Origin of the sequence: Methanosarcina sp. DH1 (assembly GCF_020804205.1) — an archaeon.
Taxonomy (GTDB): Archaea; Halobacteriota; Methanosarcinia; order Methanosarcinales; family Methanosarcinaceae; genus Methanosarcina; species Methanosarcina vacuolata.
This window is the reverse complement of record NZ_WJBJ01000024.1, coordinates 1-115,343: the sequence shown is the minus strand read 5'-3', so window position 1 is coordinate 115,343 and position 115,343 is coordinate 1. Positions and strand designations below refer to the sequence as shown.

Annotated in this window: 107 protein-coding genes, 1 tRNA gene, 1 other RNA gene and 3 pseudogenes (1 of these 112 running past the window's edge); 61 read left to right on the top strand and 51 right to left on the bottom strand. The window is 40.0% G+C overall.

All coding sequences use genetic code 11. The annotated features are described in order from the left end of the window. From atwA to FXW07_RS14190, 9 genes are all read left to right on the top strand, one after another. Nucleotides 1–637: the 3' portion of a methyl coenzyme M reductase system, component A2 gene (gene atwA / locus FXW07_RS14230; RefSeq protein WP_229395996.1), read on the top strand. It extends 977 nt beyond the left edge of the window; only the last 637 of its 1,614 coding nucleotides appear in the window; its start codon lies beyond the left edge, outside the window; the stop codon is at nt 635–637. 41 nt (nt 638–678) lie between these two features. Beyond that, a complete protein-coding gene (locus tag FXW07_RS14225; protein ID WP_229395995.1) occupies nt 679–2,235 on the top strand; it encodes a methanogenesis marker 3 protein in 1,557 nt (518 codons plus the stop codon). 281 nt (nt 2,236–2,516) lie between these two features. Continuing rightward, a complete protein-coding gene (locus FXW07_RS14220) occupies nt 2,517–2,960 on the top strand; it encodes a methanogenesis marker 6 protein (protein ID WP_048123024.1) in 444 nt (147 codons plus the stop codon). Nucleotides 2,961–2,965: 5 nt separating this feature from the next. After that, the gene (locus tag FXW07_RS14215) at nt 2,966–3,469 is read left to right on the top strand and encodes a methanogenesis marker 5 protein (protein WP_229395994.1); all 504 of its coding nucleotides are present in this window, start codon (nt 2,966–2,968) and stop codon (nt 3,467–3,469) included. Next, nucleotides 3,466–4,713, top strand: coding sequence for a methanogenesis marker 15 protein (locus FXW07_RS14210; RefSeq protein WP_229395993.1), 1,248 nt, complete (start codon nt 3,466–3,468; stop codon nt 4,711–4,713). Before FXW07_RS14215 ends, FXW07_RS14210 begins: the two co-directional genes overlap by 4 nt. A 7-nt stretch (nt 4,714–4,720) precedes the next feature. Continuing rightward, nucleotides 4,721–5,320 (top strand): methanogenesis marker 17 protein, encoded by a 600-nt coding sequence (locus tag FXW07_RS14205; RefSeq protein WP_229395992.1) that lies wholly within the window; start codon nt 4,721–4,723, stop codon nt 5,318–5,320. Between the two features lies 1 nt (nt 5,321). Further along, on the top strand, nt 5,322–6,254 hold the full coding sequence (locus tag FXW07_RS14200; protein WP_229395991.1) for a methanogenesis marker 7 protein: 933 nt from the start codon (nt 5,322–5,324) through the stop codon (nt 6,252–6,254). A gap of 142 nt (nt 6,255–6,396) precedes the next feature. Next, complete coding sequence (locus FXW07_RS14195) at nt 6,397–6,864, top strand: carboxymuconolactone decarboxylase family protein (RefSeq protein WP_048123015.1); 468 nt, start codon at nt 6,397–6,399, stop codon at nt 6,862–6,864. A gap of 421 nt (nt 6,865–7,285) precedes the next feature. Then, complete coding sequence (locus tag FXW07_RS14190) at nt 7,286–7,939, top strand: matrixin family metalloprotease (RefSeq protein ID WP_229395990.1); 654 nt, start codon at nt 7,286–7,288, stop codon at nt 7,937–7,939. Between the two features lie 316 nt (nt 7,940–8,255). Here the strand turns inward: FXW07_RS14190 and FXW07_RS14185 are convergent, their stop codons facing one another. From FXW07_RS14185 to FXW07_RS14175, 3 genes are all read right to left on the bottom strand, one after another. Further along, nucleotides 8,256–9,281, bottom strand: coding sequence for a PGF-pre-PGF domain-containing protein (locus FXW07_RS14185; RefSeq protein WP_229395989.1), 1,026 nt, complete (start codon nt 9,279–9,281; stop codon nt 8,256–8,258). Next, a complete protein-coding gene (locus tag FXW07_RS14180; RefSeq protein WP_229395988.1) occupies nt 9,196–10,026 on the bottom strand; it encodes a PKD domain-containing protein in 831 nt (276 codons plus the stop codon). The genes FXW07_RS14185 and FXW07_RS14180 overlap by 86 nt, the downstream gene beginning before the upstream one ends. A 520-nt stretch (nt 10,027–10,546) precedes the next feature. After that, complete coding sequence (locus FXW07_RS14175; RefSeq protein ID WP_229395987.1) at nt 10,547–10,984, bottom strand: NUDIX domain-containing protein; 438 nt, start codon at nt 10,982–10,984, stop codon at nt 10,547–10,549. A 669-nt stretch (nt 10,985–11,653) separates the two neighbouring features. Between FXW07_RS14175 and FXW07_RS14170 the strand changes: the two genes are divergently transcribed. The 6 genes from FXW07_RS14170 (at nt 11,654) to speB (ending at nt 18,993) form a co-directional block, all read left to right on the top strand. Continuing rightward, nucleotides 11,654–14,032 carry a hypothetical protein gene (locus FXW07_RS14170; protein WP_229395986.1) on the top strand — a complete coding sequence of 793 codons (2,379 nt, stop codon included), beginning with the start codon at nt 11,654–11,656 and terminating at the stop codon, nt 14,030–14,032. A gap of 190 nt (nt 14,033–14,222) precedes the next feature. Continuing rightward, a complete protein-coding gene (locus FXW07_RS14165; protein WP_229395985.1) occupies nt 14,223–14,546 on the top strand; it encodes a PKD domain-containing protein in 324 nt (107 codons plus the stop codon). A 75-nt stretch (nt 14,547–14,621) separates the two neighbouring features. Next, a complete protein-coding gene (locus tag FXW07_RS14160; RefSeq protein WP_229395984.1) occupies nt 14,622–14,969 on the top strand; it encodes a hypothetical protein in 348 nt (115 codons plus the stop codon). Between the two features lie 170 nt (nt 14,970–15,139). Continuing rightward, the gene (locus FXW07_RS14155; protein WP_229395983.1) at nt 15,140–16,927 is read left to right on the top strand and encodes an aldehyde ferredoxin oxidoreductase family protein; all 1,788 of its coding nucleotides are present in this window, start codon (nt 15,140–15,142) and stop codon (nt 16,925–16,927) included. 721 nt (nt 16,928–17,648) lie between these two features. Further along, nucleotides 17,649–18,035 carry a translation initiation factor IF-5A gene (locus FXW07_RS14150; protein ID WP_048123005.1) on the top strand — a complete coding sequence of 129 codons (387 nt, stop codon included), beginning with the start codon at nt 17,649–17,651 and terminating at the stop codon, nt 18,033–18,035. Between the two features lie 82 nt (nt 18,036–18,117). Beyond that, a complete protein-coding gene (gene speB / locus FXW07_RS14145; protein ID WP_229395982.1) occupies nt 18,118–18,993 on the top strand; it encodes an agmatinase in 876 nt (291 codons plus the stop codon). Nucleotides 18,994–19,044: 51 nt separating this feature from the next. Here the strand turns inward: speB and FXW07_RS14140 are convergent, their stop codons facing one another. The 6 genes from FXW07_RS14140 to FXW07_RS14115 form a co-directional block, all read right to left on the bottom strand. Beyond that, on the bottom strand, nt 19,045–19,209 hold the full coding sequence (locus FXW07_RS14140; protein ID WP_229395981.1) for a hypothetical protein: 165 nt from the start codon (nt 19,207–19,209) through the stop codon (nt 19,045–19,047). Nucleotides 19,210–19,273: 64 nt separating this feature from the next. After that, on the bottom strand, nt 19,274–19,450 hold the full coding sequence (locus FXW07_RS14135) for an MM0924 family protein (protein WP_197078787.1): 177 nt from the start codon (nt 19,448–19,450) through the stop codon (nt 19,274–19,276). Nucleotides 19,451–19,650: 200 nt separating this feature from the next. Then, entirely contained in the window at nt 19,651–19,830 is a 180-nt protein-coding gene (locus FXW07_RS14130) for an MM0924 family protein (protein ID WP_048123001.1), read from the bottom strand. 198 nt (nt 19,831–20,028) lie between these two features. Further along, nucleotides 20,029–20,247, bottom strand: coding sequence for a hypothetical protein (locus FXW07_RS14125; RefSeq protein ID WP_048122999.1), 219 nt, complete (start codon nt 20,245–20,247; stop codon nt 20,029–20,031). Nucleotides 20,248–20,341: 94 nt separating this feature from the next. Continuing rightward, on the bottom strand, nt 20,342–20,566 hold the full coding sequence (locus FXW07_RS14120; RefSeq protein ID WP_229395980.1) for a helix-turn-helix transcriptional regulator: 225 nt from the start codon (nt 20,564–20,566) through the stop codon (nt 20,342–20,344). Nucleotides 20,567–20,807: 241 nt separating this feature from the next. After that, nucleotides 20,808–21,191 (bottom strand): DUF2178 domain-containing protein, encoded by a 384-nt coding sequence (locus FXW07_RS14115; protein ID WP_229395979.1) that lies wholly within the window; start codon nt 21,189–21,191, stop codon nt 20,808–20,810. Nucleotides 21,192–21,657: 466 nt separating this feature from the next. Here FXW07_RS14115 and FXW07_RS14110 point away from each other — a divergent pair, with 466 nt between their 5' ends. Further along, complete coding sequence (locus FXW07_RS14110) at nt 21,658–23,733, top strand: hypothetical protein (protein ID WP_229395978.1); 2,076 nt, start codon at nt 21,658–21,660, stop codon at nt 23,731–23,733. Nucleotides 23,734–24,369: 636 nt separating this feature from the next. Here FXW07_RS14110 and FXW07_RS14105 read toward each other — a convergent pair. Both FXW07_RS14105 and FXW07_RS14100 read right to left on the bottom strand, forming a co-directional pair. Further along, complete coding sequence (locus FXW07_RS14105; protein WP_156151136.1) at nt 24,370–24,627, bottom strand: hypothetical protein; 258 nt, start codon at nt 24,625–24,627, stop codon at nt 24,370–24,372. 362 nt (nt 24,628–24,989) lie between these two features. Next, on the bottom strand, nt 24,990–26,981 hold the full coding sequence (locus tag FXW07_RS14100) for a cation:proton antiporter (protein WP_229395977.1): 1,992 nt from the start codon (nt 26,979–26,981) through the stop codon (nt 24,990–24,992). Nucleotides 26,982–27,677: 696 nt separating this feature from the next. Here FXW07_RS14100 and ablA point away from each other — a divergent pair. Together ablA and ablB are read left to right on the top strand one after the other, a co-directional pair. Further along, a complete protein-coding gene (gene ablA, locus FXW07_RS14095) occupies nt 27,678–28,937 on the top strand; it encodes a lysine 2,3-aminomutase (protein WP_229395976.1) in 1,260 nt (419 codons plus the stop codon). 75 nt (nt 28,938–29,012) lie between these two features. After that, a complete protein-coding gene (ablB, locus tag FXW07_RS14090; RefSeq protein ID WP_229395975.1) occupies nt 29,013–29,990 on the top strand; it encodes a putative beta-lysine N-acetyltransferase in 978 nt (325 codons plus the stop codon). A gap of 265 nt (nt 29,991–30,255) precedes the next feature. Here the strand turns inward: ablB and FXW07_RS14085 are convergent. After that, nucleotides 30,256–30,340, bottom strand: a tRNA-Ser gene (locus tag FXW07_RS14085). Nucleotides 30,341–30,485: 145 nt separating this feature from the next. Continuing rightward, nucleotides 30,486–30,800: signal recognition particle sRNA (gene ffs, locus FXW07_RS14080), an RNA gene on the bottom strand. 455 nt (nt 30,801–31,255) lie between these two features. Between ffs and FXW07_RS14075 the strand changes: the two genes are divergently transcribed. Then, nucleotides 31,256–32,881, top strand: a complete 1,626-nt coding sequence (locus FXW07_RS14075; protein ID WP_229395974.1) for a methylamine methyltransferase corrinoid protein reductive activase — start codon at nt 31,256–31,258, stop codon at nt 32,879–32,881. Nucleotides 32,882–33,114: 233 nt separating this feature from the next. Here the strand turns inward: FXW07_RS14075 and purB are convergent, their stop codons facing one another. Further along, a complete protein-coding gene (gene purB / locus FXW07_RS14070) occupies nt 33,115–34,461 on the bottom strand; it encodes an adenylosuccinate lyase (protein WP_229395973.1) in 1,347 nt (448 codons plus the stop codon). A gap of 616 nt (nt 34,462–35,077) precedes the next feature. Between purB and FXW07_RS14065 the strand changes: the two genes are divergently transcribed. From FXW07_RS14065 to FXW07_RS14055, 3 genes are all read left to right on the top strand, one after another. Next, complete coding sequence (locus FXW07_RS14065) at nt 35,078–35,227, top strand: 50S ribosomal protein L40e (protein WP_011305703.1); 150 nt, start codon at nt 35,078–35,080, stop codon at nt 35,225–35,227. A 6-nt stretch (nt 35,228–35,233) separates the two neighbouring features. After that, on the top strand, nt 35,234–35,977 hold the full coding sequence (locus tag FXW07_RS14060; protein WP_048122980.1) for a geranylgeranylglyceryl/heptaprenylglyceryl phosphate synthase: 744 nt from the start codon (nt 35,234–35,236) through the stop codon (nt 35,975–35,977). Between the two features lie 485 nt (nt 35,978–36,462). Further along, nucleotides 36,463–38,217 (top strand): ABC transporter ATP-binding protein, encoded by a 1,755-nt coding sequence (locus FXW07_RS14055; protein WP_229395972.1) that lies wholly within the window; start codon nt 36,463–36,465, stop codon nt 38,215–38,217. On the opposite strand, the gene FXW07_RS14050 is transcribed toward FXW07_RS14055, so the two are convergent. The 4 genes from FXW07_RS14050 to FXW07_RS14035 form a co-directional block, all read right to left on the bottom strand. Then, on the bottom strand, nt 38,210–38,434 hold the full coding sequence (locus tag FXW07_RS14050; RefSeq protein ID WP_229395971.1) for a hypothetical protein: 225 nt from the start codon (nt 38,432–38,434) through the stop codon (nt 38,210–38,212). The genes FXW07_RS14055 and FXW07_RS14050 overlap by 8 nt on opposite strands. A 17-nt stretch (nt 38,435–38,451) precedes the next feature. After that, a complete protein-coding gene (locus FXW07_RS14045; RefSeq protein ID WP_229395970.1) occupies nt 38,452–38,655 on the bottom strand; it encodes a hypothetical protein in 204 nt (67 codons plus the stop codon). A gap of 36 nt (nt 38,656–38,691) precedes the next feature. After that, nucleotides 38,692–39,417: a flavodoxin family protein gene (locus tag FXW07_RS14040; protein ID WP_346655665.1), complete on the bottom strand. Its 726-nt coding sequence runs from the start codon at nt 39,415–39,417 to the stop codon at nt 38,692–38,694. Nucleotides 39,418–39,695: 278 nt separating this feature from the next. After that, on the bottom strand, nt 39,696–40,253 hold the full coding sequence (locus FXW07_RS14035) for a flavin reductase family protein (RefSeq protein ID WP_229395968.1): 558 nt from the start codon (nt 40,251–40,253) through the stop codon (nt 39,696–39,698). Between the two features lie 897 nt (nt 40,254–41,150). Between FXW07_RS14035 and FXW07_RS14030 the strand changes: the two genes are divergently transcribed. Continuing rightward, nucleotides 41,151–42,473, top strand: a complete 1,323-nt coding sequence (locus tag FXW07_RS14030; protein WP_229396014.1) for an ATP-binding protein — start codon at nt 41,151–41,153, stop codon at nt 42,471–42,473. Between the two features lie 202 nt (nt 42,474–42,675). Here the strand turns inward: FXW07_RS14030 and FXW07_RS14025 are convergent, their stop codons facing one another. From FXW07_RS14025 to FXW07_RS14005, 5 genes are all read right to left on the bottom strand, one after another. Beyond that, the gene (locus FXW07_RS14025; RefSeq protein WP_229395967.1) at nt 42,676–43,932 is read right to left on the bottom strand and encodes a COG1361 S-layer family protein; all 1,257 of its coding nucleotides are present in this window, start codon (nt 43,930–43,932) and stop codon (nt 42,676–42,678) included. 73 nt (nt 43,933–44,005) lie between these two features. Beyond that, nucleotides 44,006–44,872 carry an ABC transporter ATP-binding protein gene (locus tag FXW07_RS14020; RefSeq protein ID WP_276573352.1) on the bottom strand — a complete coding sequence of 289 codons (867 nt, stop codon included), beginning with the start codon at nt 44,870–44,872 and terminating at the stop codon, nt 44,006–44,008. A gap of 279 nt (nt 44,873–45,151) precedes the next feature. Beyond that, nucleotides 45,152–46,366 (bottom strand): ABC transporter permease, encoded by a 1,215-nt coding sequence (locus FXW07_RS14015; RefSeq protein ID WP_229395966.1) that lies wholly within the window; start codon nt 46,364–46,366, stop codon nt 45,152–45,154. 42 nt (nt 46,367–46,408) lie between these two features. Beyond that, entirely contained in the window at nt 46,409–47,650 is a 1,242-nt protein-coding gene (locus FXW07_RS14010) for a COG1361 S-layer family protein (RefSeq protein ID WP_229395965.1), read from the bottom strand. 12 nt (nt 47,651–47,662) lie between these two features. Next, nucleotides 47,663–48,370: an ABC transporter ATP-binding protein gene (locus FXW07_RS14005; protein WP_229395964.1), complete on the bottom strand. Its 708-nt coding sequence runs from the start codon at nt 48,368–48,370 to the stop codon at nt 47,663–47,665. Nucleotides 48,371–50,708: 2,338 nt separating this feature from the next. On the opposite strand from FXW07_RS14005, the gene FXW07_RS14000 reads away from it, so the two are divergent. Then, nucleotides 50,709–50,885, top strand: a complete 177-nt coding sequence (locus FXW07_RS14000) for a hypothetical protein (protein ID WP_229395963.1) — start codon at nt 50,709–50,711, stop codon at nt 50,883–50,885. Between the two features lie 1,257 nt (nt 50,886–52,142). On the opposite strand, the gene FXW07_RS13995 is transcribed toward FXW07_RS14000, so the two are convergent. Both FXW07_RS13995 and FXW07_RS13990 read right to left on the bottom strand, forming a co-directional pair. Beyond that, nucleotides 52,143–52,976 carry an ABC transporter permease gene (locus tag FXW07_RS13995; RefSeq protein ID WP_048122962.1) on the bottom strand — a complete coding sequence of 278 codons (834 nt, stop codon included), beginning with the start codon at nt 52,974–52,976 and terminating at the stop codon, nt 52,143–52,145. Continuing rightward, nucleotides 52,973–53,962: an ATP-binding cassette domain-containing protein gene (locus FXW07_RS13990; protein ID WP_229395962.1), complete on the bottom strand. Its 990-nt coding sequence runs from the start codon at nt 53,960–53,962 to the stop codon at nt 52,973–52,975. The genes FXW07_RS13995 and FXW07_RS13990 overlap by 4 nt, the downstream gene beginning before the upstream one ends. 569 nt (nt 53,963–54,531) lie before the next feature. On the opposite strand from FXW07_RS13990, the gene FXW07_RS13985 reads away from it, so the two are divergent. The 3 genes from FXW07_RS13985 to FXW07_RS13975 all read left to right on the top strand — a co-directional run bounded on the left by FXW07_RS13985 (nt 54,532) and on the right by FXW07_RS13975 (nt 55,526). After that, nucleotides 54,532–54,831 carry an Hsp20/alpha crystallin family protein gene (locus tag FXW07_RS13985; RefSeq protein ID WP_229395961.1) on the top strand — a complete coding sequence of 100 codons (300 nt, stop codon included), beginning with the start codon at nt 54,532–54,534 and terminating at the stop codon, nt 54,829–54,831. A gap of 44 nt (nt 54,832–54,875) precedes the next feature. After that, the gene (locus FXW07_RS13980; protein WP_048122956.1) at nt 54,876–55,184 is read left to right on the top strand and encodes an Hsp20/alpha crystallin family protein; all 309 of its coding nucleotides are present in this window, start codon (nt 54,876–54,878) and stop codon (nt 55,182–55,184) included. A 132-nt stretch (nt 55,185–55,316) separates the two neighbouring features. Continuing rightward, on the top strand, nt 55,317–55,526 hold the full coding sequence (locus tag FXW07_RS13975; RefSeq protein ID WP_229395960.1) for a DUF1059 domain-containing protein: 210 nt from the start codon (nt 55,317–55,319) through the stop codon (nt 55,524–55,526). A 429-nt stretch (nt 55,527–55,955) separates the two neighbouring features. Here the strand turns inward: FXW07_RS13975 and FXW07_RS13970 are convergent, their stop codons facing one another. Continuing rightward, nucleotides 55,956–56,192: a hypothetical protein gene (locus FXW07_RS13970; protein ID WP_229395959.1), complete on the bottom strand. Its 237-nt coding sequence runs from the start codon at nt 56,190–56,192 to the stop codon at nt 55,956–55,958. A 320-nt stretch (nt 56,193–56,512) separates the two neighbouring features. On the opposite strand from FXW07_RS13970, the gene glnA reads away from it, so the two are divergent. From glnA to FXW07_RS13940, 6 genes are all read left to right on the top strand, one after another. Continuing rightward, a complete protein-coding gene (gene glnA, locus FXW07_RS13965; RefSeq protein WP_229395958.1) occupies nt 56,513–57,856 on the top strand; it encodes a type I glutamate--ammonia ligase in 1,344 nt (447 codons plus the stop codon). Nucleotides 57,857–58,731: 875 nt separating this feature from the next. Then, nucleotides 58,732–59,784 carry a glutamine amidotransferase family protein gene (locus tag FXW07_RS13960; protein WP_229395957.1) on the top strand — a complete coding sequence of 351 codons (1,053 nt, stop codon included), beginning with the start codon at nt 58,732–58,734 and terminating at the stop codon, nt 59,782–59,784. Next, on the top strand, nt 59,781–61,292 hold the full coding sequence (locus FXW07_RS13955; RefSeq protein WP_048122948.1) for a glutamate synthase-related protein: 1,512 nt from the start codon (nt 59,781–59,783) through the stop codon (nt 61,290–61,292). The genes FXW07_RS13960 and FXW07_RS13955 overlap by 4 nt, the downstream gene beginning before the upstream one ends. Nucleotides 61,293–61,297: 5 nt before the next feature. Next, on the top strand, nt 61,298–62,041 hold the full coding sequence (locus FXW07_RS13950; protein WP_229395956.1) for a hypothetical protein: 744 nt from the start codon (nt 61,298–61,300) through the stop codon (nt 62,039–62,041). A 6-nt stretch (nt 62,042–62,047) separates the two neighbouring features. Then, a complete protein-coding gene (locus tag FXW07_RS13945; protein WP_048122944.1) occupies nt 62,048–63,082 on the top strand; it encodes a Coenzyme F420 hydrogenase/dehydrogenase, beta subunit C-terminal domain in 1,035 nt (344 codons plus the stop codon). Nucleotides 63,083–63,742: 660 nt separating this feature from the next. Further along, entirely contained in the window at nt 63,743–64,180 is a 438-nt protein-coding gene (locus FXW07_RS13940; RefSeq protein WP_229395955.1) for a hypothetical protein, read from the top strand. Nucleotides 64,181–64,611: 431 nt separating this feature from the next. On the opposite strand, the gene FXW07_RS13935 is transcribed toward FXW07_RS13940, so the two are convergent. Beyond that, entirely contained in the window at nt 64,612–65,289 is a 678-nt protein-coding gene (locus FXW07_RS13935; RefSeq protein ID WP_048124284.1) for a hypothetical protein, read from the bottom strand. A 35-nt stretch (nt 65,290–65,324) separates the two neighbouring features. Then, complete coding sequence (locus FXW07_RS13930; RefSeq protein WP_229396013.1) at nt 65,325–66,509, bottom strand: C39 family peptidase; 1,185 nt, start codon at nt 66,507–66,509, stop codon at nt 65,325–65,327. Between the two features lie 406 nt (nt 66,510–66,915). Here FXW07_RS13930 and FXW07_RS13925 point away from each other — a divergent pair, with 406 nt between their 5' ends. The 3 genes from FXW07_RS13925 to FXW07_RS13915 all read left to right on the top strand — a co-directional run bounded on the left by FXW07_RS13925 (nt 66,916) and on the right by FXW07_RS13915 (nt 70,623). After that, entirely contained in the window at nt 66,916–68,682 is a 1,767-nt protein-coding gene (locus FXW07_RS13925) for a M28 family peptidase (protein ID WP_229395954.1), read from the top strand. A gap of 508 nt (nt 68,683–69,190) precedes the next feature. Next, on the top strand, nt 69,191–69,652 hold the full coding sequence (locus FXW07_RS13920; protein WP_229395953.1) for a hypothetical protein: 462 nt from the start codon (nt 69,191–69,193) through the stop codon (nt 69,650–69,652). A 230-nt stretch (nt 69,653–69,882) separates the two neighbouring features. Continuing rightward, nucleotides 69,883–70,623: a winged helix-turn-helix transcriptional regulator gene (locus FXW07_RS13915; protein WP_229395952.1), complete on the top strand. Its 741-nt coding sequence runs from the start codon at nt 69,883–69,885 to the stop codon at nt 70,621–70,623. Nucleotides 70,624–70,698: 75 nt separating this feature from the next. On the opposite strand, the gene FXW07_RS13910 is transcribed toward FXW07_RS13915, so the two are convergent. Next, on the bottom strand, nt 70,699–71,892 hold the full coding sequence (locus FXW07_RS13910; RefSeq protein WP_229395951.1) for a Xaa-Pro peptidase family protein: 1,194 nt from the start codon (nt 71,890–71,892) through the stop codon (nt 70,699–70,701). 493 nt (nt 71,893–72,385) lie between these two features. Between FXW07_RS13910 and FXW07_RS13905 the strand changes: the two genes are divergently transcribed. From FXW07_RS13905 to hdrB, 4 genes are all read left to right on the top strand, one after another. Next, nucleotides 72,386–72,925, top strand: a complete 540-nt coding sequence (locus tag FXW07_RS13905) for a DUF2284 domain-containing protein (protein ID WP_229395950.1) — start codon at nt 72,386–72,388, stop codon at nt 72,923–72,925. Between the two features lie 298 nt (nt 72,926–73,223). Next, nucleotides 73,224–73,931 carry an NADPH-dependent F420 reductase gene (npdG, locus tag FXW07_RS13900; RefSeq protein ID WP_048122928.1) on the top strand — a complete coding sequence of 236 codons (708 nt, stop codon included), beginning with the start codon at nt 73,224–73,226 and terminating at the stop codon, nt 73,929–73,931. 570 nt (nt 73,932–74,501) lie between these two features. Beyond that, nucleotides 74,502–74,987 carry a CoB--CoM heterodisulfide reductase subunit C gene (gene hdrC, locus FXW07_RS13895; RefSeq protein ID WP_048157863.1) on the top strand — a complete coding sequence of 162 codons (486 nt, stop codon included), beginning with the start codon at nt 74,502–74,504 and terminating at the stop codon, nt 74,985–74,987. Nucleotides 74,988–74,998: 11 nt separating this feature from the next. Continuing rightward, entirely contained in the window at nt 74,999–75,901 is a 903-nt protein-coding gene (hdrB, locus tag FXW07_RS13890; RefSeq protein ID WP_048122924.1) for a CoB--CoM heterodisulfide reductase subunit B, read from the top strand. A 292-nt stretch (nt 75,902–76,193) separates the two neighbouring features. Here the strand turns inward: hdrB and FXW07_RS13885 are convergent, their stop codons facing one another. Continuing rightward, entirely contained in the window at nt 76,194–76,643 is a 450-nt protein-coding gene (locus tag FXW07_RS13885; protein WP_048122922.1) for a DUF1284 domain-containing protein, read from the bottom strand. 64 nt (nt 76,644–76,707) lie between these two features. Further along, nucleotides 76,708–77,241 (bottom strand): DUF1847 domain-containing protein, encoded by a 534-nt coding sequence (locus FXW07_RS13880; RefSeq protein WP_048122920.1) that lies wholly within the window; start codon nt 77,239–77,241, stop codon nt 76,708–76,710. 482 nt (nt 77,242–77,723) lie between these two features. Here FXW07_RS13880 and FXW07_RS13875 point away from each other — a divergent pair, with 482 nt between their 5' ends. From FXW07_RS13875 to FXW07_RS13860, 4 genes are all read left to right on the top strand, one after another. Next, entirely contained in the window at nt 77,724–78,062 is a 339-nt protein-coding gene (locus FXW07_RS13875) for a DUF134 domain-containing protein (protein WP_048122918.1), read from the top strand. 53 nt (nt 78,063–78,115) lie between these two features. Beyond that, nucleotides 78,116–78,958, top strand: a complete 843-nt coding sequence (locus FXW07_RS13870; protein ID WP_229395949.1) for an Mrp/NBP35 family ATP-binding protein — start codon at nt 78,116–78,118, stop codon at nt 78,956–78,958. Nucleotides 78,959–79,459: 501 nt separating this feature from the next. Continuing rightward, nucleotides 79,460–80,086, top strand: coding sequence for a thioredoxin family protein (locus FXW07_RS13865; protein ID WP_229395948.1), 627 nt, complete (start codon nt 79,460–79,462; stop codon nt 80,084–80,086). A gap of 128 nt (nt 80,087–80,214) precedes the next feature. Beyond that, nucleotides 80,215–80,865 (top strand): cytochrome c biogenesis CcdA family protein, encoded by a 651-nt coding sequence (locus FXW07_RS13860; RefSeq protein WP_229395947.1) that lies wholly within the window; start codon nt 80,215–80,217, stop codon nt 80,863–80,865. Between the two features lie 260 nt (nt 80,866–81,125). Here FXW07_RS13860 and FXW07_RS13855 read toward each other — a convergent pair whose 3' ends face one another. From FXW07_RS13855 to cbiT, 9 genes are all read right to left on the bottom strand, one after another. After that, nucleotides 81,126–81,698 carry a hypothetical protein gene (locus FXW07_RS13855; RefSeq protein ID WP_229395946.1) on the bottom strand — a complete coding sequence of 191 codons (573 nt, stop codon included), beginning with the start codon at nt 81,696–81,698 and terminating at the stop codon, nt 81,126–81,128. Nucleotides 81,699–82,486: 788 nt separating this feature from the next. Next, nucleotides 82,487–83,059: a hypothetical protein gene (locus FXW07_RS13850; protein ID WP_229395945.1), complete on the bottom strand. Its 573-nt coding sequence runs from the start codon at nt 83,057–83,059 to the stop codon at nt 82,487–82,489. Between the two features lie 401 nt (nt 83,060–83,460). Next, the gene (locus FXW07_RS13845; RefSeq protein ID WP_048157852.1) at nt 83,461–84,204 is read right to left on the bottom strand and encodes a precorrin-8X methylmutase; all 744 of its coding nucleotides are present in this window, start codon (nt 84,202–84,204) and stop codon (nt 83,461–83,463) included. Next, nucleotides 84,194–84,994, bottom strand: a complete 801-nt coding sequence (gene cobJ, locus FXW07_RS13840) for a precorrin-3B C(17)-methyltransferase (protein WP_048122896.1) — start codon at nt 84,992–84,994, stop codon at nt 84,194–84,196. Before cobJ ends, FXW07_RS13845 begins: the two co-directional genes overlap by 11 nt. After that, on the bottom strand, nt 84,963–85,316 hold the full coding sequence (locus FXW07_RS13835; RefSeq protein ID WP_229395944.1) for a cobalamin biosynthesis protein: 354 nt from the start codon (nt 85,314–85,316) through the stop codon (nt 84,963–84,965). Before FXW07_RS13835 ends, cobJ begins: the two co-directional genes overlap by 32 nt. A 79-nt stretch (nt 85,317–85,395) precedes the next feature. Further along, on the bottom strand, nt 85,396–85,857 hold the full coding sequence (locus FXW07_RS13830; protein WP_346655664.1) for a cobalamin biosynthesis protein CbiG: 462 nt from the start codon (nt 85,855–85,857) through the stop codon (nt 85,396–85,398). An 80-nt stretch (nt 85,858–85,937) separates the two neighbouring features. Further along, entirely contained in the window at nt 85,938–86,666 is a 729-nt protein-coding gene (locus tag FXW07_RS13825; protein ID WP_229396012.1) for a cobalt-precorrin-4/precorrin-4 C(11)-methyltransferase, read from the bottom strand. Between the two features lie 107 nt (nt 86,667–86,773). Continuing rightward, on the bottom strand, nt 86,774–87,382 hold the full coding sequence (locus FXW07_RS13820; protein ID WP_229395942.1) for a cobalt-factor II C(20)-methyltransferase: 609 nt from the start codon (nt 87,380–87,382) through the stop codon (nt 86,774–86,776). Between the two features lie 60 nt (nt 87,383–87,442). Next, nucleotides 87,443–87,997, bottom strand: a complete 555-nt coding sequence (cbiT, locus tag FXW07_RS13815) for a precorrin-6Y C5,15-methyltransferase (decarboxylating) subunit CbiT (RefSeq protein WP_229395941.1) — start codon at nt 87,995–87,997, stop codon at nt 87,443–87,445. A gap of 797 nt (nt 87,998–88,794) precedes the next feature. Between cbiT and FXW07_RS13810 the strand changes: the two genes are divergently transcribed. Further along, nucleotides 88,795–90,123: an isopropylmalate synthase gene (locus FXW07_RS13810; protein WP_229395940.1), complete on the top strand. Its 1,329-nt coding sequence runs from the start codon at nt 88,795–88,797 to the stop codon at nt 90,121–90,123. Between the two features lie 24 nt (nt 90,124–90,147). On the opposite strand, the gene FXW07_RS13805 is transcribed toward FXW07_RS13810, so the two are convergent. After that, entirely contained in the window at nt 90,148–91,176 is a 1,029-nt protein-coding gene (locus tag FXW07_RS13805) for an isocitrate/isopropylmalate dehydrogenase family protein (RefSeq protein WP_229395939.1), read from the bottom strand. Between the two features lie 304 nt (nt 91,177–91,480). On the opposite strand from FXW07_RS13805, the gene FXW07_RS13800 reads away from it, so the two are divergent. Next, nucleotides 91,481–92,323, top strand: coding sequence for a TatD family hydrolase (locus tag FXW07_RS13800; RefSeq protein WP_229395938.1), 843 nt, complete (start codon nt 91,481–91,483; stop codon nt 92,321–92,323). A gap of 312 nt (nt 92,324–92,635) precedes the next feature. Here the strand turns inward: FXW07_RS13800 and FXW07_RS13795 are convergent, their stop codons facing one another. Further along, on the bottom strand, nt 92,636–93,121 hold the full coding sequence (locus tag FXW07_RS13795) for a multiprotein bridging factor aMBF1 (RefSeq protein ID WP_229395937.1): 486 nt from the start codon (nt 93,119–93,121) through the stop codon (nt 92,636–92,638). 57 nt (nt 93,122–93,178) lie between these two features. Between FXW07_RS13795 and FXW07_RS13790 the strand changes: the two genes are divergently transcribed. From FXW07_RS13790 to FXW07_RS13745, 10 genes are all read left to right on the top strand, one after another. Continuing rightward, nucleotides 93,179–94,474 carry a proteasome-activating nucleotidase gene (locus FXW07_RS13790; protein ID WP_276573351.1) on the top strand — a complete coding sequence of 432 codons (1,296 nt, stop codon included), beginning with the start codon at nt 93,179–93,181 and terminating at the stop codon, nt 94,472–94,474. Nucleotides 94,475–94,661: 187 nt separating this feature from the next. Further along, complete coding sequence (locus FXW07_RS13785; protein ID WP_229395936.1) at nt 94,662–95,246, top strand: DUF99 family protein; 585 nt, start codon at nt 94,662–94,664, stop codon at nt 95,244–95,246. 387 nt (nt 95,247–95,633) lie between these two features. Beyond that, a complete protein-coding gene (gene ftsZ, locus FXW07_RS13780) occupies nt 95,634–96,761 on the top strand; it encodes a cell division protein FtsZ (RefSeq protein WP_048122873.1) in 1,128 nt (375 codons plus the stop codon). A 418-nt stretch (nt 96,762–97,179) separates the two neighbouring features. Beyond that, entirely contained in the window at nt 97,180–97,395 is a 216-nt protein-coding gene (locus FXW07_RS13775) for a protein translocase SEC61 complex subunit gamma (protein ID WP_048122871.1), read from the top strand. Next, nucleotides 97,392–97,850 carry a transcription elongation factor Spt5 gene (locus FXW07_RS13770; protein ID WP_048122868.1) on the top strand — a complete coding sequence of 153 codons (459 nt, stop codon included), beginning with the start codon at nt 97,392–97,394 and terminating at the stop codon, nt 97,848–97,850. Before FXW07_RS13775 ends, FXW07_RS13770 begins: the two co-directional genes overlap by 4 nt. A gap of 119 nt (nt 97,851–97,969) precedes the next feature. Then, a complete protein-coding gene (locus FXW07_RS13765; protein WP_048122866.1) occupies nt 97,970–98,455 on the top strand; it encodes a 50S ribosomal protein L11 in 486 nt (161 codons plus the stop codon). Nucleotides 98,456–98,696: 241 nt separating this feature from the next. Beyond that, nucleotides 98,697–99,338 (top strand): 50S ribosomal protein L1, encoded by a 642-nt coding sequence (locus FXW07_RS13760; protein WP_048122863.1) that lies wholly within the window; start codon nt 98,697–98,699, stop codon nt 99,336–99,338. Next, the gene (locus tag FXW07_RS13755) at nt 99,339–100,379 is read left to right on the top strand and encodes a 50S ribosomal protein L10 (RefSeq protein WP_048157838.1); all 1,041 of its coding nucleotides are present in this window, start codon (nt 99,339–99,341) and stop codon (nt 100,377–100,379) included. A 36-nt stretch (nt 100,380–100,415) separates the two neighbouring features. Then, nucleotides 100,416–100,736 carry a 50S ribosomal protein P1 gene (gene rpl12p, locus FXW07_RS13750; RefSeq protein WP_048122860.1) on the top strand — a complete coding sequence of 107 codons (321 nt, stop codon included), beginning with the start codon at nt 100,416–100,418 and terminating at the stop codon, nt 100,734–100,736. Nucleotides 100,737–101,058: 322 nt separating this feature from the next. Beyond that, nucleotides 101,059–102,051 carry a radical SAM protein gene (locus FXW07_RS13745; RefSeq protein WP_229396010.1) on the top strand — a complete coding sequence of 331 codons (993 nt, stop codon included), beginning with the start codon at nt 101,059–101,061 and terminating at the stop codon, nt 102,049–102,051. A gap of 220 nt (nt 102,052–102,271) precedes the next feature. On the opposite strand, the gene FXW07_RS19550 is transcribed toward FXW07_RS13745, so the two are convergent. Continuing rightward, on the bottom strand, nt 102,272–104,692 hold the full coding sequence (locus FXW07_RS19550; RefSeq protein WP_346655663.1) for an SUMF1/EgtB/PvdO family nonheme iron enzyme: 2,421 nt from the start codon (nt 104,690–104,692) through the stop codon (nt 102,272–102,274). Nucleotides 104,693–105,058: 366 nt separating this feature from the next. On the opposite strand from FXW07_RS19550, the gene FXW07_RS13730 reads away from it, so the two are divergent. Beyond that, nucleotides 105,059–105,247 (top strand): YHS domain-containing protein, encoded by a 189-nt coding sequence (locus FXW07_RS13730; protein ID WP_082091179.1) that lies wholly within the window; start codon nt 105,059–105,061, stop codon nt 105,245–105,247. 25 nt (nt 105,248–105,272) lie between these two features. Here the strand turns inward: FXW07_RS13730 and FXW07_RS13725 are convergent, their stop codons facing one another. Beyond that, nucleotides 105,273–106,778: a HEAT repeat domain-containing protein gene (locus FXW07_RS13725; protein WP_229395935.1), complete on the bottom strand. Its 1,506-nt coding sequence runs from the start codon at nt 106,776–106,778 to the stop codon at nt 105,273–105,275. A 237-nt stretch (nt 106,779–107,015) separates the two neighbouring features. On the opposite strand from FXW07_RS13725, the gene FXW07_RS13720 reads away from it, so the two are divergent. After that, nucleotides 107,016–107,213, top strand: coding sequence for a hypothetical protein (locus FXW07_RS13720; RefSeq protein ID WP_229395934.1), 198 nt, complete (start codon nt 107,016–107,018; stop codon nt 107,211–107,213). On the opposite strand, the gene FXW07_RS13715 is transcribed toward FXW07_RS13720, so the two are convergent. After that, a complete protein-coding gene (locus FXW07_RS13715) occupies nt 107,189–107,977 on the bottom strand; it encodes an S-adenosyl-l-methionine hydroxide adenosyltransferase family protein (protein WP_229395933.1) in 789 nt (262 codons plus the stop codon). The two genes, FXW07_RS13720 and FXW07_RS13715, sit on opposite strands and share 25 nt — an antisense overlap. 117 nt (nt 107,978–108,094) lie before the next feature. Between FXW07_RS13715 and FXW07_RS13710 the strand changes: the two genes are divergently transcribed. Further along, nucleotides 108,095–109,630, top strand: coding sequence for a DUF1616 domain-containing protein (locus FXW07_RS13710; RefSeq protein ID WP_229395932.1), 1,536 nt, complete (start codon nt 108,095–108,097; stop codon nt 109,628–109,630). A 96-nt stretch (nt 109,631–109,726) separates the two neighbouring features. Here FXW07_RS13710 and FXW07_RS13705 read toward each other — a convergent pair whose 3' ends face one another. The 4 genes and pseudogenes from FXW07_RS13705 to FXW07_RS13690 all read right to left on the bottom strand — a co-directional run bounded on the left by FXW07_RS13705 (nt 109,727) and on the right by FXW07_RS13690 (nt 111,723). After that, complete coding sequence (locus tag FXW07_RS13705) at nt 109,727–110,470, bottom strand: epoxyqueuosine reductase (protein WP_229395931.1); 744 nt, start codon at nt 110,468–110,470, stop codon at nt 109,727–109,729. Nucleotides 110,471–110,523: 53 nt separating this feature from the next. Beyond that, nucleotides 110,524–111,000 (bottom strand): methylated-DNA--[protein]-cysteine S-methyltransferase, encoded by a 477-nt coding sequence (locus FXW07_RS13700; RefSeq protein WP_229395930.1) that lies wholly within the window; start codon nt 110,998–111,000, stop codon nt 110,524–110,526. Nucleotides 111,001–111,062: 62 nt separating this feature from the next. Next, nucleotides 111,063–111,197: pseudogene (locus tag FXW07_RS13695) on the bottom strand (IS110 family transposase); the annotation flags it as partial. A gap of 202 nt (nt 111,198–111,399) precedes the next feature. Continuing rightward, nucleotides 111,400–111,723, bottom strand: a complete 324-nt coding sequence (locus tag FXW07_RS13690; protein WP_229395929.1) for a hypothetical protein — start codon at nt 111,721–111,723, stop codon at nt 111,400–111,402. Nucleotides 111,724–113,073: 1,350 nt separating this feature from the next. Between FXW07_RS13690 and FXW07_RS13685 the strand changes: the two genes are divergently transcribed. After that, nucleotides 113,074–113,376, top strand: a complete 303-nt coding sequence (locus FXW07_RS13685; protein WP_229395928.1) for a hypothetical protein — start codon at nt 113,074–113,076, stop codon at nt 113,374–113,376. 13 nt (nt 113,377–113,389) lie between these two features. Beyond that, on the top strand, nt 113,390–114,304 hold the full coding sequence (locus FXW07_RS13680; protein WP_229395927.1) for a YcdB/YcdC domain-containing protein: 915 nt from the start codon (nt 113,390–113,392) through the stop codon (nt 114,302–114,304). Between the two features lie 35 nt (nt 114,305–114,339). Here the strand turns inward: FXW07_RS13680 and FXW07_RS13675 are convergent. Together FXW07_RS13675 and FXW07_RS13670 are read right to left on the bottom strand one after the other, a co-directional pair. Further along, a pseudogene (locus FXW07_RS13675) lies at nt 114,340–114,596 on the bottom strand (IS110 family transposase); the annotation flags it as partial. A gap of 472 nt (nt 114,597–115,068) precedes the next feature. Then, a pseudogene (locus FXW07_RS13670) lies at nt 115,069–115,343 on the bottom strand (ISNCY family transposase); the annotation flags it as partial.

Here is a 115,343-nt window from a genome sequence, read left to right as displayed (position 1 = left end):
AGCAGGCAAGACTACAACCTCCAAAATTCTAATGGGAATATTACCACCCACATCCGGAGAAGTTGAGGTTCGCGTGGGAGACGAATGGGTTGACATGACAAAGCTGGGAGTGGATAATAAAGGAAGAGCAACCAAATATATGGGGTTCTTGCACCAGGAATACGGCCTTTACACTCATAGCTCAGTAATAGATAATCTTACCGAGTCTATTAGTCTTGATCTGCCTTTTGAACTCGGGGTCAGAAAAGCTGTAATTACTCTCAAAGCTGCAGGTTTTGAAGAAAACAAGGCAAAAGCTATTTTGCCCAAAATGACTGATGAGCTGAGTGAAGGGGAGCGGCACAGGATTGCACTTGCACAGGTTCTGATCAAGGAACCGAGAATCGTCATTATGGATGAACCAACAGGGACTATGGACCCGATTACCAAGGTCTCGGTGACGAATTCCATCCTGAAAGCTAGAGAAGAGATAGGAGAAACATTCGTTGTAGTTTCTCACGATATCGACTTCGTAAACGAGATCTGTGACCGTGTTGCACTTATGCGCAATGGGAAGATTGTAGACATAGGTGAGCCGAAGAGTATACTCTCTCAACTTACCGAAGACGAAAGGATCCAAGCTGCAGAAGAGATATAAATATGCTGCCACCTCTGTAGTATAGAAAAATACTAAATGAGGTGCCGATTACGAGTAATGAGATCAGCGTAGAGGTGAATGGGCAACAATATACCTTACCTGCAGGCTCTATCCTTGAAGATGCCCTTAAAGTTTCCAGAGCCCCTTATATAGCCGGTACAGCGGTCGGAATTCTGAAAGAGGTCGCTGAGGAAAAGATCGAAACAGTCACCGAATACGCTATCAATACTCCCAGAGGAGAATTCAGGATAGAAATAAGAAATCCTGAGTCGCCTTCAGGAAAATTATGGGCTGAGCATTTTAAAGAGTACGAAGGAAAATCTATCCACTGGGCAAGTCCTGAAGCTCTAGCTTTCGGGCCTTTTGAAGCCGAAATTAAACCTTCGCGCGAAACAGGCAATTTTGAAGCTTTTGAGGTGATGTTTGGAGCAGGAGGTTTTGATCCCCGTAACACTCATCTTATTTTTTCACTTAAAAGACATACTGCGGAATATGGGACTCCTGAAGATGGGGTCTTTGCAGAAGTTGTGACCGGAAGAAAAATTTTGTCCAGGCTTTCCAGAGAAGATACAATTCTTGGTATTGAGCCAATTATAGAATGGGAACAAATCTCAGAAAAGACCTGCACAACTGATCTTTCTGTTCCGCTTGAAGATGGTGACAGCATATTTACTTATTTTGAAGTTGAACTTTCCAGGAATGCTCCAGGGGGAGCAGAACATTTCTATGCCCTTACTCGTGAAGGAACTCTCAATGTAGATGTTACTACCAGTTCATTTATCTCAGATGATGACCTGAAGGGAATACCTGCTCCTTATGAAAATTTTGATCCAAGACGAGAAGGTGCAGTTTCTGTCCGTACAGTCGGATATGGGTTGGGCAGAATATATATTTCAAGAGAGGAGCGTCCTTCAAGCCTTGTTCATTCTGTTGTAGGGCAGGTAACGAAAGGCATCGAACTCATTAAACTTGCAGAAGAAGGACAGAAGCTTTCGGTTGAGAGTCTTCCTCCCCAGATAGTGCTTCTGGGACATAGCTTTGAAGAGGCCGAGCCTGTACTTTCTTCCATAGGGGTTGAACTGGTAAAAGACGGATACACCGGAAAGGATGCCGTAATTGTCAGTCAGAACCCTCCAACAACCCTTGAGATCCTTGGGGAAGCAAAGGTGACTGCGTATGCAGTACCCAGAGATAAACTGATTGAGATTGAGCTTTACTCTGAAAAAGCCCCGAAATCTGTGGATTTCTTCCGCCATGGTCTTGAACTTAAAACAAAAACTGTTGGGAAACTGCCTGTTTATATGATATATGACGACACCTACCTTTTTAAGACAGAAAAGGAAGTTGTGAAGTACAAGGAAATCCTTCCAGAAAATACCCCCACGGACAAAGTACTTGGAGGGGAAATAGGGATTACAAACCAGTCTGCAAAGAGGATGGGGACTATAGGAATAAGACTTGGAGACGACGAACTTTTCGGCCCCACAGGAGAACGATTTTCCTCAACTAATATTGTCGGCCGGGTAATAAACCCTGAAAAGCTCCTTGCTGTCAAAGAAGGAGATGTGATATACGTAACTGAAATTGTACGCAAGTAAACTTAAAAGTATAAACTATAATACAATTGGATAATGGGCGTACATACTATTCATAATATATAAAACAAGTAATACGCATAAGCACAATAATAAGTAAATAGACGTATAAGTACCCGGTTAGTAGCTCAAGATGATTTTCAGCTCTCTGGGTCAGATTAAATCTTGCTAACGAATTAGTCAGCTCATTATAACGTGTCCGCTTTAATGAATCCAGATGTTTAAGCGGATTCACATTAATTTATCGAAATTTAAAGTCTCCCGAGGCTAAGGAGAGACGAAATATGACGGAAACGAAAAAAGAAGAGATTACAAAGTACATTGTAATCAGTTCGGATAAAGTGCTGCCTTCAGATGCAGCCATGAAGATCTATGAGTCAGAGTTTCCAGTTACGGTAAAGGAGACCTGTTTTGGACTTATCGTATCAGGAGCCAAAGACGATGTCCAGATCCTCGTTGAACAAATCCGGCAGCTTGATAAAAATCATATTTTTGTAAAGGATAGGGGATTCCCTCCAGGAGATGAAAGGCGCTGCCGCGCAAGCAGAGGTGGAGGCCCACGGCCGGGATTCCATTTTTTGAGGGAAGAAGTGGAGATGCTTCCTGCCATAGGGGCTGCACTTGACGAACTGGAAGCAAAGGAATGTGTAACAGAAAAACGCAAAAAGAAATGCAGGCTTACAACTTCGGACCTGGAAAAAGTTATTGAAGAGGAGCTTGCGAGGTGAGTTTTTTGGCAAAGGTTTTCATTTACCCTATAAATAGTCTTATTCTAGCCGACCTGGTTGAACGTTTCGGGCACAAACCCCTTACCATGATGAACCAGATCCGAGAAAAAGTTACAAGCCTCAGCCTTGATTCTCCTCCTCTAAATATTACTCCCGAAGACCCTAAATTGGGTCTTAAGTATGCTGCAATTGAAGTGCCGGCTGGAGTAAGGGGAAGAATGGCGTTGATAGGCCCTCTTATCGAACAGACAGAAGCTGCAATTATAGTTGAAAACCCACCCACGGACTTTGGTTGTGTGGGGTGTAACCGTACAAATGAGCTGATGAAGTATCTGGTCCGCTCAAAAGGTGTCCCTGTACTCGAAGTAGAATACCCGGAATCCGACGACGAAGCCCGCGACTTCGTAAACAAAATAGTAGCATTTCTGGAGTCGTTGCCTAAGGAAAAGCCTGAGGAAGATGAAAAGGCGAAAGAGACAGAATCGGCAGACAAGGAGGACAAGGAATGAGCACAGAGGAATCTGCACTTGTCAAGATTGCACTGGTATCCTGCGGCTCTGAGTATGCCGGAGTTCAGCCCGAATTTGAAGAAGCCGCAGCCCAAGTAAATGCAAAATTTATTTTCCCTGAAATTGATGTTGCATCCATAGATACTATAGGCAGAGATTTTGGGCTTGAGGTTGCGAGTGGAGACCTGAGGCTTATGATGGCCCGGGCAAAAGCTGTTGTTGAAGGTATCGCCAATGCGGATGGAGTTTTCATTACCACCTGTTTCCGCTGTGCCGAAGGAGCTATTGTACGAAATGAGGTCAGAAGATATATCCATGAGCACTCCAAAATCCCGGTAATCAGCTATTCTTTTACCGAAAGCACCAGTGCAGGTACACTTCTTACTCGCCTGGAAGCTCTTACTACAATTGTCAGGCGCAGGCACCTTCTTACAAGGGAAGTTCAGACCGGACTGACCGCGGGAATAGATTCAGGGTCAACAACCACGAAAGCCGTGGTAATGAGGGACAACAAAATAATAGGCAAGGGCTGGGTGCCCACAACAAAAGTCCTTGAAAGTGCTGAAGAAGCTTACTCTATTGCCCTGAAAGAGGCCGGCGTTTCCAGGGAAGAAGTGCAGGCTCTGGGTACAACCGGATACGGACGATTTCTTATAGGTACTCATTTTAAAGCTCAGCTTATCCAGGAAGAAATCACTGTTAACTCAAAAGGAGCCGTCTATCTTGCTGACAAGCAGAAAGGCAATGCAACAGTTATTGATATAGGCGGTATGGACAACAAGGCGATCTCGGTTCAGGACGGGATTCCCGGAATGTTTACAATGGGCGGGATTTGCGCAGGCGCTTCAGGACGTTTCTTTGAAATGATCTCAAAGCGGCTTGGTGTAGATATCACCGAACTCGGAGCCCTGGCAGTTAAAGGGATGCATGAACATGTATCTATGAACAGCTACTGCATAGTCTTCGGAACTCAATCCCTTGTAAATTCCCTTGCAAGAGGTGCTACTCCTGAAGACGTGGCTGCTGCAGCCTGTTATAGTGTGGTAGAACAGATCTATGAGCAGCAGTTACAGGAAGTAGATGTTAAAGAGCCTCTGATTCTTGTGGGCGGATCTTCCCTAATTGCAGGAGTCCCAAAAGCCCTCGGAGAACTTCTAAAGATCGATGTCCTTGTTCCCGAGAACTCACACTTGATAGGAGCAGTAGGAGCAGCTTTGCTTGCTTCGGGCTTTGTGGAGGAGTGAGGAAAAGATGGATTCGCTTGAAGTCTTTGATGTCGAGTCCGCAATCGCTCCGGAGCAGGAATTTTATAGAAAGATTATCGAGGACAATCTTTCAAGTCTCAAGCTTGCCCCGGCGATAGGGAGAATAAAGGTAGTGTTGAGACCTGAAGATTCTCTTTTTCAGATGGCAATTCTCCTGAGGGACGTGGGCACCAGGGTTACAACAATTGATATTGCCGATGTGGACGCAAAACCGATTGCCCGTGAGATAATAATTTCTATCAAAAAAGAGCAGTATATTCCAGAATTACTGGGAATACTCTGGGAGCGTTACGGGAAAGCAAATATCAGCCAGCCGGACCGATGGACTGTAGCCATAAGTACGGATAACCCAAAGGAAGAAGCAGCTTTTCTTAAAGATATGATGGTTGCAGATCCAAAGCACAGGCTTCACGAAAATCTTGTTGATTTTGCAATCCGTGTCACCCCTGAGGGTTTCAGGGTCCGGTATCACCTGTATAAAGGTAACCAGTTTATTTTTGTGGCGTCCGAGGAAGCACTAAAACATGAGTGGATCGAAGAAGCAGGAGCGATGCTCGAAGAACTGATGAAAGGAGGGAAAAAGTAAGATGGCTGTACTCCGACCCTATCTTTATACCGGTGGCGTCCACAAGCATGGACTTTTAATTGAGCTGCTGGAAGACCTTGGAGGCTACATAGTCCAGAAAGTAGTTACAGGGACTGAAGTCAACCTTATTATGCTTATTCCGGAAAAAGATGTCCCAATTGTGAAAAAGCAATCTGATGAACTGCTTGGAGTTATGGTAGAAGCTCCCCTGACTGGAGTTGAGATTGCAGTTGTTTCGCCAACTCTTGCTTCTCACCACCTCCCGCATTCAGCATGTGACATTGCAGAGTATCTCCGCCACCCCGGAGCCAATACAAACATGATAGGACTTGCAAGAGGAATGGGGCGAAGGGTATCTCTGTCCATGGACTATGAAAGAAGACTTATTAACGAACATGATATTGCAGTTTTCACATTTGGGTCTTTCAGTGACTGCATAATAAACAAGAAGCCAAAGCTTTTTGAAGGCGTAGAAATTCCAATTGTAGTTACAGGCGGACCTGACCTTAAGACCGAGGAAGTTCCCGGAGCAGACCTTTATGTTGGGAATATTGGAAGGACTTCTCACAGGTTAAGGAAAACCGAGGAGGTTAGCGCCCTTGATAAACTCAATGAAGAGGTTGGAAAGATTGCTGATAACATTCGTAAACAGCAGGCAAAAGACCCCCTCGCAGTGCTTCCTGCTAGAGTTATGAAAGAGATTGAAAATCAGGTGCCGGAAATCCGGACTGTACTTTCGCCTGCTCCATTGACCCTCCAGCTTAATGGGCTCAGAGTCAAGTTACCCTATGATGAATTCCATGAAAGACTTGAAAAACTGGAATTTGATGAAGGGGTTACTCTTTCCGAACTTGCAAATATTTCAAAATCAAAAATGAAAAATTATATATTGATAAAAATCAAATCTAAGTCTGACGTTGGTTTTGCAATTTGACCCGGGTTCTGTTGCATGAAGAGTTATTTGCTTTACATTTTACTGGGTGCGTGTTTTTCACTTATCCTTTATATTGTAAAGCCTGACACAGAAAACGGAGTCTGAATCCTTTTTCCACGTTAATCTACGCTGGTGGTTTCGTATGGAACTTGAAGATATTGTGGAAATTTTGAAAAAGGACCCTGAGAAAGCTGTTCCTGAACTCCTTGAAGATGTCCGGAATCAGTATGGTGAAGTCCCATATATAATGAACTTCATGAAAGATCTCCCGGAGATTTTCATCCCAAAAACGCTTTACGAAAACTCTATAATGAGGGGATTCAAGAACCTCGACCCAGAGACAGTTGAACTTATCGCGATAGGTGTAGCTTCTGCCCTTCGCTGCGAGCATTGCCTGAAAATGCATATTAGAGTCGCAAAACGGAAAGGAATTAGCAAAGAAAAAATATTTTATGCAATTATGATAGGAGCATCCATCTCCAATGCCGCGGTACTCGCTGAAAGCACAAGAGCACTTACATCCGAATTTCCGGATGAAGGAAATGAAGAAGAATACTGCTGTGACTCGAATTGTGAGGTATGTAATATCTCCAAAGCCACTTTTAAGTAAACAGATAATTCAGTAGATCTAAATTCGTTATAAAAATCCACATAGAAATTCATAGAAATTCATATAAAAATTCACTATCAAAATTCGTTTTTGTGATATTATAAATTCAGTTCATCAGGACCTTATTTAATTTTGAAAAATTAATTCCCTGCCAAAACCTGACCAAAAGCTAATCTCTGAGAGTTCTTCCATCAATAATCATCCACCGATACAAACTCGCCTTTTCGCACTGGTTTTATGCGAACATGTGTGATAAATGTGTGATAAGTGTGGAGAGTATCTGCGGGATGCATATTGGATGTATGCAGGAGATAGATACTTTTACGTTGGGTTTCAGGGTTAATAATATTTATTTGGTAGTCCGATTTATATAAGTCGAGACCATATGTACAGAGTTAGATTCTCTTTTATGCTGTTACTGATGGTACTTATTTTACCTACTGTCTCAGCTGCATCTGAAACGAATCCGGAAAGAATTCTGGATTATCCATGGGACCACTCTCCTATTACTGTATATATTGATGACAGCAATGTTCCCGAGCACTACAGCCCTACCTATTATGCACAAATAGAAAAGGCTATGAAATACTGGGAGGAGGGAGGAAACGGAAACCTTGAGTTTACGCCTGTTTTCAAACTTGTGGATTCGAAAGAAGCTGATATCAGGATAAAATGGGTTGAAAATCTGGAGATCGTTGAAGGGGCTCCCACAGGCGTTGCTGGCTATGCAAGTCCCATGGTATCTGATGATCGATATGTAAAGGTCGACATAGTGCTTGAGGTAGGAAATTATCAGGGAAAAGCCTGGCGCCAGTATGGGGATGGGACAATGCTTTCTGTTGCAAAACATGAATTCGGGCACGCCCTGGGCCTGGGGCACAGCAGCAACAGAAGGGATATCATGTATCCTGAATACGAGCAAAGAGAAGATCTAAACCCTCTCCTCCTGAGCAAGTACGGGCCCATACTGCGTATGGCAGCTCTTGCAGCTTTTGCAGTTCTCCTGTACCTCGGGGTAAGCTGGCAGCGCAGCAGGAAAAAAAGGAAAAAACTTGAGGATAAGTATTTCAAGTAAAAATTTATTTAAAGTGCCTCGGAGTAGATCCAAGTTGAAACTCTATCCTAAAAATCAAAATTGGTTTCATTGATCATCGGTTAAGAAATTTTCTTGCCTGAAAATTATCGATTTTATATTAGAAGCCGGCCTTAAATTTTGGCCTATTTACATGAAATCGATACTCTGTTCCAGCCCACAAACTATTAAATTATTTAATATCTATTTAAAAATTGACGCAATTTATCATGAGTCTTCACTTAACCGAAAACGTATGTAAAAGACTTAGATGAGGATATTGAATCCTCATCATATATTCTTTCTTAATTACATATTCTTACTTTCTTTTATACAAAAACACAGCAAGCAAACTAACGATTCCAAAAACTGATTCAAAACCTGGAGATTTTTTGTTTTCATTTCCAGAAGTAGTTGGACTTTGTGTCTGTTTAACATTCGTTGCATTACTTGCGTTGTTTTCAAGACTACTATTAGATCCAGATTGAGTTTCAGATTTTGTTTCGTTCAGAGCTGCGTTTGATGCTGTCTTGCCAGTTATCGCAAAAGGAGAAGATAATCCTGGGGTTTCAGCTATGAAATACAGGTACTCATTGTCTTCTCCTGCAAGAGTGGTTTGTAAAGGATTCCATTGTGAATCATTGTACCTATTAAATGTAACAGAAGACTTGTCTATATTTTGATCTTGTAACCAGGATTTTTCAACCTTGAAATATACTGTTGCATTTTCAATATTATCGGGCGTTGCAAATCCACTATTTCCTACCCAGATGTTTACGAATTTATATACTTCATCAGAAGGTGGTTCCGAAACCAGAGTGGACTGATTTATTAGCATCTCAACTATAGCTGTAGTTTTGCCAACAGTCTTTTTTGAATCAAAACTGATATTAGTTACAGGAGTGGCATTTTGTGGGAAATTGAAATTTACAGAGTTCCCGTATGTAATAGAAGTCTGTGAGATTTCTTTAGCTGCGACATTGCTTTGAAGCTCGGGCGAACCACCGGCGCCTCCGCTGCTACCACTGCTACTGCTGCCACTGCTACCGCTACTACCACTGATACTGCTGCCACTGCTACCGCTACTACTATCGCTATTACTATCGCTATTACTATCGCTACTACTATCGCTGCTATCTGATACAGTAACAGTTCCCACGCTATCTCCACCGCTGCTACTGTCTTCACTATCGCTTCCACCACTTGAGCTGCTCATTTCTTCCACATATATTGTTTTGTTTGCTAAGCTTGTTCCGTTTTCATTGTTTGCTGCAAGATTGACAGTAATAGTTTCCTGCTGTTGAATAGGTATGTGACGGATTCTGATCGGTTGAATTAGTTCCATCTCCAAAGTCCCAGTTCCATTCATTTGCGTTTTGTGAGGTGTCTGCAAATTGCACATCGAGGCCATTGGAAGTATCGGCGTCAAAACCTGCTTCTGGAAGAATTTTCTGTTGCCCCATAACAGTTATTTCTTGAGCTGTCGCATCCCAACCTCTTCCATTGCTCACTTCTAAAACAACCCTATAAGTTCCGGGAGAAGTGAAAGTATATGTTGAGTTCTTTTCTTTTGAAGTATTTGTCAGTCCAAAATACCATAAAGCTGTAGTTGCATCTTTACTCTTGTCAGTAAATGTTACATTCAATGGTGCATATCCAGAAGTGGTCGATGCAGAGAAATTAGCAGTTGGCAGACCTGTAGTGTTTTTATTTCCTACAACATAATCTATCTTTTTAAGTGAATCACTTCCATTAGGCCCAACTACAATCAAAGTAACATTAAAAACTCCATAAGCTTTAGCTCTTCCAAACCTATGAGATGTAGTTACCGAGTTTCCTTTTCCACTGCTGTAAGACCAATGGTTAATTTGCGGATTATAAAATTCCCATTTCCAGCTGGTAACTTGACCAGTCACGTTACCAGTTAGCCTTGAATCAAAAGGAACAGTCCCTTTAGTAATGTTACAAGTAAAATCATTAATTGTTACGTTGCCTGAAGCTGAAACCACTCCAATTGATGGTATAATAGCTAAAGTTACTTGCAAGAATAGTATAACTAATAAAACCATAGATGAAAAAGATTTTTTCATGTAAGTCCTCCTTAGGACAAATTCAATTAAGATGTAAATTCTACAATCCTTCAATTTAGTCGCGTAAGTCCTAGTTATTTCACTCTGTTAACTGGATAATGACCAAAAAATTTGTTCTTAGATATAAGCTTACTTTTTTGAATAAAATTATTACTAGAGTTAATTTGTAAAAAAAGTTCATTTAATCCGTAATTTCTTGAAAACAACCACAATATGGCAATAACTAAGGGAATACTTCTTGAGATCGTAATTATAGATTGTATTAAAAATATTCTTAAAAAAGACAAAAAGTTCTTTATTATCAGCTTACAAATGGCCTTAGTGTAAGTCACTAATTTTTCTTTCGGATTTTTACTTAAAGAGCTGATTCAAAAACTCAAAATCTACTTTTTTGAAACTCATTTTTAAAATCGTCAATTGAGATTCTGACCAGGAAAGTAATTCTATAACTCTTATAAATTATGAAAATAAAAATTGGTTTTGTGACTGGCTCAGCAGGTAATCACTTTTCTGATATATTTTAAATAGGTAGCTCTGGAGGTTCTTTATTTTCGGCAGCGAATCTTTTAAAGAATTCCTTAAAGTGATCCGGAAGAGCATCCATTTCCAGAATATGCTCAAGAGAGCTCCATGCATATTCCACATGTTCATAGCTCAACTTTACATCAGCAATGATATATCCTCCGTCATATATTATGGCAATTACTTTTTTGTCCGGAAGCTCAAAGGTAGCATACCCTGCAATCTCTCCGAGCGCAATTGAAATCCCGGTTTCCTCCCAGACCTCTCTAACAACCGCGTCTTTAAGAAGTTCTCCAAGGCCCAGCTTTCCACCCGGCAGATCCCATTTTCCCGGATTGCTGTGAGAATTTTCCGACCGTCTGAGAAGCAGGAATTCTCCTTTCTCGTTCCGTAGAACGGCATAAACAGAAACGATATAAGGTTTCTCCAGGTTCATACAATATATATGTGAGATTTCTCTGTCTTAAAGGCTGGCTCTTTTAAGATCTTCTGGATATAACTTTTTAAAACTATCTTTCAATAACACTTTTTAAAAACCATATTTTCAATGACACATTTTAAAGAATCACGGATTTGAGTTAAGAACCAACTATACTGAAATAAGTGAAAATAAGGCTTTAAAAAACGCTATTAACAAAATAATGATATAAAATACGTAATTATAATTAAATCTGAACAAAAAAGTTAACACGTGTTAATTTTATCCTTTTTCTGATATAGTATATAATAAACTATTCTATTTTAGTTCTTATAGAAATATCTATATTCTTTCTTGGATATATTTTATAAAGTAGGAATTGAACATTTATTCTTCAAGTTTGGGTTTTTTGGGGAAGTCACAATTTGAGACTTGTTTTTAATGTAAATCTCATGAGCTGGCTCCAGAACTCAGTGCTTAATACAGGTTAAAAACCACAAAGTTTGAAGAGTGCAGTCCCTAAATTTACCTCTGAATTGAAAGCTATAGTCTCGAATATTGATTCGATTACAAATGGATCTTTCCTCAAATTTAGAGTTTAGTTTAATAATCGAATATTGAATGACTAAGTTTAGGAAAAAGAAAGTCTGGATTAAAAATTTCATTTTAGGTTGAGGTGTAAGTTAGATGAAAGTTGATAAAAGAGCAGCAATTTTTTTTGGAATATTTTTTGTTATATTTTTAATGACCATCGGGAACGCAACTGCAGTTCCTGCAGAGGGTACAAGAACCAGGGTCAACATCAGTGACGCACAAGTAAGGTCTCTGGATTTCTATGGGGACAGAATTGTATGGGCCGATGCTCGGAATGAAGAAGATCAGGTAGATAACTTAAGCTTCTATTCCAACCATGATGAAAACTGGGATATCTACATGTACGACCTCTCCACTTCCATGGAAGCACAGATAACCAGTAACAACTCAACACAGTCCAATCCTGCTATTTACGATGATAAAATGGTATGGCAGGATCTGCGTAATGGAAACTGGGACATCTACATGTACGACCTCTCCACTTCCGCGGAAACCCGGATTACTTCCAGTAATTCTAACCAGACTTTACCTGCTATTTACGATGATAAAATAGTATGGCAGGATGATCGAAATGGAAACCTGGACGTTTACATGTACGACCTATCGACTTCCACGGAAACTCAAATAACCACTAATGAATCAAATCAGAGTGATCCTGCGATTTATGGGGACAAAATAGTGTGGGTAGATGAAGTGCAAATAGATGATGCTATAGATCCGTATTTTTCTATAAATAATAATATATGTGTATACGATCTTGCCACTTCTACGGAAACCCCGCTTTCTTCGGGATTAAGGAGCTGGAACCCTTCAATTTATAAGGACGTTGTCGTATGGGAGCAGGAAGATTATGTAGGAAATAATGAAATGATTGTAATGCATAATCTTTCTACTTCCACAGGAGAGCTTATAGCCTATGAAAGAACTGGCAGTCCCGATATTTATGAGGATAAAATAGTGTGGACTCAAGATTTCTGGGATTTCAGAAGTCATGTTTTAATGTATAATATTTCCACTTCTACTGAAACCGAGTTGACTGCCGAGGGAGTATACGACGCGGGTTCTGGAAGTTACCCTGCTATCTATGGGGACAGGGTTGTATGGGTACCTTCGCATGGTGGTATTTACATGTTCACTCTTGATTCTGCGGGATTGCCTGTGGATAACAGGGAAAATGGAACTGAGACACAGATTACCACTAATGGATCATTTCAGACCGAACCGACGATCTACGATGATAAAATAATATGGCAGGATGCTCGCAACAGAGAAAACATTGATCAATCTGGATATCCTACTGGCAGCTATGACATCTATATGTACGATCTTTCCGCCCACAAAGAAATTCAGATCACCAATGATAGTTCAGATCAAGTATCTTCTGATATCTACGGGGACAGGATAGTGTGGTATGAATGGCCGAATGGAAACCCAGAGGTCTACACTTACAACATCTCTACTTCTAATAAAACCAAAATACATGATGGTGTAATAAATAATCCTCGTATCTACAAGGATAGGATAGTGTGGTCAATCAATAACATCTACATGTACAATCTTTCCACTTCTACGGAAGTCCAGATAAGCAACAACACGTCATATCAGGACTATCCTGCAATCTACGGAGACAATATTGTGTGGACGGATAGTCGTGACGGAAATCTGGATATTTACATGTATAACCTTTCAACTTCTACAGAAACCCAGATAACCACAAATAACTCAATTCAAAGAGTTCCTGATATCTATGAGGACAGGATAGTATGGGAAGACTATCGAAATGGAAACTGGGATATCTATATGTATAACCTTTCCACTTCCACGGAAACTCAGATAACTACTAATGAATTTAATCAAGGGTCACCTTCGATCTATGGAGACAGAATTGTATGGGTAGATGATCGCAGTGGCAGGCCCGATATTTACATGTACAACCTTTCTATTTCTAAGGAAACCCGAATTACTACCAGTGGATCAGTCTGGATATTTGCAGGCGATAATGATGATGAATGGGGAGGAAATCCTGGGGTACTTGATATTTATGGGGGCAGAATAGTCTGGCATGATTCCCGCAATGGAAACCCCGATATCTATATGTTTACTCTTTCTTCGGCTGAAGTGCCTCCTCTGGATGACAACTATACGGATGGAGACGAGGGAGATGAAAACGGAACCCAGCCTTCTGACAATTGTTCTTCGGAGCTAATGCCTCTGGACGGGATACAGGCTCTTAAGGAGTATGTGGAAATTACATACAGGTGCCATGTAAATACAAAAACAGGCCTGATAGATCTGCTTGATACTTCTAAATGTTACTATGAAAAGGGTGAGAATAAAGAAGCTGTTTTCATGCTTAATTCCTTCATTCATCTCGTTGAAAAAATGAAGCTATGTGAACAGGTTTCGGCTGATGAAGCAGATTACATGGTCAGGAAAGCAAAGGAAATTATCGAGCAGATAGAACCAAATTAAGAGTGAGGATTAAGTTTACAGCCGTCAGGAGGCGATAAAGAAAATCAATAACATTCTCCACTTTTATTCATTAATTTTTTTTGATAGATTATTGTATGAAAGGGAGAAGGATGAAACAAATGAAAAAGAAAAAAATGCTTTTTGAAATAGCCTTCATCTTTGTGTTTTTAATTTCATTTAATCTGCGGCGTTGGCAGCTTCTTCACAGTGTGTAGATGGCCAACTCACTCTCACGGAAACCCGGATAACCACTAATGAATCAATTAAAGTAAACCCTTCTATCTACGGTGACAGGAATTTTGGAGAGGGAACTAATTCAACCGAGCAAAATCCGACACATACCTGTTCAGCAGCAGAAAATTATACAGTGACGCTTACAGCAAGCAATGCAAATGGAACTGATACGAAAATAAGCGAGACAAACATACTAAGTTTTTCCCATAATGCCCGTTGTGGATTCAATTTTTTAATTTTTTTAATGATAGTGTTCTATTTGTGTAAAAAGTCAATTTGAAAATAAATATGAGAAGCCAGCAGCACAGCCAAAATTCAGGTTCAGTATGAAACAATCACTGAGGAGATGAATTAATTGGATGAAGGATTAGGATTTGTTCTAATGTTTCCGGTATTTTACTTGTTAATACCTGTTAGCATCTCATTTGCTCTTTTATACGTAATCCTCAAAAATAAAAAACTGAGTATTGTGGGGTCGATTATCGGACTGCCACTTGCTTTCGTGCTTGCATATGTTATCCCTTTGAGGGATGGAGAGTCTATTATATGGCACCTTGCGTGCATAGATATAGTGGCTGCGTCACCTTTTGTTCCTTATATAATGGCTACTTTTTCTGGTATGCTTACGGCGTTTATAGGGATAATTGTCATTGAGGCTATAGATTCTGTATCCGGTTTATTGGACAGGCAGGCTGAAAGTTAATAATTCTGACCTGTCCGAAATATATTCATTGGTTACCGGCTAAGAAGTTTTCTTCCTGATGGTGTATATTTCAAAGAAAAAAAGGAATATCAACTTAAATAAGGTATAAGTGAAATGATTATAAAAACAGGATTGAAAGCTTGGATCAGAGCAGAAACGAAGGACTCAATATGACTTGCTGGACAGGAAAAACAGTATATGTAGACCTTGGCAATGAATCAGTTAATATCGTCGAAACGAATGAAAAGTTAATTCTCAGATATCTTGGAGGCAGAGGACTTGGAGTGAAACTTCTTTCTGAGCTGACAGGTCCCGATATCGATCCTCTTAGCCCTCTCAATCCTCTCATTTTTACCTCAGGTCCGCTTTCAGGCCTTGCCCCGATGGCTTCAGGTGCAGTCCTCACATCGAAATCGCCTCTAACAGGCACAATATTTAGCTGGAACATGACTGGGGGCTTCGGGAGTGAACTGAAGAAAGCTGAAATTGATGCTCTGGTAGTTACCGGAAAGGCAAACAGGCCTTCCTATGTGGAAATCACGGACGGAAACATTGAAGTTGTGCCCGCAGAACATCTCTGGGGAAAGAATGTCAGAGAATGTACCGAAGCCTTTGGAAACAAAGGTAGTGTGAAAGGTAGTGTGGCCTGTATTGGCAGGGCAGGAGAAAAACAGGTCCTCATCTCCTCCTTTGTTGTTGATTCCATATATAGCGGAAGAGGAGGCCTGGGCGCGGTTGCCGGCTCAAAAATGCTCAAAGCCGTGGTTGCGAAAGGAGAAAAAGAACTTTTGCCTTCCGATCCTGAGAGATTCCGGGAACTTGAGGTAAAACTACTAAAGCTCTTTGATGCAAGCCCTGTGCTTTCAAAAGGCCTTGCAAATTACGGCACGTCTGCGCTTGTAAAACTGCTGGATTATATGAATCTCATCCCCAGCAGGAACTTTACCGAAAAGAAAACTCCATTTGCAGATGCGCTTTCAGGAGAGCGTATCAAATCCACTTTCGAACTTGAAAATAAGAGTTGCCCTGGCTGTCCTCTGGGTTGTAAGAAGAGAATTAAAGGAGCAGGGCAGATGTTTAAACAGAAAGGGCAGATTTTACCTGAAGGGGCGATTTTACCTGAAGGACAGATTTTGCCTGATTATGATTCCTTCTGGGCCTTTGGGTTTAACCTTGAAAACCCTGATCTCACTTCCGTGCTTAAGGCTGACATGATATGCAATGACTACGGGCTTGATCCGATCTCGGCAGGTTCCGTACTCGGGGCGTATGCAGAACTCAAAGAAGGAATAACCGAGGCTAATGAAATAGAATCCAGGCTCTTTGAAATCGGGGAAGGAGGAAAACTAGGAAATGGAGCCAGACGATACTTATCAGGCCTTGGGAGAAAAGACCTGAGCATGGATGTAAAGGGGCTAGAACTCGGAGGTTTTGATCCGCGAGGGATACGGGGACAGGCTCTGGCTTATGCTACTTCCAGCCACGGGGGAGACTATCTGACTGCTTTCATGGTCGGGCCAGAGGTACTTGGAAAGCCTGTAAGTCTTAACCGTCTGAGCCTTAAAGGAAAAGCAGGCATCCTTCAGGTATTTGAAAACCTGACTGCAGTTCTGGATTCTTTTGTATTCTGCCCCTACTCGGGTTTTGCCCTTAACGAAGAGCTCGGTTCGTCTCTCCTGCTTTCGGGTGCATGTATGGAGATATCACCGGCTGAGCTTCTGAAAATCGGAGAAAGAATCTATAATCTGGAGAGAATGTATAACCTTAAAGCAGGGTTTACACGAAAAGACGATACCCTTCCTGAAAGGCTGTTTGAAAACGAGGGCAAAAACGAAGGGTACGGGCTTCCCAGGCAGGAATTCGAATCTGCACTTCAGGAATATTACCATTACCGCGGATGGAATGAAGAAGGAGTTCCCGGATTGGAAAAGTTAAAGGAGCTTGGGATCAACTTTTAGGAGCTTGGGATCAGCTTTTAAGATGAAAGTCGGAAAGGCTGTGGGGATGGCGTAAAAATTGCAGAAAGGAGTCCTAAAACGCTTGTAATATAAAAAAGGAAAAATTTCCAGGCAAATTTACTATACTGCACGCTTCAAGAGAATAATAACTCTTATTGAGTAAAGAATCTTCTCTTTGAAACCTAATATTACCTTTAATCCAGTATTTCGTTTAAYCCAGTATTTCGTTTAATCCAGTATTTCGTTTAATCCAGTATTTCGTTTAATCCAGTATTTCGTTTAATCCAGTATTTCKTTTAATCCAGTATTTCKTTTAATCCAGTATTTCKTTTAATCCAGTATTTCKTTTAATCCAGTATTTCTTTTAATCCAGTATTCCTTTAATCTGGATTTTTCCGGATTTTTTCGGAGATTTTAGGCAGTTTTCCCCGGAATCCAGTCAAAAGACGTAAAATCTCGCACAAGCGTTATATAGTCAAGGATAAATTAATCGTATTAGTTCTCGATCTGTAGATTAGCTCTGCAGGCACTCCAAGCTCGGAATATTTTCCAGTTTTTCTATGCAGATCTTAAGTAATGTATTGGTAAAATAAGAGTCAGGCTTAAAAATTAGAAAAGCCTTCTTATACTACTTTACCGGAGCCGTGGAAAGTTTCTGGCAAATCCGGAATGGCGTTTACAGCTTATTTATAAACATCTAAAAACGTATGGGAGAATCATTATGAAACAGCAGGTAGAAGTTAAGGAACTTAAAGAAGGGAAATATGTAATCATTGATGACGAAGCATGTGTCATAAAAAGTATTACCAAGTCCAAACCGGGAAAACACGGGGCGGCAAAGGCAAGAGTAGAGGCTATCGGACTCTTTGACGGCCAGAAGCGCTCCTTCATAGGCTCAGTTGCAACCAAAGTATACGTCCCGATTGTGGAAAGAAAGACTGCACAGGTAATCTCGATTACCGGCGACATTGCCCAGCTTATGGACATGGGAGACTTCTCAACCTTTGAGATCGTAGTTCCTGAGGAATACAAGGATAAGGTCAAAGAGGGCGAAGAGATTTCTTACATTACAGCTCTTAGCAAGGTCAAGCTCGATATACGGACATAAACTTCCTAAACTAAAGTGAAACTCAGGTCAAGAACCTGAGTCGTTCTTTTTTTAAGCAAATAATTTCATATCAGGCTAAATTATGTTTTTACCCAATTCCTTTATAGACGCTCTTGCAGACTATGAATCTGCACGTTATGTTATCTTCGGCGTGCCTTTTGATAATACTTCTTCTTACAGGGCAGGCAGCCGCTGGGCTCCTGACGCTATGCGGCGGGCTTCTGCGAATTTTGAGAGTTACAATCCGACTTTCGACATAGACCTTGTCGATCTTCCGATCTATGATGCCGGAAACCTGGAAACTTCAGCTTTTGTTGACGAGACTCTGCAGAACCTCTACGAAGCTACAAAAGACCTCCTGAATGATGGAAAGCTTCCCATTATGCTTGGCGGAGAGCATTCGCTGACCTTCGCTATGGTGAAAGCCTGCGCCGAATTCGCAGGAGAAGATTTCGGGGTACTTGTCCTGGATGCCCATTTTGACCTCAGGGAAGAGTACAGGGGTTTTAAGCATAACCATGCCTGTGTGTCCCGAAATATCCTCAGTGAGGTTACCAAGAATCTTGTTTCCATAGGCATAAGAAGCGGTCCGGAAGAAGAATGGGTTTTTGCCAGGGAAAATAACCTGAAGTATTATACAGCTGATGATGTGGAATCCACTGGCATGGTAGAGACCCTCAAAGAAGCCCTCGAGTGGCTTGACTGCAGCCAGATCTATCTTTCCCTTGATATGGATGCAATAGACCCGTCTTATGCCCCTGGGCTCGGGACGCCTGAGCCTTTTGGCCTGAGTGCGCGAGATGTAAGGACTGCAATAAGGACGCTTGCTCCTTTTTCAATGGCTTTTGATGTCGTAGAAATCGCCCCTGAATACGATTCCGGGCAAACCGCCATGCTTGGGGCAAAATTGATGAGGGAATTTATTGCTTCTCATGCAAAGAGTTGCAGGAAAGCATAAGCTGAGAAAACAGAAATTTTTAACAAAAAAACTGCTGGAAAAGGCGAAGTATTAAAGCTTCGGAACTTTCCCAGGGTTCAATACCTCAGGATTCAATACCTCAGGATTCAATACCTCAGGATTCAATACCTCAGGATTCAATACCTCAGGATTCAATACCTCAGGATTCAATACCTCAGGATTCAATACCTCAGGATTCAATACCTCAGGACTCATTACGTACAATACTGATATGCCCAGGATTCAGTACCCTTTTTATTTGACGAACTGTTTGTATCAGTTAAGCGGGCCAAATGGCTATTATCTTGTCGATTGCTATGTGCGTGTACTTTTCATTCTGCTCGAGAGTGAGCACGTTGTCTGCGCAGGCTTCTACTCTTCCGTTAAATACATCAGGGCCCCCGCAGTAAACATCTACGACTTCGCCTAAAAGGTGTTCTACTATAAACGGCTGCATTTCTTTGCACCTCGGTATTTTTTCATGTATCAAACTCTGGGTCGCTAATTTGAATGGCCTTTATTTCCCGAAAAACCCGGACACTAATCCAGCTTCCAGAGTGCTTTCCAGTTTTAATCAGATTTAGGAGAAGATCCCCAAGATCTTTCCTTAGTTGATTTGTCCTCTATAAGGAGTAATTGGAATATGAAACTTTGAGCTTATTGGACCCAGAGAGCTATTATTTTGTCAATGGCTATATGGGTAAGTTTTCCCTGGCTGTTGAGTGTCAAAACGTTATCGGCACAGGCTTTTACATTTCCTCTGAATACGTCAGGCCCGCCGCAGTAAACATCTACATCCTTGTTGAGATAGTGTTCCACGATAAACGATTGCATCATAGATTTTTGCTCCTTCTTATTTTCTTTGTAACTTGTTTATTTACTTGTTAGTTTTTTGATGACAGAAACTGGCGGTCTGTCCATCCACAGATGTCCGTTAATTGTAACTATCTTTTCATTTCATATAAATATATTTAGAAACTAAAATTGCTTTTTGGAGTCCGATGCCGTTAATTTGTGCAAGGAAAATCAGCTTACTTATCCCAGAGCCTGTATAGTTCTCAGTTCTCGTTTTTCCGGAAATAAAAACATGGTTATATGGCTTCTTTTCTCCGGGTTTACTTGTTCAGGGAATCCGGGAAAGCTAAGTTTATCTGGAAATATCTCATAAGCCTGGCTTTCAATGAAAACAAACATGATATTCTTTGAATAACATGCACAACCAATAAAACTGCTTGCAGATGTCAGCATTTTCATGCTATAAGAATCAAATTCAAAACGATCTGGGAAATTTTCCCTTAAAATTTCTCAATATTAAACCAGTAAATCCTTTATCTTATAATTAAGCGAATCAACCTTTTCTTTCTGAATTTCTGGCTTCACGGTCTTCATAGAGGAAAATATCCTCAATGCGGACGCCAAAAAGCCCGGCAAGCTTGAATGCAAGTTCAAGGGAGGGATCATATTTTCCTTTTTCAATTGCATGTATGGTTTGCCTTGTCACCCCTACTTTTTCAGCCAGGCTTTCCTGAGTAAGGTCGTTCATTGCCCTGTAAACTTTAATGTTGTTCTTCATCTCAGGCTCCATATTTTATTAAGTAAAATTTAAAGGGTGTCCGTTGCGAAGATTTCTCAACTTAGATAAGTCAGTTGAGAAACTGTAACTGAAATATTTCTTTTTGGGACAGGATGTATGTTTTGGGATAGTATGGGTGGTTCTGAAATTAATGAAATCTCATTTTACCAGGCTCTACTCACCAGCTCTCTGTATAAAACCTGGTTTTATTGTCCCTACAAGACGCAATTTGACTTTCTGCTCAACCACCATATTCCCTGTTGTAATACATATAAAGCAAACCATAAAGCACCATAATTGCACAACTTATGTGTGCCATGAAAAAACCAAGATTAGTATAGCCTGGATAAGTGTTTCTCATTGCTATAAGAGTTGTTCCTCCAAGAGCGAAACTAAGTATTACTATTTGAAAGGTAATCCAGGAGGCTTTCTGGCTAATTTGGTGAACACGTTCATCTTCCACAACTTCTTCCACTCTGTTTTTCAAAAGATATATCACAGTTATTCCTGCTAAGAAAACGCTTATGGCAAGTGCTGGACTTCCTACTAAAATAGAAATACTTGAACCTGATCCCATTAACATTACAATCAGGAACATAATTATCCGAAAGTGTTTCTGCTTCATCTGCGTAACTCCCTTAAGTACATTTTTTCAGTTTAAGTCCAAATTTTATTTGTAACGTCCTGATGTACAGTTTTAGAAACAAATTGAATTCATTTGTATACAATATGTAAAATCATCTTTACATATGGTAAATAGATACTTACATTATATAAAGTTATTGAAGAGTAGTTCAGAACAAAAGAATACGAGCTGATAGAGGAGAGAATTAGATAAGTATGAAAAGTAAAAGAAATAAAATTTCAAGATTGGATGGGTAGAAAGTAGAGAGTCATTAGAGAGCAAGTTAAAAACGTACAAAAATTCACTTTTTGCAGATATTGTGCACAGATGTAGAATTTATTTACCAGTTTGTCTAATATTATCCATTAAAAGCAGAATGCATGTTTAAGTTACTGCCCTATTGAGAAAATGGGTGGTATTTTTGTATATATCTGGAATATCGATTGGAGAGCAGGGAGTATTATTAATGGGAATAAATAGACAAATAATTTATCCATTTATATTTGTTGTTTTGTTGATAACAATTACAGTAACAATTGCTGGGGCAGCATCCGTTCCTGAAGTTAAAGTGAAACCTGTGGGACACTTCGGAGGATATATAGAAACCGTTGATGTTGTTGGCAATTACGCTTACATCGGGCAAGGCCAGGATCTTGTGATACTGGATGTTGCTAATCCTTCTTCACCTGTTTCAGTGGGCCGGGTTACGACAAAAAACTTAGTATCTGGAGTAAAAATTTCTGGCAATTATGCCTATGTAGCTGTTGGTAATGACGGTATTGTGATTGTTGATGTTAGCAATCCTTCTTCTCCAATCCTTAAAGGAAGCTACGATACGCCTGGATACGCTAGCAATCTAGCAATTTCCGGCAATTACGCCTATGTAGCTGATGACTATAATGGTCTTGACATTATCGATATTAGCAATTCTTCTTCTCCAATCCTTAAAGGAAATTACAATACTTCTGGATATGCTTGCAGTGTAGCAATTTCCGGTAATTACGCCTATTTAACTGCTGGTGATAATGGTCTCTTGGTTGTTGATATTAGCAATCCTTCTTCTCCAATCCTTAAAGGAAACTGCGATACCCGTGGAATTGCTTGTAGTGTTGCAGTTTCAGGCAATTACACCTACGTCGCTGATGGTGATAATGGTCTTGTGATTGTTGATACTAGCAATCCTTCTTCTCCAACATTTAAAGGAAAGTACTATACCTCTGGAAGTGTTTATGGTGTTGCAGTTTCAGGCAAGTACGCCTATGCGGCCGATTTTACTAAGGGTCTTTTGGTTTTTGATATTAGCAATCCCTCTTCTCCAGCTCTCAAAGGAAGTTACAATGATGTAGACATTGATGGTATAGTAGTTTCAGGTAATTACGCCTACATAACCGTATATCGTGGTCTTGAGATTATTGATATAAAGCGTCCCTCTTCTCCAATTCTTAAAGGAAGCTACGATACGGTTGGATATGCTGACAATATAGAAGTTTCAGGTAATTACGCTTATGTAGCTGCCGGTATTATGGGTCTTGCGATTATTGATATCAGCAACCCTTCGTCCCCTATTTTTAAGGGAAGTTGTGGTCCTGAGGATTTTTCTACGGATGTTGCAGTTTCAGGCAATTATGCCTATGTAACCGGATTTAGTGATCTTGAGATTGTTGATATCAGCAATCCTTCTTCTCCAATTCGAAAAGGAAGTTGCACTATTGAAGGATCTGCTGAAGATGTTGCAGTTTCAGGCAATTATGTCTATTTAGCTGTTGGTGAAGAAGGTCTTGAGATTGTTGATATAAGTCATCCCTTTTCTCCAAATATCAAAAGAAAGTATAATACCGCCGGACGTGCTCGTAGTGTTGCAGTTTCAGGCGATTATGCCTATGTAGCTGATGGTGATAATGGTTTTTTGGTTTTTGATATTAGCAATCCTTCTTCTCCGATCCTTAAAGGAAAGTACGAAACTGGATATGCTGACTGCGTTGCAGTTTCCGGCAATTACGTTTATTTAGTTGAAGATTCCGATGGTCTTGTGATTTTTGATATCAGTAATCCTTCTTCTCCAATTCGCAAAGGAAGCGAAAGCCGCCATATTGGCATTTGTAAGGACATTTCAGTTTCAGGTAATTACGCCTATATTGCTAATTCTGGTCTTGTGATTGTTAATATCAGCAATTCTTCTTCCCCAATTGTAGAAGGAGGATTCGAGTCTCCCTGGGGAATTTTGGACGTTTCAATTTCCGGCGATAGTATCTATGTAGCCAATTCCAATAATGGTATTGAGATATTAAAACTCGACTTAGAACAGCCAGTAACTTCTGTTGTGAATTTAAGTGTAACACAACTCGAAAATAACACTCAGATCCTTAAACAAGAAAATGAAACGACGGTAGCAAATGTTAAGCAGACGTCTGGGCAGAAAAATGAGACAAGCACTCCTGAAAAAGAAAGCAAAAAAACTCCTGGATTTGAAATAATTTGTGGGGTTGTTAGCCTGCTATCTGTATTCTGCATAAAAGAAAGTAATAAAAGGCGGTTACGCTGAATTTTCGTAAATTTTATCATAAATATAATATCTTTCTCTTTATTTTTTTGGGGTATTATCCAAAAACTTGCAGTTGTCATCTAAACCGAAGCTTCGGGAAATGTTTGTTAGAAGTTTTCAATGAAGACGAAAAGGTCGAAAATTCTGGAAAATTTCAAAAATACATGTTTGAGTAACCAGGGCTATTTTCAGAAAAAACGATAGCATGAAAAATTATGAAAATTGAAAGGACCTTTGTGGAAAGTGGGAAAATAGTCAAACTAAGTTTTTAATAGGTCACAATGTTTAGTCCCACTTTGTTATAAACTATATTCTAAGCTGTCGTGCTATATCTGAAGAATTATATAAAAATCAGAAATTTAATCTAAAATTAAAGAATCTAATCTAAGAATTAAAACTTTTATCTATAATTTAAAACTTTAATCTAAAAATTAAAAAGTTTTTGTAGTTTATCGAAAAGTCTATGCATTATAAAGCAAACCTGCAAAATAATTTATACTAGTCTTGCATATTATTAACTATGAAAGATAATTTCATAAGAGACATTGAAATTATATTTTGTGTTTGCCTGATCATACTTTTTCTAATTTCCTGCTGTAGCACTTAATGGCTATAGAGTTTAAATTCTTATTCTCTTCAATGATACATACGATTTACAGGCTCAATCATTATGACTACAAGGGTCTGGTTCTCATAATTAATTCTATAAAGCAGCCTTAAATGCCTGGACCGCAGTCTGAAAAGCTTTTCCTTACTCTCAATTATTCTTTTTGCTCGTTGTGGGACTGGATCGAGGGTAAGCTCGTCAAGAATTTCTTTAACTCTGAAGTAAGTCATTTCGTCTGTCATTTTCAAAAAGGCTTGAGCGGGAATGTCAAGAAGTATTTCAAACACTTTAGAGCCTCCCATCTTCAAATCTGTTATTTTTGGGGCTGTTATTCGAAGAATATCATGTATGTTTTTTGGTTAAATTCCTCTAAGAGTTTTTCATCAGTTTTTTTCCATTGAGTTTTTCATAATTCTTTCTCCCTTAATAGAAACCACTGTTTTACTTATTCATCAAGCTTACTGTTAAAATTATGGCTCATGATTTGTCCTGTAATTACAGAAAGGAATTCTATAGACGATCCTTCATTCTAACAGCAACTGCTATATCGGCTACAAAGGAATTATAAGCATAAGTTAACGCTTATTTCCCAACTAAAGACTTGAGAATTTTTATAACCGATATATAAAAAAGGAGTAAAAGAGAATAGTTATTCTTTACTATTCTCAAAAAGCTTTCTAACCTCATCGAAATTTTCCGGTGGGCTGATCACAAGCAGAATATCATCAGCAAGAATTTTAGTTTCAGCTTCCGGCCCGGGAATGATTTTATGACTGCGTGAGATTGCAAGTGCAGACACTCCATAATTCTTCCGAAGATTTAGTTCTCCAAGAGTAACTCCTGCACCTTTGGAGAGCTTTCCAACCCTGATACTCCGGATTTCTACATCTGCAAAATCGAGAGCTAAGTCGCAGAATTTTTTCCTGCGAATGCTAGGATTTCGAAGCATCTTATAATGGTCTGCACGTAATGTTGAAGTCATGGAATTGATTTCACTGCTGGGAACCAGGTATCTGTGAAGTACCCTTGTGAAAAGCTCTATTGAACTTTCAAATTCATCAGAAATGACCTCATCTGCTCCAAAATCATAAAATTTATCCAGCTCGCGCAGGAAATGTGTTCTGGCAATAATGTGAATTTGAGGGTTCAGCCTGCGAGCAGCTTCAATTATCCTCTTGGTACTCGGAGGATCACCTGCGGTCACAACAACGGATTTCGCAGTATAAATGCCGGCATGTTCCAGCACAGCACTCTGAGCAGCATCACCGTAAAAAATATGCTCTTCTCTCTGTTTCTCTATCCTTACTACTTCAGGATTCATATCAATTACTATGTAGGGAATTGAAGCTTCCTTTGCAGCAGTCACGACATTTTTACCGTTTATCCCAAATCCTACTATAATTACATGGTTTTCAGGTTTCTCTTCATATTCTTTTTCTTTAAATTTACTGTACCAGCCCTGTTTTAATACTGGAGGGAAAGGCAGCGAATCAACAAAAGTCGTAGTTCTATACCCTATACTCATAAGCAGAGGGGTAAGTACCATAGAAAGCACTGCTACATCCAGAAATTCCTGATACATTAGAGAAGAAACCAATCCATTTGCAAGACCTACTTTTGCAAGAATAAAGGAAAATTCTCCAACCTGTGAAAGAGAAAATCCAACCAGAATCATTGTATGCAAAGGAAAACCTATGAGAAAGGTGCTCAAACTGTTTACTAAAACTTTCAGGAGCAGCACAGCCAGGGTAGCAACCAGGATCAAGAGTAAGTGTTCTCTTAATATATCGAGATCAAGCAACATTCCTATCGAAATGAAAAAAATACTCATGAACATGTCCCTGAATGGAATTATATTCCCAAGGGCCTGAACCGAATATTCAGACTCCGAGATGATCAGGCCAGCAAGAAAAGCTCCCAGTGCCAGAGATAGCCCGACAATGGAAGTCAACCATGCGACGGAAAGCCCTATTACTATAACGCATAGGAGAAAAAGCTCGTTATTTCTTGTCTTTGCCACATGGTACATGATAAAAGGAACGACGTACCTGGCGCTTAGAAAGGTGAACACAATGAGCCCGAGGCCCTGCAGGATAAGCTCTAAAAAGGACTTTTCAGTTCCTGGGGTACCTGCGAGGACCGGGATTAAGAGAATAATTATCACTGCTGCGATATCCTGAAAAATCAGTATTCCTAAGGAAGTACGCCCGTGAAGACTATAGATTTCTCCTTTTTCCTGTAAGAGTTTAAGGACAATTGCAGTGCTGCTTAACGCTACTAAAAGTCCGAGGAAAATTGAAGATTCTCTTGAATTTCCAAACCAGAGAAATATAAGAGCAACGATAACTGAAGTTATGGAAAGCTGCAAACCACCTCCAAAAATTACGATTCTGCGAAGCTGTAAAAGGTCGCGCAGTGAAAACTCTATACCTATGGTAAAAAGCAGGAGTACGACTCCGATTTCAGCCAAAAATTCGATGTTTTCGATCTCTCGAATAAGTCCAAAACCAAAAGGTCCGGCAAGAATACCTGCAAGTAGAAAACCAATCAGTGGAGCTATTTTTAATTTTGAGAAAGTAAAAACTACAGGAATAGAAAGTCCGAAGATGATCAGAAGGTCGGTTAAAAGATTCGTTGCCATCAATATATAATGATTTTTTAAATAATATAAATTTCATTGACTTGAGCCTTTGAGAAAAAACAGGAACATACTAAATATAACGCGAGAGTATGACTTAGCTATCTTAACAAATAAAAAGGTATGGTAGGTATTTTGAAAACATGAGATGTTTTAGTAAATTAAAGAATTATGCGGGATATATTTGCATAAACAAGACAAAAATAAGCATACGGGGATTTTAAAACTATTTTTAGTCTTCATAGCTTAAAACAAAGTCTAGTAAAAAGTTAAAAACTTAATCTAGCCTTTATTCCTCTTTGAAAGCCCTGTTACTTTCCTGAAACTACTAAAAAAAGAATCAATTACTTTTCTGTTTCTTTATACATATATACCCTCTTTAAAAGAAGGAAAAAAGGAAATCCTATAAAATATGAATTTTTAAAAGAAAATGAAACAATTAGAAAGTGTAAAATCAAAAAAAACCTTAAATAAAAAGATATTTTTAAGTTTTTTTTCGAAAAAAAAGGATTATTAAAACTCTATTAGACAAAAAAGTATTTAATATATTTGTTTAATAGGAATATTAACAAATTCATGACATATTTCTCTAAATAAGCTGAAAAAAGAGGAATTTAATTTGCTAGAACAGAGTTCATTTTATTGTACTCTGAAAGTTTGTCCTACAATTTTTCTTTCAGCTTTTACTGAGGTTTAAATGTGAAATCTAAGATTATGAACTGTTTTAATGCATCTGATGAAGAATTTTCAGACTGGAACTGGCAGTACAGGCATAGAATTGAGACTGTAGAAAAACTTGAAAAATTGATTCAGTTACCAGATACTGAGAAAGAATATATTAAAAAAGCGCTTGAAGTTTTTCCCATGGCGATATCTCCTTATTATGCTTCTCTTATCGATCCGGAAGATCCTAACTGTCCCATCCGAATGCAGGCTGTACCCAGTTCAGCCGAACTTAAAAAATCCTCCTGGGAACTCGAAGATCCCCTATGTGAAGATAAGGATTCTCCTTCTGAAGAGAGCTGTATAACCCACAGATATCCTGACAGGGTGCTTTTCCTCATTTCAAACCGCTGTGGGATGTATTGCAGACACTGTACCCGCAAGCGAAGGGTTGGAAACCGAGAGTACGACTACCCTGAAACGGTAATCCGAGAAGGGATCGAGTATATCAGGGAACATTCTGAAATAAGGGATGTCCTGCTTTCGGGAGGAGATGCCCTGCTCGTTTCCGATGAAAGGCTAGACTGGCTCCTGGGAGAGCTCTTTGACATTTCTCATGTGGAAATAGTAAGGTTAGGTTCAAGGGTTCCTGTAACTCTCCCTCAGCGCATAACCCCTGAATTATGTGAAATTCTTGAAAAATATCCTTCAGTCTGGCTCAATACCCATTTTAATCACCCAAAAGAGATTACCCCGGAAGCTAAAAAGGCAATGAGAATGCTAGCAAAAGCCGGAGTTCCTCTTGGTAATCAGTCCGTACTCCTCAGGGGAGTTAATGACTGTCCGATGATAATTAAAAAACTTTGCCACGAACTCCTGAAGATAAAAACTAGACCTTATTACCTTTATCAGTGCGACCTTTCCTTTGGGCTGGAGCATTTCAGGACCTCAGTTGCGAGGGGAATAGAAATTATTGAGATGCTTAGAGGACATACATCGGGCCTTGCAGTTCCTACTTTTGTTGTTGACGCCCCTGGAGGAGGAGGAAAAATTCCTGTAGGTCCTAATTACCTGATCTCAACCTCGGACACAGGAGTTGTCCTTAGAAATTACGAAGGGGTGATCTGTATGTACCCAGAACCTGAAGCTTATTCCTGGGAGTGCCAGCAATCCTGTTTGATCTGCGATCAGCATCCAGGGCTTAAAAGTGACACCGGCATTGCAAAACTATATGACGAAGAAAATGACATCATCGCTCTCGAGCCCGAAAGCCTCGAAAGAAAAAATCGTTTCTAAAGAAAAGAGTGAAGGAAATAAACCAGAAAAATCTCCTCAAGTAAAAAAACTTTAAAAACGTAAGGAGGAACAAATATGGAAAAAAACCTTCCCTTTATTCTTGAAATTAAAGAAGAACTGGCGGGATACTGGAAAAAGATAAATCTGGAGATCGATGAATCAAAAGCTGAGATTGTAATTGATTACTACAACAGCAGAATAAAAGTTATGAATTTTATCGGGGTTTTTGAGAAAATTTCAGGAATTCTCAAAATCGTTGCCAAAGTAGAAAAAATTGGGAAGATTATTGTATATGCGCCTCTGGAAAACATAAAAGAGATTGAAACCTGTGGATATGTAGAGGAAGGAACCATTAATGGGTACTATGCAGGAAAAGACTGCCATGTTTTCTCAAGTTACCCCGAAACTTCCAGAGGAGTTTCTTCTAATAAAGGGAACGAAGACCGGATAATTGAAAGCTGTCTCAGAAAAGTAATAATTACCGGAAGAAAACTGAAAAAACTGGATGATCCCCAAAAAAATGAGAGCATAAGAAAACAAACAGAGAATCTCGGGCTTCCAGAAGAGTACAGGCTCAAGTCTGCGGTCCAGGCTGATGCCTCAGCAATGGCAACTCTTTACAGGCAGGAGTTTAAGTTTTATCCCACTCCTTTGCACATGAAAAGTTATCTTCTAAAAACTATGGACTCTAATGTTCTCTATTTCCTTGCGGAAAAGCAAGGAACAATCTTGAGCCTTGCTTCGGCAGAAATGGATCCAACAAATAAGTGTGCCGAAATAACCGACTGTCTGACAATTCCTTCCGAGAGGGGAAAAGGATTGATAAAAGAGCTCATCAAAGCCCTGGAAATGGAACTTTCAAGAAGAGGTTTCAGGAGCTCCTATACTCTCTGTAGGGCTTTATCTCCAGGAATAAACGCAGCTTTTGCTTCTCTTGGCTATGCTTACACAGGTAGGCTAGTTAACAACTGCAAGATTGGAAATGGATTTGAAGACATGAATATCTGGTGCAAAATTCTTAAAAATAATAGGTCAAAACAAAGAATAAACTAAAGCAAAAAACTGAAAGAAACAGGAAATTGGCAGGAGAAAAAGTCCATTCAGCCAAAAAATCTTATTTGTTTTTGTTTTCGAAATTCCATAGTGTTGAGTACTGTGATTAAAGAAGTTCTTGAGTGTTCTGCTCAATCCTGGTGGTAATTTCCTTTGCAGCTTGGGCTGTTACGTAATCTGTATAGGCTTTTTGTGAACATCCAAAAACGAGACTCATAAAAAACTAAATTCATAAAAAACTAAACTCATAAAAAATTAAAAAGAACGACGAGAGGGGGACTCGAACCCCCGGGATGCAGAACATCACGGGATTAGCAATCCCGCGCCATACCGGGCTTGGCTATCTCGTCACAAAGGACTTCAAGAAGCGCGTCCCCTTAAACGCATTTTATGTATTTAATCTTTTCCAGGGAAAGGGTTTCACAGAAACTATTCAATAATAGTTATGCTATAAAACTGAATCACCTGATCTATTCTGAATCATTTTGTGTAAAGCGATGAGCACACCTCAGGTCGTTGAATCTTGGAGATACCAGGAGACTGGAACCTCTTCTCCACCCCGCAGCCCCGCAAGCGATAGTTGCCCACAGTAAGTCTGCTCCCTTCCGGGCCTCGACCGGTTTCTGCAGTTAGGGTATGAAGACCTGCTCTCCAGCAAACCCGCATACCTGCACCATCCCAGCAGGACGGGGCTTCTCCGTTGAGATTCCAGGCTGGAGTCTCTTCGACGCATCTTCCATTGGCTTCGTCCCCCGCGTATCGGCGATTTCGGGTTACAGGTAACGCCGGGCTACCCGGACTAGCTCATCAGCTATACAAAGTCACTTGTAATATATAAAGATATGCCATTCATATCCCTCCCGATGTCTGTTTTTCATTATGGGACGTGAATGTTCAATTGGCCTTAAAAGAAAAGAGCAATGAGAACGGGACTATTAAGTTAGACTATTTTTTAAACGGCTTAGAAAAGTATTAAGATAGATAGGAATTACGCACGTGAGGAACAAAATCAATTACAACAAAGATTGTAAATTAAAGTTATGTTTTAGGCAGTTGACTGTCTGATGCTGTTGATTCTTCAGTTCAACTGCGTAAGTCATAATAGATTCAGAGGGGCTTAACAAGAGGGACTTAAGATATGTATTAAGAAATAAATCACCCTATTTATTTATACGTTATTTTTCAAAATAATGTATAAATAAATCTGAAACAGCTATATAATACACCAAAGTACCGGTGAAATTGGGAGAATTTGGGGAGTCTCTATGAGATGTGGAGTTGCAATTGACCTTGGAACAAGTGGGTATCGAGCTCAAAAAATCGATCTTGATACAGAAGAGATCCGAAGAACAGTGATAACTTTGAGGAATCCTCTTCCTGGAGCTAATGTGATGGATCATATGGATTTCGCAATTCACTATGGCCAGGATCTCGCACATGGACTTTCTATAAATGCAGTAAAGAACCTATTCCAGGCTCTTGATGTGAAAAGCGAAGAACTTGAAAGACTTTCAATATGTGGGAACCCAATTCAGCTATCCATCTTTCAGGGGATAAGCATTGAAGACCTGGCTTATGCAGGAGAGCGGAAGAAAAAGAAGTATAATATACAGGAGCAGGACAGAAGCGCGAGAATCATACATAGCAGCGAAATTTCCGAGTTTGATGAGTATGACTGTGAGATCGTAGTTCCTCCTGCAATAAAACATGAAGTTGGGGCCGATGCCCTTGCCCTGATTATAAAATCCGGAATGCTTGACAGCGACGAAATTTCAATTGCCACGGACTACGGAACAAATGCAGAGATGGCCCTCAAAGTGAAGGATATTATTTATACGGGATCTGCAGCTGCTGGCCCTGCCCTTGAAGGACAGCAGATAAGGCATGGAAACCTTGCGTCTCCGTACGTTATATCAGATTTTGAATTCGAGAATGGGGGATTAAGGAACTACGTTCTGAGTGAAGAAATGAAACCAGTTCCCGGAGATGTAATAAATCCGGCAACCGGGGAAATCCTTGAGGAAGGTCAGATCAAAGCCAAAGGAATCACAGGTACCGGGGTCATAGCTCTGATAGAAAAAGGAATTGAACGTGGCCTTATAGAGCTTCCAAAGATTAACACTCCAGATGGGCTTATTCATCTGCAAAACCGGATGACTTTCTCTGAAAAAGACCTGAAGGAAGCCGGAAAAGCTATAGGCGCAATTCGTGCAGGGCATATTACTCTCTGTTCCACCGCAGGTATCGAAATGGCAGACATCGATGCGGCTTATATGGCAGGTGCTGCCGGTACATATATGGATGCGGCAAAAGCCCAGAAAATCGGTTTGATCCCGTACGCAACAGGAAAGATCTCCCAGCTTGGAAACACTTCACTTGCAGTAGCCCGTGAAATTTTGCTGTCGGAAAAGAGGTTATGGGAGCTTCAGGATATTGCAAGTCAGATAATAGGTACACACATAATGTTTGCGACTGCTCCGGAATTCCGGGACGTATATGTTCTCGAACTTGCATACTGGGAGGAAGGTATGCCCTTTAAAATGTTCAAGAAATATCTCAAAAAGAAAGAGCTTCCAGGCCTGGAAGACCCGATACAGAATCCCATTATCGATAAACGTGTGGAGAGAGATATTCCAGTTCTTGGGGAAGAAGGGCTTCATGTACTTGAAAGAGTCGGAACCTACATGACGATGGTTGTCGATTGCCCCGAGTGCAAAAAGTGTATTAAAGTCTGCCCAACTGGCGCCATATCAATTGACGACGAAAACAGGATTATGATAAGCACTGACCTCTGTGAAGGTGCTCATTGCCAGAAATGTATCCGAGCCTGCCCTCCGGATAAATTTAACTGGGAAAATCTTGAGGTTTTCAAGCAGAATCTGCAGGAATAAAATGGTTCAGGATCTCTGGTCAGGCGGCTTCTAACTCCTCAATGATATCTAAAAATATAGGGCAGTAAGCAGCTCATTCAGACTTTCAAGAAAATTATGAAAAGTAACACGAGACCACGCTGGCTAGAGAAAACAATATCGTTCACCTGTGTACTCAATTAAAAAGTTAAAAAGATTAAATGAAACCTTAAAAAAGGTTAGAGAAAATATTAAAAAAGGTTAGAAAAAGTACGTTAGAGAGAATAAGCCTCACGAAGTTTTGCAACAAGTACTTCAACCTGTTCCACTGCAGTTCCTATATATTTATCGGGATTTACGAGATTTTCGATATCTGTAGCAGTTAAATATCTTGCAATATCAGGAGTTTCCAGAAGCACAGTTTTGAAGTGCTGTCCCGTATCGTGGGCTTTCATTGCTGCAGTCCGCACAAGCTCATGGGCTTCCTGCCTGCCTACTCCTCTTTTTGCAAGCTCAATCATTACGGCCTCTCCCATATTAAGGCCTCTTAGCAGTTCCAGATTCCTCCGGATATTTTCAGGATAGAATTTCAGGTGTTCAATTACGTTTATCCCTAGTTTGAGGATATGGTCTGTAAGCACACAGGCTTCAGGGAAAACTACCCGCTCGGAAGAAGAATTGGTCAGATCCCTTTCATCCCACAGGGTATTGTTAAGGAGTTCGGGCTCAACCATGGCCCTTACAATTCTTGCAAGTCCGCATATCTGCTCGGACTTTATGGGATTACGTTTATGGGGCATAGTAGATGAGCCAACCTGTTTTTTTCCAAAACTTTCCTCAATCTCGGCAATTTCACTGCGCTGAAGGGTTCTTATTTCTATACCTATCTTATCCAGAGTCGTGACCGTGTTTGCCATCCACATTACAAATTCAGCGTGCCTATCCCTCTGAATTATCTGGTTGGAAACATCAACAGCGCCAATTCCAAGGTGCTGCATTGTAAGTTTCTGGATTAGAATTCCGGCTTTTCCAAACGCAGCCTGGGTCCCGACTGCTCCTGTCATCTGCCCTACAGTCGCTCTTGGAGTGAGTTGATGGAGACGGTCCAGATGCCTTGAAATCTCCGAAGCCCATATGGCAAAACGCAGGCCGTATGTTGTCGGAACCCCTATCTGTCCATGGGTTCTTCCACAGCAGACCGTATTCTTGTGGGCTTCAGCCTTGTCAAGCAGAACTCCGAGAAAAGTTTTGAGTTTATCTTCCATAAGGTCGATTGCATCCTTAATCTGGAGAGCTGTTGCCGTATCTAGAATATCGTTTGAAGTGGCTCCGAAATGTACCCATTTTCCAGCATCATCTCTACACTGTTCAGAAATCGCAGTGACCACAGCCATCATATCATGATGGATTTCGGCTTCAATTTCGTCAACCCTTTCAGCTTTTACGGAAGAGATACTTTCAGATATAATCTCAGCCGAATCTGCAGGGATCAAACCCATATCCGCTTCGGCTCGGGCAAGGGCCGCTTCGACTTGAAGGAGCTTATTAAGTCTGTTTTCCTGGCTCCATACATGTTTCATTTCTGCTGTACCATACCGATAGTCTATAGGATGAATCAACACATAAATCACCATTTATAAGACAAAGAAATTAAATAAACCCTGAAAGGTTAAATTAAACATGGAATTATACTTAAAACCTGAGGGTTTTAGCTTTAAATACCGATTTTAGCTTTAAATACCGATTTTAACTTTAAATGCCAATTTTAGCTTTAAATATTGATTTCAGCTTTAAATACTGATTTTAGCTTTAAATACTGATTTTAGCTTTAAATACTGATTTTAGCTTTAAATACTGATTTTAGCTTTAAATACTGATTTTAGCTTTAAATGCCGATTTTAGCTTTAAATACTGATTTTAGCTTTAAATACCGATTTTATCTGTAACTAATTATCATCGTTATATAATTTCAATGTTAACTTTGACACAGTCCAATGTCAACTTAATTACAGCTTCAGCCTGGTTAAGCCACAGGGCAGAGAATAAACAACGTAAGCAATAAATAAGCTTTGAGTTCTCAGAATAAGAAAAACGATGGTTATTCTAAAAATAAAAGAAAGGAAGCTTGCAAACTCAATAAAAGACGGACTTTTTTGATGAAAAACGTTATATCCCTTAACATCCATTAAGCGGGCTATATACCTTATCAATATTGAAAAATAATAGCAGGTGACAAAAATGGGTCGTTTTCCAGAAGCAGAAGAAAGATTATTAAATAAAAAAATTTGCATGCGATGCAATGCAAGGAATGCAATAAGGGCAACCCGCTGCAGAAAATGCGGCTACAGTGCTCTTCGGGTAAAATCCAAGGAATCCAAGGGAGCATGATCTTTTTTGCAGGTGGAAGCACACCTTCAGAAAATCATTGATCAGGAAGGAAAAGTTCATCTTACCCTTATCGATCCCGCTTCCCAAACACCTGAACGAGCCGCTGAAATCGCCCTTGCAGCAGTCAAGGGGGGCACTGATGCCATCATGATAGGGGGCTCAACCGGAGCGTCGGGAACCCTGCTTGATGAAACCGTCATAAAGATAAAAGAAAAGGTAGATGTCCCAACCATTCTTTTCCCTGGAAGTTCAGCCGGACTTAGCAGGTATGCAGATGCCGTATTTTTCATGAGTCTTCTGAACTCGAGAGATCTAGGGTATGTGATCACAAACCAGGTTCTGGGAGCTCCGCTTGTATACCAGAGTCAGATAGAACCTATCTCCATGGCATACCTTATAGTTGAACCCGGAGGGACTGTTGGTTGGGTAGGGGACGCAAAACTGATCCCCAGAAAGAAACCTGAACTTGCCGCAGTATATGCCCTTGCAGGTAAATACCTCGGCATGCATTATACCTACCTTGAAGCCGGGTCAGGAGCTGACAAGCCTATCAACCCTGAGATGATAGGAGCTGTCAAGCAAGTTCTAGGGGAAAACAAACTCATTGTTGGCGGTGGGATTAGAGACGCAGAGGCTGCAAAACTCTGTGCATTGGCAGGTGCGGATATGATAGTTACCGGCACCGTTCTTGAAGAAGTAAGGGATGTTACTGTAAAAGTGGCTGAGCTTGTATCAGCAATAAAAAGATGAACCCTTAAAAAATGATTCAGGATATGCTGCCTGCTTTTAAGTATAATAGAACTTATTTAAGACTTATTTAAAACTTATTTAAGATTATTAAACTATATATATGATTATTAGATCTTATCTAAGATTATTTAAGACTTATGTAGTTCTACTACTCTTCTAAATTACTTCTTTTTTCAGGGTACTTTTCTCCGGAGCGCAGGTTTTAGCTCTAAGGTTTTAGCTCTAAATTGATGTGTGGTATGTCTCAGAAAGTTTTGAGTTTTCCTAATTAGTTTTTAAGACTGTTCGTGTTAAATTACAGCAGCCGATTGTAATAAATAGTTATAAGGTAATATTTGACTCCTATTTTAGTATAAATTATACTGGCGCAAAAGCATCCGAAAATTGCAGTGATAAAGATAAGTTATCACGCGCAATTGGCAGAATTGCAGAATATATTTCGGGTCAGGCATTAACTTACACGATTAACACTAAAAGGTATGATTATGCTCAGAGTTTCCAACCTGGTTAAAGATTATGAGGTACGTTCCGAAAAGATAAGAGTGCTGGACCATATCGACTTCACGGTGGAGGATGGAGAAATCCTTGGGATAACAGGTCGAAGCGGAAGCGGAAAGTCGACATTGTTGCGCATCTTCCGGGGAGTTGAGCCCTTTCAGGAGGGAACTGTGGAAGTAGATGGAGAAATTATAACGCCTGCTTCAGGAATTGAAGGGGAAAAATTTCTGAAGAGCGTAAGCGCAATACACCTACAGCGAAACTTCGGGCTCTGGAACGGGCCTGCGATTGAAAATGTTATAAGAAAGCTGAACTACCTCCGAGTGGGGTATGAATCTCTTCCACGGAATGAATATCTCCCGCATAGTGTAGATACTGATTACGACGAGCTGTTTAAAGAAGCAATGGAGTATCTAAAACTGGTGGGCCTGGAGGAGAAGGCGCTTCATTCCACCAATCTCCTGAGCGGAGGGGAAAAACAGAGAGTTGTAATGGCAAGGCAGCTTGCCGCAAAGCCGAGACTCCTTCTTCTCGATGAACCTGTTACAATGACCGGGCCGGATACAAAACAGGAAGTTCTTGATGTAATAAAGAGCCTGAAAAAGAAGTTGAACATCCCAATTATAGTAGTTTCTCACCTTCCGGAAATTCACGCTTATCTTGCCGACAGGTTGATTTTCCTTGAAAACGGGAAAATTGCAGCCGAAGGAGAACCTTCTCTGGTACTTAAAAATTTCCTCAGGGATATGAAGCCAAAGGAAAAGCTTGTGGAACCTGAGAAGAAAGAGGTCTGTATTAAAGTTAAGGACATTTCAAAACGCTATTCCATCATCAGGATGGGAGAAGTCCTGAATATCAAAGATTTTTCTCTCGATGTTTACAGAGGGGAAATTCTGGCTTTTATCGGGTCATCGGGAGCTGGAAAAACAACCCTTATGAAACTCATGGAAGGGCTTGTAAAGCAAAAGAGTGGAACCGTCGAATATCTCTGCAATGAAGAATGGGTAGATGTCACCAGGTATAGCGAAAAACGCATGGAACTCCGCAGGATCATGAGTATTATGAACCAGGAATTCTCTATGTCTGTGAATTCCACTGTAAGGGAACAGATTCGGTTCAGGTTAAGCATGAAAAAGCAAGGTGCAATTGAACACGCAAGGGGCAAAGCAAGGGAAATAGGGCTGTCGGATGAGACCCTTGATACTATATACCGCCTGCCTGACATGCCAGAAGAAGAGAAAGAAAACGCTCTGCGGGAACTCAATCTGAATGACACAATCTATTTTGACCTCTTCCCGACGATCCCGATAACTGATGTTGATGCCTATGCAAGGCCGGTATTCGAAGCCCTTGATCTGCCAATGGAAATTCTTGACAAAACTCCTTACCAGATCAGCGGGGGCGAGCATGTCAGGGCTTTCATTGCCTTAAGCCTTGCAACCTCTCCCGAATATCTTATGCTTGATGAACCCTTTGGAGACCTTGACCCTGTAACTCTCAGGGATGTCACAAACTCTTTAAAAAGAATCAACGAACGCTTTGGCACGACCATTGTGCTTGTAAGCCATCACATGGACTTTGTTCGGGAAGTTGCCCATAGGGCTATATTGATTGATAACGGAGCCCTTGCAATGGATGGAGATCCGGCAGAAGTCTGTCAGGAACTGATCAACAGGAGCAATGCCCCTTACATGGAACACAGCCTGGAAGACCTTGTGGAAGGCGGTTTGGAGACTAAGTAATAAATAGCCAGAAAGAACAGCCAGAAGGCTTTTTTAGCAACCGTTGACCCGCAACCGTTGACCTGCAACCGTTGACCCGCAACCGTTGCGCCGGTTGATCACGCCGATAGGGTTTGGGGATAAGTTCATCAAACCCAAATATTGGCTCATGGTTTTCGGTCAAGCCTTTTTTGAAAAGGGTTGTGATCACGCCGATAGGGTTTGGGGATAAGTTCATCAAACCCAAATATTGGCTCATGGTTTTCGGTCAAGCTTTTTTTGAAAAGGGTTGTGATCACGCCGATAGGGTTTGGGGATAAGTTCATCAAACCCAAATATTGGCTCGTGGTTTTCGGTCAAGCCTTTTTTGAAAAGGGTTGCGGTTAAGCCTTTTTTTAAAAGGGTTGTGGGCAAGCTTTTTTTGAAAAGGCTTGTTTTTAATCCACTTTTAGTATCCATAGGTCTGCAATTTCTTCATGTCTTTGCAAGCACTGTTCAGTCAACCTTATTTTCTTCGCACAGCCGGTCCCATTCTTCGTTTCCGAAGTTTATGTACAGGCTTTCAGGTACAATTGATTTTTCGAGTTCTGTTGTGGTTTTTTCTGAGAGTGTTTGGTTCTCTACAAGTTCTCTTCCTGCGTATCTGAGGGCTTTTTTATACTTTCCCAGGAGAGGTTTTAGCATGATATTGTTTTTGCCCCTGAAGATTTCTCCTTCTCCTCTGTAAATTTCAGCAACGAGTTCAGTGTGAAACGTTCTTGCAAGCCGCTTGAAGAAAAGGCTTTCAACCTCAAAGTTAGTCTGGCCCGGCAACCCGGCGTTTGATATCACGGCGAGTTTTGGAAGTTTTTCATAGCGTTTTGCGTGCCTGTACTCTCCCATTTCGTCTTCTTCAAAATGAGGCACAAGCACAGGAGTAAGTCTATCTATAAAGTTTTTCATAACAGCCGGAATATTATCGAAATACACGGGACATGCGAATACTGCAATATCTGAAGCTACAAATTTGGGAAGCAGATCATCCATATCGTCCCTGATTGTGCAACTTCCAGGGGTTTTGAGCCAGCACTCGAATTTTCCCCTGCAATATCCAATTCTCTTTTCGATCAGGAAAATGTTTTCGGTTTCTGCCCCGGCTTCTTCTGCTCCTTTCAGGAATTCCTCTACCATAATTAGAGTGTTTCCTTCCCTGCCCTTATGGCTCCCGCTGAATACTGTTATTTTTATGTGTAATCCCCCTTTCCCATTGAATAAAGAACATCTGAGCTGAAAAACCTTTGAGCTGAAAAGAATATTTCCAATAGCCTTTCCGATAAAAGGCTAATTATACAGTTATTAGGCTAATTGTGCAGTTATTGGGTTAATTATCCCGTAATTGGGTTAATTATCCCGTTATTAAGCTAATTATACAGTTATGCGTTTTTATTTATTTCCTTCCGGTCACGCTTGCAATAAGATTTATTTTCCTTTCTCTCGTCTTGGAGTTTTACTACAGCGTATCATCTATCGTTTTCAGCTTTTTTTTCGTTACAGCCTTCAGCAAAATTTTTCCCGATGGACCAGGCCTTGCCCAGGTGCTCACCTATTCCCCAGTAATTATTATCATACATGGAAAAAACTATAGGCTTGATCTTCTCGATATCCGGAATTTCATTACAGAGATATTTTTCCTCTGCATAACTTTCAACAATCTCCCCTATGAAAACCTCACTTGCGCCTCTGAGATCCAGAATGTCTATAAGCCTGCACTCGAGATTTACAGGGCATTCCCGGATCATTGGGGCTTTTTCAAGTTTTCCGTAGAAGGTTTCGAAAATTTCGGATTTATCCGTTTTTTTCCCAGAGACTATGCCGCAGTAGTCCGTAACTTCCACCATGTCCTGAGAAGGAATATTTACACTGAAGCACTGGTTTTCCCTTATTCCTTCATTTGTATGGTGAATTTTCCCAAGGGTCACCGCGATCATGGGAGGGCTTGCTTGTACGACTCCGCAAAAAGCCACTGTCAGGTAATTCGGCTTTCCATTTACACGAGCCCCTACGAGGGTAGTGGGCATAGGGTAAAGAAAATTTCTGGCTCCAATAGCCCTTTTCTCTCCAATCTCCGTATTTTAGTCCTCCTCAAAGCTGCGCAGATAAATCTTTTAGCACCGGCTTAAATTAATAGTATGAATTCTGCCGGAAAAATTAAATTAAAAATCCTATCTTTATTTATTTCCAAGATACATAATTAGTATTCCGGTTTTAATTAATATATTAATTAAGGTATAATTCTTCCGAGAAATAAATTCCCAGTATAAGTTTGAATGAAAGAATTATGAAAGGAGAGTCTCCACCCTTGATGCCGTAACTCTATCTAAAACTTCACATAAGTCGAGCTTCAATCTTCAGCCGCAGTAGGGAAATACAGAATACGTTTGCGAATAGTTGTGAGTAGTTGCGAATAATTGCGAGTAGTTAAAATTAAAACGTATTTCTTCGGTTTTCATTTTTTCAGATTTCGTTTTTCTGGCTCCATTTTGTATGATCTCATTTTTTCTGGTTCCATTTTTCTGGTTCCATTTTTCTGGTTCCATTTTTTTCAGGTTCCATTTTTTTCTGGTCCCATTTTGTATGATCCCATGTTGTCCGATGCCATTTTGTAAGGTTTCCGGAATCTCAGTAAATACTAATTCCCGAATATACGATAAATTGCTTTTAAAAGAACAGTATAAACGCGGATTCTTATATATGCTAGCAATATACTTATAAAAAATGAAGAGTATGTATAAGTATCATAAGTTTAGAAAGAGGATTGTGTTGCCCTGAATTATTTAACTGATTTAAAGCGCTTAAGTTGCCTGAAATTGCTGAACATTAAAATTTGCCTCTTTAGACTCTATCTCATACCCTATTCAAGCCCAGTTGCATAATGTTGAAACGCAATTAGAATATGGAGGGGAAAGATTTTGAGGATGAATATTGCTGAAGACTCCGGACCTTCTTTAAAAGTTCCGCAGAGTCACCAGATCTCTGCCGTGTATGAAGATACCGAAGGATTGATAGAATTATTTGTTACCTATTTTAAGGAAGGACTTGAAGGGGGAGAATATTGCTTATGGTTTTCCCCGGATAAAATGGCCGCTGAAGGGGCAAAAAATGAACTTATGAAGGCAGGAGTGAATGTTGAGTATTATCTCGCTTCCTCTCAGCTAGAATTTCTGCCGGCTAATCCGCTCCCGGAAGATCTTATTCTTCTTGCTTCAGCAGTAAAAGAACTCGCAGAAAAAGGATATCTAAAAACTCTTTCTGGAGGATTTTCAGGGTTTAGAACAAATTTAGAGATTAAAAACGCTGGAAATTCTATTAAGCCCTGTCTTGAGACGTGTGGAAAGGCCGTTGAAACAATGGCTTTGGAAAAGAATAAAAGCATCACACTTCTCTATACCATTCCTCTTGACGAACTTTCAGGTAGAGTCCTGCTCGAATTAATGGAGGAAAGCAACTTTTTTGCCAAAAGAAAAGGGAAATTGGAGAGTTTGAAAAGTCTGAACGAAAACATAGAGCTGAATAATAATTTTCTCAAAGAAAAAAAAGATACAGAAGTTTCAAACTGGGCCAAAAGTGGGCTGATAGTTAATATGAACCATGAGCTTCGGACTCCTCTTAATTCGGTAATAGGTTTCTCCGATTTGCTGCTGGAAGGAGCTTTTGGGTCCCTGAACACTAGGCAATCAAAATATGTAAGTAATATTCTCATAAGCGGGAAGAACCTTCTAGAAATTATCAGTAATCTACTCGATATATCAAGGCTCGAAGCCGGGGAAAATAACCTTAATTATGAAGATGTGGATATTGCCAGCCTTTTAGGAGAGGTCAGAATGAGTCTCCTCTCATTTGCCTCAAGTAAGAAAGTCAGTGTAGAAGTAAAGGTTGATGCTTCTCTTGAGAACATCCGGGCAGACAGGACAAAGCTGAGACAGATCCTGTACAGTCTAATGAATAACGCTATAAAACTCACTCCTGAAAAGAAAAAGGTTACCGTAAGCGCCCTCAAAAAAGGAGAGATGCTCGAGATTAAAGTTTCTGATAGCGGAATAGGGTTATCAAAGGAGGATCATGAAAGGATGCTTATGCCTTTTATTCAGACAGATTCTTCCACAACTAGGGGATACGGTGGAACTGGACTTGGCCTCTATATTGCTAAAAACTTCGTAGATCTTCATGGAGGAAAAATCTGGGTGGAATCAAAGGGAGAAAAAGGCAGCACGTTTATCTTTACTCTTCCAATAAAATAGTAAAGGCATACCTTGAAAAGAGAGTGGCTAAAACCAGGACTTATAATCGTTTGCACACTTTATCCGGATAGAACCAAAAAGGTCGATTGCAGCCTGAAACTGCCCTGTATGTTTCAGGAGATCTATCTGAGCTGCACCACCTTCCGCTCTTTTTTAAAATATTAAACATTAATTTCCCGGAAGTTTTTGTTTCTCTAAATGTTCATTTTCTGTTCTGTTTCTTCTTTCTGTAAACTAGCATACCTGCAATGGCAATGACAACAAGTAGTAAGCCTGGAACAAGTATCCCCGAACTCCCACCCTGAATTTCATCAATATACTGAATATACATATTGCTGACTATATTTTCATGCTTATTTATTCCGTTGCCGTAATTTGCGGAAAGTGTTAGATTTATAGGCTCGTAGGAGTCCCTTCTGGCATTAGATACATTGTCTGTTACTGCATTAAATTCGATCGTAAAAAGCTCGTCCTGATTCATTGGTCCTATGAAATACTCAGCAGGGTAAAATTTAATGCCTTCAGCTTCAGGTTTTATGCTTACCGAGCTAAACTCATTCGGGTGTGTATTGGCTACATCAAATTCAAGAGTAGATTCACCATTTACTATCTGGAGCTCTTTTGAGGGAATTACCTTGACATTTGAAGAATCAACCTTGAGAGGAATATTCTTTCTGCTGTTGTAATCGAAGGAGTTCCCTTCTATTGCAAGTTCAAGGTTATGAGTTCCTTCCGGGGTATCTTCTGCAACTTTAACATTGAAAGTCAGTTTGATACTATCTCCAGGCCCCAGGATACCCATATCTTCATAAGGAGCGTCAAGAACGATTATCCCCTCAGATAATGGTCTCAAAACCGCAGCCTGAATTCGGGCATTGGTATCAAAGTCACTTCCGTCAATAGTAATAGTAGGATTACTTGCAGTGTTTGTAAGAGTTACCGTGACAGTACCCCTGTCTCCCGGCATGAAAACTTCTGGGTCCGAAGTAACTTCCTTAAGTTCAACTGTACCTTTGCTGTTAAATGTCTCAGTGCCTATTCGTATGTCAAAGCTTTTTTCACTCCAGGGGCTGTCTTTGCCTGTTTTTGTTCTGATATCAATGGAACGGATTCCTTTCTGCGCATTTTTGTCTACAAAAAGGTAAAACTCCTTCGTAGCGGTCCTGCCAGGATTGAGAACCCCCACATTCCGCAGGGCATTTGCTTCTGAATCAAGAGAAAAAGGATATTGAGGTACAACTTCGATGTCGACATTGTCAGCTTTATCTCCTCCTATGTTTTCCACCTGAACAGTCAGATTCAGATACTCTCCTATTTTTGCAGGATAGGGATTTGTTTCGACTATTGTAACTTTCAGATTGGCCCCCCTGACAGATGCAGAGGCGGGGGCTACAAAAAAAGAGGAAACTAAAAGCAAAGACAATACAAGAGGGACAAGTAAACTTTTGATTTTTATCATTCTAATTCCACACCCCGATTAGCTTGAGTTTGGAGATATAACACCCTATATTATTCCGTAATAACACCCTATATTATTCCGTATTTTGAATTATTCCATCCTTTACGAGCACTATCCTGTTTGCATATCCTGCAATTTCCGGATCATGAGTAATCATTACAATTGTTCTTCCATCTTCGTTGAGTTTTCTAAATATATTTAGAATTTCACAGCCTGTTTTCGAGTCCAGATTTCCAGTGGGCTCATCTGCAAGGAGGATCGCAGGGTCATTGATAAGAGCTCTGGCGATAGCAACTCTCTGGGATTGACCACCTGAAAGTTCACCTGGCTTGTGGTGCATTCGATCCTCAAGACCCACGAGTTTAAGTAATTCCTTTGCTCTTTCATGAGTATCGATTCCACTTCTTGTGTTAGCATAGGTGGGAAGCTCAACATTTTCAAGAGCTGTAAGCCTGGGGATCAGGTTGAATGTTTGAAAAACAAAACCTATTTCTAACCCTCTGAGCCTGGCAACTTCCTTGTCAGATAGTTTATTGATATCCAGGCCTTTAATTATGATTGTTCCTTCTGTAGGCCTATCAAGAAAACCTATAAGATTCATAAGTGTGCTCTTACCTGAGCCAGAGGGTCCCATTATGGCAAGAAATTCTCCCTCCCGAACTTTAAGGTTGATATCACGAAGAACTGGAACTTCCAGATCTCCAAGGATATAGCTCTTTTTGATATCAATAACTTGAATGATGGGAGACGCTGTCTTATGTGTTTCGTCACTTTGTAGATATCTCGAACGGCCCAATTTACATTTAAACGATTCTTCATTTGAATTAACGAGGCCTTCTCGAGAGGGCAGTTCTACCTCAAGTGTGGAATTTGCGGTTTCTGTCGCCAAGATTAAATTCCCGGGAACAGAATCGTCTTTAATCGAAATCTTTGTTTTCATATCTACCCCTTTGTTTTTCAAATATGCAAATTAATTTTTATATATTCTTTATTTCCTAAAATATAGTCTATTCTAATTTTTATGTTTTAAATATTAACAGTAGAGTGATTTTGCACTGCGCTAAATTTGTTAAGTGGATCCGTGGAGCTACTCTTTATGAAGGTATTTTGAAACTATTTTTATCCCATCAATATCTAATTGAACTGATCACGAAGAAAGGATTGAAAAAGAAAAAGGGCTATTCTCCAGGCAGAGTAGCCCTATTAAAGGGACAGATTCTTATTCATATCTTAAAGCATCAACAGGATTCATGCGTGCAGCTTTTCTTGCAGGATAAAGACCAGCAGTTATCCCAACAAGAACCGAGACTGCAATCCCTATTTCGATCAATGCTAAGGGGAAAACAGGAGGAAGCTTAAGGGTAATTTCAAGAGCATAAGCTCCCAGGCCACCGATTACAGTACCTACGAGCCCCCCAAAGGAACTGACCATTACAGATTCCAGCAAGAAAAGTGATAGAATATTAGAATTGCTATAGCCTACGGATTTCATTATCCCGATTTCTCTGGTTCTTTCAGTTACGGTTACAAGCATAATATTCATAATTCCTATCGAGCCCACAAATAGAGATATTAGAGCAAGAACGAGCAGGAAAGAACTCAAAGCGTCTCCTATTTTTCCAGTTTGCTCAAGAACTTCCTCCTGATTAAAGACGTAATAGGGTTTTAAATCCTCCTCATCAATATCTCTTTCCGGGACTCCGAAGTTCCTGGCTAATCTGCTATCCACGTCATCTGAAATATCACGAATTTTCTCAGGACTGTCTGCCATCGCAAGGAAAGCTCCATAGTCTTTTTCCCCGATCATTTCATTCATTGTAGAAACGGGAATGAAAACTGTCAAATCATAGTCGCTGTCCTCACTCACAACAGTTGGCTTGGAATTTTTCAATATTCCTTTTACCTTAAAACTCTTCGTCACAACCGTACCGTTTTCCTGTCGAAAAGCGATCTCTACAGTGCTCCGGTGGGAAATATTCTTACTGAACTCATCATTTGCAATGTCATATCCAAGGACAGCCGCAGCACTATCTTTGTCCGTCAGGAAAGTACCCTCTTCCATTTGAAGTCCCTGAATTTCCTGAAAATCTTTGTTAACTCCTGCAATATTCACATTTTTAGTTTCAGAAAGATATGTAAGATCCCCACTCATTGATTTTCTTGGAGATACCCCGGAAATTCCCGGCGTATTCTTCATTAGATTATACTCGTTATCAAAGAAGAGATTTGGCTGTTCGCTAGCTGCAATAATAAAATTAGAGCCTACAGAAGAGATCTCATCAGTAAAAAACTGGTTAAAACTGGCACCAAGAGATGCATTAACGACTACTGCAGCTATGCCAATTACTATCCCCAGTGTTGTAAGTGCAGACCTTAGCTTAGCACTACCTATACTTCCAACGGCTATACGAGCTGCCTGTGTAAGTTTTATCATATTTTCCCCCACAAATATGATGTCAGCTAACCTTTTCTTTAATTATTGTTTCCTTCTTCTGTAGAACAAGAAAGCTGCAGGAACAGAGATTATAATAAGTCCACCTGCCAGTACGGCTGTTGAATTAGACTCAGGTGACTCTGAAGTATCTATAAATTTCAGGTCTCCTACCGTATTTGCATGTCTGTTGATTCCGTTGTTGTAGTTTGCGGTAAGGTTCATGTCTATCTCTCCTTCCTTACTGGCACCCCACGAATCGTCTGCAACGGCATTAAATTCAATCGTAAAAAGTTCGTCCGGATTCATTGGCCCTATGAAATATTCTACAGGGTAAAAGGTGATGCCCTCTGCTTCAGGTTTTATACTTACCGAGCTAAACTCGTTCGGATGAGTGTTCGCTACGTCGAACTCAATTGTAGATTCACCATTTGTCAGTTGAAGTTCTTTTGAAGGAATCACTCTTATGTTTGCAGAATCGACCTTGAGAGGAATATTCTTTCTGCTGTTGTAATCGAAGGAGTTTCCCTCTATTGCAAGTTCAAAGTTGTGAGTTCCTTCCGGAGCGTCTTCTGCAACTTTAACATTGAAAGTCAATTTGATGCTATCTCCGGGCCCCAGAAGACCCATATCTCCGTAAGGAGCATCAAGGACGATTATCCCATCGGATAAAGGTCTTAAAACTGCAGCCTGAATCCTGGCATTGGTATCAAAGTCACTCCCACCAATAGTAACAGTAGGATTACTTGCAGTGTTCTTAAGAGTTACCGTGACAGTACCCCTGTCTCCGGGCATGAAAACCTCGGGATCCGAGACAAATTCTTTAAGTTCAACTGTACCTTTACTGTTAAATGTCTCAGTGCCTATTCGTATGTCAAAGCTTTTTTCACTCCAGGGACTGTTTTTACCTGTTTTTGTTCTGATGTCAATGGAGCGGACCCCTTTCTGCGCATTTTTGTCTACAAAAAGGTAAAATTCCTTTGTAGCAGTTCTGCCAGGATTGAGGACTCCAACATTCTGCAGGGCATTTGCCTCTGAATCAAGAGAGAAAGGATATTGAGGTACCACTTCGATATCAACGTTGTCAGCTTTGTCCCCTCCTATGTTTTCTACCTGAACGGTTAAAGTCAGGTATTCTCCTATTTTTGCAGGATAGGGGTTTGTTTCGACTATTGTAACTTTCAGATTGGCTCCTCCAACAGCTGCAGAGGCAGGAACTGCAAAAAGCAAGGAAATCAAAAGCAAAGGAAAAAGAATTGTTACAGTAAGCTTCTTAATCATTTCCATATACTTTCACCTTCAATTGTATTGAATTATTTCATCTTTTACCAGGATGACTCTGTTAGCATATTTTGCAATTTCGGGGTCGTGTGTGACGATTACTACTGTTCTGCCTTCGTTATTCAAACCCTTAAATATACGAAGGACTTCGACCCCTGTTCTGAGGTAAAGATTTCCAGTAGGTTCATCCGGAAGACGGATTGCAGGATCGTTAATATGCGGTGCAATTGAAACCCACTGGGACTGCTCTCCTGAAAGTTCTCCTGGTCTGTGATGCATGTGGTTATGAATTCCTATAACTTCATAAAGTTCCCTTGCACGCCTTGTTGGATCAATATTAATTCTTGAATTAGCAAAGGTTGGGAGCAAAACATTCTCCAGGGCAGTCAGGTACGGAACAAGATTAAAAGTCTGAAATACAAAATCAACTTCAAGCTCCTTCAGGTGGGCAAGCTCCTGATCTGGCATTCTATTGAGGTCATGATCCTTTACAAGAGCTTGACCTGCAGTAGGCCTGTCAAGGTAATAATCTATAAGGTTCACAAGAGTACTTTTTCCTGTACCTGATGAGCCCATTACAGCCAGAAATTTTCTTCTCTCCGTTTTGAGATTGACGTATGAGAGCACGGGAATTTCCAGACTCCCAAGTACATAACTTTCCCTGACATTGGAAACGTCGACAATCGGGAATCCATCCTCAGGTAAACTATTTTTGATAATATTCATATCCCCCTTCCCCAAAGTTACTGAAATGTGATGAATGGATTACATTGAATAATTTCAACGTTTTTACTCATTATGTAAAACAGTCCATTTTAACTTATGCTTTCTTAATTTTCGCCTAAAGAGCCAATTTGAAGGTATGTAGCTGCTGATTTCTGTCTTTGAAAACAAGAGATTAAAACTATATTTTCAAACTAAAAGTTTGATATATTATTTTGGACATTTTGATGAAATTTTTCAGTATAGAGCGCTGTTCTTTTCTAAAAATTTCTGTAACCGGAATCCACCAAAATAGAAGCAGTGAAAACAGATAGCTGTAACTATTTAATGAGATTAGAGACCTTTCTTAAAAAATTTATAGTCTTTTTCCGGTATTTGTTCTAATTAATTTATACTGCTTTTATATTACATCTTTTCTAAAAAGACGATGGCAGAATTCAGATGGTTGCACCAGACATTTTAGAGAATTTCTTCTTTGGACCGGCGAAGACAATTTAATATTTAGATCTAAGTGGTAGTAAATTTTAAACTTCTAAACATTATATAAGTTAAAAAAACATATACATGTATGTAAAATATTTACTCTAATCATTTTAGAAGTATTATTTATAAGGAGATGATTTTCTATTGAGTTTATATAATTTAGTATATATAGCTATATACAGTCACTGTTAGCTAAAATTTTAAACGGTAGATCCTGAACTAAGAGGAAATCCGCCCCATGAATCTTATTAAGTGGCTGACAGTAGCCGTGTGATTTGGAGGTTTGATAGACAAAAATTATATCAAAATTGAACAGCGGTTGCAAATAAAATTGCTATCTACAGTATGCAAGTATCGATTTCGAAAATACAAACTATGGAGGGAATAACCATGACATTACCAGTAATTGTCTTTGGATTCAGCCTTGGCCAGTTCTTTACATTTACAAACGACATTGGCTTCTTTTTCCAGTTCTGTTAAATGAGTTTCTAAAGCAGAAATAGAAGAGGTCTCTGCAGAGAACGACAACGATATTCTATGTCCAGACTGCAGAAGCCTGGGTATAACGGGGGATAAACAATCAGAAAAATATTGGAGGAAATGATATTATGACTTTCAGCATTTTCTATTCAAATATCTGCTATTCCTATGTGGCCGAATGTTTCAAATTCTTCTACTGCGACTAAGCAGGGCGACTACGCAGGAATGCTGATTAAGCTGTAAATTAGGCGGTTTCTGCAGGGAATGGCCATAAGGGCTTATATTCCCTATCGCAGAAAACCAGGGTATAACGGGAGATGAACAATCAAGAAAAATTGGAGGAACTGATATTATGACCTTTAGCATTTTCTATTCAAATATCTGCTATTCCTATGTGGCCGAATGCTTCAAATTCTTCTACTGCGACTAAGTAGGAATGCTAATTAAGCTGTAAATCAGGCGGTTTCTGCAGGGAATGACCATAAAGTCTTATATTTCCCGATCGCAGAAAGCCAGGGTATAACGGGAAATAAACAAACTAACTGATATATTGGGGGAAGTTCAATTATGACCTTCAGCATTTTCTATTCAAAGGTTTCCTATACATATATAGCTGAATGCTTTAAATTCTTCTACTGTGATTAAGCAATAATGCTGATTAAGAGATAATACTAACATATGAAGTTGCCTGTTTTTCAGGTAACTTCTTCTTTACAAAAGAAACGCAATATTACCACTTTTTTACTTCTTTTTTATTTTCCTAATATTCATTCTTTCGAAGGTTTCTACCGTTTCAAACATACTTTTTGAAATATGAGATAAGAAACAGTCTATAATTTAAAATTGTTTTTAAAAAGCCGAAAATCCAAAAAGTATAATCTTTTTTGAACACTGTGACTTCCCCTAAACGGGCATTCACCTCCGGGAAGTTGAAATGGAAATCAAAGAAACGAGATGTTTGGGAATCCTATTCAATTATTGCAGCAAAAGATTCTATCTCTAAATACTAAAAGACTATTATTTGTAAGGAGTTTTCGTTCTTCACATTATATATAAATTTGAAGTATACTTTGGTATTGATATTCTTTAGTAATTTATTATTGGAAATATTGGTTTTCAGTATACTCAATTTTGATAGTATTAGTTAATATATATTGATATATGGCCCAGCTATCAAACATAATATCCTTTAAATCCCTAAATGTTTTAGCTGGAAATCTTCAAGATTGTTTATACTTACCTGTAGTTCCAAAAGTAAATTCTGGGAGTATAGCTTGGGAATATGATATAATATGGATGTCTAAGGGGGTTTGGCGAAAACACATCTATCTGGAGTGGTCCGTGAACCAAGTTAAATTGGCAGAAGATACTCAATTAATTGAAGGAAGATGAATTGAAAAGAGATAGTTTTGAAAGTAAAGAAGTGGAGGGACTTATAATGTCAATGTTTTATTTGAGTTATACTAAAATTACCATTTTTCTAGAGATTATAAGGTTTAAGATGATGTACTTTAGCGGTCAGGGCTTTGGTAGCTTTGGAAGGTTCTCCAGGTGAAGTAGATCTCAGTGTTTATTAATCAGTTACCATTCTAAATGATCTCAATACAGGTTTAGACTACGTGCTTATGCATGCTTGTTACCTGTATCATTTTTTTCTTAGCAAAAGTGACTGGATTCAGGTTTTTTATAGAGAAACTACTCAATTGTTGATCGAACAGCCATAAGAGTTCAGCCGAATAAATCTTTGCATCTCAGCTCTATTCTTGTACTTAAGAACCCGATAAGGAGGTAATTTAGGGGTATATATAACAAAAAGGCAAAAAATTAAAATTTTTAAAAAGAATTTCTTTTAGTTTTTTAATATGAAAGAGGTTTAAATATTTATAATTAAAAAGATTTCAAACTTTTTATTAAAAATTGGATTTTACTATTTTTGGAAAGGGCACTCCGGTAAAAGTTCTTCTTGCAGATCTTGTTTTGTAATTACGTAAAGCCGAAACGAGTGAAATATCAAGACTCAGTACGGACAGTTTAGCCGGAATTAAAGCCTTTGGAGATACCGATGGTCATTACGGAACTCGGATTAGGAATCCCATTTTAATAATAAGGCGTGAAGTCCCCTTCCTCGACATTTTCTGACTGTCGTCAGGAAATGACAGGCGGAATATGAAAGCCGTCGGCTCCCCATCCATCTCTCATTATTGACTCTATAAACTCATTCCTTTTTTGAACACTGTTATAGAGTTCATCCCATAACTTGAAATTTGCTTCTTGGGCCTTATATTTCTAATATTCAATCAAACACAAGATAATGAAAATATCTTTGAAACCCCTCGACGATTAAGAATAAAATATCTTTGGGATAGGCTCATATATTGTTGTATTATCACCCAAAGCTGATACGAGAACCAAGCTAGGTGGTGAGCATATAAGATACACACCACTCTTAGGGTCAGAGGTAGAGTTACGGAAAAGGTAGAAACCTACTTTGCAGCTTGAACGATACCAATGTAGATGAAGTGATCAGAGGTAGAACCACAAAAAAGGTGGAAACCGACATCATTAACTCAAGTATACCATGTTTATCACATTCTGTCACCTGCGAAGCGCAGGGAAGTGCTTGTGTGACTTGTAGGCATGTTGGAGAATGAACCAGGGAAGCCCCCATCTTAAAACTCTGAGCTTTGAGATGAGTTTAGGAGGGGTAGTTCACTTTGAATAAGTATAAAACTTGCCTGTTAAAAAAATCTGACTAGCTCTTTTTACTAACTCTCTGGAAAATCTAAAAAATAAAATAAGTAAATTGGGAATATTATATATCTACTTTATTAAACCTCCACATAGCAGCAGATAACATTATAAGGGCAAAGAAAATGAGGCCCAGGAAAGACACGACTATATCAACTGGTGTATATATATAGTGATTTCCCATCACAGAGAAATTGGTTCCCAAAGCAAAATAACGAATTCCGCCTGCTAGAAGGGTCAGCGGGTTAAACATTGATAGAACCTTGAGGATAGTAGGAAATCCGTCAATAGGATAAAGGGCGTTACTGACGAAGAAAATGGGCATACTAACCAGGGTGAGAATAGACTGCATTCCCTCCGGATTTTCAACGGTAATTGCAATTGAACCTGACAGGAAAAGGAAGCCAAGAGTAAAAATCGCTACCAGTAACATAATACCTACTATTGCGATAAAAGTTTCAATAAGTGTATATCCCTTAAAGAACTCCATTCCTACAAGTTTTCCGAACCCTATTATTATAAAAGTTTGAAAGAGGGCTTTAGTCACACCGGAAAGGCCAACACCGAGAATAATATGGGACCTGGGAACTGGACTTGCAAGAGTTTCCCTCAAAAGGCTAAATTTTTTGTCAAACATAAGGGTAGTGCCTCCAAACAAACTGCTGAACAGCACATCCATTGCAATTATTCCTGCACCCATGTAGGTAATATATTTGACTACGGGAACTCCGGGTTCATTTGGAACAAGTGAAGTTAGTTTGTCAAAACTATCTGACATAGCAAGCCCAAAAAATGCCAGCCACATCACAGGCTGGATCATTGAAGTGACGAGTACTGATTTATATCTGAAGTATTTCAGCATCTCTCTCCAGTATATAGCACGAAATTCGAAGCTCATTTAGAAATCCCCACCATTTCTATTCCTTGCTGTTTTTCGTCTTCGTCGCCTTCTCTTAACCCGTGTCCGGTGTAATGAACAAAAACATCATCCATTGACGGTTTTTTGATATTCACGATTATAATGTCTATCCCCTCTCTCCGAATTTCATCCATAATTTGAGGAAGCACATGAGTAACATCCTCCCTTATCATAATTCTCAGGGATTTTGTATCTTCTGTTATACTTTTAACTGACTCAAGCGACTTTAAAACCTCTGCAGCAGCCTTATTATCACTTGTTTCCAGGTAAATAAGGTCTTTACCAAGTTTATTCTTTAACTCATCAGAGGTTCCGGTTACGATTATTTCCCCATGGTCAATTATGCTTATCCTGTCGCTCAACTGATCGGCTTCTTCCATATAGTGCGTTGTCAGGAATATAGTAGTGCCCTCTCTCTTAATCTCTCTAAGGTATTCCCACATTCTCATCCTCGTCTGGATATCGAAACCTATCGTCGGCTCATCAAGGAAAAGAACCGCAGGTTTTGTCATTAACCCTCTTGCAAGCTCAAGCCTTCGCTTCATTCCACCGCTCAAATCTTTCCCCAAAGTGTCCTTTTTACTTTCCAGATCTGTCAGCTTTAAAAGTTCTTCGATTCGTTTATTTCTTTCTTTTTTTTTCATCGAATAGATTCTACCATGATATTCCAGATTCTCGGACACTGTCATTTCATGATCGAGGCAAAGCATCTGAAAAACAATACCTATTGACCTTCTTACGGAGTTTGGTTCCTTTGCGACATCATATCCGTTAACTCTGGCTTCGCCTTTCTGAAGTTTCCTGAGTGTCGTAAGAATATTAATCACAGTACTTTTGCCTGCTCCATTTGGACCAAGGAATGAGAAAATCTCCCCCTGTTTTACAGTAAAACTGATATTGTTAACAGCTTTTACAGAACCGTATGAATGCTCAAGATTATTTACTTCTATGACATTATCGTCCATACGTGAATCAACCCCTTCCCTCTACCGTATTGGATCACTCTTGTCATTTATATTAGATCCCAACGTAAGACCCCTATTAAATGGGTATAAATTTAGTAAGTAGTTTTCTGAAACTATTGAGTTTGAATAAATATCTTAATAGTTTACACAAGTAGTTATGTTTCAGATGGTTTATATAAATAGGAAATAGAGTTTCTAAACTAATCTCTGAAACGCTGCTTGTTTTTTGTCTATAAGTTTCTAAGATGCCTGATAAATTCCCCGGTTAAATCTTATTTATTGAAGTGTGACCCTTATAATTTTCCGTTTTTGTTTTCTACTAAAAAATTCTTTCTTTATTACGTTATATATAAATAATAAAAGTACTTTAAAAAAAGATATCTTTATATTATGGAATCTGCTTTGAAACAAGAGTTAATTAAGCTAACAGTTAGACTTCTATTTTAAAATAACAATGGATCTATGTTCAGTAATACTGAACAATTATGGTTCTAGCTTACATATTTTTAGATTTATGGGGGATGATACATATAAATATGTTAATCGACGATATTATTTTGGGGGTAATAATGGTAGATATTTTGCGACTATCGCCGGTTATCAGCGCATATCCTGATGATGAATCTGAAAACCTGGAAATAGAAGTAATCCTTCCCGGAGTAGAAAAGAAAAATATTACTTTTAAAATTACCGAAGGCGGTTTTTATGTAAAAGCTACCAAAGAAGGAGTTGAATATGCAGACAGTTACGCAGTCTACTGTCCTGTAAGACCGGAAAAAGCGGTCGCTAATTATTCAAACGGTGTACTTAAAGTAAAGATACCTTATCAGCAGCCTTTTGAGAAAGCAGTGGACGTTAAAATCGAGTAAAGGAAGAGATTTGAGGGGGAACTTCTTCAGGGGGAGAGAATACTATGGAAGGTGTAATACCCAGAATATTGAAAACTCCAATACTAGCAATGTATCACGATGATAAACGTCAAAATCTTGTTTTGGAAGTTGAACTTCCCGATGTAGAAAGTGAGGACATCACAATTTTAATGCACGAAAACAGTTTTTACATAAAAGCGTTCAGTAAAACCGTAGAGTATTTGGGGTCTTTTTTTCTGGATGGGCCCGTAGATCCCGAAAAAGCAATTGCAGTCAACGATAAAGGAATGCTTACTATCACAGTTCCTTACAAAGAGGGTTTTACGTGTGCAAGGTATGTTCCGATTGAGTAAGGTAATGAAATAATAGATTATTGTAAATAATTCTAAAAAACTTAATTTTATATCCTATTAATCTTTATTATATTTTTATTTAAATTAACAAAGACCGTTTCTATTAAGATTTGTTTGCGTAGAGGAGATTTTATGAAAATAATAAAATGCGGCGATCTGGGGTTCAAATGTAACTTTATGGCTGCCGGCAACGAACTGGAAGAAGTTGAAAACACTATACTTGATCATATAGAAAAAGAGCATAAAGAAGAGCTTCAGAATATGTCCGAAGACGATATTCATCATTTGAAGCACCGAATATCGACCCTTTTGGGAAGAAGCTGTGGCTGTGGAGCTCTGTAATACTATATTAATAATATTTGAAAAATGAAAGTTTACTCTGGATTTCTAGGTATACTTTCTTTACAGCTTTTTTTGGTGATTAAGGATTTTATTCAAGGACTCCACTATAAAATCGTGGGTCCAGGGAGAATAAAATCGACCTTGACAAAAAACATTTTTGAATAGGCGAATTTTAAACCATCCTTTTTGAATAGGTGAGTTTTAAATAACCAATTTTTAATAAATAGTTGTAAATAAATCAGTTTTAAATAATACTTTTTTAATAAATATAACAAAGACCAGAAAACATTAAGGCCTAACTGAACTCCGAAAATAAGCATCCTTTTTTAACTTTCTGTTCTTGCAATCCTTTTTCCCAGAAAAGATAAAATGAGATTCCCATCAGTGCATAAAATGAGATTTCCATCAGTGCATAAAATGAGATTTCCATCAGTGCATAAAATGAGATTCCCATAAGTGTATAATGTATGACCCAGGCCGGAAAAATACTTGGGAAGAAGGGGTAAAAGTCGGCTTTTCCAGCAAAAGATACCACTTTTCAAGAGACGATGCTGTAAATCCCGAACCTATCGCCCCTGCAAACTGGCAGAGAAATACAGAGACAAGAGGCTTGAATAGATTAACTTTTTGAACCATCCCAATCCCGAAAATTGTTCTATATCCCAAGTGTTATCAATTCAGGATTAAAAAAGTTTTAAGTTTTTGTTGCTGCTTTTTACAGCATTTTTGCAAACACATGCCGTCGGAAGAAAGCTCAAATCGCACTAAGAAATTCACTCCTTTTATAATTAGCTTTAATGAGCTTTATATACATGAGATTAGAAATATATTCAACGAACTGGGGATGAACACACAAATATTTCCAAAAATAATTCAATTTACTATGTATCTAAACAGTTTCATGTTTTTTATAAGATTGGGTAACATATATATAATATCATCTAGGTAAAAGGATACCTAATGCCTAGTTAGGATGGGAAATCAAAATGGTGCAGATAAAGAAGTGTATGACCAAAGAAGATGTATTAGAGGCTGTAAAAGAAAGAGACGTAAAGTTTATCCGTACCCAGTTTACGGATACACTTGGCATCATCAAAAGCTGGGCAATCCCTGTTGAACAGTTAGAAGAAGCCTTCGAAAGCGGGGTAATGTTTGACGGGTCTTCGATCCAGGGTTTTACAAAGATTGAAGAATCTGACATGAAACTTGTGCTCGACCCGTCTACTTTCAGGATTCTTCCCTGGAGACCTACGACTGGCGCAGTAGCCAGGATCCTTGGAGACGTGTATCTTCCTAATGGTCAACCGTTTGAGGGAGACCCCAGATATGTTCTTAAGAGCGCAATTGAAGAAGCCAAGAAAATGGGGTACTCAATGAATGTCGGTCCTGAAATGGAATTCTTCCTCTTCAAACTTGACGCAAACGGAAATCCGACCACAGAACTTACGGATCATGGAGGATACTTCGATTTCTCTCCCCTTGACCGTGCACAGGATGTACGTAGAGATATTGATTATACTCTTGAACGTATGGGCTTCCAGATTGAAGCTTCTCATCACGAAGTCGCACCTTCTCAGCATGAGATTGACTTTAGGTTCGGTGACGTGCTGAGTACCGCAGACAATGTTATAACTTTCAAATATGTGGTAAAATCAATTGCATATCACAAAGGATATTATGCCACCTTTATGCCGAAACCTCTCTTTGGAGTAAATGGCTCAGGTATGCATACCAATCAATCTCTTTTCAAGGGAGACAAGAATGCATTCTATGATCCAGAGAGTGCAGACCAGCTTTCTCAAGAAGCAATGTACTATATTGGTGGCCTGCTGGAACATATTACGGAATTTGCAGCCGTTACAAATCCGGTTGTTAACTCCTATAAGAGAATTGTACCCGGATATGAGGCGCCGGTTTACCTCACCTGGTCTGCAAAGAACAGAAGTTCCCTTATCCGCATTCCTGCAACCCGTGGCAATGGGACTAGAGTTGAACTAAGATGCCCAGACCCGGCGTGTAATCCTTATCTTGCCTTTGCACTGATGCTCAGAGCTGGGCTTGACGGTATAAAGAACAAGATCGATCCCGGAGAGCCGACTAACGCGAACATTTTCCACCTTACTGAAAAAGAACGGAAGGAAAAGGGTATTCGCTCCCTGCCTGCAGACCTTAAAGGTGCAATTGATGAAATGAAAGGCAGCAAATTCGTAAAAGATGTACTTGGAGAACACGTTTTCAGTCACTATCTCTGTGCTAAAGAGATGGAATGGGATGAATACAAAGCAATTGTTCACCCCTGGGAACTTGATAAATATTTACATATGCTGTAAGCATATCAAAAATCCTAAAACCCATGTGGATACCGAAAAAATTTACTGTGACAAAATAGTGGCAGAATTAAATGTTTGTTTGAAAAGACACACTTCTTCCTGGAAGTGTGTTCCTATTTTATAAAAGAATTCCCTCAAACTAATAAAATATTTTTTCTTGAATTTTCTGGTCAGGGAATAAGAAGTTTTTTAATATTTTTTAAAACTAATGCCTATAATAAATATTGATATAAAAATGCTTCCCTTCTGAAAAACACTAATATTCAAGAGTACTACTTTTTAAAAAAATTAATTCCGGTGTACACTACAAGCAAACGTCATAGAAGCTCCTAAAGACAACAGTGTGGAGTCTATTAAATAGGGATATTCTATGCTAAAATGCAGAAGTCTCTAAAATAAAAGTGCAAACAAAATAAATAAAAGGTTAGACCGTTGTGCTTTGCAGCATTACCTCAAGAACTTTTAATTGGAAAAAAGAAACATATATATATTGTCAAATAGGTACTAAATTACTTACTTCCCTTAGTGGTGACCCTCTCGATGTATGAAAAGAAGTAGAACCATGTGTGGAAGCGTTGCTATATACTCACATTAATTAAATAATTTATATGAAACAAACTTAGTGTCGAATCAACCTCAAAATGTCGTATAAAATCGATTGCAATTATTTGGGATCACTGAATCCTTGATGATTGACTCGACGTTAGTTAAAGATCCATAAATTATATAAATTGATAAAAGTTACCCTAAAAATCCAGTTTTTCAGCTGGCAAGTTTTTTGAACTAATTCTCAAAAATGAGCCACGGAAATAATCCAGAAAATTATTAACGTATATGCATTACATTCATTCCTATCCATTTTTAGAGTGATCAAAATGTGTGGAATAATAGGCTTTATAGACCGAACAAAGTCCAGAATGGACGGGTCGAGCATAAAAGTCGCCCTCAGCCTCATGAACGAAAGAGGTAGTGGAGATGGGGCAGGCTATGCTGCATATGGAATTTATCCGGAGTATGCAGACTACTATGCTCTTCATGTTTTCTTTGACAATCTAGGTGAATCAAAAAAGAAGGTAGATGAGCTCCTCGAACAATGGGGAATAATTGTTCACCAGGAAGAAATCCCTACCACCCCGCAGCCGGGCATAAAGAAAGTACACACCCCATGGAGATACTTCTTTAAGCCCTCAGAAGACTTAATGGCAGGGAAAATGGCTTCTGAAAATGATGTTGTCACTTACATAGTCATGGAAGTAAATGCCAATGTAAAAGGAGCTACAATATTTTCCTCCGGGAAAAATATGGGAGTCTTCAAAGCTTCCGGCTGGCCCGAAGATGTGGCAAACTTTTACAGAATTGAAGATTACAAGGGATATATCTGGCTTGGCCACAACCGTTATCCCACAAACTCTCCAGGCTGGTGGGGAGGAGCTCATCCTTTCAACCTGCTCAACTGGTCAGTAGTACATAATGGAGAAATTACCTCATATGGCACAAACCAGCGCTATGTTGAAGGATACGGATACAAGTGTTCCCTATTTACTGATACCGAGGTTGTAGCCTATCTGTTTGACCTGCTTGGAAGGCAGCATGGGCTGTCGTATGAGATGGTTGTCAAGGCTCTTGCTCCACCTTTCTGGGATAATATAGATCGTATGCCTGCGAAAGAAGCAGAGTTAAACAAGGCAATTCGCCTTACCTACGGGTCTGCCCTCATGAATGGACCCTTTGCAATCGTAGTCGGGACAGAGAATGGTATTGTTGGTTTTACTGACAGAATTAAACTGCGACCTCTCGTAGTTGGTGAGAATGGAAACCGGCTTTACATCTCCAGCGAAGAATCAGCAATAAGAGCACTTGACCCCGAAGTTAAAAATGTATACACCCCCAGGGCAGGAGAACCAATAATAGGGAGGTTTATTGAATGACTCTCGGAAGTGTGCCCCCAAAATTCAAGGTCAGTATTGACCGTGACCAATGCATGGACTGTGGGCGCTGTATTGAAAACTGTTCCTATGGCGTGTACAGGAGAGAAGGCGACAAAATCCTGATCGAATCCAGGAAATGTACCGGCTGCCTTCGCTGTGTTGCCATGTGCCCAAGGGATGCAATCACGCTCACAGAGAAACCTATCGATTATCGCAGCCATCCCCTCTGGACCAGAGAGGTCAGAGAGGATATAATTAAGCAGGCTCGCAGTGGAAAGATTATCCTTTCAGGAATGGGAAATGCCAGGGATTTGCCAGTTGTCTATGACCGCCTTCTCCTTGATGCCTGCCAGGTTACAAACCCGAGCATTGACCCCTTGAGAGAACCAATGGAACTCAGGACTTACATTGGAAAGAAACCATCCAAACTCAAGTTTAGAAAGACTGAAAGTGGTGACGTAGAGCTCGAAACAAAGCTTGCTCCAAATCTTAAGCTCAACACCCCTATTATGATCGGCCACATGAGTTTCGGAGCTATCAGTCTCAACTCTCAACTCAGTATGGCAAAGGCAGTGACAGAACTTGGAACTTATATGGGAACAGGAGAGGGCGGGCTCCACGAAGCTCTATATCCTTACCAGGACCACATGGTTGTCCAGGTTGCATCAGGCCGTTTTGGTGTAAACATTGATTACCTTGAAAGAGGCGCTGCCATTGAGATCAAGATCGGTCAGGGAGCAAAACCGGGCATAGGTGGACATCTGCCTGGAGAGAAAGTAAGCGAAGAAGTCTCAAAGGCTCGCATGATCCCTGTTGGCAGTGATGCGATTAGTCCAGCACCTCATCATGATATTTACAGTATTGAAGACCTTGTTCAGCTCATTAGAAGTCTGAAAGAAGCGACTGAATGGAAGAAACCTGTCTTCGTTAAGATTGCAGCTGTTCATAACGTGGCTCCAATTGCTGCTGGTATTGCTCGCTCTTCTGCAGATGCGGTAGTGATTGATGGATTCCGTGGTGGGACTGGTGCAGCTCCCAAGGTCTTCAGGGACAATGTGGGGATTCCGATTGAAGTTGCAATTGCAAGCGTTGATCAGAAACTCAGAGAACAGGGCGTCAGAAACGAGATCTCAATTATTGCAAGTGGTGGGATAAGGACCAGTGCAGACCTTGCCAAATCAATTGCTCTCGGAGCAGATGCTGTTAATATCGGGACTGCTGCTCTCGTCGCTCTGGGCTGTAGGGTCTGCGGCAATTGTTATAGAAACCTTTGCCCCTGGGGTATTGCTACCCAGCGTCCAGATCTTGTGAGCAGGCTTGACCCTGAGGTCGGAGCAGTTCAGGTCTCAAATCTTATTAAGGGTTGGACTGACGAACTCAGTGAACTTATGGGTGCGGCGGGAATCAACAGTATAGAAAGCCTGCGTGGCAATAGAGACCGCTTGCGTGGGTATATGCTGGACGAAAAAATGCTTGAAATCCTTGATGTACTGCCAGCGGGGGCCTGATTGAAATGAAGACGGTAAAAATTGATGCCAAAGGTATGCATTACACCCCCTTAAACCAGAAAATCAGGGCTGCGATTGCGGATGGAGCAGAGGAAATCATAATCGACAACGTGCTCGGACAGCGCTTTATCGGTGACGGGCTTAGAGGCAATGTCCGCATCATAGTCAATGGAGTTCCCGGAGGAGATCTGGGAATATTCATGAGCGGGCCGACCTGTATTGTACATGGAAATGCCGAACATGCTCCGGGAAACACAATGGATAAAGGAATGCTTGTGATTCACGGAAGTGCAGGAGACGCAGTTGCCCACAGTATGCGGGGAGGAAAAGTCTTCATAAAGAATAATATTGGTTATAGGGGCGGCATCCACATGAAACAATACGAAGTGGATGCCAGACCTATACTTGTTGTAGGCGGCACAGCCCATTCCTTCCTCGGTGAATATATGGCAGGTGGAATGGTACTCGTGCTTGGTATTGGCAAGGATAAAGCCATGACAGATAGGGGTATCGGAAGCGGAATCCACGGTGGAGAAATTATTATCCGTGGGGACGTAGATGATTACCTGCTTGGAACAGGAGCCAAGAAATTCAAGTTTACCGAAAGTGATCTTGAACGCATTACCCCAATTATAAAGAGCTTCTGCGAGCAGTTTGGGTATGACGCCGCAGAGTTCCTGGACACCAACTACACAAAGATCGGACCTGTAAGCAGCCGTCCTTTCGCAAGCAAATATGTATGGGAGTGATCAGAAATGGCAGAACAGAAACCAATCAGCAAAAGTTACCTTGACCTCAAGTCAAAAGTCTGGGACGAAGGCCTTTGCTCAGGCTGCGGGGCCTGCATTGCAGTCTGCCCTGCTGATGCTCTATACTTCGAAATAGGCGGGGATTCCACACATCCGAAGAGCAATAACTACTGTAAAGCTGCTGTTGACGATGTTCCCTGTGGAGCCTGTTACGAGGTTTGTCCAAGACTCGAAGAACAGCCCTCAAGCCTGCTCGGAGACTACCTTGAAATTACTGCTGGAAAAGCCGAGTTTGATGTTCCAAAAAAGCAGAGTGGAGGAGCAGTAACAGCAATTCTTGCAAATGCCCTGGATACAGGCCTTGTAGATGCTGTAGTTACGGTTACGGAAGATCCCTGGACCCTCAAGCCTCATTCAATGGTAATAACTAAGAGTGAAGCCCTTGTCGGTCAGGCGGGAAGCCGTTACAACTGGTGGGTTCCTCTTGTTTATTCCCTTAAGGAAGCGGTTGTAAACAGGAAGTACAGGAACATTGCAGTCGTCGGAGTTCCCTGCGTAGTTCAAGCAGTTCGTAAAATGCTTGAAACCGACCACCAGCTTGTGGGCCCATACAAAAAGTCCATTCGTTTCGTATTAGGTCTTTTCTGCACGGAAAGTTTCGACTACGAAAAACTTATTGCAGGTAAGCTGAAAAGCGAGTACGCCCTCGAACCCATGAAGGTTTGCCGCATTGATGTCAAGGGCAAGCTCGAAATCACCCTCGATGACGGTACGCAGTATGTAATCCCACTTACCGAACTTGAGGATACTACTCGCCCAGGCTGCAGTATCTGTACGGACTTTACTGCTCTCAAGGCTGATATTTCAGCCGGCTCAGTTGGAAGCCCTGACGGTTACACCACTCTTATTGTCCGTACTCTTGTAGGACAGCACATTCTTGAAAGCGCAGTTGCTAACAAGAAACTGAGTGTTGGCGGGGAAGTAAACTTAGGGATCATTGAAAAGCTTGCAAAGAAGAAGCTTGCAAGAAAACCGGAATAAAAGCGAAATAATTACTTCAAAACATATTTGGATGGAGTTTGACTCCATCTCTTTTCTCTTTGGACTCGTAACGAATTAACCTAAGTAACACATTATTACTTGGAAGCAAAACCGATGGTACTGCTTATGAAAATGGAAAAGTACAGTGTAAAAATTGGCTTAGGTTATTTCGCGGTGAGTACTTTCTATTTTTCCAAAGGCAGAACCAAGAACGTTTTAAGCATACTAAAACAAAGTTTTCTGCCTCCGGGCAATGTGGAGTTAGAGAAAAATTGAGCTTCACCAAATACTATTTTTAATGTTCACTTTTTTATAAATCTACTCTTATAACTAGTTTATGACTAATTCGCACAACTGAAAGCATACCAAAATCTAAATTTGAGCCTTTGGATATTTATAAAGCTATTAATTCGATAGTTAGACGGTTTAGCCATAATATTTAAGTAAACTCTTTTGATACGTGTTAACAGGAGAGTTGAAATGTCAAGTAGGATACTTTTCATTCTATTGGCAACTTTACTTTTTCTATCTTCCTTTACAACAGCAACAGTTGAAAATATAAGTAAAAGACAAGCATCAAGCAACTATACCATAACACCGTCATTTGATACTGAAATTGAACTAGCTAAAAAAATATAGACACCCTGACGGCCTACAGTTTTGATTCCAACATACAACATAACAACACATCTATACCTTTTGATGTTTCTCAAACCAGGCTTGAAAACTCAACCGAACAATAATGGAAACAGAGACTCTGATAGTATAAATATTGTAAATGAGAAAAATCAAAATAGAAGTTTTGAGCCTCCAAGTCAGGAAGAAAAATACTGCGGTAATTATATAATTGGGTACCCAAAAAATTTTGTGGACTCAAATAGAACTCTTTATTTTTATCTGGATAATTTTGGGCCTCTGTATCCAGGGAATCTTTTGATTCTTACTCCAGGAAGTCATAACCTAAAAATATGGTCAGAAAATGAAAACGGAACTGTGTTTATGGAGAATGAAATTTCTGATTTTATAAAATATTCCATGGAACAAATTCAGGTAGATAACCCGATTGCTGATCATAAAAATTCTCTTATCTTCATCTAAGGTGTATTTGTAAGTTTGGTTTTTTTGCATTTTGTGGAAAGAGGATAAAAAGAGGTCTCTAAATTCGAAGGGCTTTAAATCCGAGAAAAATGAGGTCTGTATATCGTTTAAAAAACAAAAACTTTATTTATCTAACTTTTACGGTCATGTATTTTAATCATATCCATGAACTAGAACCCAGGTTGGAACCTAAATTCCTTTGGAGATGAAAAATGAGGACTTCCTGCTCAAAAGTTAAAAGCTTATTCCAATAATTAAAAAATGCGTCTTTTAATAAAAGAAAATTTTTATAAGTTTAAAACCCTGGCCTCCACTTTTGGCAATTAATCTATTAATTTCCGGTCTTCACGATATCACATTCCAAGAATATACCGCTAGCGTCACCATAAGGCAACGGTTCATCGAGTCTATTTTTAGAAATTCATCCTTTGTTAAAACCATGAAAATAAAATATTGTCCTTTTCTTTTTTATTCCCTGGCTTTAAGCTATCAACTTTCCCTTCTCCATTAGCCATATAATAAGACTCAGCAATTAATTTCTTTAGTTTTGGTGCTTCTTTAGTTAGATTCGTTGTGTTCCTGACTCCATAATAAACTATGAAATAATCATCTCTCCCTTTAAGGAAAGGTTTCTCGTACACTAGAAAGTATCCTGAAGTTTCTGGACTCTTATACCCTGTTGCATTAAAAGAGTGAGGACTATAAATGGGGCCCCAGACGTTTTCAGTTTCACGCCTTTCAATTACTTCTTGAAGTTCTTCACTAACATTCAGTTCCTGATAGAACACATTACCGTTTTCTTCCAGATAACGATAAAGTGTATCTTCTCCTTTTAAGAATTCAGATTCATCGTTAAAGTACCAAACATTTATTAATTCTTCTTGAGAGTAGTTTCCTGCATTACAGTAAGGGGAAATCTTTGGAAAAAGTGATGTGCAGCCCTGTTCATTCCCTTGCCAGGCTCCTGGAATATACCATCCTGGCATACCCTCTGAGGGAGGCAGTCCTGGGCCAATTGGAATAACGTCGAAAATAAGCCATACTCCAAGGAGAGCAATTATCAAAAACACTAAAAGGGCTATCTTTATATTCAGTTTCTTGTAAAACATTCGCCTGCCCCAATTAAAGAAAATATAATGGGTGATTAAGGTCTCACCCATGTTGCCATAGCTCCTGTCCAGCTCCCAAACGCTAAGTAGTGTACATTACTTGTATCCCATGTATCATGTAAGTATACGTAATCTTGATTTCCATCATAATATCCTATGCAGGTTACACTATGCTCGCCATATGGCTGAGTGTAACCATTACCTGTCCCACCATTTAGCATGCTGAGCACGAAAGGTTTATTCGCATTTACTTCGGCTTTTACCTCATTCCATGAAACATAGATACCATTGGACGCATCAAAGTTATTATATCCATGGTTATTGCAAACCTTCTCTATGCCGTCATCAATTTTATACGGCCAAGTTGCTCCACTTCCTGGCCAATCTGTACCCATCGCAGATGCTAATTCCCTTACTAGGTCATATCCCGTTACCAAGTAAGAATATCCATGGCTGGCCCAATACCCTAATACCATCCCAGACGCAGTTGGAGAACAACCGTAGTACCACTTATACTTAGGCACACCTCTGATCGATTTTGAACTGGAAGACGTAGAATAACTTGAGGGATCAATCATTTCTTTTTCGAGGGTAATCCATTGTGTGTTTGCGTCTTGCTTTCTTATTTCATGTTGATGTTGTAAATATGTACTGTTAAAATAGTGTTTTTTCTCATCTGGAACATTTACATTTGACTCATTAAAGTCTACTATAGTTGAAAATGGCAAGTCCACTATTACTTTTTCTTTGGCTTTACCTTTTTTATCGGTTAAGGTATACTCAGCGTAGTAAAATGTTGGGCCTAAATAAAGAGGTTTCATTTTTCCAATAGTCAATTCTTCTTTATTATTACTTTCTGACTTTATCTTGTTAGCACGTTCTTCTACCAGTAGTTTTGAGCGAGTTGTAAATTCTGGTATTTCATTAGGGATCTTGCCTTTTGAAAATTCCAGAACTGGACAGTTATCTTTCGTCGCTGAAATGAAAATAGATCCTATTTGTTTCTCATTTTCGATGACGTTAAACGAATAAGCAGACTTTTTGCCCTCAAGATCGTAATAAACCGTGGATAGTTTCACAGTTGCATTTTTCCATTCTGAGAAATTTACGATAGATTCGGAAATCTCTTTTATAGAATAAGACGCAACTTTCTCAGCTTGTTCCGCACTGACTACATTTGATGTGTCAGTTCCATTTGATGATTCTTCCTGTGCATTCACAGCAGGCAAAAAAGCTAAACCAGCGACAACGTTGCTAAAAATATTACACCTACTAAAATTTTTTTCATAATCATTTGTCTAACCTCTAGTTGTTTTCCTAGAAGGCAGAATCAAACAAGTATTAAATACCCTTAAAACTAATATTATTCCTGCCTCCGGGCAATGTGGAGTTCGAATAAACCTTCCAGAGAGAATTTGAGCTCCACCAAACATTAATTTTAATGTTCATATTTTTCTAGGAATTTACTTTTATAATTAATTTGTGACCAAATCGTCCAATTGAATATGTAATTAAATCTAAACTTAGATTGTTTTGCGATTTACAAAGCTATTAATTCGATAGTTGGACGGTTTAGCCATAAAAGTTAAGTAAACTCTTTTGATACGTGTTAACAGGAGAGTTGAAATGTCAAGCAGGATGCTTATTATTATATTGACAACTTTGCTTTTTCTATCTTCCACCACAGCAGCAACAACTGAGAATATAGACAAAAGAGAAATATCAAGTAACTATATCGCAACACCATCGTTTGATATTGAAAGTGGACTATCTAAAAAGAATGTAGACGCTCTGGCAGCCTACAGTTTTGATTCCAATATACAATATAACAACACATCTATACCTTTTGATGTTTCTCAAACCAGACTTGAAAAGTCAACTCGAATTATATCTTCTTTTGGAGAACGAAAAATTGGAAGTAAAAACGCTGCTGAAGCTTCCCTATTTATAAAAGATGAAATGGAAAAAGCAGGCCTGCAGGTTTCTCTGGACAATTTTTCCGCGAGAGTACGTACACGGGACTTTAATTACTGGAATGTAAGCGGCACAGACGTAGTGGGGATTAAAGAGGGAAAAGCTCTTAAAGACGAGATTATTCTCATAACCGCGCATTACGATTCAAGAATAATTGTACCTCCAGAATCAGGTTTGAAGGATATTTTTGATTCTGAGATAAGAAAGCCCTATCTCTGGCCAGTCTGGTCCGACACCTATGTTTGTGAATCGGCCAACGGAACCGGAGCGGATGATAATGCAGGAGGGGTGGCTTGCATGCTTGAACTTGAAAGGGTCTTACAGAATGAGTCATTTGACAGAACAATATATTTCATTGCCTTTTCCGGGGAAGAATACAATCTTCTTGGCAGCCAGGCATGGGTTGAAGCCCATCCTGAGTTGAAAAATAATATCGTTGCAGTTATTAATGTGGATTCTATAGGAAATGAGCCTCTCTACGTAGACTACCTTCCCCAGCATACCTGGCTTAAAACTATTTTTGAAAACGAAGCAAAAAACTCAGGAATCAGAATTCAGTCCTTAGTTCCGGATTATTCAAACTTTATTCATCCTTTAATCGGAGGAGATCATGAAATCTTCTGGGAAAACGATATCCCTGCAGTAGCCATTTGCCATCACAACGACCGAAACTTCCATAAGTTAAGTGATACAGTTGACAATATCGATTTTTCGGTTGTCAGGAATGCAAGTGTTCTGACTGCCAAAAGTCTCATCTATCTGGCTAGTCCTGACGAGAATCAGGCTCCATTTGTTAATATTTCCAATTCCAAGGCCTCTGGAGCCTCATTTGAACTCTTCTATAATGTATCTGACCCAGAGGCTACTATTGACATATTCTTTGACAACCAGAGCATGGGAAATCTCCAATCAGGCAGGAATTTTTCACTTCCTGAAGGAAAACATACTATCAAAGTTCTTGCAACCGACCTTTATGGAAACAGAGGCTCTGATAGCATAAACACTGTAAATGAGGAAAAGCAAAACAGAAGTTTTGAGACTCCAGGTCAGGAAGAAAAATACTGTGGTAATTATATAATTGGGTACTCAAAAAATTTTGTGGACTCAAACAGGACTCTTTATTTTTATCTGGATGATTTTGGGCCTCTGTATCCAGGGAATCTTTTAATTCTTACTCCAGGAAGTCATAACCTAAAAATATGGTCAGAAAATGAAAGTAAAGTCCTAGATATGAAGAATGAAACCTTTGAATTTACCAAGTATTCTATAGAAAACATTGACATAGAGAACTCGGTTGCTGATCGTAAAAATCCTCTTATCTTCATCTCAGGTGTATTTGTAAGTTTGACTGTTATTGCGTTTTATGGGAAGCGGATAAAAAGAAAATTATTGAATCTAAAAGATTCTAAAGATGAATAAAAATAAAGGCGAGATCAGGTTAAAACGGAGCCTATCCTGAAATTCAAAATTTGATTTTTGAATTTTTGATTTTTGAATTTCGTATCTGGTACAGTCAGTTGAAGACCTAATCACTAAAATGATCCTGAAAACTCATGGTTATTTAGAATAAAATAGGTTTTGGGATAGGCTCATCATTTATTTCACTCCTGTTCATTTTTCAGGAGGCAGGATCAAAAAAGCCTTAAATATTCGTAAAACTATCCTATCCTTGCCTCCGGGCAAAGGTGGGGTTCAAATAGACTTTCCAGAGAGAATTTGAACTCTACTAAACATCTTTTTAATGTTCATTCTTTTCTAGAAACTTACTTTTATAACTAATTTGTGACCAAATCATCCAACTGAGCGAATATTCATATCTAAATTTAAGTTTTTTTATAGATTTATAAAGTTATTGGCTAGATCGTTGGATTATCTATCCATAAAATTTAAGTAAACTCTTTTGATACGTGTTATCAGGAGGTTGAACATGTCAAGAAAGATATTATTTATTACATTGATAACCCTACTTTTTTTATCTGTTACTACAGCGACGGCATCTGAAAATGTGGAAAACGCGGAAACTTCAAGCAGCTATATCGTAGCACCTTCAAGTAATACTGAATTTGGACTCATTGACACAGATGCAGGTATTTTGACAGTTTATGATACCATCCGCCAGGGAGAGACAAATCTACATGGGAAATATGTAGGTACTGGTCTTACTCTTCTTGTTGTTGATCTTAATTGGGGCGATTCGACGGATTCTCTTCGGCTTAAGATATACACTCCTAGCGGCTCAGTGCTAGGTCCTTACTATGACAGCGCTGATGGCGCAGTTAACGGGAGAATTCGCCTGAATATTCAAAACTCAAACGGAATTGAATCAGGAACCTGGAAGTATGAAGTATATGGATACAGGGTGACCGGAACAGAAGGTTACACAATTTGATTACAAACCATGCGTCTTCGGTTAGGTGATGAATCATAGCAAATTGCGCCAATGTCTTCAACATTTCTCAAATATTTTAATAACTTATGGGATGGAATAGGGTGTCGATTTCATGTAAACAGGCCAAAATTTAAGGCCATTTAGTGCAAAATCGATGGCTTTTTGGCAAGAAAATTCCTTAACCGATGACCAATGGATTATAAACAAATTAATCAAATTATGGACCAACTATGTTGAAGAAGAGCTTATTTTTTATTCTTTTCCTGAGTATCTTTTTCCTGGGTATCCTGGGTATAACCAGTGCGGATACCGGAGGATATACAGTTGGTCCCTGCCCACCCGAAGAAGAGCTCGACAAATTGGGCAATGCTGTTGATATGAGCGGTGCTGATGTGACGTACTCATTCTGGGAATTTCCTTTGTCATTCAAAATCGCTTACATAATCGGATATTTGGCTGCTTTTGTTTCTCTTTTTAAACTGGTTCCCATAATTATTGGTCAGGTAAGGAGCCTGAGTAAAAATGTTATTCAAAAGAGAATTATTAATTATGTGCTGATGAAGCCAGGGTGTACGCCGTCTGAAATTTCAAGAAACCTGAAAATTAGTCTGGGATCTATAAGGTATCAGATCAGAACACTCAAATCCGAAGAGGAGCTGACTTTTAAGAAGGAAGGAAAGTTCACAAGAGTCTTTCAAAAGTCCAATGTTTTCACAAACAACGATAAAACAATAATCTCACATCTTAAAGGCAGTACAAGAAAACAAATACTCCTTAATATTCTGGAAAATCCTGAGATTACAAATCAGGAAATTTCAGAAAAGCTGAATTTAGACAAAAGCACTACTCACTGGCATATAAAAAAATTAAGGGAAGATGAGATCATTTCCTCCGAAGTAGAAGGCAAGTTTACAAAATATATTGTAAACCCGGATGTGGAGTCGGAGTTGTTGAAATGGCTCAAAATATAATCTTCGAACAGCTTCATCTTAATGTCAGTTTTCTATGAATCGATTAAACTTTGGGTTTATACAGTTTTTCAGTAATCAAAACACAGGAATCAATCCCGGGTTGTTACCGGTAATGCATTCTCCACCTATAGAAGTCACTATAAAGGTGTTTTCAATTCCGACCATTCCAATGTTTTCGATTCCTTTTTTAGGTTCGAGGGCAAATACCATTCCTTCCTGAAGGGGTTCGTCAAAGCCTTCTGCAATTACAGGCGTTTCGTCAATTAGTAACCCAACTCCATGCCCGAGGAACTTTACTTTACGGTTACCAAAACCCATGAAGTTTTGAAGGAATTCTGAGTCTAACTTATCCATTATGGTATTGTATATTTCTGAAGGTCTAGCGCCTGGTTTTAACATTGAAGCAGCCTCGTTCTGTATCTCCACGCATTTATTATGGGCATCGATTGCATATTGTGGAAGCGAAGAACCAAACATGTATGTTGTTGTTTTATCCGTGTTATAACCTTCAATTCCACATCCGATATCAATGAATACCAGATCTCCTTTTTTCAGCTTTCTATCACGGCTTCCTATAAGGGGAACCGCAGGGCTCATCCCGTAATTTCCGCCAGGCCCATTAAAGTAAGAAGGATAAATCGAGCTCTCACCAAAACACACATTTCCCAGGAACATCTCGGTATCAAACATCCCAAAGCGGCATAATCCATGATGGCCTTCTTCGACCATAACTGAAAATAGTTCAGTTGATAGGTCTACTTCACTCATTCCGTCATGCAGCATTTCGGGCACAAGGTCTTCCAGCACATGTTGATGAATCCTGCCAGCTTCTCTTGTTAGCGAGAGTTCATATTCGCTTTTTACTGCTCTGACAGCGCAAATTTGAGAGTCAGCAGATTTGACATTCTTAAAAGGGAAGTATTTTTGAAATCTCTGGTACAAAGCTAGAGGAACAACTTCGGTTTCAAGGTATACTGTGTTCGGAAGCCCACTTACACTTTTTGTAGCATCACGAAAACTGTTCATAGGTTCTATATCTGGAAATAAAGATTCATCCAGGGCTCTTTCGTAGCTGCGGCGTACCCAGAAAGTTGCTTCTCCGTGCTTAGGGATAATCAGCATTCCATCTTGCATCGTACCTGTAAAATAATATAGATTTATCTTGCTGAAGATAACAGCTATCTCCCATTGAGGATTTGAGATATCCATTCGTTTTCTAAAATTTCTCATCCGGTTTTTCAATTCGGTTAAAGGTACTTTTTTAATCATGTAGATTCCTTTACTAATTATCTGTTATCAATTAAGAGATGTCACTTAGTAGTGAATATGGTAAGAATTTATGAGCAGATATAGATAGTAAATATATGTAATAATTTTTGTTTTTCATAACAAAACTATATTTCTCTCAGTAGTTTTTTAAAAAATATCTCTCTTGCAGTGATTTCTTAAAAGATAAAAAGTAACTTTAGGGCTAGTTAACTTTAGAGCTAGTTTAGAGTTAGTTTAGGGCTAGTTAACTTTAGAGCTAGTTTAGAGTTAGTTTAGGGTTAGTTAACTTTAGAGCTAGTTTAGAGTTAGTTTAGGGTTAGTTTAGAGTTAGTTTAGGGCTAGTTAACTTTAGAGCTAGTTAACTTTAGAGCTAGTTTAGGGCTAGTAAGAGCTTAATTCGTTTTTCCCATAAATAAAAAAATAATTGGAAAGAATACAAATTAAGAAGAAATAAGAATTAAAAACAATAGGGTTTTTTTGAAAGGAGGCTGTCATGTTAGGAAAATTCGACGATCTTGTTGAAAAGGCTTCAGAGTTGGGGCTCAAGGCTTACCTTGTGGATGCAGAAGACATTCCGGTTGAAAACAGGATTGCTCTAAAATGCGCTTATGGTTGCAGAGGTTATGGAAAGAGACTGAGCTGTCCACCTAATGTTATATCGGTTGAAGAGTTTAGAAAAATCATAGGAGAATACAATAGTGCGCTTCTACTTGTCGATGAACGCGATACTTCACAGGTGTCGGATATCCTTGAGGCCTGGGGAGAAATTCGTAAGGACTCCTTCCATAAAATGTTAGAGCTTGAACATGAAGCTTTCAGGGAAGGCTTTACTTTTGCGCATCTTCTGAGGCCCGGTTCCTGCAACGAGTGTGATATCTGTAATCTTAAGGAATGTATAAAGCCAGAGTTGAGGCGGTTTGCACCTGAAGCTGTAGGAATAAACCTCCAGAAGGCAATGGAAAAAGCAGGACTTGTACTTGAGTTCTGCAAACCTGAGAAAACTATATGTGTTGGAGTTTTACTGCTTGAATAAAAATTCAAGCAAAATATAAGCGATGTATATTCCTAAATCTTTGCAATGTCTGTTCAGAGTGTGTTTAGAGTGTTGAATAATTAAAAGAAATACTAAATGAGAAAAGCGAAATTAATAAAAGAGTTTAGTTTTATAGTCTTAGATAAATATTCAGATTAATGAAAGTAATTATAGAAATTTGGAGTCGCTATCCATAATATATTTAATTAGCGATCTTAGTTTAATTAACAAAGATATAAGGTACATTACTTTCCGATATATTTTATGGATAATATAGCAAACTGGAGGTTTTTTCAAATTGAGTTCTGAAAAGTTAAAAATAGCTGTCTTAGGAGGAACTGGCAATATAGGAGAAGGTATGGTGCTCAGACTGGCCCTTCAAAACCTTATGGCTGAAGGCGTAAAGAATGAAGTAATTATCGGGTCCAGATCCAAGGAAACTGCCAATGAAGCCGCAAAAGAAGCCATTTCCGAACTTGAAAACTGCGGGTTTGATACGTCTAAGATAACTATCACAGGAAACAGTAACCATGAAGCTGCGCAGGCAGCCGAAGTAATAATTCTTACTATTCGGTTTGGCCACGTTTTGCCTTTGCTGCATGAGATTCGTGAGGCGCTTGAAGACAAGATTCTTATTACTCCTGTAGTCCCGATGGTAAAGGAAGGAGATCTTTTTGTATATAAGCCTCCAGAGGAAGGTTCAGCCGCTCTTGCGATTCAGAAAAATGTCCCAGCTTCTACAAAAGTTGTTGCAGCTTTCCACAACATTCCGGCAGGAAAATTGAGAGATATTGTTAAGTGCAAAGCTGTACACCATGCACTGGTGTGTAGCGATGATGTCGAAGCAAAGAAGATGGTCATTAATCTTACAGAGCATATGGGATGCATGAAACCCCTGGATGGAGGCCCTCTCAAACAGGCAAGTATCATGGAATCGCTTACACCACTGCTGATCAATCTTGCAAAACTCAACGGACTTAGAGATCTTGGAATAAACTTTTCATGATGAAACCTAAAAGCACTAAAGATCTGCAGGAAAAGACTGGAAACGGAGATATTTTGAGTCTGGAAAAACGAATATTTTTTCGGAAACTTATTTTTATGTAATACTAAATATAATACATCTAAAGGCACAGGTTTTAAGGAATATCTAAAACAAGAACCTCTGCCTGAAGGTATTAAAACAAAATCAGTAACAGACAATTGGTAAAAAACTCATTAATGAATGGTCAGCAAAAACTAACTCATTAATGGATAATCAATAAAAAGAGATTCGAAAATTCGTAATTGTCAGCCTTGAGCCAAATTCTTCACTCCTGTTATTGAACCCGAACAAATTTAGTTTATGTTAAATATTATGAGATTAATAATTAACATGAGAAAAATCTGTAAGATATGGACTTATCAGTGAAGAATCTGGAAAAGGACTTATTACAAAGAGCTTGTCAGGAAAAACCTGTTTATCGTAAAGCTCTATAACTCAATTTCAGTTGCGGAATTTTCTCTTTATCTAATTATTTTGCTTACTTTTCTTTTCTTAAAAAGATGAACCGACTAAATCAGACAGTGAACCTGTATGAGTGAAGAATTGCCAAAAGTGTTAAAGGATGCAGGGCTTGACTTACTTTCCTGCATGCAGTGTGGCATATGCACAGGGAGTTGTCCTTCTGGACGGCATACCGGGCTTAATACACGAAGAATTCTTCGGGACGCACGCAAGAATAGAGTATCAGTCCTCTCCGATGACGCCCTCTGGCTCTGTACTACCTGTTATACCTGCCAGGAGCGCTGCCCGCGCGAGATACCAATTACTGATGCTCTCCTTGAGCTCCGGAGACTTGCAGTAAAGGAAGGTTTCATGCTTCCAGAGCACAGGAAGGTCTCGGAAATGGTCATGGAATTCGGGCATTCAGTCCCTCTGGATGAAGAAACAAAGCAAAAGAGGGAAGAACTGGGTCTTGATCCAATACCTGAGACCGTCCAGAAGTATCCTGAAGCCCTTCAAGAGGTAAGGAATCTTCTCAAAGCATGCAAATTTGACGAGCTAACGGCTGAAAAATAAGGAGGCAGAATATGGAAAAACTATCGCTATTTCTTGGATGCATCGTACCCAACCGTTATCCCGGGATTGAAAAAGCAACTAAGCTCTGCCTGCAAAAGCTTGATATAGACGTATCCGATCTGCCAGGAGCCTCCTGCTGTCCTGCTCCAGGAGTCTTCAAGTCCTTTGATAAAGCAACCTGGCTTGCCCTTGCCAGCCGGAATATAGTTCTTTCTGAAAAGATGGGTCGAGATGTACTTACGGTCTGCAATGGCTGCTACGGCTCCCTGGCAGATGCTAATCTGGAACTGAAAAAAGATCCGGAATTAAAGGCGTGCACGAATAATTGCCTTAAAGAAATCGGTATGGAATTCAGAGGCACTGCCGAGGTCAGGCATATAATCGAATATCTATATAAAGAATTTGGGCCTGAGAAACTCAAGGAGTATGTCACAACCCAGCTTGACATTAAAGTGGCACTACACTACGGATGCCACCTTATCAAGCCTTCAAGGGACAGAAATCTCGGAGAAACGGAGGCTCCGGTTTTCTTTGACGAACTCGTTGAAGCCACGGGTGCAAAAAGTGTAGACTATACCGACAAGATGATGTGCTGTGGAGCCGGAGGGGGAGTCCGCTCAGGACATAATACCGAATCCCTTGAGATGCTTGAGCACAAGCTCGCCTGTATTCGGCAAGCAGGAGTTGACTGTATTGTTAATGCATGTCCTTTTTGCCACCTGCAATTTGATAGGGGACAGCTCGCAGTCAATGAAAAATTCGGAACGGATTACTCGATCCCTGTCCTTCACTATTCTCAGCTACTGGGTATTGCTCTTGGTTTTTCTCCATCTGATTTGGGAATAGAACAGAATGCGGTTCAGAATGTCGAGTTTCTTGCAAAAATCTATGAGATCAGTGCAGGTTTAAAATAACAGTCCGGAAAAAATATTCAAGAAACAAGTTTCAATTAAATATTGAAAGAATAAAATCTAAAATAGGAATATAAAACAGAAATATAAAACAGAAATATAAAACAGAACACTTTCATTTTTTTAGTCCGTGGTTCATAGAAAAACCTTCTATTCTAGCTTGTAACTACGTAAAGCTGAAACGAGCGAAGGAGCGAGACTCAGTACGGACGGGCCAGCCGGATTAAAGCCTTTGGAGATGCCGGTGATCATCTCTGAATTAAGGAAGCCGCTAAGTCTTTAGCCTGGTGGCAGTTCACCTTTCTTCCTGCATGTACCAGAGACATTTCTGTCTCCATTTGCAGGGGCCGCAGACTTCATTAATTTCTGATGCATTAGTCAACTGTGAATTGATTAAACTGAAGGCTTTATCTGCCTCCATAATTGTTCCTTCTTTTATCTTTAATTTCTCCATAACAGCAAGATCCATACTCTTTATCCTGCCAGAGATAGTTGATTCTTGCGCAGTGCATTCCTTTTTGCCTGGACAGGACGCACAGATCACATCACATTCAGATACCAGTTCCAGAGGTCTTGAAGGAAAAGCCTTAATATCTGAAATTACGGCCTTTAAATTTGCCACAAAAATTGGGCTGTACCCATAGCCCTGAAAACCTTGGATGCAGCAAAGGTGATGAGCTCTGATCTTCAGGCATTTAGACCCGGTTTTAAAACCCTGTCCAGATGTTTTCGATTTTTTGAGCATATTTTTCTCCAGGGCATTAACTCACAAAACCAAAGCACTAATTCTAAAAATTAACTTTGAAAATTCATTCTATAATATCAATTTCTGAATCCGCCAACTGAGGTAATTCCTCAACAGGAAGTGTTATCGCAGGAGCCTCAGAGTATTTTGCAAAGAGAATATCATAGCCTGTTTTAAGCCCCAGCATAATATTGAGATTCGTAAGGTCATCGTTCAGGAGCATTGCCTGACCTATAGGATTACAGACTGCTTCATACTCAATATCCTTGAATTTTTTAATTTCCAGGCTGGCTTTTTCGAAGCTACATACTTTACAGCAAACTGAAAACACTTCAAAATATCTTGAAAGAATGTCATAAACCAGTCTGGCTTCTCGCTCATATTCAACACAGAAAGCAATTCCTATTTTTGTGTACCCAAGACTTTTTGCATAAATAGCTATCTCTTCAAGTTTTGTCCTTTTCATGCCATCGGATTCAAGCCAGGCAGAAATCTGAATTGCTTTAAGATCATTGCCTGTATACTCAAGCCCAGATTTAATGACTGAACAATTTTTGCCTTTTACGCATTCCTTAATCCGGCATAACGCGCACTGCACATTTTTTTCTCCCGGGAATTTTTAACATGGATAGGAAATTATAGTCACAGATAAGCTGTGAAGGTATAAATATTTCTACGAGGGATATCGAAATACAAGATAGAGTTCCAGGTGAAAAGAGGAAATTAAGGAAAAATCATAGTAAAATTATAAAATAAGACACCCTGTTTAATGATGAAGTTCTTACTCTCATTTAATCTTCACAGACATTTTCTGTTGTTGCCTCTTTGAGGAAGTCATCGCCAAAGAGAGCTAAGTTTACCTTACTGTGCCTTTGTATCTACAAACCCCTGACTCCCCAGGACTTAAATGCGTGAAGCGCTTTACCGCTTCCTTTTCAGGTATTCATATTTTTATAAAAACTTCCTCTAACTTTGTGGCAGGCAACCGCACTTTCACTCATTTGTTCATAAATATATATATCTTTCTGTTAAGCAAGAGAAATTATTATATATTTATTCCGCAATGTGCATAAGTAACCTATGAAAAAATGCAGAGGAAGACCAAAGTGTCCGAGGCGTGTTGAGCAAACGCCCGACATCACATATTTCAAGCCTAGAGGAGTCCCGCTTGCGGATCTTGAGGTTGTATCCATCACAGTAGAAGAGCTTGAGGCATTGAGACTTGTAGACGTCGAAGGTCTGAAGCAGGAAGATGCGGCTATCAGAGTAGGAATCTCAAGGAGAGCTTTCTGGGAAGATCTAAAAGCTGCGAGAATGAAAATCGCTCTCGCCCTTAGCACAGGAAAAGCAATAGAGATAAAGGGCGGTAACTATATCAGCGCTGAGAACGCTGACATTAGTGAAGATGCTAACTCGTAAAAGAGAAATCTGAAAACCGGGAAAAATACGGAAATTTTACACAGGCGATAAAAATGACAGATAAGGTTCAACCACTTGAGAGCTTATCGAAAAAGCCAGAAGAGCCAAAAATAGTAGTCAATCTCAGGCGTATCAAACGCAAGATCATGGTAATGAGCGGAAAAGGAGGAGTCGGGAAAAGTACAGTTGCAGCAAATCTGGCTGCTGGGCTGGCCCTGCGAGGATACAAAGTTGGGCTTCTGGACTGCGATATTCACGGACCGACCATTCCTACTATTTTCGGGTTAGAGTCTCAAAGGCCCGAGGTTAATGAAGAAGGCATTCTTCCAGTCTCGGTACTTCCAAATCTTTCTATGATGTCTGTCGGTTTTCTGCTCGGAGACAAAGATTCTCCTGTAATCTGGAGAGGGCCTGCCAAAATGGGGGCAATCAAACAGTTTCTGGAAGACGTTAGCTGGGGAATACTCGATTTCCTGATTATAGACTTACCACCTGGCACAGGAGACGAACCCCTGAGTGTGGCCCAGCTCATTCCCAATTGCGACGGCTCGGTGCTTGTTACAACTCCCCAGGATGTGGCCCTTATCAGCGTTCGAAAGTCAATAAAATTCTCTGAAAAACTTGACGTGCCTATCATAGGGCTTGTTGACAATATGCATGGGCTTATTTGCCCCCACTGCGGCAAGCCAATAGAAGTATTCGGAACTGGTGGTGTGGAAAAAGCCTCAAAAGACTTCAATATTCCGATTCTTGCCAGACTCCCTATTGAGCCAAAGGTCGCAGAAATGGAAGATAAAGGCACTGTTATCCAGGGCCTGCTTGACCACAGTACGGAATGGCAGAAGAACTTCGAGGCTGTTATAACCGCAGTAGAAAAAACTCTGGGAGAGGAGTAAAGCGAAATAAAAGAGGAAAGGTTGCACGTTTACGTGATTATACAACTTTTCTCGATTGGTTAGCTTCTCAATCGGCTAACCTCTCTTTAATAAGCTAAACAGCAACCTGGCGTTCTTTTGAGGACACCTCTACTTTTCAATCGGCTAACTTTTCTTCAATCGGCTGGCCCGGTAATTCTAATTAGTTTTTTAAGATCTCTTCTTTTCCCTGTACTTTATATATCACTAACTATATTTATTTTTAAAGTCATATCATAAGTGGGTTTATATATTTTCAACAGACCAAAAGTCTCTTAAACTAGGTATATATCTTCTTCCCTTAGAGTTAATTATTTGAGGTTTATTGATAATTCTACTTCATAATTCGAATTTCACAACCAGTAGAAAATGTAGGCTATATTAAAATGAAGGTTATTTTTGAAAAGAGGAAATTATTACCATACAACATAATTGCTAAATAATATGTAAAATAATATAAAATAAAAAATTAACGTTGAGAACATGAAGAAATTATTTGTCTTATTGATCATGCTTGCAGCTGTAATCTTTACTGCGGGTTGTACTGATGACAGCAAGGGAAATTCCACAGATACCCAGGCAATTGAGGAGAATAATAGCATTGTCGGAGCAAACGAATCTGAACAGAACGCAACTTCTCAGGAAATCCAGGGAGAAAATGGCGTTGTCAAAACAAACGAGTCTGGACAGAACACAACTTCTCAGGAAGCCCAGGAAGGAACTAGTGTTCTTGAAGTGACCTCCCTTGAACAGATAAATGCATCCCTTGAGCAGGGGCCTGTTCTTGTAAAAATAGGATCTAAACACTGCGGGCCATGCCAGGCTATGAAGCCCATGCTGAAGGAACTGGCAACAGAATACAGTGGGAAAGCCACTATTGCATCTATAGATATAACCGAGAGCCCTTATCTTAACTCTTATTTTGAAATCGGATACGTCCCTGACACATCTTTGGTCGTGGGTATTGAAGACGGAGACTATGTTTATATGCAAGAGAATGGGACAGTCACTAAGGATAGATTCCAGGCTAGAATTCAAGGGCAAATGGAAAAAGAGGTGTATGAAAATCGTATAAACCTTGCTCTTCTCAAAGAGGGGAAAAGCAAATAATAATAAAAATAAACTTAATATATAGAACTAATTTCTAAACTCATTAAGTTAGAAGTTCAAACTTATGGTAAAATCCATAGTTCCGGATAAACACTATCGTAAATAAACTAAAAAAAGAAATTGTAACCATGTATTATGAAGTTATTTCCCCTGTGGCTGCATTTGGAGCAGGAATTATCAGTGTCCTGTCCCCTTGCATCCTTCCCCTTCTGCCTGCTGTCCTGGCAACATCCGCAGGAAAAAACAAATTTAGGCCTCTTGCAATAGTGCTTGGAGTCTCAATATCCTTCACCATAATGGGAGTGGCAACATCTGCCTTTGGGGCAGTATTCAGCGAGTATACCGATCAACTGAAAATTCTCGCAGAGGTCCTTATTCTCTTATTGGGCTTTGCACTACTCTTTGACATAAGCCTATTCAATGCATTTTCAAAGTTTCCCCTTCTGGGGAAAATGGGTGATGAAGGACCGGTTTCTGGCTTTTTGCTTGGCCTTTCCCTCGGTGTTCTCTGGATCCCTTGCGTCGGACCAATTCTAGGCTCGATCCTGACCATGGTAGCTTTAAACGGAAATACTATTACAGGAGCCCTTACCCTTTCAGTTTATTCTCTTGGATTTGCTATACCAATGCTCTTGCTCGCGTACTCAGCCCACTTTTCCTCTTCAAAAATCCGGCTTATTTCTAAGTGGGATGTGGTCTTCAAAAAGGGAGCTGGAACAATACTGGTACTTTTCGGGCTTTATATGATCTATCAGAACCATTTTCAATGGTTTGTTTGAAAAATCCAGATTCCGAGAATTAGGTCATAGGCGCAAGAATATGCTGGCATATGTCCTGAAGACGCAGAATTTAAACTGGATTAGGAGAGTAGTAAGCTTAACTTAAAATTAATAAGCCAAATTACTATTTCCTGAGAAGGGGAAATATGAAGGATTTGTCAGGCCCTGAAGGTTAATCTATTGAATCAAAATACCTGTGCGGCAGGCTACTTCTTTACCTCTGGGGCTTTTGAAATCCTTCAAAAATTGTTATAATACGCTTATTTCTCCATACTCATATAGGCAGACTTGAAGTTAGACATACTTGCGTCAGTACTTATCCCAAGATCCATGCCGTTTATACTGCCTGTGGCCGAAGCTCCCCTGTATTTTGAGTTTTCGCTGCTTCTCCACACGTAGTCGCCAGTTGTTGATTTTGAGGTCGAGGACCCGGTTGAAATTTCTCCTGTACCAGTCCAGTCGGCTCCGACGGTTACAGTATCTGTTTCACCTGTATTCCAGTCAGTGACTTCAAGCTCAATATCAGATAGGCTTGCAGAGTTGAGTTTTTTATCTATACTGAAGACATCATCCTCTGTAAACATGTATCCCCACTTCTCGGAACAATAATCTGGCCCAGAGGTATAGATATCCAGGCAAATATCAGTTCCATCATCAGTCTCAGTTACAGACATGTACGTATAGGTAGTTACGTCACCGTTTGTCTCATACCAATTTGCATATGCAGATGAGCCGCTTTGCCTTTCTATTGTTTTAGATTCCATTGCCTGTACGCTCATAGATGTTGAAAGCAAGACTATGAGTGTAAAACACATTATGTACAGTTTTCTCATTACATACCTCCTTGAAGCAATAATTCGGGCTGATCCCAAAACTCAAAATTAGTTCTTGATATCTCATTCTGTAAGTGACTAATTGAGCCTCGAGGTTTTGGATTCTAACCAATAATTTCACACCCGATTGAACTCCAAACATCACAACTTTAAAAATCCATATGAATTTTATGACCAAGGTATCTAACAATTGGCGCTTTAATCAATTTTCTAAAAAGTAGTGGCTGAAATTAAATGGCGTGCCAATATTTGGCAGCAAGGTTTCAGGACAAGCTCATAAACAAAAGAAATTCATGCGCCTTCGGTTAAGTGAAGAATCGTAACAAATTGCGTTAATTTCCTCAACACCAATAGAATATTTTAATAAATTATGAACTGGAGCAGTGTATCTATTTCATGTAAATAGGCCAAAATTTAAGTCCGGCTTCTAATGCAAAATCGATAGCTTTCAGGCAAGAAAATTCCCTAACCGATGACCAATGAAAAGAAATTAGAAGAATAATAAGAGAGGACAACCAATAAAGGTAGATAGTAATTAGATTGAATGCGGTTTTGGGACAGTTCCTTCAATTAAAATACATAGTCTTATATCAAAAAATAAAATAATGAAATAGTTGACAGCAAAAATAAGACTGAAAAATAGTTTTATAGAAATTCTCTTTAAATGAATTATCAAAGTTAACATGGAATTATAAAACCCAGTAGTAGTTCCAGCAGGTGTTTATGAGGAATTTGAGAACTTCTATAAAGCCAAATAATTTAACCATTTAAGAATATTCGTTATGCGTTTACTTTTCCATGCTCATATAGGTAGACTTGAAGTTAGACAAACTTGCATAGGAACTTGCTCCAAGATCCATGCCATTTATACTGCCTGTGACTGAAGCCCCTCTATAGGTTGAACTGTCACTACTCTTCCACACATAATCTCCATTCTGTGAACTATATGAAGAAGATCCTTTTGACATATCTCCCATACCAGTCCAGGTAGCTTTTACAGCCATAGTTTCGGTTTCACCCGTATACCAGTTATTGACATCAATATTAATCTCAGACAGGCTTGCAGAGTTGAGTTTTTTATCTATGCTAAAAACATCATCCTCTGTAAACATGTAGCCTGATTTTTCGGACCAATAATCTGGCCCATATGTGCAGGTTGATACATAGATATCAGTACCATCATTGGTTTCAGTTACAGATAAGTACGTATAGGTAGTTGCATTGTTGTTTATCTCATACCATTCTGCATATGCAGATGCACCATTATGCCTTTCTATCGTCTTAGATTCCAGAGCTTCTACACTCGTAGTCGTTGAGATCAATACTACAAGAGTAAGTAATGCTGTGCATAATTTCCTCATTTTTATCCGACCATGTGTTCATTTGTTTTAATTTACACATAAATCAAATTTAAATTTCATACCAGTTTATTTAACACAAAACTTGACTTTTCATAGTCGTAGTAAATATAATGCAAAAGTACATAAACACATAAGAAATTATTTTTAGAATTTGAAATATGAATTGGTAAAATGAGAAACTTATAGGAATTACGCATGTATGCTGCAAAATCAAGCATAGTAGGCCAAATAGTTAAAATCTCTCTTTTAGAAAGTTACGCGTTTAATGTTATTGTTTTGTGCTTCAAGTGCGCAATTTCTAACTTATATAAAAAAGGTACTGGAAAGCAGGCGATTAACTGAAAAAACACTGAAAACAAAAAGTTGGATTAAAAATTAAAAAACTAAAGAAAGTGTTGTTTTTAACTTTCTCTCGCGTCTTCACTTTCTCTTGCGATTGCAACAAGCTCATTTACGCATGCAACTGCCATTGGGGTTCCGCCTCTTGTCCCGACACAACTAATAGAGGGTACAGGAACTTTCAGGTTTCTGACTATTTCCTTAGATTCAGCTGCATTTACAAAACCTACCGGAAGCCCGATAATAAGGGCTGGTCTCACACCTTTTTCGATAAGTTTGCAGACCATAATAAGGGCAGAAGGCGCATTTCCGATTGCAATAATACTCCCATCGAGCCGCTCCCTGGCAGCAAGGAAGCCGGCTGATGTGCGCGTAATTCCGTACCTTTTAGCAATTTCAGCATTAGGGTCTTCATCAAGCACGCAAATAATTTCAGATTTGTGTCCTGTCTTTGTAATTCCGGCTTTTACCATATTGATATCCACGAAAATCGGGGCACCTTTTTTAATAGCTTCTACTCCTGCAGGTATGGGGTCATGCATAAAACGCATGATATCTGCCACAGAAAGGTCTCCGGTAGCAATAACGCAGCGCTGGCGGAAGCGGTCTTCAGGAGTTTTGTTGCCGATGAGTTCCTGGATCATTGTCCGGCTTTTCATATAGATGGCTTTTGCTTCTTCGGTTCTTGCCCCTGAGTCCTTACAAATGCTTACAAGTTCGGGATTCACATCAACCGTAAGCTCGGTAAGTTCTTCAAGATTGTCGAGTTTCCCAACTTTTTCATTAGCATTCTCTTTAGTAGTCATACTTTTTCTGATACCCCCTGGGAGTAATTATGAAATCTTTCTTTTGAGAATTCCAGATTCTGGAATCTCCGTTTCCAATAAGGATCGTGGTGCTCATATCTACCCAATCTTCGTATTCCATAACTTTTCCAAGAGTGGTTACTATCCTGTCTTCACCATCTCCCCGCAGAGCGTTTTTCACAAGTCCCACAGGCACGGAATCTGCCTTGTACTGGCGGATAATTTCTATAGCTCTTGAAAAGTTAGATTGTCTCTTACGGCTTTTCGGGTTGTAGAGAGCCATTACAAAATCAGCTTCTGCAGCAAGATTAAGTCGTTTTTCAATCACATCCCATGGAGTCAGAAGGTCACTGAGGCTGATTACTGCAAAGTCTGTCACAACAGGTGCGCCTAGCATACTTGCCCCAGCTAAAATTGCCGTGACTCCAGGAAGAATTTCTATATCAACTTCAAGCCCTTGATGTTCAGCAACTTCAAGCACAATGCCTGCCATACCGTATACGTTGGTATCGCCGCCGCTGATCATGGCAACAGTTGCAACTTTTGCAAGCTCCACCGCTTTTCTTGCCCTGTCTACCTCTTTACCCATATAGCTGCGGATTACTTCCTGGGTTCCGAGGAGGCTTGCTATCTGATCCAGGTAAGTACCGTTTCCGAGTACATAATCGGCATTAAGGATTACATCTCTGGCTCTGATCGTCATCTGTTCTACAGATCCTGGGCCGATCCCTACGATGTAAAGTTTTCCTTTCGTTGCCTTATCTTGCGATTGCGATTGTGACTCTGCCATAGATTTTCTTCCTGCAAATCAATTGTTTTTCTTCAGAAAGTGCCAGAGCTGCAGGTTCTGCAACTCCTTTTAATCCAAATCGGGAAGCCTGGGAGGCTGAAGGAGGACTATAGCTGTTCAGCACTTCATCCGGCAAAAAGTCCACCGGAATGCCGAGCGTCTCTCCCGCTTCCAGAAGCCCTTGTTCGTTTTCCTTAAGTTTCGCAGAAGCAAAAGATGTAATTTCTCCCAGGCTCAGGCCGCACTCATCGAGAGCCTGGTTTACGGCTTCAATGACCTCTTCTTTCGTAATGCCCCTGCGAGTTCCTATTCCTACAATCATTTATTATCGTCTCTGATTCTTAAAGAGTTCCTGGGCAGGTTAATTTACTTAAGTGCAGATTGGTTAATTTACAGCCCAATTACTGTTTACTTTTATTGTTGTCTTTGACTTCTGCATTCTTATGTTGTTTCCTTATCAGTACGGATACATCTTCATCTACAACAACAATTCGGGGCCCTTTAACATTAAGGACCTCTATTTCAGTCTCAAGAAGGGCACAGTTTACAGCTACAGTAGATTCTTTGTTGAAGATTTCGCAGCCTAACCTATCAGCAATACCCTCTACTGAAGGTTTGCCGTGAACCTCGGTCGCCGTTGTAAGCACAGGAACTGCTCCAAGTTCAGAAAGCTTGCGGGCAATTTCATTTGCGCCGTGGTGCCCCCCCAGCAGTGGGATTGCGAAATTCAGGTTTGAATCAACTACGACCACTGCAGGATCATACCATTTATTATCGAGAAGTGGTGCAATGTCTCTTACCACAATGCCTGTGGCAAAAACCGCAATTATTGCCCCATAGCTTTTAAAAGCTTTTTCGAATATACCCTTCTCGTAAAGAAGCAGGTCTGCGTTCAGGTGTTCTGCTATCCTTGCTGCAATCTCTCTATTTCGTTCAAACGTGATTACAACGGTTCCTGGGCTACTCCGTATAGGTAGGACCTCCTGTAATTTTTAGGGTCAACAACCCCACCGATAATTATCATTGCTGAACGTTTAATCCCTGCATCCTTCACCTTGTCTGCGATATCTTCCACAGTTCCGGTGATGATTTCTTCGTCTTCCCAGGACGCGTGAAACACTACTGCAACAGGCGTATCCGTCGGGCAGCGGACTTTTTCCATAATTTCCCTGATTTTTTGCGTGCCAAGGAAAATTGCCATAGTAGTATTGTAGGCAGAAAGCTCGGGGATAAGGTCTTTTTCCAGGGTTTTTCCGGCAGGACGGGTAATAATTAGAGTATCTGAAACGCCATTAAGAGTCAACTGTGTGCCGAGAGCGGCAGAGCTTGCAAAAATCGAGGAAACCCCTGCAACTCTTTCAACTTCGATATCGTGTTTCCTGAGCTCTTCCATCTGCTCTATGACAGAACCATAAAGAGATGGGTCTCCGCTGTGAAGGCGAACAACGAATTTCCCTGCATCTACAGCGTCCGCAATTATTTTAGTGGTTTCTTCGAGGGTTAACCCATAACTATCCACTGTTTCTCCCTGCGTGTAATTAAGAACCTCAGGGTTTACCAGAGAGCCAGCATACATCACAAGGTCGGCTTTTTCAAGCATTTCACGCCCAAGTACGGTAATGAGTTTCGGGTTTCCCGGGCCTGCTCCCACAAAATATACTTTCCTTTCCATCTGACCATTCCCTTTGCTTTCGTGTTTCATTTCAAAATTATGTAAGTTACGTGAATTTATGTAAGTTGCACGAATTCATGTAAGTTTGAATATTACATCATTCACTTTTACTTCTTTCCGTAAATGATGCTGAAGTAGTTCCCCTTCTCCGGAATTTCTTCTTTCTTCCGGATTATGAGCTCTTTGTCCGAAAAGAGTTTTTCTGCAAAGATAAACTCCGTATATCCTTCAGTTTCAAGCTGTTTAACTATGGATTTCGGTTTCGTAGCCTTCAGGTGAATCATATATCCTATATCAGAACCGTCGCTGACCTCAAAAGAGCTCTCAACCGCAACATCGGTCCTGGCAGCAAAGGACGTGATTGAACTTATGCCAGGTATGGTTGCAAGTTCGACATCCGAATAGTGCTTGCGCATTACTTTTTTGAGATGGGAAAACGTAGAGAAAAAGTTTGGGTCGCCTATAAGCCCGAAAGCTACAGTGCCTTTTCTTGCCTCTTCTGCTATCCTGTCAGCATTTTCTTTCCAGAGAGAATTAAGGACCTCAATATCCCTTATCATGGGAAACTCAAGGATTTCGGCATCTGCGTAAGGAGCCACAAGATCTTTTGCCAGGCGGCCTGGCACATATACCTTATCGCTGTTTTTCAAAACATTCACTGCTTTGAGGGTTAAAAGTTCAGGGTCTCCGGGACCAAGTCCTACTCCAATTAACATGCTCTCGCTCCATAAATTATAAAAATAAATGTAAAGAAGGCTTAAATTATAAGACAATTTTCAGTTTTGCTTTTTTCCAACAATGATGTATACCGGGTTTTCAGGTTTAAACATTGTTTCTCCGGCAATTGGTGCACTTCTCGAAACCGATATATGGACTACTTCATCAAAAATTCCAAGTTTTTTCATTGCCTCAATTGTTCTGACAACTGTTTCTATTCGGACTGCGTTTACCACAATACTTCTAGCTTTTTTCTTAACAAGGGTTTCAAGCACAGAACCAATATTTTTTGTCCCGCCGACAAAAGCACAGTCAATAGTATCAGTAAAACTTTCAGAACTCAGTAGATCCGAGGCTTCGCCAGCTAAAATCCGGGCATTTTTTATATTGAAATTTTTGAAATTCATTTCAGTGGCTCTCAGAGCCTCGTTTCGGGCATCTATTGCATAGATAGTGAGGTTTCGGGCAAGTTTTGTGGCTTCAATCGATATCGATCCCGTACCGCAGCCTACATCTGCAAACCTATCTCCGTCCCGCAGCCCGAGTTTGGAAAGGGACACAGCAATGATTTCAGGTTTTGTCGGACCGCCGCTAACGCTTATTATTTCGGACATGTTTACCTCGGGATAAAGTAAAGCAAATATACAAAACGTAATTAAATATATACTTATATAATTCTTAATTTTATTTACTAACCGACTTATTAATCAGAGCTGGAAAACTGGAAAATATGCATTGTTCAAAGCCAATTACATATATACACAAACATAATTAAATCAAGTTTATAGCTAAATCAGATTTATAATTAAGTCAGATTTTTCAGATCAGCTCGAATATAAATATAACTTGTTGTAGATATACCTTATTACCGGCAAGAAGGGCAGGATAGGAAAGTAAACTTTCATGAGGCTCTAAAAAAACAGATAACACTTATGCAAGAAAAGCTTTAGACGAACCTTATACATCAATGCTAATTAGCTTTTTTTTAGGGAAATCTCCGGGAACTTTTCAAAAGGAATAAGAAGCAGTGTCTCCTATCACCCCTGGTAAGTTAATAATAGTATAGGCACTATAGATTAAATAAATATATAAATATGAAAACACATTGAATATTTTAAAAGAAAAAAATTTTAATTATAACGACATATACTTAAGTATTGAATTTCACATAATCTAAGCTCAGAATAATATAAATCTCGACATAGAATGTAAGATGCGGTTTTGAAGAACAGTAGTAAGTGCTCCCCCAAAAGAGTGTTTTTTAAACAAGAATTTAGGGTTCTTAGGTTAAATGCAACTTATTTTCTGACCTGTATACCTGAAATGTATCTTTTTCACAGGAAGATTTTTGCAGTGAAATCCCGCTCTATCAATACAGGGCCCTGCCACCTGAAATAAAGGAGGAAAAGTGATGAAAGTTTACGAATCATATGAAGATCTGCCCAAACTAAAGCTGCCCTATGGAAATGACGTGTACATAAGTGACAGCACTATCCGTGATGGTTCCCAGATGCCGGGAATCGTCCTGAGCAGAGAACACAAGCTCCAAATCTATGAGTATCTGCACGAGATAGGAATCGAAAAACTTGAGGCCTTCGTATTCAATAAGAGGGATAGAGATGCTGTAGATCTAATGCTTGATATAGGGTATGAGTTTCCCGAAATCACCGGCTGGGCAAGAGCTTCAAGAGCCGATATAGACAAAATTCTCGAAGTTGATGGGCTAAAAGAAACAGGAATCCTGATGTCTGTGTCGGATACGCATATTTTTTCCAAGATGAAACTCTCAGGCAGGGAAGAAGCCGAAGAGAAATATCTGGATGCCCTTCAGTATGCAGTCGACCACGGACTTCGTACACGGGCTCACCTCGAAGATATGACAAGAGCAGACAATTATGGCTTTGTTTTCCCGCTAGTTGAAAAAATTATCGAAATCGACCCTGACTGTATCATCCGGGTCTGTGATACTGTCGGATACGGGATGCCCTTCGTTAGTGTCGATGAGCCTTATGGAATCCCGAAAATTGTGCAGCACCTCAAAGAAGAAATCGGGGTAAAAAATATAGAAACCCATATTCATGACGATTACGGGTTCGGGTCAGCAAGTTCCATTGCAGGTTACTGGCATGGAGCTAACTGGACAAGCGTAACTTTCCTGGGTATAGGAGAACGTGCAGGAAATAGCGAGATGGAAAAAATCCTGCTTTTCCTGAGAGATAGGGTAGAAGGTTTTGAAAAATATAACCTTGAACCAGTTACACGCTTTGCAAGATTCATGGAAAAAGAATTGGGACTGCGGGTTCCCAGGAACAAAGCCGTGGTAGGGAATAATATTTTCGCTCACGAATCCGGAATACATGCTGCAGGCGTCCTTAAAAATCCCTTTAACTATGAACCCTACCCTCCAGAACTGGTAGGAGGAAAGCGGCTCCTGCTTATAGGGGACTCTTCGGGTCTGGAAGTTATCCGTTATAAAATTCAGGAGACCTTAAATGATCTTCTTGATATTGAAACCATTGTAGAAAAAGACGACCCCAGACTTCTGAATATCCAGAACGAAATCCAGAATCTCTATGATAATGAAGAGAGGGTTTCCTGCATATCAGATGAAGAGCTTCTGGGTTATGTCGAAAAATATTTTCTTTACCAGCCCATCTGCAATCCGGGACGCACAGGTCGAGGAAAATTGAAAAATAAAGCAAAGATAACCGATTCTGAAGAAAAAAAAGTGAAGGAATGAAAAGGTATTTCCTTCATTATTTTCTTATTTGAGAATTTCTGCCGTATACTTTGCAATCTCATTAGCCATCTGACTGAGTTTTGCATTGCCTCCGAGATCGTAAGTTACATACTTACCTTCGGAAATTACGCGTTTTGTAGCTGTAAATATCGCTTCGGATTTTTCCTTTTCGCCAAGGTAATCAAGCATCCATGCGCCTGCAAGTACGGTTGCGATAGGATTAACCTTGTCCTGACCTGCATACTTTGGAGCTGACCCATGAGCAGGTTCAAACATTGCGAAAGAGTCCCCGATATTGGCAGAGTAGATCAGCCCAATACTGCCTACCAGGGCTGAGCATTCCTCACTTATTACGTCCATAAAGAGGTTTGTAGAAAGAAGAACCTTTTTATTGAATATCTGCGGGTTCTTTATCAGTTGCTGAGCAATGTTGTCTATGTGATAAGGCCAGATCTCGATACCTGGATAATTCTGCCCAACCTTTTCTACCTCTTCTAAGAAAGAGCCGCATGTCAGTTTCAGAATATTGCTCTTATGGATGGGCACAACAGCGTCATAGCCTCTTCTCTTTGCTTCCTCGAAAGCATAGCTGGCAATCTTGTTGGATGCTGTGCGTGTGATTTTACGGATTGCAATTGCAACATCATCTGTAAGCTGGATTTCCTCTCCTATATAAAGGCCTTCTGTGCCCTCGCGCACACAAATCATTTCCACATCTCCAAGAGGAGCACTTGAATTGGGGAAAGTCTTTATTGGTCTGACATTTGCATATAGATTATACTTACTCCTTATAGATACAGCCACACTTCTTGGAGAGCCTATCCCTCCGGGTGTGGTTGTCGGCCCTTTAAAACAGGCATCTGAACTGTCAAGGATGTCCCATGTCTCATCCGGAATAAGGGAGTTTCCTCCATGCTTTTCCCACCAGCCGGCTCCTGCTTCGCACATAACAAATTCAACGTCTGTGCCAGCGGCTTCTGTTACTTTAAGCATTGCATCTACAAGCTCGGGGCCTACCCCGTCACCTTTGATTACTGCTGCGGTTTTACTCATAATTATCACCAGATCTTAGGGTTCGTATTTAAAGAACCGTAGCGACTGAAAAGCTAAAAAAGGGGAACTTTTCAAAGTTCGGTAAGAATAATTGAATCTTTCAGCGTACTCAACGTAAGGCTATATATTTCAAGTTTTGGGTAATTAATAGTATGCTGAGCAATCTCTAACATGTCGAGCAATCTCTAACGCAAAGTTGGACACTGTAAATAGATACTTGCGCACATTTCTAAAAATCGAATCCAGATTTTCAGAAAATACTATTCCGGACTTATCCGGAACTTCATACCTTTGAGGGATGAAAATGCCTGCAAAAATACCTATTACCGATAATCACATGCATATCGACTTCAGATCCAGGGGGCTCGAAGCAGTAAAGGATTTCAAGAACTCTGGAGGAACTCATATAATTCTGGTCACCAAACCTAGCTGGTCGCTTGGAATAACAGTCAACAAACCTGAAGACTACATTCAGGTTTTTGACGAAACTATAAAAATAGCGTCAAAAATCAGGGAGATGGGAGTTGGAGTTTTTCCTGTAATGGGCGTCCATCCGGCAGAAATCTCAAGGCTTACCGAGTATATGGAACTGCAGAAAGCTACAGAGATCATGAAGAAAGGGCTTGAACTTGCCTCAGGATATGTTGAAAAGGGGCTTGCCGTAGGGATAAAGTCAGGGCGCCCTCATTACCCTGTGCCTGCAGAAGTATGGGCAGCTTCGAACGAGGTTATGGAGTATGCTTTTTCCCTGGGAAAAGAACAGGATTGTGCGGTCCAGCTTCATACCGAAAGCGTGGGAGAGCCTGAACTTCAGGACATAGCAGAGAGGGCGAGAAAAACAGGAATTAAAATGTACAAAGTTGTCAAACACTATTCTCCACCTCTGATAAAAACATGTGAGGAACTTGGGCTTTTTCCAGGAGTGATTTCGGTCAAAGGAGCAATAGAACACGCGATTGAAGAAGGTACACGGTTCATGATGGAAACCGATTATATTGACGACCCTGACAGACCAGGCGCAGTACTCGGCCCGAAAACAGTTCCAAGAAGAACCATTAAGCTGATAGAAAAGTATGGGGAAGAACCGTTCTGGGCTATTCATAAAGAAAATCCTGAAAAGGTATATGAGATCGAAATTGAGATTTAAAGGTTTTTTGGAAAATAGAAATCAAATAAGAAGAGGCAGGTAAAGAAAGAAGCATGGGGTTCAGAGAATAACAACTAAAAAACTGGATTTAAAGTAAAGAATAAGCTTAAAACAAAAAAGACCTGAAACCGTAATAAAGCACGTAAAAACAGAGGGAAGAAAAGTAAAAAACGCCTTCAAATTAAACACTCTGTCGTTTCCGGAAGGAGAAAACTGCCAGAAACCAGGTGTTGTTGCCGGAACAGAGCCGGCAATTAAAATACTTTGTCTTACTCTGCTTTGAGATTTACTTCTCTTTCTCTGCTTTGAGATTTACTTTCTTTTTATTTTCACTATATCTCCAAGGGTCATATCTTTCTTCAGGTGAGAAACTTCCTGTCCTGAACCCTCTACACGTTCCGTAAGTTTGATGTTAAGAGCGTGTTCGAGTTTCTTTCGGACGGAATCCTCTGGCACGATTTCACTGCGTTCTATCTTTTTGATTAAAGATACTTTTTCTTTGATATTTTCAGCCAGGTCTTCCTGAGACCAGCCTTTTGCTTCTCTGGCGTCCCGGATAATCTGATCATAGTTGTCCAGGAGTTCGTCTTTCAATATATCGAAAAAATCCTTTTTTGGCCTATTTACAGCTCGTGTTACCGTTCGAACCACCGGAGAGACTTTTCTTGACACGGGAGTTCGCTTATCAACGGGTTTACCGTAAGGAGCACATTTTTGGCAGACCTGGAGCTCGCTGTTATCAATTGTAATGCATATAGGCTTTCCGCGGATCTCTGCACCACATATTTCGCACTGCATATTGATCACTTCGAAAACGCTATATACGGTATGAACTTAAATATTATTCGGAGCTCCATGACGGAAAGTACTAAAAGTAAGGATGAAAGCATGCGCAGTCACCTTGGTAAGCCCGGATCTGTGTATGACGGAATCGATCCTGGAGAGCTGGGGGAAGTAACTGAAAGCGTCCAGGACCGAATGAGGCAACTTGAAAGCCGAAACAGTTATCTGGAAGAGCAGTGCAGCCAGATTGAATCCGAAAAACGTTATCTTGAAAACCAAAAGATAAAGTACGAACGAGAAATACGAAAGCTGCAGTCTGAACTCGATCGGATGAAGACCTCTCCGCTCATTATTGGTACGGTTATTGATGTAATTAAGAACGATAGGATTATTGTCCGAAGCAGTAACGGACCTCAGTTTCTGGTTAATGTCTCTCAGTATATCGATGAGAAAAAACTGCTGCCTGGGGCAAAGGTTGCCCTGAACCAGCATACTCTTGCCATTGCCGAGGTTATTCCATCTACAGAAGAACCTTTTGTTGCTGCAATGGAAGTCCTCGAAAGCGTAGAAGTGGACTATGACCAGATAGGCGGTCTTGATGAGCAAATACAGGAACTTCAGGAAGCTGTCGAACTTCCTCTCATTGAGCCGGAACGCTTTGCTCGGATAGGTATCGATCCTCCTAAGGGAGTTCTTCTTTATGGACTTCCGGGAACAGGCAAAACCCTGCTTGCGAAAGCTGTGGCTCACAGAACCAATGCAACCTTTATCAGAGTTGTAGGCTCTGAACTCGTGCAAAAATACATTGGGGACGGTTCCAAACTCGTAAGAGAAATCTTTGAAATGGCCCGGAAAAAGGCTCCAAGTATTATTTTCATTGATGAGCTTGACTCAATTGCTGCAAGGCGTTTGAATGAAACGACGGGAGCAGACCGCGAGGTTCAGAGGACGCTTATGCAACTGCTGGCAGAGATGGATGGCTTTGATAAAAGAAAAAATATCAGGATTGTTGCAGCAACAAACCGTCCTGATGTCCTTGACCCGGCAATTCTCAGGCCAGGTCGATTTGACAGGCTTGTCCATGTCCCAATGCCCGGAGTAGAGGCCAGAGGAAAGATTCTCGAAATCCACTGTGAGAAAATGACTCTTGCAGGAGATATTGACTTTAAGAGGCTTGCAAAAGCTACCGAAGGAATGAGTGGAGCGGATCTGAAGGCAATCGCCACCGAAGCAGGTATGTTTGCGGTCAGGAAAGACAAAGAACTGATTGAGATGACAGATTTCCTCGAAGCAGTGGATAAAGTCTCTATGGCTGCAGATACGCAGAAAATGATGCCTGCCAGTCTTCCTGAAACCATGTTCGTGTAAAAAAGTTTCCGGTAAACCGAATAGAAATCCCCCCACGGGCTCATTTCTATGGCTGGCTATTTTTACTTTAGCTTGAGAGATAGGGGTTTTACCGGAAAATTGAAAATTTTCCTGGAAAGGACTTTGATTAGAAAACCTGAAGGAAAACCGACAAACTATTTTTGTAATCCAGACATAAGAAGTACCTGTGAATTCAGATTTTCATATCAAGCCCGAAATTCGAATTTTAGGTATAGACGATTCTGCACTCCTCACTGAAAAAGTGATGATAGTCGGGGCTGTTTTTCGAGGAGGAGATTGGATTGACGGGGTTCTTCGCTCCGAAATCACAAAGGATGGGCTTGATGCTACTGAAGTTCTCTGTAATATGATAAAGAAGAGTAAACATTACGGCCAGATAAGAACGGTTATTCTCGATGGAATCACTTATGGAGGCTTTAATGTTGTTGATATACAGACGCTTTACAGGGAAACCGGAATTCCTGTAGTTGTGGTTATGCGGTCCTATCCGGATTTCGAGAAAATAAAATCCGCTCTCAAATACTTCCAGGATGGGGAGGAACGGTGGACTATAATAAAGCGGGCGGGAAAAATAGAAAGAATTTCCGGTGAAAAGAGTTCTATTTATATTCAGAGGGCAGGCATAGGCATGGAGACTGTTAAAAAGATTATCCGGCTTACCTCAATAAGAAGCAATATTCCTGAACCTTTGAGGGTTGCCCACCTGATTGCGACAGGTATTATCCTGGGAGAATCCAGAGGAAAAGCGTAATTATTTTTCATAAAAGAGAAAGGTAAAAATACAGGGAAGTGTGCAGAAAAATAAAATAATAAAAAATAAACATTTTGGTCAAAGAAATTAACGAAGATTCAGTATTATTAAAGAAAGTTCAGAATTATTAAAGAAGGTTCAGAATTATAGCAAATAAAACTGGACCATAATAGCTGTGGGGAACAGCCTGAGGCTAAATAAGAGAGTAGAAGAGTTTAATTAAATAATTAAACAAATACATTATAAGTTCAAAGACTTGAACAGGAAAACTATTAAATTGGAAACTGTATATGTGATGGTTAAAATACACATGTTCCCTCTAAAAATGCATTTATTCTTTAACATCATTCATTAAAACTACCCCATAGGATGGAGGAAAACAGTAGTATGAGATCCATTGTGGAAGAAGCCCTTGCTCGATCTGCCCAGGAAGGACGTGCCGGGCAGAGAGATTACTCAAATTTAGATTACTCTAACGTGGTAGACTCAGATGTTGATGCTGAACTCGAAGAGATTCTTCGAAGCCTTAAAACAACTATCAAAGTGGTAGGATGCGGAGGCGGCGGCTCGAACAGCATCCAGCGCATGATGGGCGAAGGAATACAGGGAGCTGACCTTGTTGCCTTGAACACCGATGCTCAGCACCTTCTTCATATACGCTCCGGCAAAAAGATTCTTATCGGGAAAAAGAAAACCCGTGGACTTGGGGCTGGGAGCCTCCCCCAGATCGGAGAAGATGCTGCAATCGAAAGTATCGACGAAATCAACAGCGTTGTCGAAGGATCTGACATGGTCTTTATTACCGCAGGGCTTGGAGGAGGAACCGGTACAGGGTCAGCACCTATAGTAGCTGAGGCTGCCAGAGATGCAGGAGCCCTTACGATTGCAGTCGTCACCCTGCCCTTCAGCGTGGAAGGCCATGTCCGCAGAACCAATGCCGAAGCCGGTCTTGAACGCCTTAGAGATGTCGCAGACACGGTAATAGTGGTTCCCAATGACAAGCTGATCGAAGTAGTTCCGAGGCTTCCGCTTCAGGCTGCCTTCAAAGTATCAGACGAAGTTCTTATGAGAGCCGTAAAGGGTATCACTGAACTGATCACAAAACCCGGGCTCGTAAACCTCGATTTTGCAGATATCCGAACTGTTATGCAGAACGGGGGTGTTGCAATGATAGGGCTTGGAGAGTCCGACGGAGAAAACAAAGCTGTCGAATCCGTACAGAAAGCTTTGCGGAGTCCGCTTCTTGACGTGGACATCTCAGGTGCAACCTCTGCTCTCGTTAATGTGGTTGGAGGTCCTGATATGACAATTTCGGAAGCTGAATCTGTGGTTCAGGAAGTTTATAGCCGGATAGACGCAAACGCCCGCCTGATCTGGGGTGCACAGGTTGACCCTGACCTCGAACAAACCGTACGTACCATGATCGTGGTTACAGGAGTAACATCCGCCCAGATTTATGGCCATGGAAACGACAAGGATATTACCTTTAAATATGGAATTGATTTTGTAGAGTGATCAGACCAGAGATAAAAGGGATTAAAATCTTCGGTTGGAAAAAAATACTGTTTTCCTCTCTTTAAAATATAAATAAGGGATAGGAATAAAAACCAATCGAAAACTATTTTTATGGTAAATGCCGTATGGTGCCGATACGATTCGGCATCAAAAAATAAATATTTCTACTGACGCGATTAAAACTTTGAAATAAATACAAATTCAGCACCGAAATCTTTTGACGTTTTAAAAGTCGTGCCAGTGATATCTTCATATAATAGGAATTAATAATATAAACCGCCCGTTCCTTCCTTAATATAAATCCAGAAATTCCAGATCTAGGAAATGCGAATTTCGGGAATGGAAAACCCATAGGAAGAACTCTAGGCAAAAAATTAAAGAAAGAGAACTAGAATAAAGAAAACCTGGATGTGAATTGATGGTAGAATCCACGTTTGAACCGAAGATAACTGCAGAAAGCGTTGGTCAGGCAATCCGGGCACACCTGAGAGTCCTGAAACTTACTAGAAAACCGTCCAGGGAAGAGTTCTTGACCATTGCCAAAGTCGCAGGTGTTGGCATTCTGGCTGTGGGAGCAATAGGATTTATAGTATACGTACTGTTGACAATGTTGCCCCAGTGGGTGGCCAAATGAGTGAGGAGTCCCAGATATTTGTAATCAAAACTACGGCAAACCAAGAAAGATCGGTTGCAACAGCCCTTGCCAGGATTTCGAAAAAGGAGAAGCTGGATATAAGGGCAATTCTGGCTCCTGATGAGCTAAAAGGATATGTCCTGGTCGAGGCTCCTAAACCCGGAATTGTAGAACTGGCAATCCAGACTATTCCCCATGCAAGGGCTCTTGTGAAAGGGAGCTCTTCAATTGCTGAAATTGAGCATTTCCTTAAACCCAAACCAACCATAATAGGGATCAAGGAAGGGGCTATAATTGAGGTTACTTCAGGACCCTTTAAAGGCGAGAAAGCCCGGGTTAAAAGAGTTGACGAAGGGCATGAGGAAATTACTGTGGAGCTGTTTGATGCTGTGGTTCCGATTCCCATCACTATTCGTGGCGATACTGTAAGAATACTTAAAAAAGAGAATGAGTGAAGTCACAGCAAGATGGAAAAATACCTAAAATTCCAGCTTATTAATTAAAATCACCAGTACTCAAAGTGGATCTAAATGGATCTACAAACATTATACGTATTAAAACCGGTGAGACTCAGATGACAAGTATTGTTGAAGCACTTGTCCCCGGAGGAAAAGCAAATCCTGGACCACCTTTAGGTCCGGCGCTTGGTCCTCTCGGGGTCAACATAAAAGAAGTGGTCGAAAAGATCAACGAAAAAACCAGGGACTACAATGGTATGCAGGTTCCTGTAAAAGTAATTGTTGACGACAAGAAAAATGTCGAGATCGAAGTAGGCACTCCACCCACTGCATCCCTGATTATGAAAGAGTTAGGGATTCAAAAAGGGTCAGGAAATGCAGGAAGCGAAGTTGTTGGAGACATCAGCATTTCGCAGGTTGCAAAGATTGCCCGGATGAAGAAGGAAGACGTACTTTCCTATGATCTCAAGTCAACAATGAAAGAGGTAATGGGTACCTGTGTCCCTATGGGCGTGAATGTAGAGGGAGTTAAGGCTAAAGACAGCCAGAAGGCACTCGATCAGGGCAAGTTCGATGATTTGCTTGCCGGTGAAGAGTGGTAAAACCTTCCTATTCCTTCTTATTTAATCCGGAATTTCGTCATCACCAATAGTTTTAAATTGGATAGCACTAATAGCTCAAGAATCCTGCATATCATTGCAATATATAAAAAAGATAGTTATTAGTGGTTTATTGTTAAGAATAACCGAATATCCGGATTAATGGAAAAGCCCTAAGACCAACCGTAGTAAGCCGAAAAGGCTGCTTGGACATGTAAGTTCAAACACTACGGGGAGGAACAAGATGGCAGAAAAAAATATACTGGAAGCTGTCAAGAAAGTACTTGAAGAATCGCCAAAACGCAATTTCTCTGAAAGCGTAGACCTGGCGATTAACTTAAAGAATCTTGACATGAACCAACCGAAGAACAGAGTCGATGAAGAAGTAATTCTTCCTCACGGGCTCGGAAAAGAACTGAAGATCGGCGTTTTTGCAAAAGGTGATGTGGGCCTCAGAGCAAAGGCTGCCGGTGCTGCGTATGTTATTTCTGATGTTGAGCTCGATGAACTGGCGGCTGATAAAAATCAAGCCAGGACTCTTGCGAACGAATGTGACCTTTTTATCGCAGAAACCCAGTTTATGCCAACAATTGGTAAGAACCTGGGTATTGTTCTTGGACCCAGAGGGAAAATGCCTATTCCGCTTTTACCTAACAAAGATATAGGCGAACTGATCCAGAGCAAGCAAAATGCAATTAGATTAAGGTCAAAAGACAAGCTCACATTCCATGTGCCTGTCGGCCGAAGGAACATGAGTCCCGATGATCTTGCCGAAAACATTGAGACTATAGTATCCAGGCTGGAGCGTGTCCTGGATAAAGGCAGGCACAACCTGAGAACGGTCTATGTCACGACAACTATGGGAAAATCCGAAAGGGTGGTGTAAATGGCAGAGGAGAAGCATCACACGGAGCACGTCCCAGAGTGGAAAAAGAATGAGATCGAGAATATAGTAGAGCTCATTCAGTCCCATAAGGTCTTCGGGATGGTTGGGATCGAAGGCATTCTTGCAACCAAGATCCAGAAAATTCGCCGGGACCTTAAAGACGTTGCAGTGCTCAAGGTCTCAAGGAACACCCTTACTGAGCGGGCTTTAAACCAGCTCGGGGAAAGCATTCCCGAGATGAATAAATACCTTGACAAGCAGACTGCTCTGGTATTTACTAACGAAAGTCCCTTCAAGCTTTACAAAGTTCTAGAACAGACAAAAACTCCTTCTCCGATTAAAGGAGGCGCAATAGCTCCTGCGGATATTATTGTTCAGAAGGGGCCTACCAGTTTCCCACCTGGCCCGATTCTGGGAGAACTCCAGAGTGCAGGAATTCCAGCTTCAATAGATGCAGGAAAAGTTGCAGTAAAGGAAACTAAGGTTGTCTGTAAAGCAGGTGAGGCAGTCCCACAGAAGCTCGCAACCATGCTTGCAAAGCTGGAGATATACCCTCTCATTGTAGGGCTGGACTTAAGAGCCGCCTATGATGATGGGACAATTTACGAGCCGGAACTCCTTGCAATTGATGAAAGCCAGTACTTCTCTGATATTACCAGAGCAGCTCAGAGCGCTTTCAACCTCGCTGTCAACACTGCATACCCGACAAGCGCAACAATCGGCACCCTGCTGGCAAAAGCCTTTGCAGAGTCAAAGAACCTTGGTGTCAACGCTGTCGTGTTTGATTCCGGAGTCATGGACGCCTTACTGGCAAAAGCTCATGTCCAGATGACATCTGTTGCATCTGAAGCCGCAGACAAAGATGCAAATGCTGTGGATGACCAACTGAGGGAAGTTCTCGGAGCGGCCGCAAGCGCAGCAGCCGCAGCAGTCAGGGAACCCGAGAAGATCGAAGAAGTAAAGGAAGAAGAGGAAGAAGAGGAAGAAGAAGACCACTCCGAAGAAGATGGAATGGCTGGTCTCGGTTCCCTTTTCGGATAAATTTATTTACGATAATTAAAACTTAGGTGATTAACGATGGAATATATATATGCAGCTCTCTTATTGCACAACGCTGGTAAAGCAATTACCGAAGACGCAATCACTGCCGTTCTCCAGGCAGCAGGTATCGAAGTTAATGAATCCAGGGTAAAGGCCCTTGTCGCAGCCCTTGAAGGCGTAGACATCGAAGAAGCAATTGCAAAGGCAGCATTCGCAGCTCCAGCAGCCGGCGCAGCCGCCCCTGCAGGCGCAGCCGCCCCTGCCGCAGAAGCAGCTCCTGCTGAGGAAGAGGAAGAAGAGGAAGAAGACCACTCTGAAGAAGACGGAATGGCCGGCCTCGGTGCCCTCTTCGGATAAACTCAACTAAAACTTCAATACCTACAGCTCGCCCTTCGGCGAGCACTTTTTTTACTTTTAGTTTACTTGTTAGTTTGAAAGCGGTTACATTGCGAATTTGTTTTTACTGCACGACTTCTTTAAATACTCTTTTAAAATTCTTTTCAGAAAATTAGTTTCTAAACCTTTTTAGAGTAAATTAAATTACATCGCTCAACTTTTAAGGAAAGGGACATTGTAATTAAAAACAAAAAACAGGCAGCCGGATAAATCTATTTATATTGCAAATGTTCTTTACTAATACAGATAATGATCCTTCTGTTTTATTAGGCAAATGATACCTATGTCCCGATTTGACCCTATTCTGGCTTCGAGAGCGCTCTGGCAGATCCGAGTAAGAAAACGTCCTTTTGTCCTCTCCCACGGTGTAAATGCCTGCTGCAATATGCGCTGCAAGTTCTGTGAGTACTGGAAGAAAACCGGAGAAGAGCCGCCTAGAGAAGAGATTTTTAAATTGTTGGACGATGCTAAAGAATTCGGGATCGGTGTCTACAACGCCTGGACCGTAGAACCTCTCCTCAGAAAAGATCTGCCCCAGATTATGGCATACGCCAAAGAAATCGGGATGATCACTTCCACGGTTACAAATGGAAAATTGCTCTATGAAAGAGCGGAAGAGCTGGTAGATGTAGATTACCTTTCGGTTTCAGTGGATGGGGTAGATAGTTATAAAGAAATCCGCAGAATGGATTTCCAAACTCTGCTGAAGGGCTTAAAAAAAGCTATTGAGGTTAGAAAACTTCAGAAAAAGAAGAATCCCATCCTGATGAACTGCGTGCTTACAGGAAAAAACCTGGATGATATCGAGACTCTCATTTTGCTTGCAAAAAAGCTGGGAGTGAAAGTTTCCTTCGAGCCTGTCCATGAGTTTCCCGGAATCAGTGAAGAGGTCTGGAACGATATCGGAATTCGCGATAAGGAAAAATTCCACTGTACAGTTGACCACATAATAGAGCTTAAGAAGCAGGGCTACCCGATAATTAATTCCAAAACCTACCTCAAAATGGTCAGGGACGGAAAAATGGACTACAAATGCAGGGCCAGCGGGGTTATTATAAATGTGACGCATGACGGCACTCTGGAAACCTGCCGTGTGCATAACGAGCCTCTTGGAAACGTGATCTGGGACGGTTTTGAGAGCGTCTGGAAAAACTCGGAAGAACACAGAAAGGAAATTGTTGAAAACTGCAGTGGCTGCCTCTTTTTTGGATATACGGAAAACAGTTTGATGCAGAGCTTTAACCCTGAAGTTCTGATGCATTACGAGTGGATGTAACTCCCGAGTCGCCGTCTCGGGAGGACGGTGCCCTTTTCACTCACTTCGTTCGCTCAAGAGGGCTGAACTAGGGGTAAGAGAAACTATTTTTTTAAATGTTGAGGCTCAGCACCTCAGGCTCGGCGGCTTCGCACGCTTCGAGCCTTCGGGCTTCACCCAATGGAATTCAAATGTGCTTCAAATAGTAACTTAAGTAGTAAAGTGGTAAAGTAAAAAGTAATTACAGTTTCCTCAGAAGACGGAAGCCAACGTCTTCGTCGCCTAAGTATTGTTTGTTCCCATTACGGGTGGTCGACCAGCAACTTCCAGCTGGGGCATGCCATCCTCCACCCCGGAAAACGCGGACAGAACCTTTTCCATCTTCCCAAGCACTACCGTCAGAAGGAGCCCCTTTGTAGTTATTATGCCACCTATCCTGAACCCACTCATAAACGTTGCCATACATATCATACAAACCCCATGGATTAGGTTTTTTCTGGCCAACTGGATGAGTTTTGCCACGTGAATTTTTTTTATACCATGCATAATCCTCGAGTTTCGATTCGTCATTACCAAAGTAATAACTTGTAGTTGTCCCAGCACGACAAGCATATTCCCATTCTGCTTCAGAAGGCAGACGATACTTATTAGTGTTTTCCATTTCATTGAGTTTTTTGATAAACTTCTGAACTTCATTCCATGGAACCCCATTAACAGGACGATTTTCACCTTTGAAAGCCCTGGCAGCATTGTAACCCATAACAGCAATCCATTGCTTCTGAGTAACAGGATATTTACCAAGGTAGAAAGGATTTTTGATTGTTACTTTATGGAGAGGAGTTTCCGAACTATATTTACCCACTTCTTCCTCGGAAGACCCCATCATGAATTCGCCTTCAGAAATCAAAATGAATTCCATTTCACCTATAGTAAAAGATGAAAGATTGGACACACTATCATCTGTATATGTAAGTACAGGTGAAATCTGCAACAGCTCACTAAATTCAAGGTTTGAAAGAGTATATTCGGCTACATTTTGAGAAATATTTTCTCCTTCTACGCAGCCATATCTCAATAAGTTAATTAATCTTTCATCCCATACCCACTTTTCTAGGTCTTTTATATTTTCTTGCTTCAAAGCATATTCCTGCAACTGGGTAAAAAGTGTTCTATTTGAATTTAGAGCGTAAATGATTGAGTTCCACTTGATGCTTATCGCCACAAATTTGGCAAGTTTTTTGCAGTTCCATATATTTTCAGGAACTTTTCCTTCCTTATAGGAGAAAAGACCAGTTCTTTTTCCTATAGTTAGCTGAAAATGAAATTGATTAATAAACTGCTTTATTCGACGAGGGTTATTATCCAAAGCAGGAGCAACCATTTCCAAAATCATTTTTGAGGTTTCAGAGTCTTCCCCACAATCCTTATTGTTCTGGATTTCCTGCTTATCGGGCTCGTTTTCAACATTATTAGATTCATCTGATTCGGTTTCTTGTCTTTTGGATTCATTCTGCAAGGACTTAACTTTTTCTTCAGGAAATTCATAAGGGATAAAATCTTCAGAAATACTTGATTTATCCATAGGTTCAGATGGACTTAAAGAAGTTTCAATTTCATCGGCTGACGTTAAAAATTTCAAAAAATCAGAGCTTTTTGGAGTGGGAACTTTAAACGGAAGCTGGATGAATTTTTCAATAAACTCATAACCGTACTGTAATTCATTATCATCAAGATATTTTAGAATACTTTCATTCTTTGCAGCAAGCCCCGCAGAGATAACTTTTCTGTCCATGGCTAAGGAAAAATAAACTTTTGAGTTATCAGAGATCATCAGGTTAATTGCTTGCATGAGTTCCGCTGCTTTTGAGATTTCACAACGGTCAAGGTCATCTATGAAAACAAAGACTTTTGAGTCTCCAACATAAGACTTGATTATTTCATTGAAGTCGGAATGAAAATGTTCTCTGAAAGAGAGGTGTTCCTTATAATTCGTATTTGAATCAAGTTTTTTCAAGCCAAAAGGATCCCTAAATATATCCATAAACCATTTTTCGGTAGAAAAATACTTCATAAGGCCTACTAGAGGAGCTGAGATGAGAACAAAATTAGAGAAATTCTTGATTAATTCGTCATTAATAAAGTCTGGTAACGGCATCCCTAAGGAATGCAAAACATAAGTAATAAGCAAAGACAAAAATGAAAAAATAAGTATGAAAGAAAGAATGTTCCAGAAAAAATGAACAAAAATTAGAAAATTACTTTTCAGTAGAAGTTTATATCTCAGATAAAACAATTTAATCCTTGAAGACTGTAGACGCTTCCATGAAAGCTGTTTCGATAACTCATCAATGAAATTAAGTGCAAAAGAGGCCCATAATTCATCTTCTTTGTCATATTTCCAGGAATTAAACCACACAGTAAAATACTTTTTATCTTCTTCTCCTTCATTTTTCTTGTCGATCTCCTCTTTCAATTGCAGCATGAAAGAAGATTTACCACATCCCCACTGCCCCTCAATAGAAAGAGTAATAGGGGGCTTTGTTCCCTCGGCGGTAAGAAATTCTGCGATAGCTTCGACGTAAGGACGGAATCCAAGTACATCTTCCTTCGTCGAAACATCATTTAAGCACTCGAACGAAGATTCTGATTTATCGCCTGACAAAAGGATTTAGCTCCATACTTAGTTTAATTTCATAATATGAAACAAATATCGTGGGAGATGAGCTTTCAAATACCACATTATGGAGAATAACAGAGTTTTTTAATTGTTTATTGGAAAGAAATATAAATATTTGTTGAAATTTCCACAAAATATAAAGGAAAAGTATGAGACGTCTCTGGAAGCGGGAAGAGTGTAAGGAACGCTACCAAAAATAATTATATAAAAATTGCTAAATATTATAGTAATAATCAGTAACTTGGGTTTATTTTCAGTAGCTTGTGAAACGCAGTGGGGAAAGATGAAAAGCTGCCGGTACTCGGCTTTGAAAGAATGATATGATATAACCGGACCAGTGGAGGAAAAATTATGAAAATGAAAGGGAGTGGAACACGGTTTGATCCTGTGTGCGATATGAATGTTACGGAGAGGGACGTTACATACAAAAGTGACTACAAGGGAAGAACTTATTATTTTTGTTCGTTTGAATGCATGAAGAGATTCCAGGATAACCCGGAAAAGTACATCAGCATTCATGGCAGGGAAGCTAAGGTATAATGGATTTTCTTTAATGGATTTTCTTTTACCTTGAGTTCTGCTTATCCAGCAACCTTAAAGCTTCAGCCGTAGCCCACCTTACTTCAGGGTCAGGGTCGTTTAAGTTTTTGACAAGAGGGGCTGTTGCTTTTTGATCTCCGATTTTTGCGAGGGCATCTGCGGCGTACCGCCTGACCCAGGGGTTGCTGTCGTCTAGAGTTTTTAGAAGTGCATCAACTGCTCTTCGGCTGCCTATATTCCCAAGGGCATAGACTGCAGTGATTCTGAGTTCGGAATCTTCTTCGGTCAGCATTCCCAGAAGAGAGTCTGTTGCTTTTTCAGCTCTGAGAGTTCCCAGAGAATATGCAGCAGCATTTCTTACTTCAGGATTCGTATCATCAAGGCATTCGAGAAGTGGGTCTACTGACTCTGGATTTTCCAGTTTACCAAGGGATTCGGCTGCACACTTTCGAAGTTCGGGGTCCTTATCTCTTAGTTTGCGGATAAGAGCTCCTGCGGCTTTTTTACTGTCAAGTCCCGCAGTTTTTTTGCTGCCAGAGTTTCCCAGAGACAGTATTATCTGCTTCTGTAATTCCGGAGAGCTCTTATTCAGTTTTGCGATAAGGGCTTCTTCAGCCTTGTCACCACCGAGAATCCCCAGGGAACGGGCTGCAACTAGCCTGACTTCGGGAACTTTGTCGTCCAGGTTTTTAATTAAAGGTTCAATTGCCCGTTTGTCTTTCAGATTTCCAAGGGATTCTATAGCACACACTCGGAATACAGGTTCTTTGTCTACAGCCAGCCGTTTAATTAGCGGTTCTGCTGCATTTTCGGTTCCTATCCTGCCGAGGTTTCTGGCTGCAGTTATTCTTACTCGGGAATTCTTGTCTTCAAGGAGCTCAAGAAGTGCCTTCTCTACTTCAGGGCCTCTTGCCTGTCCCAGAGCTTCGGCTGCGATTGCCCGGACCTCCGGGTTTTCGTCGTCCAGGGCTTTGATGCAGAACTGTGTATCTTTTTCGTTTTGTTTTAGTGGATTAACGGGGTTTCCTTCCTGTCCTCTAAGAAGATCCGAGATATATGCTAGTTTTTCAGATGAGGTTTTTAAGCCAGAAACGTTGCTTAGCAAGTTTATGGAAGTGTAAACGACGGCTATAAGGGATAGAACCATTGAAATAAGGGAGGAGACTAACAAAACTTTCATTTTAGCTTCGGAAAAAGAGCCAAAGCTAAAAACAATCAGTATCAGTCCGTTAAAATAGATTGTCCCTGCTGCCGTATAGGATACAATCTTTAGGGGTGGTTTTATCCGGTTGGCAATCGAGTTAGTACTATCACTGTTGCTTTGCAGGGAGAGTATGAATATAGCAATAAACACGGCATACAATGCTGCTACTGATTGCATTACTGTTGAGGGAAGCCAGAAAGTTCCCCCAGAGCTTGCCGCGGAATTATCCGCATTTCCATTTCCTGAAAGGGTAAAAAAGCTCAAAATAACCAGAGCAAATAAAAAGAAAACTTCAAGTTTGTAAGTTTTCAAAGTAGTCAGTTTCATTCTAAACAGACTGCCTGTGCCGGATAGTTATATAAAAATTCCGCTGAATCGAGTGTCTGGTTGACTTTTGAGAAAGAAAAGCAGTTAAGCTTTATTAGAGCTGACCCCAAAATTCAAAATTGCTTATCTGAATATCATATTCCGGATTATCAATAGAGTTTCTGATCCTGAAAACTAATTCTGAAACTCTTACTTATATGTGGATAAAATTGGGTTTGGGATGAGCTTTGATCTAAAATGATCTGGAACTACAGCCTGCTTTATGCAGCCATTCTTTATGCAGCCACTCTTTATCCAGTCGTTCTCTATGCAGCCACTCTTTATCCAGTCGTTCTCTATGCAGCCATTCTCTGTGTAGTCATTCTCTGTGTAGTCATTCTCTATGTATCCATTCTCTATGTAGCCATTCTTTATACGATCTTTATTGCGACCTGATCTCCGCTTTTAAGTCCGAACTGAAGCGAAGCATTTCCTTTGTTTACGGCAATTTCCAGGAAGCCATGACTGCCTATAAGGGCAAGGGGCTTTTTCGGCCCTACAAAACCATAGGTCTGAACAAAAGAGACTTTTCTGCTGTTTATTTCTATCTGTGAGCCAAAGTTAGAGAATTTTAAAACTACTTCTTCAGGAATATTGGTGATAACATTTCCAAAGTTGTCTGCAAAAATAACCTCGCCTACAAGGAAGGACCCGTCAATTCCAAAATTTTCGAAATCAAGGCTAACAAAATCCGAAATTTCAGGGCCGACAGCCTCGATAGGTGTGCCTTTTGAAAGGTAGGCTCCTGCAGGCGCAAAAATATCTCTGCCGTGGAAAGTTGCAGAAATTCCTGATTTAAGCATAATTTCAGGATTTGTGATCTCATATACTTTAATTTCACCAAGGCAGCGAGCTGCAGGTATCAGTAGCCCGTTATCAGGGCCGACAAAAAACTGTTCTTCTCCTTCAGGACCGGCTTTTATGGCAAGCGCACGGCGGGAAGTCCCAACTCCGGGATCGACAACACCAATATGTACCGTTCCATGTGGGAAATATCGAACGAGGGAATAGAGCGCAAAAGCCCCTTCCCGGATTCCGGCCTGCTGTATGGAATGGGTTATATCGATAATCTGTACTGCTGGGTTTATTCTCAAAATCACGGCTTTCATGGCTGCGGGATAGAGGTCTCCGAAATCGGTAGTCAGGGAAATTAAAGGCATAAATATCACTCAGTTTTTTTTCGTTATAATATGCAAGTCTGATAAAATATATAAATGTGTGAGAAAGTAAAGACTAATATTAAAATTATTTTTAATATTTGGAATGTAGGGAGAAAAATGAAACATATAAAAATAAAATTTATACTATTTTTCATAAGCCTGGTTATTCTTGTATCTGGGTGCGAGGACAAACTGAGTGCAGAAGAGATTGTAGAACAAGTGCAAGAAAAAGAAGCAAACCTTGAAGATTACTCTGGCACAATGTACACAACAGTATACCTTAATGGGGAAAAAAATCTGGAAGAGGAAACCCGGATAATATATAAGAAACCTAACCTGATGAAGACGATTGTTGTGGAGGACGGAAAAGATGTCGAATCGGTCTCGGACGGAGAGTTCGCATGGAGTTATGATGCCAAAACAAATACGGTTACGAAGGTAAAATTGCCCGAAGAACCTCTCTTAACGGAAAAAGATTTTGTCAATATCATAGGTAATTTAGTGAACGAAAGTGAGGTTTCCATGCTTGGAGTTGAAGCTGTGGACGGAAGAAGCGCGTATGTCCTTGAAGCCAGGCCAAAAACCGAAGAAAACGAGTCCGAACTAATTTCTCGAACGAAAATTTGGGTTGACAAAGAGACATGGATGGTACTTAAGTCCAGCATTTACAACAATGAAGGAAACCTGATAATAGAAGTGGAAATGCGTGACTTGAAAATAAACACCGGAATTCCGGATTCAGAATTCAAATTTGAGATTCCCGAAGGGGCAAAAGTAGAAACCCTGGATCTGGATGAGGAACTCAAAACCCCAGACAACCTGAGCCTTAAAGAAGCCAGAGAACAGGCGAGCTTTAAGATTCTTGTCCCGGAATATATACCGGATGGCTACATGCTTAACTCGACAATGATATCTGAGAAAGATGAAACAGGTGCTGAAGGTCAAAGTTCCGAAACTGTAATTCTTAGCTACCAGAAAGGATCTGAAAATTTTAATGTAATAGAAGCTGTCTATGAAAATAAATCTGAAGAAAACACTTTCATGGAGGGCGCTGAAAAAATCAGCATCAATGGGACGGAAGGAAAATACCTCAATGAATTTGGAAACACGAAGATGTTGCAGTGGGAACTTGGTGGAGTTGAAATAAATTTGATCGGGTCTCTTGAAAAAGCAGAGATGCTGAAAATCGCGGAGTCTTTTAAAGAGCTTTCTGCCGAAATTGATGTTCTTGATGCGGAATCTTTAATGGAGCCTTTTACCGAATTTTACATTCTGGGGCCTGATGGAACAGCTGAGAATTATCCTACCGACTATGTACTTGGGGATAATGGGACAATAATAGTTGCGGTTATAAACCATGAGCAGAAGCCCGTAAACTATACAATGGAAGTCAGGCTTGAGAACACGTCTCTACCTTTGCCGGATGACCAGAAAAATATCTACATTCGGGACAATGAGACCTGGGAAAAAGCAGTAACCATAACTCCCCCCTTCGAGGGAACAAACATGAACCTTCAGTTTTTGCTCTATAATAACGATAAAAAGGAAATGTTAGAGAATATCAGTGTGCCTTATAGAGATCTTCATCTATGGATAAATGTAACGACGCAGAATCTTTCGAAGAATACTTCAACTCCGATAACGGCGATATAAGCAACTGAGCCGCTATTCGGCACTCAACCCTGTACATCTCAGAACTGAAATAATAAGATCGTGCAATCCTGATAAAAGTACAAAATATTATATGGTTCAACGAGATCTGAGAGCACAGGGTCCGGTTGCACATTTTCCACACGCAAACTGATTCAGTTCGGGAAAAGCCCTGGCGTTTTCCTGAAGCTGCCTGTAACATTTTTCTTTATCAAGCCCTCCTACACTGAGGGCTCCAGCCGGGCATCTGTCCACGCAGACAAGACATTTCTCTCCTTTTTTGTAGCGGCAGAACTCCTCGTTCGGGCGCAGAGTTGGAGGAATTTCGGCAGAAATCAGCAAAGTTCCAAAACGACCTGCACACCCAGCTTTCGTAATCAGCATCTGGTTGACTCCAAAAGTGCCCAGTCCCGCAGCATAAGCAGCACTTTTATGAGACCAGGCAACGTCGAAGCCATTACTCTTATAATCGAAAATAGTTCCGGGCACAACTGACTGTATATTCTCTTCTGCCAGTTCAGCCTTTAGTTTTTCGTTGATTTTCTCTATAAGATAGTCGGTTTCACTTTTGGACTGAATCCATTCTTTTACAGGATCAGGGGACTGCCAGTTAAGTTTCACAAGTTCTTTTTCAAACGGCAGGAAGAAGGAAACAACAGTTTTTGCTTCGGGGAAAATCTCTTTAGGGAGCAGGTGGTGAGGACCAATGATTTTCTTCATGTCATCAAAAATTGGGTCACTTGCTGAAGCATAGCCTACGAGAGGTTCACGATATCTAGTCTCAGTGCCTGGACTTGCTACGGCTTCTTTGATAATGCTTTCAATCTTTTTTTTAAGCTCCATAATAATTTCTCCTGCTAATTACAGAGAATTTAGATCGAATCTTTGTGTTATTCTTATTTCAAATTGTTTTCTTCAAGTTTCAATAAAAATTCCTTTATAGCCAGTCCACTCGCATAACCTGTAAGTTTTCCATCCGAGCCTATGACCCTGTGGCAGGGGATAATTATCGCAATTGGATTCCAATTATTTGCAAGCCCCACAGCTCTATAAGCCTTTTGTTTCCCGATTAATACGGCTATTTCTTTATAAGTCTGGGTCTCTCCATAAGGGATTTCGCATAAAGCTTTCCAGACGGATTTTTGAAAATCCGTTCCCTCGGGAGCCAGTTTAAGGTCAAAGGATTCGAGTCCCCCTGAAAAATAAGCTTCAAGCTGCCTGGCAGCTTCACTGAAAAATTCTTTATTTTCTATCCAGTCAGCAGGGATTTTTATCCTCTTCTTACCTTTCAAGAAATTAAGATGTTTCAGCCCTTTTTCGTCCCCTGCCAGAAGAATGGGACCGATTGGGGATTCGATTATTTCGTAGTACATTTTGTTCGTTTCCAGAAGTGTGGTTGCAGATAATTGTATTGCTTCTGGTAGAAATCTATTTAATTCCCAACTATAACAGGCAGATTATTGATCAATGATTCATAGATTGGAAACCAGAAGTCACTTATTGATTCACAGGCAAAGACATTAAATTTATCTGATATTACCCAATTTTTAAGATTTGATATTCTTTTGTCATATATTTAAGGCCGGTTTCTAATGATAAATCGATAGCTTTCAGGCAAGAAAATTCCTTAACCAATGACCAATGAACATAATTCAAAGTTTTGGACATTTTTGAAGATCAGGACTGGATCAAACACAACAAAGTTGAGGATGAAGTCAAAACCTCATACATGGAATACCTTACCCACACCAAGTAGAAAGCCTTGAAGTGTCCTATTCTCCTTTGAAAGTTCTGTATTCTGTGAAGACTACCTCCACTATGAATACAGGACCAGTTTTACTGATGAAGACCGCCAGCAAGACAATATCAACGGCTTTAAACTGGAACGCAGCAAGCAGCTGGTCTGTGTAGCCTCTGAACTCATTAACTTCCGCCTCTACGGTTATAAGTCCCGAAGAGGAGTGCAACGATAAATCCCTTGAAGATCTTGAGAAATCCTTGACTCTATGCATTATCATCTTCTGGATTATGTCGAATATATATCCGTCCGGGAATTCCAGAAAAACGGTAAAATTCATTTTAAAATTCATTTTCATTTAACCTCTTTTTGTCTCAATTGGTTAATGCACAAATCCGCCATTCAATACGTGGAGAAGCGGGGTGTGAAATTCTCAATATTCATACTGTTCGGCGCCGATTTTTGTCCTGGTATTGATCCTGCAGGGACCCAAAGAAGCAACAGAGGTTGCACCTTATGATCATCTCCGGAAATACTTAAAAAAGCATGAGTCCCGAAGAAGAGTTTATGTTCTGGGCTATGGACTGTCGGAACTGGACTTGTTCATCATCCTTCTATCCAAAAAAGAAATAAAGAACGAGCCTTGTCCTAAAACCTATTTGATTCTAAATCATTATGAGTCTTCAGGATCATTTTAGTGATTAGGTATTCAGCTGATTGTTCCACATACGAAATTCAAAAATCAAATTTGAGTTTCAGGATATGCTCAATAAGAAAACACAAGCAAAACATTTTTTAAAAGGTATTGTCAGCAAAATAATCGGGTATAGTGTTTCTCATAGATCAGATTCTAAAGCTTTTTTCTCTGGAGCTCTAGATCACGTTCATGAGGTCTTGAAGCCTAAGCTGGAAAAGCCGAAGGCAAAAGAAAAGCCTTCCAAATAGGAAAATATCAAACTTGAATGTGATTTTCAACAGCAACTGTTCACATATTTGGTATATGTTATTTCAACATTTAGGAACTAAATGTAAGTTATCCACTCGAAACAGCGAAGAGTCATAATATTAAATTATTGTGTTAATTTCCAATTAAATTATAATATTATTTATCTATTGATTCAATAATTTTGTAGTAAAGTTTATGTTGAAAGAAGTACCATTCTTATACAACAGTGTATAAAAAAACAAACAGTCTGAAATGAACTTGAAAAATCGGTTTGAACTCCTGAACGCACAGAGGCAAAGATATAGTTGACTTTGATAGTGTTCAAAGTTTGTATAATCTTGCTTCTGGAGTAAATCGAATGAGGTAAATAAGAAATGAGCAGAAAAAGAACGAATTTAAAATTATATATATTTGCATATTGCTACTTTTGTTTGCTGCGCCAGCTTCTGCGGATCCTGATGCTATGTTAGATAGAAGCCGAACCCAATTTGGAGATCTTTCAACGTCTTCAATTAATTACATCAATGCAAGATGTAATGAAGTCAGAAACGATCTTATTTTAATTCCTGATATAACTATAATTGCAGATTATACCTACGGAGCTGCGAGTGATCAAGGTTTTTTATAAACGGTATCAATTCACTTGATGATGCAACTGATGAGAATGTTGTTTTAATCCATACTCATGGTGGAGCTCTTCTTTTATCTTATTTAATATTCAAAGATGAAAGCTGTCTATATAGTTTGGACGTGAACAGTTGGATGGACGAACGAGACGGAGGATTCATTTTTGCAGGTGCATGTAAATCTGCAAAATACACAGATCTAGGAAACGCGTTTATTAACAACGGTTTTGATACCTACTTTGGATATAAAGACGATGTCAACACCTTACGTAATGCCCGCTTCTATTCTGCATTCTTTGATGCGGCTACTTTCACCGATGTCACTGTTTCTGAAGCAGCCAACTATGCAGCAGGAGAAGTAGAAGATGAGTTTGGAAATGCAGCAGATGTTGACAATAACAGATTTATAGGAAATTCAAACTTGTGTTTAAGACCTTAAGGGAGAGAAGATCATGAAACTTAGTCAAATTTGTATCTTGAGTTTGGTACTGGCAGGTGCAATATTTGTGGCTTTTGCTTCTGAAGAGGGAGGAATAATATTTACGAAAGAAGATGCAAAGCAAACAAAATACCTTGATCCGTCAACTGCAGACGTAAATATTAGTTTTGAGGATGCAAAAAACAAGCTAATATCAGAAAATCCGGAAGTAATCAATGAATCTGTCCATGGAGAACTGATTGATGACGAAAATTTCGGGATAATCTGGCGAGTAAGCTCAAAAACAACTAATGGAAAAAGCATCTTTGCAGGAATAGATGCCTCTAATGGAGAGCAACTTTTTGTATACGATGGATCAAAGAATGTACAGGGCAAAGACAGTATAAGCAAAGACGATGCTCTGAAAATAGCAGAAGAATGTATCGAATCCAGGGTTTCAGCGGATAAAATTAATGATATTGAGTTTGAACATGTAAACTACGTAGAACCTGCTGCTGACGATCTCCCTGGAACTTACAAAATTAGCTACGCAAGAATTATCAGAGGAATACCTTCTCTTTCTGATGGAATACAGGTAGGAATCAACGCAGAAACAGGCGAAGTTTCAAGCTATCGCAAAAGATGGTCTATGTCTGAAGAAGAGATAGCACTCATTGATACGGAACCAGGCGTTACGGATGAAAAAGCAGTTGAGATTCTCAAAGAATACATGAGTAACGAACCGTCTATAGGAGAAGAAAAAGCAAATACTGTAAAAGTTATTTCGTCGAACCTTGTCTGGAAAGAGGACGATGAAGATAAAATTCATCTGGCATGGTGGATCCGATTCATGGATTCAAGTTTTGCAAAGGACGCTACCTATCCTGCTTCAGTATGGATTGATGCACATTCAGGAGAAATGTTGCTGTTTGATTATTACAGAGACTAAGTTCAAAAGAGTTCTAACTTTCCATTCCTCTTTAGAGAAAGGCTTTCTATAATCTGATCAACACTCTTACCTGAAGCTATTCCTGACAGAATTTCTCTACCGTTTTTTCCCAAAATGTCTGTCAGCACATTCTTCAGATTTAATCTTTTTAAAAAGGTAAAATTTCATGAGCTTCATTTTTTATATCTGTTCTTTCCCTAACAAGAGTTAATCTGAGCCGAACATATGGCCTGAATTCTCTGTGCCTCTTTGGGAAAACTCTTGATGGCTGAATCATATTAGACAGTAGAATTGCCTGAAAGGCAATTTTGCATCTGTGATCAAGTCACATTTGGGTCTTTGATGGTAATTCAATGGTTAGTTTTTCACGGCTTCGAAGAACCAAAGAACAGACAATATTCCTGTCCTAAGGTAATGATGGAGCATATAAACAAAAAAGGATTTTGGATTGCTGGTGCCGTCACCATTTATTGTAGTAATGATGGAACACATAAACAAAAAAGGTAAGTTAAAAGGACTTCCATTTATCTGGGCATGTTACGACTCAGTTTCATAATTTAGTGATTTCTCATTTTTTCCGTCCTTAAAACTTCACTTTTCTCTGCTAACTGCTCAAACAAACTGTAATAATCCTTGAGAAACGATTTCTTTGGCAAGAATGCCAAAGAATTATTTTACTCCTTAAATTTTTCACTGAATTTTTTGACTAAAATCGATACGCTTCGCTACTTAATCCTTAACTCAKCTCTCAAAAATATCTTTTACTAAAGCTTAAATGGAGTAAATAATCTGAACAATTCCAGAAATGACTTTTGTGGTTTCTTGAGCAAATTTAATCTTCTCATTTGAGTAAGTTTAATCTGATTCTCAATTCCTTTATCAGTYCTGAACTGCTTCTTGTTATCCGTTTTTAGACTTTTTGAATARTARCTTTCAATAGGATTATTTGTCGCYGGCGCTCCTGGAAGATAATGGAACAAAGTAAGATTTAGCCAGTGTTTATTGATCATCCACAACCGTTTTTGAACCAATTCATCAT

What these genes read in the sequence shown, in the direction of transcription:
- FXW07_RS14150 (WP_048123005.1), top strand. Translation starts at nt 17,649, where the DNA reads ATGAAACAGCAGGTAGAAGTTAAGGAACTTAAAGAAGGGAAATATGTA.
- cbiT (WP_229395941.1), bottom strand. Translation starts at nt 87,997, where the DNA reads ATGTCCGAAATAATAAGCGTTAGCGGCGGTCCGACAAAACCTGAAATC.
- FXW07_RS13910 (WP_229395951.1), bottom strand. Translation starts at nt 71,892, where the DNA reads ATGATTAAAAAAGTACCTTTAACCGAATTGAAAAACCGGATGAGAAAT.
- FXW07_RS14050 (WP_229395971.1), bottom strand. Translation starts at nt 38,434, where the DNA reads ATGAACTTATCCCCAAACCCTATCGGCGTGATCACAACCCTTTTCAAA.
- FXW07_RS14055 (WP_229395972.1), top strand. Translation starts at nt 36,463, where the DNA reads ATGCTCAGAGTTTCCAACCTGGTTAAAGATTATGAGGTACGTTCCGAA.
- FXW07_RS14175 (WP_229395987.1), bottom strand. Translation starts at nt 10,984, where the DNA reads ATGAACCTGGAGAAACCTTATATCGTTTCTGTTTATGCCGTTCTACGG.
- hdrB (WP_048122924.1), top strand. Translation starts at nt 74,999, where the DNA reads ATGGAAAAACTATCGCTATTTCTTGGATGCATCGTACCCAACCGTTAT.
- FXW07_RS13990 (WP_229395962.1), bottom strand. Translation starts at nt 53,962, where the DNA reads ATGGACGATAATGTCATAGAAGTAAATAATCTTGAGCATTCATACGGT.
- FXW07_RS13870 (WP_229395949.1), top strand. Translation starts at nt 78,116, where the DNA reads ATGACAGATAAGGTTCAACCACTTGAGAGCTTATCGAAAAAGCCAGAA.
- FXW07_RS14190 (WP_229395990.1), top strand. Translation starts at nt 7,286, where the DNA reads ATGGTACTTATTTTACCTACTGTCTCAGCTGCATCTGAAACGAATCCG.
- FXW07_RS14065 (WP_011305703.1), top strand. Translation starts at nt 35,078, where the DNA reads ATGGGTCGTTTTCCAGAAGCAGAAGAAAGATTATTAAATAAAAAAATT.
- speB (WP_229395982.1), top strand. Translation starts at nt 18,118, where the DNA reads ATGTTTTTACCCAATTCCTTTATAGACGCTCTTGCAGACTATGAATCT.
- FXW07_RS14140 (WP_229395981.1), bottom strand. Translation starts at nt 19,209, where the DNA reads ATGAGTCCTGAGGTATTGAATCCTGAGGTATTGAATCCTGAGGTATTG.
- FXW07_RS13700 (WP_229395930.1), bottom strand. Translation starts at nt 111,000, where the DNA reads ATGTACTACGAAATAATCGAATCCCCAATCGGTCCCATTCTTCTGGCA.
- FXW07_RS13790 (WP_276573351.1), top strand. Translation starts at nt 93,179, where the DNA reads ATGACGGAAAGTACTAAAAGTAAGGATGAAAGCATGCGCAGTCACCTT.
- FXW07_RS13865 (WP_229395948.1), top strand. Translation starts at nt 79,460, where the DNA reads ATGAAGAAATTATTTGTCTTATTGATCATGCTTGCAGCTGTAATCTTT.
- FXW07_RS13770 (WP_048122868.1), top strand. Translation starts at nt 97,392, where the DNA reads ATGAGTGAGGAGTCCCAGATATTTGTAATCAAAACTACGGCAAACCAA.
- FXW07_RS13960 (WP_229395957.1), top strand. Translation starts at nt 58,732, where the DNA reads ATGTGTGGAATAATAGGCTTTATAGACCGAACAAAGTCCAGAATGGAC.
- FXW07_RS14100 (WP_229395977.1), bottom strand. Translation starts at nt 26,981, where the DNA reads ATGGCAACGAATCTTTTAACCGACCTTCTGATCATCTTCGGACTTTCT.
- FXW07_RS13885 (WP_048122922.1), bottom strand. Translation starts at nt 76,643, where the DNA reads ATGCTCAAAAAATCGAAAACATCTGGACAGGGTTTTAAAACCGGGTCT.
- FXW07_RS13730 (WP_082091179.1), top strand. Translation starts at nt 105,059, where the DNA reads ATGAAAATGAAAGGGAGTGGAACACGGTTTGATCCTGTGTGCGATATG.
- FXW07_RS13705 (WP_229395931.1), bottom strand. Translation starts at nt 110,470, where the DNA reads ATGGAGCTTAAAAAAAAGATTGAAAGCATTATCAAAGAAGCCGTAGCA.
- FXW07_RS13690 (WP_229395929.1), bottom strand. Translation starts at nt 111,723, where the DNA reads ATGAAAATGAATTTTAAAATGAATTTTACCGTTTTTCTGGAATTCCCG.
- rpl12p (WP_048122860.1), top strand. Translation starts at nt 100,416, where the DNA reads ATGGAATATATATATGCAGCTCTCTTATTGCACAACGCTGGTAAAGCA.
- FXW07_RS13710 (WP_229395932.1), top strand. Translation starts at nt 108,095, where the DNA reads ATGAAACATATAAAAATAAAATTTATACTATTTTTCATAAGCCTGGTT.
- FXW07_RS13680 (WP_229395927.1), top strand. Translation starts at nt 113,390, where the DNA reads ATGAAACTTAGTCAAATTTGTATCTTGAGTTTGGTACTGGCAGGTGCA.
- FXW07_RS14025 (WP_229395967.1), bottom strand. Translation starts at nt 43,932, where the DNA reads ATGATAAAAATCAAAAGTTTACTTGTCCCTCTTGTATTGTCTTTGCTT.
- FXW07_RS14120 (WP_229395980.1), bottom strand. Translation starts at nt 20,566, where the DNA reads ATGAAGAACAACATTAAAGTTTACAGGGCAATGAACGACCTTACTCAG.
- FXW07_RS13995 (WP_048122962.1), bottom strand. Translation starts at nt 52,976, where the DNA reads ATGAGCTTCGAATTTCGTGCTATATACTGGAGAGAGATGCTGAAATAC.
- FXW07_RS14220 (WP_048123024.1), top strand. Translation starts at nt 2,517, where the DNA reads ATGACGGAAACGAAAAAAGAAGAGATTACAAAGTACATTGTAATCAGT.
- FXW07_RS13860 (WP_229395947.1), top strand. Translation starts at nt 80,215, where the DNA reads ATGTATTATGAAGTTATTTCCCCTGTGGCTGCATTTGGAGCAGGAATT.
- FXW07_RS14110 (WP_229395978.1), top strand. Translation starts at nt 21,658, where the DNA reads ATGGGAATAAATAGACAAATAATTTATCCATTTATATTTGTTGTTTTG.
- FXW07_RS13685 (WP_229395928.1), top strand. Translation starts at nt 113,074, where the DNA reads ATGGACGAACGAGACGGAGGATTCATTTTTGCAGGTGCATGTAAATCT.
- FXW07_RS13935 (WP_048124284.1), bottom strand. Translation starts at nt 65,289, where the DNA reads ATGTTTTACAAGAAACTGAATATAAAGATAGCCCTTTTAGTGTTTTTG.
- FXW07_RS14200 (WP_229395991.1), top strand. Translation starts at nt 5,322, where the DNA reads ATGGCTGTACTCCGACCCTATCTTTATACCGGTGGCGTCCACAAGCAT.
- FXW07_RS14170 (WP_229395986.1), top strand. Translation starts at nt 11,654, where the DNA reads ATGAAAGTTGATAAAAGAGCAGCAATTTTTTTTGGAATATTTTTTGTT.
- FXW07_RS13920 (WP_229395953.1), top strand. Translation starts at nt 69,191, where the DNA reads ATGTCAAGAAAGATATTATTTATTACATTGATAACCCTACTTTTTTTA.
- FXW07_RS13760 (WP_048122863.1), top strand. Translation starts at nt 98,697, where the DNA reads ATGGCAGAAAAAAATATACTGGAAGCTGTCAAGAAAGTACTTGAAGAA.
- ftsZ (WP_048122873.1), top strand. Translation starts at nt 95,634, where the DNA reads ATGAGATCCATTGTGGAAGAAGCCCTTGCTCGATCTGCCCAGGAAGGA.
- FXW07_RS13875 (WP_048122918.1), top strand. Translation starts at nt 77,724, where the DNA reads ATGAAAAAATGCAGAGGAAGACCAAAGTGTCCGAGGCGTGTTGAGCAA.
- FXW07_RS13955 (WP_048122948.1), top strand. Translation starts at nt 59,781, where the DNA reads ATGACTCTCGGAAGTGTGCCCCCAAAATTCAAGGTCAGTATTGACCGT.
- FXW07_RS14185 (WP_229395989.1), bottom strand. Translation starts at nt 9,281, where the DNA reads ATGGAACTAATTCAACCGATCAGAATCCGTCACATACCTATTCAACAG.
- FXW07_RS14205 (WP_229395992.1), top strand. Translation starts at nt 4,721, where the DNA reads ATGGATTCGCTTGAAGTCTTTGATGTCGAGTCCGCAATCGCTCCGGAG.
- FXW07_RS13765 (WP_048122866.1), top strand. Translation starts at nt 97,970, where the DNA reads ATGACAAGTATTGTTGAAGCACTTGTCCCCGGAGGAAAAGCAAATCCT.
- FXW07_RS14015 (WP_229395966.1), bottom strand. Translation starts at nt 46,366, where the DNA reads ATGATAAAACTTACACAGGCAGCTCGTATAGCCGTTGGAAGTATAGGT.
- FXW07_RS14130 (WP_048123001.1), bottom strand. Translation starts at nt 19,830, where the DNA reads ATGATGCAATCGTTTATCGTGGAACACTATCTCAACAAGGATGTAGAT.
- FXW07_RS13745 (WP_229396010.1), top strand. Translation starts at nt 101,059, where the DNA reads ATGTCCCGATTTGACCCTATTCTGGCTTCGAGAGCGCTCTGGCAGATC.
- ablB (WP_229395975.1), top strand. Translation starts at nt 29,013, where the DNA reads ATGGAAAAAAACCTTCCCTTTATTCTTGAAATTAAAGAAGAACTGGCG.
- cobJ (WP_048122896.1), bottom strand. Translation starts at nt 84,994, where the DNA reads ATGGCAGAGTCACAATCGCAATCGCAAGATAAGGCAACGAAAGGAAAA.
- FXW07_RS13800 (WP_229395938.1), top strand. Translation starts at nt 91,481, where the DNA reads ATGCCTGCAAAAATACCTATTACCGATAATCACATGCATATCGACTTC.
- FXW07_RS13805 (WP_229395939.1), bottom strand. Translation starts at nt 91,176, where the DNA reads ATGAGTAAAACCGCAGCAGTAATCAAAGGTGACGGGGTAGGCCCCGAG.
- FXW07_RS14180 (WP_229395988.1), bottom strand. Translation starts at nt 10,026, where the DNA reads ATGAAAAAATCTTTTTCATCTATGGTTTTATTAGTTATACTATTCTTG.
- FXW07_RS13980 (WP_048122956.1), top strand. Translation starts at nt 54,876, where the DNA reads ATGGAAGGTGTAATACCCAGAATATTGAAAACTCCAATACTAGCAATG.
- FXW07_RS14075 (WP_229395974.1), top strand. Translation starts at nt 31,256, where the DNA reads ATGAGATGTGGAGTTGCAATTGACCTTGGAACAAGTGGGTATCGAGCT.
- FXW07_RS14030 (WP_229396014.1), top strand. Translation starts at nt 41,151, where the DNA reads ATGAATATTGCTGAAGACTCCGGACCTTCTTTAAAAGTTCCGCAGAGT.
- hdrC (WP_048157863.1), top strand. Translation starts at nt 74,502, where the DNA reads ATGAGTGAAGAATTGCCAAAAGTGTTAAAGGATGCAGGGCTTGACTTA.
- glnA (WP_229395958.1), top strand. Translation starts at nt 56,513, where the DNA reads ATGGTGCAGATAAAGAAGTGTATGACCAAAGAAGATGTATTAGAGGCT.
- FXW07_RS13720 (WP_229395934.1), top strand. Translation starts at nt 107,016, where the DNA reads ATGATCTGGAACTACAGCCTGCTTTATGCAGCCATTCTTTATGCAGCC.
- FXW07_RS13950 (WP_229395956.1), top strand. Translation starts at nt 61,298, where the DNA reads ATGAAGACGGTAAAAATTGATGCCAAAGGTATGCATTACACCCCCTTA.
- FXW07_RS14195 (WP_048123015.1), top strand. Translation starts at nt 6,397, where the DNA reads ATGGAACTTGAAGATATTGTGGAAATTTTGAAAAAGGACCCTGAGAAA.
- FXW07_RS14010 (WP_229395965.1), bottom strand. Translation starts at nt 47,650, where the DNA reads ATGGAAATGATTAAGAAGCTTACTGTAACAATTCTTTTTCCTTTGCTT.
- FXW07_RS13845 (WP_048157852.1), bottom strand. Translation starts at nt 84,204, where the DNA reads ATGACTACTAAAGAGAATGCTAATGAAAAAGTTGGGAAACTCGACAAT.
- FXW07_RS13795 (WP_229395937.1), bottom strand. Translation starts at nt 93,121, where the DNA reads ATGCAGTGCGAAATATGTGGTGCAGAGATCCGCGGAAAGCCTATATGC.
- FXW07_RS14155 (WP_229395983.1), top strand. Translation starts at nt 15,140, where the DNA reads ATGACTTGCTGGACAGGAAAAACAGTATATGTAGACCTTGGCAATGAA.
- FXW07_RS13925 (WP_229395954.1), top strand. Translation starts at nt 66,916, where the DNA reads ATGTCAAGCAGGATGCTTATTATTATATTGACAACTTTGCTTTTTCTA.
- FXW07_RS13775 (WP_048122871.1), top strand. Translation starts at nt 97,180, where the DNA reads ATGGTAGAATCCACGTTTGAACCGAAGATAACTGCAGAAAGCGTTGGT.
- FXW07_RS13835 (WP_229395944.1), bottom strand. Translation starts at nt 85,316, where the DNA reads ATGATTGTAGGAATAGGAACTCGCAGGGGCATTACGAAAGAAGAGGTC.
- FXW07_RS14115 (WP_229395979.1), bottom strand. Translation starts at nt 21,191, where the DNA reads ATGAAGCAGAAACACTTTCGGATAATTATGTTCCTGATTGTAATGTTA.
- FXW07_RS13985 (WP_229395961.1), top strand. Translation starts at nt 54,532, where the DNA reads ATGGTAGATATTTTGCGACTATCGCCGGTTATCAGCGCATATCCTGAT.
- FXW07_RS13810 (WP_229395940.1), top strand. Translation starts at nt 88,795, where the DNA reads ATGAAAGTTTACGAATCATATGAAGATCTGCCCAAACTAAAGCTGCCC.
- FXW07_RS13975 (WP_229395960.1), top strand. Translation starts at nt 55,317, where the DNA reads ATGAAAATAATAAAATGCGGCGATCTGGGGTTCAAATGTAACTTTATG.
- FXW07_RS14125 (WP_048122999.1), bottom strand. Translation starts at nt 20,247, where the DNA reads ATGAAAATGCTGACATCTGCAAGCAGTTTTATTGGTTGTGCATGTTAT.
- FXW07_RS13855 (WP_229395946.1), bottom strand. Translation starts at nt 81,698, where the DNA reads ATGAGAAAACTGTACATAATGTGTTTTACACTCATAGTCTTGCTTTCA.
- FXW07_RS14020 (WP_276573352.1), bottom strand. Translation starts at nt 44,872, where the DNA reads ATGAAAACAAAGATTTCGATTAAAGACGATTCTGTTCCCGGGAATTTA.
- FXW07_RS14045 (WP_229395970.1), bottom strand. Translation starts at nt 38,655, where the DNA reads ATGGATACTAAAAGTGGATTAAAAACAAGCCTTTTCAAAAAAAGCTTG.
- FXW07_RS13725 (WP_229395935.1), bottom strand. Translation starts at nt 106,778, where the DNA reads ATGAAACTGACTACTTTGAAAACTTACAAACTTGAAGTTTTCTTTTTA.
- FXW07_RS13915 (WP_229395952.1), top strand. Translation starts at nt 69,883, where the DNA reads ATGTTGAAGAAGAGCTTATTTTTTATTCTTTTCCTGAGTATCTTTTTC.
- FXW07_RS13820 (WP_229395942.1), bottom strand. Translation starts at nt 87,382, where the DNA reads ATGTTAATTGGAGTAGGACTTGGTCCCGGAGACCCTGAACTTTTAACC.
- FXW07_RS13905 (WP_229395950.1), top strand. Translation starts at nt 72,386, where the DNA reads ATGTTAGGAAAATTCGACGATCTTGTTGAAAAGGCTTCAGAGTTGGGG.
- FXW07_RS13715 (WP_229395933.1), bottom strand. Translation starts at nt 107,977, where the DNA reads ATGCCTTTAATTTCCCTGACTACCGATTTCGGAGACCTCTATCCCGCA.
- FXW07_RS13755 (WP_048157838.1), top strand. Translation starts at nt 99,339, where the DNA reads ATGGCAGAGGAGAAGCATCACACGGAGCACGTCCCAGAGTGGAAAAAG.
- FXW07_RS14005 (WP_229395964.1), bottom strand. Translation starts at nt 48,370, where the DNA reads ATGAATATTATCAAAAATAGTTTACCTGAGGATGGATTCCCGATTGTC.
- FXW07_RS14135 (WP_197078787.1), bottom strand. Translation starts at nt 19,450, where the DNA reads ATGCAGCCGTTTATAGTAGAACACCTTTTAGGCGAAGTCGTAGATGTT.
- FXW07_RS14035 (WP_229395968.1), bottom strand. Translation starts at nt 40,253, where the DNA reads ATGCCCACTACCCTCGTAGGGGCTCGTGTAAATGGAAAGCCGAATTAC.
- FXW07_RS14210 (WP_229395993.1), top strand. Translation starts at nt 3,466, where the DNA reads ATGAGCACAGAGGAATCTGCACTTGTCAAGATTGCACTGGTATCCTGC.
- FXW07_RS13850 (WP_229395945.1), bottom strand. Translation starts at nt 83,059, where the DNA reads ATGAGGAAATTATGCACAGCATTACTTACTCTTGTAGTATTGATCTCA.
- FXW07_RS13825 (WP_229396012.1), bottom strand. Translation starts at nt 86,666, where the DNA reads ATGGAAAGGAAAGTATATTTTGTGGGAGCAGGCCCGGGAAACCCGAAA.
- FXW07_RS13945 (WP_048122944.1), top strand. Translation starts at nt 62,048, where the DNA reads ATGGCAGAACAGAAACCAATCAGCAAAAGTTACCTTGACCTCAAGTCA.